Annotated in this window: 93 protein-coding genes and 5 pseudogenes (1 of these 98 cut by a window edge); 43 read left to right on the top strand and 55 right to left on the bottom strand. The window is 61.6% G+C overall.

Translation table 11 applies throughout. The annotated features are described in order from the left end of the window. A protein-coding gene (locus JOF47_RS09105) for an FAD-binding oxidoreductase (RefSeq protein WP_209997268.1) crosses the window boundary here: on the bottom strand, window positions 1-712 show its 5' portion. The gene continues 662 nt to the left of window position 1, outside the view; only the first 712 of its 1,374 coding nucleotides appear in the window; its start codon is at window positions 710-712; the stop codon falls past the left edge of the window. Between the two features lie 109 nt (window positions 713-821). On the opposite strand from JOF47_RS09105, the gene arfB reads away from it, so the two are divergent. Continuing rightward, entirely contained in the window at window positions 822-1,244 is a 423-nt protein-coding gene (arfB, locus tag JOF47_RS09100) for an alternative ribosome rescue aminoacyl-tRNA hydrolase ArfB (protein WP_209997267.1), read from the top strand. 31 nt (window positions 1,245-1,275) lie between these two features. Here the strand turns inward: arfB and JOF47_RS09095 are convergent, their stop codons facing one another. Both JOF47_RS09095 and JOF47_RS09090 read right to left on the bottom strand, forming a co-directional pair. After that, complete coding sequence (locus JOF47_RS09095) at window positions 1,276-3,252, bottom strand: ABC1 kinase family protein (protein WP_209997266.1); 1,977 nt, start codon at window positions 3,250-3,252, stop codon at window positions 1,276-1,278. A 94-nt stretch (window positions 3,253-3,346) separates the two neighbouring features. Continuing rightward, a complete protein-coding gene (locus JOF47_RS09090; protein WP_209997265.1) occupies window positions 3,347-4,120 on the bottom strand; it encodes an alpha/beta fold hydrolase in 774 nt (257 codons plus the stop codon). Between the two features lie 205 nt (window positions 4,121-4,325). On the opposite strand from JOF47_RS09090, the gene JOF47_RS09085 reads away from it, so the two are divergent. The 16 genes from JOF47_RS09085 (at window position 4,326) to JOF47_RS09010 (ending at window position 20,635) form a co-directional block, all read left to right on the top strand. Continuing rightward, entirely contained in the window at window positions 4,326-4,682 is a 357-nt protein-coding gene (locus JOF47_RS09085; protein ID WP_209997264.1) for a metalloregulator ArsR/SmtB family transcription factor, read from the top strand. Further along, the gene (locus tag JOF47_RS09080; protein WP_209997263.1) at window positions 4,679-5,401 is read left to right on the top strand and encodes a DUF2071 domain-containing protein; all 723 of its coding nucleotides are present in this window, start codon (window positions 4,679-4,681) and stop codon (window positions 5,399-5,401) included. Before JOF47_RS09085 ends, JOF47_RS09080 begins: the two co-directional genes overlap by 4 nt. 83 nt (window positions 5,402-5,484) lie before the next feature. Then, window positions 5,485-5,811 (top strand): hypothetical protein, encoded by a 327-nt coding sequence (locus JOF47_RS09075; protein WP_209997262.1) that lies wholly within the window; start codon window positions 5,485-5,487, stop codon window positions 5,809-5,811. An 81-nt stretch (window positions 5,812-5,892) separates the two neighbouring features. Further along, on the top strand, window positions 5,893-6,243 hold the full coding sequence (locus tag JOF47_RS09070) for a zinc ribbon domain-containing protein YjdM (RefSeq protein WP_209997261.1): 351 nt from the start codon (window positions 5,893-5,895) through the stop codon (window positions 6,241-6,243). A 75-nt stretch (window positions 6,244-6,318) separates the two neighbouring features. Beyond that, on the top strand, window positions 6,319-7,080 hold the full coding sequence (locus tag JOF47_RS09065) for a YggS family pyridoxal phosphate-dependent enzyme (RefSeq protein WP_209997260.1): 762 nt from the start codon (window positions 6,319-6,321) through the stop codon (window positions 7,078-7,080). A gap of 87 nt (window positions 7,081-7,167) precedes the next feature. Then, entirely contained in the window at window positions 7,168-7,623 is a 456-nt protein-coding gene (locus JOF47_RS09060; protein WP_209997259.1) for a DIP1984 family protein, read from the top strand. Between the two features lie 758 nt (window positions 7,624-8,381). Continuing rightward, window positions 8,382-8,627, top strand: a complete 246-nt coding sequence (gene nrdH / locus JOF47_RS09055; protein ID WP_209997258.1) for a glutaredoxin-like protein NrdH — start codon at window positions 8,382-8,384, stop codon at window positions 8,625-8,627. Window positions 8,628-8,676: 49 nt separating this feature from the next. Continuing rightward, window positions 8,677-9,156, top strand: a complete 480-nt coding sequence (nrdI, locus tag JOF47_RS09050) for a class Ib ribonucleoside-diphosphate reductase assembly flavoprotein NrdI (RefSeq protein WP_209997257.1) — start codon at window positions 8,677-8,679, stop codon at window positions 9,154-9,156. Then, window positions 9,153-11,294: a class 1b ribonucleoside-diphosphate reductase subunit alpha gene (gene nrdE, locus JOF47_RS09045; protein ID WP_209997256.1), complete on the top strand. Its 2,142-nt coding sequence runs from the start codon at window positions 9,153-9,155 to the stop codon at window positions 11,292-11,294. Before nrdI ends, nrdE begins: the two co-directional genes overlap by 4 nt. A gap of 149 nt (window positions 11,295-11,443) precedes the next feature. Then, window positions 11,444-12,418, top strand: a complete 975-nt coding sequence (gene nrdF, locus JOF47_RS09040; protein WP_209997255.1) for a class 1b ribonucleoside-diphosphate reductase subunit beta — start codon at window positions 11,444-11,446, stop codon at window positions 12,416-12,418. A gap of 389 nt (window positions 12,419-12,807) precedes the next feature. After that, complete coding sequence (locus tag JOF47_RS09035) at window positions 12,808-13,038, top strand: DUF2188 domain-containing protein (RefSeq protein WP_209997254.1); 231 nt, start codon at window positions 12,808-12,810, stop codon at window positions 13,036-13,038. A 112-nt stretch (window positions 13,039-13,150) separates the two neighbouring features. Further along, on the top strand, window positions 13,151-14,110 hold the full coding sequence (locus JOF47_RS09030; RefSeq protein ID WP_209997253.1) for an IS481 family transposase: 960 nt from the start codon (window positions 13,151-13,153) through the stop codon (window positions 14,108-14,110). 522 nt (window positions 14,111-14,632) lie between these two features. Beyond that, on the top strand, window positions 14,633-15,397 hold the full coding sequence (locus tag JOF47_RS09025) for a TnsA-like heteromeric transposase endonuclease subunit (protein ID WP_209997252.1): 765 nt from the start codon (window positions 14,633-14,635) through the stop codon (window positions 15,395-15,397). Beyond that, window positions 15,394-17,553, top strand: coding sequence for a Mu transposase C-terminal domain-containing protein (locus JOF47_RS09020; RefSeq protein WP_245356693.1), 2,160 nt, complete (start codon window positions 15,394-15,396; stop codon window positions 17,551-17,553). The genes JOF47_RS09025 and JOF47_RS09020 overlap by 4 nt, the downstream gene beginning before the upstream one ends. Before the next feature lie 3 nt (window positions 17,554-17,556). Next, window positions 17,557-18,666 (top strand): TniB family NTP-binding protein, encoded by a 1,110-nt coding sequence (locus tag JOF47_RS09015; RefSeq protein ID WP_209997250.1) that lies wholly within the window; start codon window positions 17,557-17,559, stop codon window positions 18,664-18,666. A gap of 583 nt (window positions 18,667-19,249) precedes the next feature. Then, on the top strand, window positions 19,250-20,635 hold the full coding sequence (locus JOF47_RS09010; RefSeq protein ID WP_209997249.1) for a zinc-ribbon domain-containing protein: 1,386 nt from the start codon (window positions 19,250-19,252) through the stop codon (window positions 20,633-20,635). A 276-nt stretch (window positions 20,636-20,911) separates the two neighbouring features. On the opposite strand, the pseudogene JOF47_RS21895 reads toward JOF47_RS09010, so the two are convergent. Further along, window positions 20,912-20,968, bottom strand: a pseudogene (locus tag JOF47_RS21895) (hypothetical protein); the annotation flags it as partial. A gap of 519 nt (window positions 20,969-21,487) precedes the next feature. Between JOF47_RS21895 and JOF47_RS09000 the strand changes: the two are divergent. Next, the gene (locus JOF47_RS09000) at window positions 21,488-21,697 is read left to right on the top strand and encodes a YgjP-like metallopeptidase domain-containing protein (protein WP_209997248.1); all 210 of its coding nucleotides are present in this window, start codon (window positions 21,488-21,490) and stop codon (window positions 21,695-21,697) included. A gap of 366 nt (window positions 21,698-22,063) precedes the next feature. Beyond that, a complete protein-coding gene (locus tag JOF47_RS08995; RefSeq protein ID WP_209997247.1) occupies window positions 22,064-22,495 on the top strand; it encodes a hypothetical protein in 432 nt (143 codons plus the stop codon). A 433-nt stretch (window positions 22,496-22,928) separates the two neighbouring features. On the opposite strand, the gene JOF47_RS08990 is transcribed toward JOF47_RS08995, so the two are convergent. The 9 genes from JOF47_RS08990 to JOF47_RS08950 all read right to left on the bottom strand — a co-directional run bounded on the left by JOF47_RS08990 (window position 22,929) and on the right by JOF47_RS08950 (window position 29,110). Continuing rightward, window positions 22,929-23,246: a helix-turn-helix domain-containing protein gene (locus JOF47_RS08990; RefSeq protein WP_209997246.1), complete on the bottom strand. Its 318-nt coding sequence runs from the start codon at window positions 23,244-23,246 to the stop codon at window positions 22,929-22,931. A gap of 340 nt (window positions 23,247-23,586) precedes the next feature. After that, window positions 23,587-24,213: a hypothetical protein gene (locus JOF47_RS08985; RefSeq protein ID WP_209997245.1), complete on the bottom strand. Its 627-nt coding sequence runs from the start codon at window positions 24,211-24,213 to the stop codon at window positions 23,587-23,589. 24 nt (window positions 24,214-24,237) lie between these two features. Further along, on the bottom strand, window positions 24,238-24,465 hold the full coding sequence (locus tag JOF47_RS08980) for a hypothetical protein (protein WP_209997244.1): 228 nt from the start codon (window positions 24,463-24,465) through the stop codon (window positions 24,238-24,240). A gap of 115 nt (window positions 24,466-24,580) precedes the next feature. Continuing rightward, complete coding sequence (locus JOF47_RS08975; protein WP_342592854.1) at window positions 24,581-24,760, bottom strand: cation:proton antiporter domain-containing protein; 180 nt, start codon at window positions 24,758-24,760, stop codon at window positions 24,581-24,583. Window positions 24,761-24,836: 76 nt separating this feature from the next. Next, the gene (locus tag JOF47_RS08970) at window positions 24,837-25,388 is read right to left on the bottom strand and encodes a hypothetical protein (RefSeq protein WP_209997243.1); all 552 of its coding nucleotides are present in this window, start codon (window positions 25,386-25,388) and stop codon (window positions 24,837-24,839) included. A gap of 193 nt (window positions 25,389-25,581) precedes the next feature. Further along, window positions 25,582-25,911: a PLDc N-terminal domain-containing protein gene (locus JOF47_RS08965; protein WP_209997242.1), complete on the bottom strand. Its 330-nt coding sequence runs from the start codon at window positions 25,909-25,911 to the stop codon at window positions 25,582-25,584. 231 nt (window positions 25,912-26,142) lie between these two features. Next, window positions 26,143-26,616 (bottom strand): hypothetical protein, encoded by a 474-nt coding sequence (locus JOF47_RS08960; RefSeq protein ID WP_209997241.1) that lies wholly within the window; start codon window positions 26,614-26,616, stop codon window positions 26,143-26,145. Between the two features lie 136 nt (window positions 26,617-26,752). Next, entirely contained in the window at window positions 26,753-27,364 is a 612-nt protein-coding gene (locus JOF47_RS08955) for an IS110 family transposase (RefSeq protein ID WP_209997240.1), read from the bottom strand. A 93-nt stretch (window positions 27,365-27,457) separates the two neighbouring features. Next, window positions 27,458-29,110, bottom strand: a complete 1,653-nt coding sequence (locus JOF47_RS08950; protein WP_209997239.1) for an MFS transporter — start codon at window positions 29,108-29,110, stop codon at window positions 27,458-27,460. 599 nt (window positions 29,111-29,709) lie between these two features. Here JOF47_RS08950 and JOF47_RS08945 point away from each other — a divergent pair. Then, on the top strand, window positions 29,710-31,146 hold the full coding sequence (locus tag JOF47_RS08945) for a DUF2252 domain-containing protein (RefSeq protein WP_209997238.1): 1,437 nt from the start codon (window positions 29,710-29,712) through the stop codon (window positions 31,144-31,146). Here JOF47_RS08945 and JOF47_RS08940 read toward each other — a convergent pair. From JOF47_RS08940 to JOF47_RS08930, 3 genes are all read right to left on the bottom strand, one after another. After that, the gene (locus JOF47_RS08940) at window positions 31,143-31,493 is read right to left on the bottom strand and encodes a hypothetical protein (RefSeq protein ID WP_209997237.1); all 351 of its coding nucleotides are present in this window, start codon (window positions 31,491-31,493) and stop codon (window positions 31,143-31,145) included. The genes JOF47_RS08945 and JOF47_RS08940 overlap by 4 nt on opposite strands. A 393-nt stretch (window positions 31,494-31,886) precedes the next feature. Next, window positions 31,887-32,240 (bottom strand): GNAT family N-acetyltransferase, encoded by a 354-nt coding sequence (locus JOF47_RS08935; protein WP_209997236.1) that lies wholly within the window; start codon window positions 32,238-32,240, stop codon window positions 31,887-31,889. Between the two features lie 351 nt (window positions 32,241-32,591). Beyond that, window positions 32,592-33,833, bottom strand: a complete 1,242-nt coding sequence (locus tag JOF47_RS08930) for a ScoMcrA-related endonuclease (protein WP_483428647.1) — start codon at window positions 33,831-33,833, stop codon at window positions 32,592-32,594. A 344-nt stretch (window positions 33,834-34,177) separates the two neighbouring features. Here JOF47_RS08930 and JOF47_RS08925 point away from each other — a divergent pair, with 344 nt between their 5' ends. Continuing rightward, on the top strand, window positions 34,178-35,002 hold the full coding sequence (locus JOF47_RS08925) for a hypothetical protein (protein WP_209997235.1): 825 nt from the start codon (window positions 34,178-34,180) through the stop codon (window positions 35,000-35,002). A gap of 55 nt (window positions 35,003-35,057) precedes the next feature. On the opposite strand, the gene JOF47_RS08920 is transcribed toward JOF47_RS08925, so the two are convergent. Both JOF47_RS08920 and JOF47_RS08915 read right to left on the bottom strand, forming a co-directional pair. Continuing rightward, on the bottom strand, window positions 35,058-35,804 hold the full coding sequence (locus JOF47_RS08920) for a hypothetical protein (protein ID WP_209997234.1): 747 nt from the start codon (window positions 35,802-35,804) through the stop codon (window positions 35,058-35,060). 684 nt (window positions 35,805-36,488) lie between these two features. Next, entirely contained in the window at window positions 36,489-37,082 is a 594-nt protein-coding gene (locus tag JOF47_RS08915) for a recombinase family protein (protein WP_209997233.1), read from the bottom strand. 893 nt (window positions 37,083-37,975) lie between these two features. Here JOF47_RS08915 and JOF47_RS08910 point away from each other — a divergent pair. Then, entirely contained in the window at window positions 37,976-39,160 is a 1,185-nt protein-coding gene (locus JOF47_RS08910; RefSeq protein ID WP_342592747.1) for an FAD-binding domain, read from the top strand. A 589-nt stretch (window positions 39,161-39,749) separates the two neighbouring features. On the opposite strand, the gene JOF47_RS08905 is transcribed toward JOF47_RS08910, so the two are convergent. After that, the gene (locus JOF47_RS08905) at window positions 39,750-41,012 is read right to left on the bottom strand and encodes a glycosyltransferase (RefSeq protein WP_209997232.1); all 1,263 of its coding nucleotides are present in this window, start codon (window positions 41,010-41,012) and stop codon (window positions 39,750-39,752) included. 189 nt (window positions 41,013-41,201) lie between these two features. Further along, window positions 41,202-41,510: a hypothetical protein gene (locus tag JOF47_RS08900; RefSeq protein WP_209997231.1), complete on the bottom strand. Its 309-nt coding sequence runs from the start codon at window positions 41,508-41,510 to the stop codon at window positions 41,202-41,204. A 1,624-nt stretch (window positions 41,511-43,134) separates the two neighbouring features. Here JOF47_RS08900 and JOF47_RS08895 point away from each other — a divergent pair. The 3 genes from JOF47_RS08895 (at window position 43,135) to JOF47_RS08885 (ending at window position 45,355) form a co-directional block, all read left to right on the top strand. Further along, window positions 43,135-43,368 (top strand): SHOCT domain-containing protein, encoded by a 234-nt coding sequence (locus JOF47_RS08895; protein ID WP_209997230.1) that lies wholly within the window; start codon window positions 43,135-43,137, stop codon window positions 43,366-43,368. Then, window positions 43,368-44,831: a multicopper oxidase family protein gene (locus JOF47_RS08890; RefSeq protein WP_209997229.1), complete on the top strand. Its 1,464-nt coding sequence runs from the start codon at window positions 43,368-43,370 to the stop codon at window positions 44,829-44,831. Before JOF47_RS08895 ends, JOF47_RS08890 begins: the two co-directional genes overlap by 1 nt. Window positions 44,832-45,217: 386 nt before the next feature. Then, the gene (locus tag JOF47_RS08885; protein ID WP_209997228.1) at window positions 45,218-45,355 is read left to right on the top strand and encodes a hypothetical protein; all 138 of its coding nucleotides are present in this window, start codon (window positions 45,218-45,220) and stop codon (window positions 45,353-45,355) included. 54 nt (window positions 45,356-45,409) lie between these two features. Here the strand turns inward: JOF47_RS08885 and JOF47_RS08880 are convergent, their stop codons facing one another. The 7 genes from JOF47_RS08880 to JOF47_RS08850 all read right to left on the bottom strand — a co-directional run bounded on the left by JOF47_RS08880 (window position 45,410) and on the right by JOF47_RS08850 (window position 51,126). Then, on the bottom strand, window positions 45,410-45,820 hold the full coding sequence (locus tag JOF47_RS08880) for a DUF302 domain-containing protein (RefSeq protein ID WP_209997227.1): 411 nt from the start codon (window positions 45,818-45,820) through the stop codon (window positions 45,410-45,412). Window positions 45,821-45,901: 81 nt separating this feature from the next. Continuing rightward, window positions 45,902-47,236 (bottom strand): MFS transporter, encoded by a 1,335-nt coding sequence (locus JOF47_RS08875; RefSeq protein WP_209997226.1) that lies wholly within the window; start codon window positions 47,234-47,236, stop codon window positions 45,902-45,904. 54 nt (window positions 47,237-47,290) lie between these two features. Beyond that, window positions 47,291-48,187 (bottom strand): sulfite exporter TauE/SafE family protein, encoded by an 897-nt coding sequence (locus JOF47_RS08870; RefSeq protein WP_209997225.1) that lies wholly within the window; start codon window positions 48,185-48,187, stop codon window positions 47,291-47,293. Between the two features lie 65 nt (window positions 48,188-48,252). Further along, window positions 48,253-48,549 carry a rhodanese-like domain-containing protein gene (locus JOF47_RS08865; RefSeq protein ID WP_209997224.1) on the bottom strand — a complete coding sequence of 99 codons (297 nt, stop codon included), beginning with the start codon at window positions 48,547-48,549 and terminating at the stop codon, window positions 48,253-48,255. A gap of 86 nt (window positions 48,550-48,635) precedes the next feature. Then, window positions 48,636-49,220, bottom strand: a complete 585-nt coding sequence (locus JOF47_RS08860) for a rhodanese-like domain-containing protein (RefSeq protein WP_209997223.1) — start codon at window positions 49,218-49,220, stop codon at window positions 48,636-48,638. A 125-nt stretch (window positions 49,221-49,345) separates the two neighbouring features. Continuing rightward, on the bottom strand, window positions 49,346-50,743 hold the full coding sequence (locus JOF47_RS08855) for an MBL fold metallo-hydrolase (RefSeq protein WP_209997222.1): 1,398 nt from the start codon (window positions 50,741-50,743) through the stop codon (window positions 49,346-49,348). Window positions 50,744-50,949: 206 nt separating this feature from the next. After that, the gene (locus tag JOF47_RS08850; protein ID WP_209997221.1) at window positions 50,950-51,126 is read right to left on the bottom strand and encodes a hypothetical protein; all 177 of its coding nucleotides are present in this window, start codon (window positions 51,124-51,126) and stop codon (window positions 50,950-50,952) included. A 161-nt stretch (window positions 51,127-51,287) separates the two neighbouring features. On the opposite strand from JOF47_RS08850, the gene JOF47_RS08845 reads away from it, so the two are divergent. After that, window positions 51,288-51,545 (top strand): metal-sensitive transcriptional regulator, encoded by a 258-nt coding sequence (locus JOF47_RS08845; RefSeq protein ID WP_209997220.1) that lies wholly within the window; start codon window positions 51,288-51,290, stop codon window positions 51,543-51,545. Between the two features lie 678 nt (window positions 51,546-52,223). On the opposite strand, the gene fdhF is transcribed toward JOF47_RS08845, so the two are convergent. From fdhF to JOF47_RS08825, 4 genes are all read right to left on the bottom strand, one after another. Then, window positions 52,224-54,899 carry a formate dehydrogenase subunit alpha gene (fdhF, locus tag JOF47_RS08840; protein ID WP_209997219.1) on the bottom strand — a complete coding sequence of 892 codons (2,676 nt, stop codon included), beginning with the start codon at window positions 54,897-54,899 and terminating at the stop codon, window positions 52,224-52,226. After that, entirely contained in the window at window positions 54,887-56,593 is a 1,707-nt protein-coding gene (locus JOF47_RS08835) for an NAD(P)H-dependent oxidoreductase subunit E (protein WP_245356321.1), read from the bottom strand. Before JOF47_RS08835 ends, fdhF begins: the two co-directional genes overlap by 13 nt. A gap of 408 nt (window positions 56,594-57,001) precedes the next feature. After that, a complete protein-coding gene (locus JOF47_RS08830) occupies window positions 57,002-57,271 on the bottom strand; it encodes a DUF4193 family protein (RefSeq protein ID WP_342592746.1) in 270 nt (89 codons plus the stop codon). 234 nt (window positions 57,272-57,505) lie between these two features. Further along, entirely contained in the window at window positions 57,506-58,588 is a 1,083-nt protein-coding gene (locus JOF47_RS08825; RefSeq protein WP_209997218.1) for a carboxylate-amine ligase, read from the bottom strand. A gap of 823 nt (window positions 58,589-59,411) precedes the next feature. Here JOF47_RS08825 and JOF47_RS08820 point away from each other — a divergent pair. Then, window positions 59,412-60,011 carry a TetR/AcrR family transcriptional regulator gene (locus tag JOF47_RS08820; protein WP_209997217.1) on the top strand — a complete coding sequence of 200 codons (600 nt, stop codon included), beginning with the start codon at window positions 59,412-59,414 and terminating at the stop codon, window positions 60,009-60,011. A gap of 116 nt (window positions 60,012-60,127) precedes the next feature. On the opposite strand, the gene JOF47_RS08815 is transcribed toward JOF47_RS08820, so the two are convergent. Next, window positions 60,128-61,138: a zinc-dependent alcohol dehydrogenase family protein gene (locus JOF47_RS08815; RefSeq protein ID WP_209997216.1), complete on the bottom strand. Its 1,011-nt coding sequence runs from the start codon at window positions 61,136-61,138 to the stop codon at window positions 60,128-60,130. 267 nt (window positions 61,139-61,405) lie between these two features. Between JOF47_RS08815 and pta the strand changes: the two genes are divergently transcribed. Together pta and JOF47_RS08805 are read left to right on the top strand one after the other, a co-directional pair. Next, window positions 61,406-63,526 carry a phosphate acetyltransferase gene (pta, locus tag JOF47_RS08810; protein WP_210001520.1) on the top strand — a complete coding sequence of 707 codons (2,121 nt, stop codon included), beginning with the start codon at window positions 61,406-61,408 and terminating at the stop codon, window positions 63,524-63,526. Between the two features lie 324 nt (window positions 63,527-63,850). Continuing rightward, window positions 63,851-65,722 carry a heavy metal translocating P-type ATPase gene (locus tag JOF47_RS08805; RefSeq protein ID WP_245356320.1) on the top strand — a complete coding sequence of 624 codons (1,872 nt, stop codon included), beginning with the start codon at window positions 63,851-63,853 and terminating at the stop codon, window positions 65,720-65,722. Between the two features lie 669 nt (window positions 65,723-66,391). Here JOF47_RS08805 and JOF47_RS08800 read toward each other — a convergent pair. The 4 genes and pseudogenes from JOF47_RS08800 to JOF47_RS22340 all read right to left on the bottom strand — a co-directional run bounded on the left by JOF47_RS08800 (window position 66,392) and on the right by JOF47_RS22340 (window position 69,190). After that, window positions 66,392-66,850, bottom strand: coding sequence for a universal stress protein (locus JOF47_RS08800; RefSeq protein WP_209997215.1), 459 nt, complete (start codon window positions 66,848-66,850; stop codon window positions 66,392-66,394). An 866-nt stretch (window positions 66,851-67,716) separates the two neighbouring features. After that, window positions 67,717-68,475 (bottom strand): annotated as a pseudogene (locus JOF47_RS21880) (erythromycin esterase family protein). After that, window positions 68,408-68,554, bottom strand: coding sequence for a hypothetical protein (locus JOF47_RS21875; RefSeq protein ID WP_245357014.1), 147 nt, complete (start codon window positions 68,552-68,554; stop codon window positions 68,408-68,410). The pseudogene JOF47_RS21880 and the gene JOF47_RS21875 overlap by 68 nt, the downstream one beginning before the upstream one ends. Window positions 68,555-68,941: 387 nt before the next feature. Beyond that, window positions 68,942-69,190: a dienelactone hydrolase family protein gene (locus tag JOF47_RS22340; RefSeq protein WP_342592745.1), complete on the bottom strand. Its 249-nt coding sequence runs from the start codon at window positions 69,188-69,190 to the stop codon at window positions 68,942-68,944. Between the two features lie 1,509 nt (window positions 69,191-70,699). Here JOF47_RS22340 and JOF47_RS08785 point away from each other — a divergent pair. Further along, entirely contained in the window at window positions 70,700-71,443 is a 744-nt protein-coding gene (locus JOF47_RS08785; protein ID WP_209997213.1) for a glucose 1-dehydrogenase, read from the top strand. Between the two features lie 189 nt (window positions 71,444-71,632). Next, complete coding sequence (locus JOF47_RS08780; protein WP_342592744.1) at window positions 71,633-74,476, top strand: cation-translocating P-type ATPase; 2,844 nt, start codon at window positions 71,633-71,635, stop codon at window positions 74,474-74,476. A gap of 658 nt (window positions 74,477-75,134) precedes the next feature. Here JOF47_RS08780 and JOF47_RS08775 read toward each other — a convergent pair. Together JOF47_RS08775 and JOF47_RS08770 are read right to left on the bottom strand one after the other, a co-directional pair. Next, window positions 75,135-75,797, bottom strand: coding sequence for a BON domain-containing protein (locus tag JOF47_RS08775; protein ID WP_209997212.1), 663 nt, complete (start codon window positions 75,795-75,797; stop codon window positions 75,135-75,137). A 55-nt stretch (window positions 75,798-75,852) separates the two neighbouring features. Next, entirely contained in the window at window positions 75,853-76,320 is a 468-nt protein-coding gene (locus JOF47_RS08770; protein WP_209997211.1) for an Hsp20/alpha crystallin family protein, read from the bottom strand. A gap of 589 nt (window positions 76,321-76,909) precedes the next feature. Here JOF47_RS08770 and JOF47_RS08765 point away from each other — a divergent pair. Then, window positions 76,910-78,640: a GAF domain-containing sensor histidine kinase gene (locus tag JOF47_RS08765; protein ID WP_209997210.1), complete on the top strand. Its 1,731-nt coding sequence runs from the start codon at window positions 76,910-76,912 to the stop codon at window positions 78,638-78,640. Between the two features lie 332 nt (window positions 78,641-78,972). On the opposite strand, the gene JOF47_RS08760 is transcribed toward JOF47_RS08765, so the two are convergent. The 4 genes and pseudogenes from JOF47_RS08760 to JOF47_RS08730 all read right to left on the bottom strand — a co-directional run bounded on the left by JOF47_RS08760 (window position 78,973) and on the right by JOF47_RS08730 (window position 84,608). Continuing rightward, window positions 78,973-79,290, bottom strand: coding sequence for a DUF3040 domain-containing protein (locus tag JOF47_RS08760; protein WP_209997209.1), 318 nt, complete (start codon window positions 79,288-79,290; stop codon window positions 78,973-78,975). 288 nt (window positions 79,291-79,578) lie between these two features. Next, window positions 79,579-80,676 (bottom strand): annotated as a pseudogene (locus JOF47_RS08755) (IS110 family RNA-guided transposase); the annotation flags it as partial. Between the two features lie 245 nt (window positions 80,677-80,921). Further along, window positions 80,922-82,028 (bottom strand): annotated as a pseudogene (locus tag JOF47_RS21870) (IS701 family transposase); the annotation flags it as partial. Window positions 82,029-82,079: 51 nt separating this feature from the next. Continuing rightward, window positions 82,080-84,608 (bottom strand): phosphoketolase family protein, encoded by a 2,529-nt coding sequence (locus JOF47_RS08730; protein WP_377737883.1) that lies wholly within the window; start codon window positions 84,606-84,608, stop codon window positions 82,080-82,082. 242 nt (window positions 84,609-84,850) lie between these two features. On the opposite strand from JOF47_RS08730, the gene JOF47_RS08725 reads away from it, so the two are divergent. From JOF47_RS08725 to JOF47_RS08715, 3 genes are read left to right on the top strand one after another with little or no spacing between them, the layout of a single operon-like run. Beyond that, complete coding sequence (locus tag JOF47_RS08725) at window positions 84,851-85,351, top strand: universal stress protein (protein ID WP_209997205.1); 501 nt, start codon at window positions 84,851-84,853, stop codon at window positions 85,349-85,351. Further along, window positions 85,317-87,971, top strand: a complete 2,655-nt coding sequence (gene mgtA / locus JOF47_RS08720; protein WP_245356319.1) for a magnesium-translocating P-type ATPase — start codon at window positions 85,317-85,319, stop codon at window positions 87,969-87,971. The genes JOF47_RS08725 and mgtA overlap by 35 nt, the downstream gene beginning before the upstream one ends. A 28-nt stretch (window positions 87,972-87,999) precedes the next feature. Further along, window positions 88,000-91,263, top strand: a complete 3,264-nt coding sequence (locus tag JOF47_RS08715) for an HAD family hydrolase (protein WP_342592743.1) — start codon at window positions 88,000-88,002, stop codon at window positions 91,261-91,263. 65 nt (window positions 91,264-91,328) lie between these two features. Here the strand turns inward: JOF47_RS08715 and JOF47_RS08710 are convergent, their stop codons facing one another. Both JOF47_RS08710 and JOF47_RS08705 read right to left on the bottom strand, forming a co-directional pair. After that, window positions 91,329-92,489, bottom strand: a complete 1,161-nt coding sequence (locus tag JOF47_RS08710; RefSeq protein ID WP_209997203.1) for an acetate/propionate family kinase — start codon at window positions 92,487-92,489, stop codon at window positions 91,329-91,331. Between the two features lie 456 nt (window positions 92,490-92,945). Next, window positions 92,946-93,131 (bottom strand): hypothetical protein, encoded by a 186-nt coding sequence (locus JOF47_RS08705; RefSeq protein WP_209997202.1) that lies wholly within the window; start codon window positions 93,129-93,131, stop codon window positions 92,946-92,948. A 1,291-nt stretch (window positions 93,132-94,422) separates the two neighbouring features. Between JOF47_RS08705 and ppsA the strand changes: the two genes are divergently transcribed. Next, window positions 94,423-96,828: a phosphoenolpyruvate synthase gene (ppsA, locus tag JOF47_RS08700; protein WP_209997201.1), complete on the top strand. Its 2,406-nt coding sequence runs from the start codon at window positions 94,423-94,425 to the stop codon at window positions 96,826-96,828. Window positions 96,829-97,481: 653 nt separating this feature from the next. Here ppsA and JOF47_RS08695 read toward each other — a convergent pair. Next, the gene (locus tag JOF47_RS08695; RefSeq protein WP_209997200.1) at window positions 97,482-97,745 is read right to left on the bottom strand and encodes a hypothetical protein; all 264 of its coding nucleotides are present in this window, start codon (window positions 97,743-97,745) and stop codon (window positions 97,482-97,484) included. Window positions 97,746-98,072: 327 nt separating this feature from the next. On the opposite strand from JOF47_RS08695, the gene JOF47_RS08690 reads away from it, so the two are divergent. Beyond that, window positions 98,073-98,801 carry a TetR/AcrR family transcriptional regulator gene (locus JOF47_RS08690; protein ID WP_245356687.1) on the top strand — a complete coding sequence of 243 codons (729 nt, stop codon included), beginning with the start codon at window positions 98,073-98,075 and terminating at the stop codon, window positions 98,799-98,801. A 471-nt stretch (window positions 98,802-99,272) separates the two neighbouring features. Here the strand turns inward: JOF47_RS08690 and JOF47_RS08685 are convergent, their stop codons facing one another. Further along, window positions 99,273-99,743: a pyridoxamine 5'-phosphate oxidase family protein gene (locus JOF47_RS08685; protein ID WP_209997198.1), complete on the bottom strand. Its 471-nt coding sequence runs from the start codon at window positions 99,741-99,743 to the stop codon at window positions 99,273-99,275. Between the two features lie 1,198 nt (window positions 99,744-100,941). Here JOF47_RS08685 and JOF47_RS08680 point away from each other — a divergent pair. Next, window positions 100,942-102,327: an MBL fold metallo-hydrolase RNA specificity domain-containing protein gene (locus JOF47_RS08680; protein ID WP_209997197.1), complete on the top strand. Its 1,386-nt coding sequence runs from the start codon at window positions 100,942-100,944 to the stop codon at window positions 102,325-102,327. A 147-nt stretch (window positions 102,328-102,474) separates the two neighbouring features. Here the strand turns inward: JOF47_RS08680 and JOF47_RS08675 are convergent, their stop codons facing one another. From JOF47_RS08675 to JOF47_RS08660, 4 genes are all read right to left on the bottom strand, one after another. Next, window positions 102,475-102,930, bottom strand: a complete 456-nt coding sequence (locus tag JOF47_RS08675) for a universal stress protein (protein ID WP_209997196.1) — start codon at window positions 102,928-102,930, stop codon at window positions 102,475-102,477. A 7-nt stretch (window positions 102,931-102,937) separates the two neighbouring features. Next, on the bottom strand, window positions 102,938-103,579 hold the full coding sequence (locus tag JOF47_RS08670; RefSeq protein ID WP_209997195.1) for an NADPH-dependent F420 reductase: 642 nt from the start codon (window positions 103,577-103,579) through the stop codon (window positions 102,938-102,940). Between the two features lie 14 nt (window positions 103,580-103,593). Next, the gene (locus tag JOF47_RS08665; RefSeq protein ID WP_209997194.1) at window positions 103,594-104,664 is read right to left on the bottom strand and encodes a zinc-dependent alcohol dehydrogenase family protein; all 1,071 of its coding nucleotides are present in this window, start codon (window positions 104,662-104,664) and stop codon (window positions 103,594-103,596) included. A gap of 865 nt (window positions 104,665-105,529) precedes the next feature. Next, window positions 105,530-107,176 (bottom strand): ABC1 kinase family protein, encoded by a 1,647-nt coding sequence (locus JOF47_RS08660; protein ID WP_209997193.1) that lies wholly within the window; start codon window positions 107,174-107,176, stop codon window positions 105,530-105,532. Between the two features lie 424 nt (window positions 107,177-107,600). On the opposite strand from JOF47_RS08660, the gene ligD reads away from it, so the two are divergent. Continuing rightward, complete coding sequence (ligD, locus tag JOF47_RS08655) at window positions 107,601-108,125, top strand: non-homologous end-joining DNA ligase LigD (protein WP_209997192.1); 525 nt, start codon at window positions 107,601-107,603, stop codon at window positions 108,123-108,125. Window positions 108,126-108,359: 234 nt separating this feature from the next. Here the strand turns inward: ligD and JOF47_RS08650 are convergent, their stop codons facing one another. The 3 genes from JOF47_RS08650 to JOF47_RS08640 all read right to left on the bottom strand — a co-directional run bounded on the left by JOF47_RS08650 (window position 108,360) and on the right by JOF47_RS08640 (window position 111,221). Beyond that, window positions 108,360-108,692 (bottom strand): hypothetical protein, encoded by a 333-nt coding sequence (locus tag JOF47_RS08650; RefSeq protein ID WP_209997191.1) that lies wholly within the window; start codon window positions 108,690-108,692, stop codon window positions 108,360-108,362. Window positions 108,693-109,469: 777 nt separating this feature from the next. Continuing rightward, window positions 109,470-109,970: a universal stress protein gene (locus JOF47_RS08645; protein ID WP_209997190.1), complete on the bottom strand. Its 501-nt coding sequence runs from the start codon at window positions 109,968-109,970 to the stop codon at window positions 109,470-109,472. 63 nt (window positions 109,971-110,033) lie between these two features. Then, window positions 110,034-111,221, bottom strand: coding sequence for a TerC family protein (locus JOF47_RS08640; protein ID WP_209997189.1), 1,188 nt, complete (start codon window positions 111,219-111,221; stop codon window positions 110,034-110,036). 442 nt (window positions 111,222-111,663) lie between these two features. Here JOF47_RS08640 and JOF47_RS22330 point away from each other — a divergent pair. Together JOF47_RS22330 and JOF47_RS22325 are read left to right on the top strand one after the other, a co-directional pair. Next, window positions 111,664-112,029: pseudogene (locus JOF47_RS22330) on the top strand (universal stress protein); the annotation flags it as partial. A 144-nt stretch (window positions 112,030-112,173) separates the two neighbouring features. Beyond that, window positions 112,174-112,476, top strand: coding sequence for a hypothetical protein (locus JOF47_RS22325; RefSeq protein WP_342592868.1), 303 nt, complete (start codon window positions 112,174-112,176; stop codon window positions 112,474-112,476). 58 nt (window positions 112,477-112,534) lie between these two features. Here JOF47_RS22325 and JOF47_RS08630 read toward each other — a convergent pair whose 3' ends face one another. After that, on the bottom strand, window positions 112,535-112,996 hold the full coding sequence (locus tag JOF47_RS08630; protein ID WP_209997187.1) for a hypothetical protein: 462 nt from the start codon (window positions 112,994-112,996) through the stop codon (window positions 112,535-112,537). Then, window positions 112,936-113,553 (bottom strand): hypothetical protein, encoded by a 618-nt coding sequence (locus tag JOF47_RS08625; RefSeq protein ID WP_209997186.1) that lies wholly within the window; start codon window positions 113,551-113,553, stop codon window positions 112,936-112,938. The genes JOF47_RS08630 and JOF47_RS08625 overlap by 61 nt, the downstream gene beginning before the upstream one ends. A gap of 437 nt (window positions 113,554-113,990) precedes the next feature. Here JOF47_RS08625 and JOF47_RS21865 point away from each other — a divergent pair, with 437 nt between their 5' ends. Both JOF47_RS21865 and JOF47_RS08615 read left to right on the top strand, forming a co-directional pair. Then, window positions 113,991-114,197, top strand: a complete 207-nt coding sequence (locus JOF47_RS21865; protein ID WP_245356317.1) for a CBS domain-containing protein — start codon at window positions 113,991-113,993, stop codon at window positions 114,195-114,197. A 35-nt stretch (window positions 114,198-114,232) separates the two neighbouring features. After that, window positions 114,233-114,655: a PRC-barrel domain-containing protein gene (locus JOF47_RS08615; RefSeq protein ID WP_209997184.1), complete on the top strand. Its 423-nt coding sequence runs from the start codon at window positions 114,233-114,235 to the stop codon at window positions 114,653-114,655. Window positions 114,656-115,343 lie beyond the last annotated feature (688 nt).

Genomic DNA, 115,343 nt, shown 5'->3' with positions numbered 1-115,343 from the left:
CGGGCAGCGCCTGGACCCAGTCACCGTAGGCATGCATGACGGCCGCCGCGTCGGATCCGGCAAAGAAGATTGCACCGCCGTAGACGTGCGGCACTGGAACCAGGTCGAACTCGAGTTCGGTGACAATGCCGACCGAGCATTTGCCTCCCCGCAGGGCCCAAAAGAGTTCGGGTTCGGCCTCGGCGTCCACCTCCAGAAGCGATCCGTCGGCCGTGACGAGCTGGATCCCGCGGACCCGGTCCGCGGCGAAGCCGAAGGTCCGGCCCATGGGCCCCATGCCGCCGCCGAGGGTGTAGCCGACGACCCCGATGTCGGGGGACGAGCCGTTGAGCGGGGCAAGGCCGTGCGGGGCCGCTTCCTCGATCACGCGGTCCCACCGCACTCCGGCACCCACTCGCGCGCTGCGGCGCCGCGGATCCAAGACCAGCGACTGCATGCCCGAGGTGTTGACCAGCATCCCGCCATGGGCCTGGTGGGGGTAGCCGTGCCCGGTCGAATGCACGTGGACCGCCAGTCCGGCCTCCTTGGCGTGGCGCACGGCGGCCGCGACGTCCCGGGCGGAGCCGGCCAGCACCGCGACATCCGGCCGAAAGGCGTGGGCGAGGTTGAAGCCCCGGCATGCGGCCTCGAAACCCGCATCGCCCGGGAGGAGGACGGCCCCGTCGAGCTTTGCGCGCAGGTCTTCCGCATCGAAATCAGTGGGTGCACTCATGGTTGGTTACCTTCCGGTCCATCCCCAAGGTAGCCGAAGAAAAGCCGTACAGCTATGGGTTTCGGTGCCCGTATCCCCGGCCGCCGGTCCGGCGTGGGATGCTTGATGGATGGATCTCGAGGTGTCACCGGCGCTCACAATTCCGGCCGTGGAGCTCGGCTGGCGGTTTTCGCGTGCCTCCGGCCCGGGCGGGCAGCATGTGAACACCTCCGACAGCCGCGTCGAACTCTTCTGGAACGTTGCGCAGTCCTCGGTGCTCTCCGAGGGGCAGCGCGAGAGGTTGCTCGCCCGCCTGGAACCCCGGCTCGTTTCCGGGGTGCTGACAGTGAGTTCCTCCGAGCAGCGTTCCCAGCTGCGCAACCGCCAGACGGCCCTGGTCAAGCTCGCCGGACTCGTGGCCGCGGGGCTTGCGCCCGATGCGGCCAAGCGCCGGGCGACCAAGCCCACCCGCGGATCGGTGCGGCGGCGCCTTTCGACCAAGGGGCGCAGGTCGGAAACCAAGCGGCAGCGGCAGCGCCCGTCATCCGAGTAGCGCCCCGTGTCTGGATGGAGCCTCCGGGACGCTACTCGCCGCGGCGGCGCCGGAAGATGTCGAAGACCACCTTCAGGGAAAGGACCGTGGCCACCCCGATCAGGGTGAAGCCGAAGAGCTGGTAGAGGGTCAGGTTGGTCGTGACCATCGGGCCTCCGTTGCTGACCAGCAGCATGGCGGCCATGATGCCCGTGACGCCGGCGAGGAAGGTCAAGATGGCCTCGTGGACCATCGAGCGGACCATGTGCCGGTCTTGGGGGTGGGCCAGCAGGCGCATGTTCAGACCCAGCCGGCCGGCCTCGAGGTCCCCGGAAATCTTGTCGAGCCGGCGCGGCAGCCGCCTGAGCAAAGGCAACAGCGTCATCACCTCGTCGTTCAGCGCCTCGGTCAGGGAGCTGGGGCGGAATACCGCGCGGACGCGGGCCTCTCCGTATTCCCGCGCCTCGGCGATGAGGTCGAAGTCCGGGTCCAGCAACCGGAGGGTTCCCTCCAGGACCGCAACGGCCCTGAATGCCCCGGCCAGCTCGGGCGGAACCGAGATGCGATGTTTTGCCAACATGGCCACCAGCAGGGTGAAGACCTCGGCCTTGACGGCGGCGCCCGGGCCCATGTACCGGGACATGAAGCGGCTGAGTTCCCGGCGCAGGACGGCCTCGTCGAAATCCTCGGGGAGCGCCGCCATGTCCAGAAGGGCATCTCCGATGGCCCGCGAATCGCCGCGGTAGAAGGCCAGCAGCACCTCGGAGACAAGCTGGCGCAGGTCCGGGTCGAGGCGTCCGACCGAGCCGAAGTCAAGCAGCATGATGCGTCCGTCGGGCTGCAGCACGATGTTCCCGGGGTGCAGGTCGGCGTGGAAAACCCCGTCGTCCATGATCTGGTGCATCAGGGAGCGGAAGAGCGCCACCGCCTGGAGGCGGCGCTCCTCGATCGGGTGGCCTTCAATGGTTCCCGGGGAGCTGAGGGTGTCGCCGTCCACCATCTGCATGACGAGGATCCGGCGGGTGCTCAGCTCGGGGTAGTACAGGGGGATGTCCACCCGCTCGGCGGCGGGGTGCCTCAGCTGCGTGGTGCGCAGCGCCGTGATGTTCATGGCCTCGATTTCGTAGTCGAGTTCCTCGCGCAGGGCGTCGGCGAATCCCTCCGCGACCTCGACGATTCCGAGCGAGCGGCCCCACTCGGTGGACTTCTCAAGGGTGAGCGCCATGCGGAGGGTGATGTCCAGGTCGCGTTCGACCAGGGGAACGATGCCCGGGCGCTGGATCTTGACGGCGACCGCCTCTCCCGAATGCAACCGCGCGCGGTGGACCTGCCCGATGGAGGCCGCGGCAAGCGGCGTCGTGTCGAATTCGGCAAACGCGGACTCCACGTCCTGGCCGAGTTCCTTGTCGACCATCGCCCGGACCTCGCTCCAGGGCTCGGGCGGGACGGACTGCTGTAGCTTGGACAGCTCGGTGATGTACTCGGCAGGCAGGAGTTCGGCCCGGGTGGAAAGCACCTGCCCGAACTTCACGAACGTCACGCCGGAATCCTGCAGTGCCAGGCGAAGCGACTTGCCGCCGGCAGCCCGTTCCGCCGCGGCCGCGGGGGTGTTGCCCTTGTTGGGGCGCTTGGCGGGAAGCAGCCCGTGGGACAGGGCAATGCGCGTGACCTCGGTGTACCTGCGGGTTCGGGCAAACCGCGCCCGAAGGGAGGCGAGCCACTTGTCGGGCCGCACGATGGTGCCGGTGGGGAAGACCAGCTCGGCGAGCACCAGGAACATCGTGGCCACGATCAGCACGATGCCTATCTGCACGGGCAGCAGGGCGATGCCGGCGTTCGGGTCCTTCCACACGAATCGGGACTCGAAGCCGACCTCGGCCGCCAGGCCCAGCAGGCCGGCGATGATGATTCGACCCAGGCCGACGGCCACGCCCAGCAGCCGCCGGACAAACATCGCCAGGATGATGATGTAGATGACCGCAATCACGGACGCAAACAGGATGCGGCCGAGTATGTCTGCAAATTCCATGGATTCCTCACCAATTGGCACCTGTGCCTCGGGTCCCGGCTCCGGGCCGGGTAGCTCAAACTGTAACCATACATGTGTATGGTTTTGGCCAAGTTCAACCCTCCGGCCGCCGGGACAGGGACGTGACGGCGTCTGCGACCTCCGCGGCGTTCTTGCACAGGATGCGCATGTGGTTCGCGTCGACGACCGAATGCAGGCGCACCTTCTCATTGGCGGCGGTGGCAAGTTCCACGGCGGACCTCATGGTCCGCATTTCCTCGGCGGGGGACCCCTTGTGCGGGCCGCTGCCGACGACAAAAAGGGCGGGGCACGTGAGATCCCGGTAGTCGGGCAGCAGCCCGGCATCGATTTCATCGAGCTCGATCACGACGTTTGCCGCCTCGTGGTGGGTCATCCTGGCCAGCAGGCGCATCGAGCCCAGGATGCGCATGGGGACGTGCAGCAGCCGGTACTGCCGCCGGACGCGCTCTTGCGCCTTCTCGTGGAAGACACGGACGGGGAAGGCCCCGTCGACAAGTACCACCCCCGCAACCTCGCCCGGATGCGTGGCTGCATGGCGGAGCGCGAGCGTGGCGCCGTGGGACCATCCGACCAGGACGGGCCGCACCAGCCTGGCCGCCTCGATGACACTGCCGACATCCGCCAGGGCGCCCGAAAACGAGTAGTCGGGTGAATCCGCGGACCTTCCGCGCCCGCGGGCGTCGAAGGTGACGGTGTGCAGGTCGGGGGATAGCGCCCGCAGGACGCGTTTCCAGTCGCGCCGCGTCGAAAAGGCGCCGTTGAGAAAGAGGACCGCCGGCCCGGTCCCGGCACCGATGGTGCAGTGGATTCGAGCGGCGTCGGTGTGAACGGTCAGATGGCTGTTCATGTCCAAACCCCCAGATGCTTCGGTCGCCGGGTGTGGGTTGCACGTCGGCTGTGCCTTTCCCTTCGTGATCCTATGCTTCGGATGCCGCCGGGACAACGAACCGGCCCCGGTGCGGGTGGTCGACTCCGGGGCGTGCGGACGGGCCGGCCGAAACAAATTCGTACTTAGCGGTTTCGCTATTTAGCAAACGTGCTAAATTGAATCCATGAGCGAAACCAATGTCGACGTCTTCACCGCGCTGGCACATCCCACGCGGCGCCAGATCCTCCAGGACCTGCGCGAGGGCGAGCAATCGGCCGGCGAAATAGCGGGCCGGTTCACGAGTTCCGGGCCCACCATTTCCCGCCACCTTTCGGTGCTGCGGGCCGCCGGCCTGGTCACCGAGCGCCGCGAGGCAAACCGCATCCTCTATTCGCTGGCGGGGGAGCAGCTGGCGCATTCGGTCGGCAACTTCCTCTCCGCGGTGTGTCCCGAACAAATGCTGCTCCGCGGCCTGCGCCACCGGGCGCCCTCCGCGGCGAGCCCCGCCGATGTCTCCCCGGAAGCGAGCCTTGGATCATGAAAATGCCGACGCTGGACGCCACCATTTCACGCCGCCTGCTGGTCAACTACAGGCTGGATCCCGAGGTGGCGCGATCCTTGCTTCCCCCGGGACTGCGCCCACGGCTGGCGGGCGACGCTGCGGTGGGCGGAATCTGTCTGCTCAGGCTTTCGGCCGTCCGCCCTCAATGGATCGGCGCCAACGCGGGCTGGAGCTCCGAAGCTGCGGCGCACCGCATCGCGGTGGAGTGGGACGATGATTCCGGAACCCACGCCGGGGTCTTCATTCCTGTCCGGCACTCGTCTTCCCGGCTGCCGGTGGTGCTGGGCGGAACCGTCTTGCCGGGCCGCCATGAGCACGCGGGATTCTCCGTTTCCGAATCGCTTTCCCGCATCACGATCGATGCCCGGGCGAGGGACATGCGGGTGCACGCCGACGTTTCGGATTCAAAAGAATGGCGCAGCCAACTCTTTGGCACCCTGGGGGAGGCGTCGACGTTCCTGCGCGAGGGGTCGACCGGGTGGTCGCCGGCCAAGGGCGGCAAGACGCTCGACGGCATTGAGCTTAGTACGCGGCGGTGGGAAGTCGGGGCGACCGAGGTTCACGACGTCGGGTCCTCCTACTTCGACGCGTTGCCCCCTGGCGCCGCGGAACTTGACCATGTCTTGGTCATGCGCGACATTCCCTCCAGATGGTCGGCATCGGAATTTCCGATAGCGCAAAACCAGTCCATTTGTTGAGCAGCTTGTTGATTGCGACACGCAGGCCCGCATAAAATCCATCTGCTGGGTTAATGATGTTTGCGGCCGTAGGATTCATAGGTATGAGCCAATCTGAGCCGACGTTGCGGGCTGGAGCCTCGGTGCTTCATATGCCCTCAGCAGACGCAGCTGCCCATATGCCGGCAAACCGTCTTAGCAAATTGAGTTTCGCTGCCTTGGTTGCATGCCCGATTTTTGCGGTAGTGGGTTTGGTTATCTATGGACTGCCGGTGTTGCTGTTCATGGTCGCCGGAGGCGGAAGCATGATGGCATTCGGCTCTTGCGCAAACGCGTTTACGGTTCCGGCGGTCTGTGCCCTGGCTTTGGGGTTCGCCTGTCTCTTGTTTGCCGCCGTTGGCTATTTCGTGGTGTTCTTCAAGCGGAAGTAGCCGTCGTCCGGTCTGTCGGCGGGCTCGCCACATGGCATTGCCTAGGACCTGAAGTCGCGGTTGGCGCCTAGACTTGAAGGCATGAGTGATGTCCTGCCTGCGTGCCCCCAGTGTTCAAGTCCCTATGCCTACGAAATGGGCGCCCTCCTGGTTTGCCCCGAATGCGCCCACGAATGGTCGGCGGAGGCAACCGAAATCGAAGAGCCCCAAGAGAAGGCCATCAAGGATTCCGTTGGCAACGTGTTGGCCGACGGGGACTCCGTCACCATCGTGAAAGACCTCAAGGTCAAGGGGCAGGCGCAGTCGATCAAGGTCGGAACCAAGGTGCGCAACATCCGCCTGGTCAATGGCGTCGACGGCCACGACATCGACTGCAAGGTCGACGGGTTTGGTCCCATGCAGCTGAAGTCCTCGGTCGTCAAAAAGGTCTAACGGCCGATCGGCGGGCCGCCGGCCGGCCGAATGGCTTGGTATTCGAAGTTCCTCACCCCGAAAGATTCCCCACCCATGACTCAGTCCGTGCACACCCCCGAACCTGCAGCTGCGCCCGCAAACTCGGTTGAGGATTTCGAGCACAATCTTGCCTCGATCCGGAAACGCATCGAGGTTGCGGCTCGAAAGGCCGGACGCGATCCGGCTTCAATTCGGTTGCTGCCCGTCAGCAAGACGGTGCCGGAGGACCGCCTCCGTCTGGCGATCGCCGCGGGCGCCACGTTCCTGGGTGAAAACAAGGTCCAGGAAGTCGCGCGCAAGGCGGAAAGCCTTGCCGACATCCCGGGGCTGAAGTTTTCCGTCATCGGGCATTTGCAGACCAACAAGGCCAAGTACGTGGCGAAGTTCGCCGACGAGTTCCAAGCCCTGGACAACCTGCGCCAGGCCGAGGCCCTGCAGCGCCGTCTCGAGGACGAGGATCGCCAGCTGGACGTCTTCGTCCAGGTCAATACGTCGAATGAGGAAAGCAAGTTCGGTTTGGACCCTGCCGACGTGCAGGAATTCGTGAACCAGCTTCCGCAATTCGATCGCCTGCATGTCAAGGGTTTGATGACCCTTGCGCTTTTCAGCGAGGACAAGGAAGCGGTCCGTGCATGCTTCGTGCGCCTGCGTGAAATCCGGGACATGCTCCGGGAAACCGCGCCGGAAGGCATGGAAATTGAAGAACTTTCCATGGGCATGAGCGGTGACTTCGAGCTGGCCATCGAGGAAGGCGCCACCGTGGTCCGCGTCGGCCAGGGAATCTTTGGTGCCCGGGCCCTTCCCGCCAGCAGCTAGTGGCCGGGCTTGGCCGGCGATATGGCTACCGATGTTATGTCCGAAGATATAGACCCTGCGGAATGCCCGTGTGATTAGACTGAACCCATGAAACTAGCCGAGGCATTGGCCCAGCGGGCCGACCTAGCAACACGGATGAGCCAGCTGTCGTCGCGCATCGAGCAAAACGTCTTGGTGCAGGAGGGCGAGAAGCCCGCCGAAGATCCGCTGGCATTGCTGGCCGAGCACGACCGGCTGGCGGCGGAACTGCAGGAATTGATCGTTAGGATCAACGCCACCAACCTCTCGGTGACAGTGCCTGGCCACCCAAGCATGACGGCCGCACTGGCCCGTCGCGACGTGCTGCGCCAGCAGGTGCGCTTGCGCCAAGCCGTGGCAACGCGCGCCTCGGCGCGCTTTGACCGGAGCACCCGCAGCGAATTGCGCTATGTCTCGATCGTGGACGTTCCGGCGATCAGGGCCGAAGCGGATTCACTGGCGGCCCAGCTGCGGGAACTGGATACTCGAATCCAGGAAGCCAACTGGATCAACGAGCTTTCCTGAGTCGTTGGTGCAGCCAGATCGCAAGTCGGTAATTCGGATTTCAAGAGCGTGCGCAAGGCCTACAGCCGTCCAGGCCTAATTGGATGGCACTAGCAGGGGCTGAAGGACCAGTCCACCGGTTCGCGCCGGGCACAGGTTATGTCCTTCACGGTGCACACATGCATCTACTCCCCATGGAGAGTCACCTCGCACAAATTATCACCACGCGCAGGCTTGTTGTCCGGATGAGGGTGGGGTTCGGGGACCACGCGATCTTTTTGTCCCGGCCCACGGGGTGAACCTGTGGGCCGGGACTCATTCGTTCCCACGGGTTGTGCCTGCGCTCACTGACGCACGCCACATTTTGTGTTTGGAGCCCGGTGTTTCGACACGCCGAGGGGTGCGACACGCCAAAATAATTAACTGTGGGTAGTTCCTCCACAGGGTGTGGACGCAGCGGGTCTTTTGTTGGATTCCCGCGGTTAAAGTGGGGCAACTTATCCACAGTGCGTGTGGACTGCGGGTGACCGGAATGACAGACGTGTAATACATCATCTTGGGGTATAACCCCTCCGCCCCCACTAGATGTAGTATTGAATTAGCTGGCGAGGCCTAGTGCAAAATCCCCCAAATGTGCGGGGAAATGTATGAATCTCCGCCTCGCGAAGGCTTTGAGGCCACCGAGTCACAACGTCCCGGCGACCGCCCCCATGGGAGGGAGTCGCGGGGAGCCGGCCACACCACATACATAGATTTTTTGCACGAGGGGATTTACGGACATGACCGTCACGGTATACACGAAGCCAGCATGCGTACAGTGCAACGCAACTTACCGCGCTCTAGACAAAAAGGGCATCGTTTACCAGAGCGTTGACATCTCGCAGGATCCTGCTGCGCTGGAGCGCGTGCGCGCCCTTGGCTACATGCAGGCACCGGTTGTCATCACCGACGCCGATCACTGGTCTGGCTTCCGTCCGGACAAGATCGAAGAGCTTGCCCAGGGCCTCAGCGCTTCCGTGGCCTAAACAAGCCCCCCGCAGTCATACCGATTCAAGCAATTTCGAGGCGATCACGATGCCTACTTCATCGCTGGCAACACCGATGCAAGGTCACGCCCCCGCGGCGGAGGTACTCACCAGCAGCCACCTGATCTATTTTTCTTCCGCGTCCGGTTACACACACCGGTTTGCGGGGAAATTGGGGATCGAATCTGCGCGAATCCCGCTGCATGGCCGGGACCCACAACTCGTGGCCACGGAACCCTTCGTGCTCCTGCTTCCCACCTATGGTGGGGAAAAGGGGGAGCGTTCGATTCCGCCGCAGGTTGTGAAATTCCTCAACGATGCGCGCAACCGAAACCTGCTGCGTGGCGTGGTGGGAGCCGGCAACACAAACTTTGGAACCACGTACTGCCTGGCCGCAATCAAAATTGCAGCCAAGTGCAACGTTCCGCTTCTATACAAATTTGAACTCATGGGCACCCAAGAAGATGTGACCCGAGTTCGCGAAGGATTGGAAGTCTTTTGGACACGAACGTCGCAGAGCCTGAAATGAAGCAGAATTCTAAGGAATTGCCTGCAGCTTTTCAGGGCTTGGGTTACCACGAGCTGAATGCAATGCTGAACCTTTACGGTTCAGATGGACGCATCCAGTTCGAGGCTGACCGTGCCGCAGCACGTCAGTACTTCTTGGAACACGTGAACAACAACACCGTGTTCTTCCACGACCTCGACGAAAAGCTCGAGTACCTGGTCAAGCACGAGTACTACGAGCGCGAAACGCTCGATCAGTACACGATGAACTTCATCCGCGACCTCTACCGCGGTGCCTACGCCAAGAAGTTCCGCTTCGAGACCTTCTTGGGCGCCTTCAAGTTCTACACCTCGTACACGCTGAAGACCTTTGACGGCAAGCGCTACCTGGAACGCTACGAAGACCGCGTCTGCATGGTTGCCCTGCACCTGGCCCGCGGCGACGAGGAAATGGCTGTCTCGCTTGTCAACGAGATCATCGAAGGCCGCTTCCAGCCTGCCACCCCGACGTTCCTGAACGCCGGCAAGGCCCAGCGCGGCGAGCTCGTCTCCTGCTTCCTGCTTCGCATCGAAGACAACATGGAATCGATCTCCCGTGGCATCAACTCCTCGCTGCAGCTTTCCAAGCGCGGCGGTGGCGTTGCCCTTTCGCTGACCAACGTCCGCGAACACGGTGCCCCAATCAAGCAGATCGAGAACCAGTCCTCAGGCGTCATCCCCGTGATGAAGCTCCTCGAAGACAGCTTCTCCTACGCCAACCAGCTTGGCGCCCGCCAGGGTGCAGGTGCCGTTTACCTGAACGCACACCACCCGGACATCCTGCGTTTCCTGGACACCAAGCGCGAAAACGCCGACGAAAAGATCCGCATCAAGACCCTGTCCCTGGGTGTTGTTGTTCCGGACATCACCTTCGACCTGGCGCGCAAGAACGAGGACATGTACCTCTTCTCGCCGTATGACATCCAGAAGGTCTACGGAGTGCCGTTCAGTGACATCTTCGTCACCGAGAAGTACTACGAGATGGTCGATGATGCCCGCATCAAGAAGACCAAGATCAACGCCCGCGAGTTCTTCCAGACCCTGGCCGAGATCCAGTTCGAGTCCGGTTACCCGTACATCATGTTCGAGGACACCGTAAACCGCGAGAACCCGATCAAGGGCAAGATCTCGATGAGCAACCTGTGCTCCGAGATCCTGCAGGTCTCGACCCCGTCGGAATACAACGAGGACCTCGGTTACAAGACCGTTGGCAAGGACATCTCCTGCAACCTCGGTTCGATGAACATCGCCAAGGCCATGGACGGCAAGGACCTCGGTACCTCCATCGAGACCGCGATCCGTGCACTGTCGGCAGTCTCGGACATGTCCTACATCAACTCGGTTCCGTCGATTGCCCAGGGCAACGCCAAGACCCACGCCATCGGCCTGGGCCAGATGAACCTGCACGGTTACCTGGCGCGCGAACGCGTCCACTACGGTTCGGAAGAAGGGTTGGACTTCACCAACATCTACTTCTACACCGTCGTGTTCCACGCATTGCGTGCCTCGAACAAGATCGCCATCGAGAAGAACGAGACCTTCGAGGGCTTCGAGGATTCGAAGTACGCTTCGGGCGAGTTCTTCGACAAGTACACCGAGCAGGAATGGGTTCCCGCCACCGAGCGTGTGCGCGAACTCTTTGCCGGTATCGACATCCCGACCCAGGATGACTGGCGTGCGCTGAAGGCCTCCATCATGGAGCACGGCATCTACAACCAGAACCTCCAGGCGGTGCCGCCGACCGGTTCCATTTCTTACATCAACAACTCGACCTCGTCCATCCACCCGGTGGCCGCGAAGATCGAGATCCGTAAGGAAGGCAAGATCGGCCGCGTTTACTACCCGGCTCCGTACCTGGACAACGACAACCTGGACTACTACCAGGATGCGTACGAAATCGGCTACGAGAAGATCATCGACACCTACGCCGCTGCCACGCAGCACGTGGACCAGGGTCTGTCCCTGACGCTGTTCTTCAAGGACACCGCCACCACGCGTGACATCAACAAGGCGCAGATCTACGCATGGCGCAAGGGAATCAAGACCCTGTACTACATCCGCCTGCGCCAGATGGCACTTGAGGGTACCGAGGTCGAAGGTTGCGTTTCCTGCGCACTGTAGCCACGTAGTGCTCTAAGCACGGCCGATTCACCATCGGTTGCCAGGTAGCGATAACCTAACAACCGAATGCGTACGACGGCGGGTGTCCACCCGCCGTCGTACGTGCACCCGTATTAACCAAAAACTTAGCAAGAATAGAGGGGACGGAAATGACTGAGAAGCTAAAGCTTGCCGGCCACGTCGAAGCCATCAACTGGAACCGCATCCAGGACGACAAGGACGTCGAGGTTTGGAACCGCTTGGTCAATAACTTCTGGCTGCCGGAGAAGGTGCCGCTGTCCAACGACATCCAGTCGTGGAACACGCTCACCGAGGACGAGAAGCTGCTCACCATGCGCGTCTTCACAGGACTGACCCTGCTGGACACCCTTCAGGGCACCGTCGGCGCCGTCTCGCTGATCCCCGATGCGCTCACCCCGCACGAAGAAGCCGTGTACACCAACATTGCCTTCATGGAATCGGTGCATGCCAAGAGCTACTCCTCGATCTTCTCGACCCTGTGCTCGACCAAGGAAATTGACGACGCATTCCGCTGGTCCACCGAGAACGAGAATCTGCAGAAGAAGGCGCAGATCATCGAGGGCTACTACTACGGCGAAGATCCGCTGAAGCGCAAGATCGCCTCGACCCTGCTCGAGTCGTTCCTGTTCTACTCCGGCTTCTACCTGCCGATGTACTGGTCTTCCCGCGCCAAGCTCACAAACACCGCTGACTTGATCCGCCTGATCATCCGCGATGAGGCCGTCCACGGCTACTACATCGGCTACAAGTTCCAGAAGGGCCTAGAGGGCCTTTCGGAAGAGCGCAAGCAGGAGCTGAAGGACTACACCTTCGAGCTCATGTTCGAGCTGTACGAAAACGAAGTCCAGTACACCCACGATCTTTACGACGGTGTCGGCCTGGCCGAGGACGTCAAGAAGTTCCTGCACTACAACGCCAACAAGGCGCTGATGAACCTGGGCTACGAAGCCATGTTCCCGGCATCGGTCACCGATGTTAACCCGGCGATCCTTTCGGCACTGAGCCCGAACGCCGACGAGAACCATGACTTCTTCTCCGGCTCCGGCTCTTCATATGTGATCGGCAAGGCCGTGAACACCGAAGACGAGGACTGGGACTTCTAAGTCCTTGTAAATTGTCAACCTACTTGGTCCTTTTGTCATCCTAGATGGTCCTTTGTCATCGAAGTTTGGTCCTTTGGTCCTTACGATGACAAACGGGTGAGTGACAGGTAATTCCTGATGCTCGATCGTATAGACCAGTGGGCAAGTGGTCTTCTCCCTGCCGGGTTTGAGACCTCGATGGAACTGAGCAGTACTACATTTACTGAGCAAAATGATTGGCCTATCTGAGCAATGCTCAGATAGGCCAATAGTAGGACCGATTCCGAATTACACGCCGGTACCACCTAGGGGTACCTCCAGCGAGGAGCAAATTCTCAGGGTAATCCATACGGATGTCTGCACCCGAGTTTGCCTTTCGTTCTAGTTTCGAGAGTCAGGAGTTCAGCAACATGGCAGATTACAGTGTTACCAAGAAAAATGATGGAGATTGGCAGGCCAAGCGCGACGGAGCCTCCAAGGCATCTTCGGTTCATTCAACGCAAGCGGACGCCGCCAGAGCGGCTAAGGGATACTCGGCCAATAATGGCGGTGGCGAGGTTCGCATCAGCGGAACCAGCGGAAAGATCCGCGCCAAAGATACCGTAAAACCCGGAAACGATCCGCGACACATCAAGGGCTAGCTGTATTAACCACGGACGTTAGGGACATGCGGCGTGGCTGAATGACAAAAAGAAGACCTCCAAGTGAAGTGGTGTTTGCGACAACATTCACGACATCCCGGAGGTCTTCTTCATGTCCCATAATAATGCCATCCTCGCGCCCAGGGGCCGCCTGCTGCTGGCACGGTGCATCGTGGAGGACCGCTGGCCGCTGCGCCGGGCCGCCGAGCGCTTCCAGGTCTCCGTGTCCACCGCCGCACGCTGGGCCGCCCGCTACCGCGAATCCGGCGAGGCCGGGATGCGGGACCGCCCCAGCCGGCCCCGCCATAGCCCGCGACGCACCTGCGTGCGCACCGAACGGCGGATCATCGGGCTGCGGGTGAACCGCCGCTGGGGTCCCGCCCGGATCGGCTACCTGCTGGGCCTGCATCCCTCCACCGTGCACCAGGTCCTTACCCGGTACGGGATGCCCCGGCTGTCGTGCCAGGACCGCGCCACCGGGCGGGTGATCCGCCGCTACGAACACCCGGCGCCCGGGGGCATGGTCCACGTGGACATCAAGAAGCTCGGGCGGATCCCCGACGGCGGCGGGCACCGGGTCATGGACCGGGCCGCCGGGAAACGCAACAAGACCAGGACCCCGGCCAACCGCAGGCCCGGCTACGCCTACCTGCACAACGCGGTCGATGACCACTCCCGGCTGGCCTACACCGAGATCCTCGCCGACGAGAGGAAGGAAACCGCGGGAGGGTTCTGGGAACGGGCCAACGCCTACTTCGAGGGCGCCGGGATCGCGGTGCAGCGGGTGCTGACCGACAACGGGTCCTGCTACCGGTCCCACGCCTTCAGGGACGCCCTGGGAGAGGGCATCAAGCACAAGCGCACCCGGCCCTACCGGCCCCAGACCAACGGCAAGGTCGAACGGTTCAACCGCACGATGTTGGAGGAATGGGCCTACGCGAAACCGTACCGCTCGGAGGCCGAACGCGTGGCCGCCTTTCCGGCGTGGCTAGACTATTACAACCACCGTCGAGGGCACACCTCGCTGAGGGGTCTGGCGCCGGCCGACCGCGTTCCCAACCTCCGTGGTTAATACAGCTAGCCGGCTCGGTGCGAGCCCCGTATGAGTTCTCCACCTCTGGGATGAATACTTATGGGGCAAACCGTCACGAATTTTTCGTATCGGATTCGGATTCGGATTCGGATTCGGATTACGAAAGCTGCAGGCTGGGAAGATACCAGCAAGGCGTAGTTAGCTTCGAATCCTAGTTTGGGCACCGTGCCCCAACCTCTGACGAAGACCGGGATACGTGGGCAAGGGCACCCAAGGCGTGTCAACCGTGCGGTCGTGACAAACGCAGACACAGGCTGACGAGGTCTAATCGCCAGGCCAAGCCAAAAACCGGGGCGGTGTTTTCACGCATGGACCATGCGTGAGCTGATTTACTACTAGTACGACCTATGGAACGGGCTCGGGCCATTGACTAGAATGCAGCTAAGTCTCAACAGTCAGTTGAGCGTGACGGCAGGTCGCAGTGGTAGTTGTTCGGTCGCCATCCAAGCGATCTGCGCTCCTAGATAGATAATCAAATGCCGTGCCTCGCGGGAGGCAGAATTGACTAGGAATAGGGCACGAGGATCACACCCGTTCAAGGGCGTGGTAATCAAGCGTGGACTTGAAGAGATTCGGTGGAGTTACCCGGATTCGAAGTTTGGCGGTGAAACCTACGTCGTCGATGGATCTGAATTCATCGGGGATATTACCAAGGCTCTACCGGCACGTAATAGTTACAAGTACCCAAATCGGGTGAACCACGAAGGTCTATACGTGTCATGCCACACGGGACAGCAGGTCTGGTATGAGTCCATGACAGAATATATCGCACTCATGCAGATCGAGCATGAGATGGAGGTCGCTTCTATCGCTTCCCAGCCGTGCTGTTTCCTATTTCGTGGCGGCTATGCCCACTACCCGGACTATGCGCTCAAGACATGTGGGGGAGCCACCACGGTAGTAGATGTCCGGGATCTGGAGTGGACTGACGAATCCGACATCGAGAAGTTCAACAGGACGGCGAGTATCTGCGACAGGCTGGGCTGGGGCTACCGGATTATTGAACCAATGTATGGGTATCGCCTACATAATCTCGTGTGGCTTGCCGGATACCGCCACGGCTATGTTGCCCCCGGCCCCGAGCTGAAGCAAGCCGTCCTGGAAGCAGCCGCGGAACCCCTTGCTCTCATGGAATTGGCATGCATTTTGTCACCTGATCCCGAGTGGCTATATCTTCCGCAGATCTATCATCTTATGTTCCACCGCTATCTCGGTTACGACGATGAGCTACCTTTTCATGATGAAACTAGGGTGTGGAAGATATGACGGCCCGCCAGAATCCTCTGCGGCTGGATTCAACGGAACCAATTACCATTCGCGGATTTCAGTACTTGATTGAAGGTCGACAGGGGAGTGACTTGGCCCTGTTCAATCTCATGACGGGAGAAACGCTTACTATGACGTACGCGGCCGTCATGCGCGAGGCAAACCTCTCGGACATACCGATGGACAACATAGTGAACATCCGCGAAGCTGATGCCGGTCTTTCCCCGTCTCAGAAAGCCAGGAAGGATTTCTTGCGCAGGCATATTGAAGAAGTTGCTTTCGGCAAGTCACGCGAGGCGGAAGCATATCGCCCAGGATATGGGCCCGAAAGCACCTTGGACGAGCGTCTAACCCGAAAAGCGGCCGAACTGGCGCCACTGGGGATACAGGGCACATCCCGATCCAATCTAAAGAAGCTGGTCATCAAGTTGAAGGGGCAAGATTCGACGGGGATGGTAGACGGGCGGTCAAATCGACGCATCGATCCATTCGGCAATATCGACAGCCGCCTTTACTCAATGCTGGCAGCATTGGTCAGCGGCATGAAAGAGGAATCCACTCCAACCCGTGAACAACTGATCGCTACCTTGCGTGTTGACTGGATCAAGAAGTACCCAGGTGAATTGGACAAGTTGCCCTCCAATAGCACGCTTCGCCGTAAGCTCGATCTGATGACTGCAGGCAGGTACACGTTTGGTACAGCGTTCAACCGCCGTTCAAATGAATCAGTCCCGAAACGGTTTCACGACGTGCGTCCGGCGTTTGCTCCCGGTGAGGAAGTCCAGGTGGATTCAACCCCGATGGACGTACTGGTCCACGGAGATAGCGGAAACTTCTTCCGCCCCACGCTGACCACCTTCATCGACAAGGCGACTCATAGCATCCTGGCCGCGATGGTGACCGACGGGGTGAAGGGAATCGACTTGGCTTATCTGCTCGCTAAGGCTTTGTCGATCCCTGAACTCCGACCGGGACCGAAACTTCCCTACAATCTGAATGAACTAAGAGTCATGCCATGGGCGCGGACGCTTGTCGACAGGGATTTGGAGCTGGTTGATGTCAGCCGGCCCATCATTTATCCCCGCAGGATCGTTACTGATCTAGGCAAAGACTATCTATCCAACGCATTTCTCGCCGCGTGCCAGAAATTCAGTATCGACATCACTCATGCCCCACCTGCCACCGGGAAAGACAAAGCAATTGTCGAGAGGTCCCACAGAACAATAAAAGACATGTTTGTACGACATCTTGTCGGTTTCACCGGTGGTAGCCCGGCTGCGCGCGGACGAAATGTTGAAAAGCAGGAACTGATCAGCATCCATACCCTTGCGTACGTTTTGGAACTATGGATTCGCCACATATGGCAGAACATGGAAACTAACGCGATCCGAAATCCCGAACGACCCAGCCGCCGATACAGCCCGAATACTCTGTATGAAGCATTGTCATACCGTGCGGGGTTCTTGTTTGCCCCAATCAGTCCGAATACCTTCATTTCGCTGTTGCCGGTGGTCGATCGAAAAATCGGGCGCATGGGCATCACCTTCAATAATCGCAGGTATGACAGCCCAAGACTCGATCGGTACCGCGGAACGGCATCTGGCCGAAAGCTAGCCGACGATGACTGGCAGGTGCATTATGATCCCAACAATCCAACAGCTGTTTGGGTCAGCGTTCCTCAGCGGGATGAGCTGCCTGATGCCGGGGAATTCATCGAATGTCCGTGGCGGAACGCAGACGCTTTTAACAGTCCCTTCTCCCGTTTCGTGCGGGAAACGAGCGAGATCATTTCGCAGCTCGGTGGCCAGATATCCACTGGTGAACGCAGCTTGCTGTCGCGGAAACTCGTGCAGGGCGCATACAAGGCTGCCGAAAAGGAGCTTCGGGCGGCTGAAAAACGAGAAGAATCTCAACGGATTTCCGAGGAGCAAGGGATGGCTCGTCCCAAACCGATTGACGTTGTGGAACCAGAGGACGTTCAGTCGCTTTGGGACAAGCCTCGTGTGAGTGAAACCTACGAACTCTTTGATCCCGAAAATAGCGCTTCGGAGATTTCCAAGACGAACCAGTCACGTCCCGAACGAATCCCAGGGAAGTCAGCATTGGATCGACCCACGCAGCCCAAATTGGAAGATGACGGCCACGACAAGGAATGAACCATGGATGACGATCTTCTTGCTGCCTACCGCAAGCCGATCGAGGAAGACCTGACCCTCATGAAATGGGAGTCACTTAATCGGATCTTGGGTACCGACCGAACGCGATTCAGGATGCTGCACCGCGACCAATATCTGGCACTGGACGAAGTTGATCGCTTCGAATTTAATGCCGAACGACTACGTTTCATGGCAGGAGGCATGACAATCAAGACGGAAATGGTCACCGATCTCATCAAGAAGTACACAGTCGCTGAGTTGATGAATTCCGGCTCGCTCGTTGGTAACCGCGGCATCATGCTTTCAGCTCCGGCCTCCTCTGGTAAATCCACAGCATGCCTAGCCCTTATCCAGCATTACCTCGCCCTTTATGAGCGGCACAATCCGGGTGCAATCAGCGGTGGGGCAGTTCCGGCCATGTACATTTCGATTCCTGCAACACGGACGATTAAGGGAACCCTGCAGCGAATGTGTAGATACCTCGCTATACCATTCAAGAAATCCGACACAGAGACCGACTTGTCAGCGATGTTGTTGGAAAATTTGGCCAGACTAGGCACCAAGCTCATCGTCCTTGACGAAGTGCAGATGCTAAAAGGAGCGGAATCTGTATATCGTCCGGCGGTCAATAATCTGAAAGATCTTACAAACTACTTCCGAGGCACAATCGTGTATTCCGGACTGAACCTGACGGAGAGCGGACTCCTATATGGGGATGCAGGGCTTCAACTCGGAAGCCGGGTTTTTACGGTAAAAGTCACCAATCTCGCGGGGCGTCTCACGGATACGTCCGTGGATGAATGGATTCACATCGTTTCGTGTTTCGCACGCGAGCTGCCCTTGTTCGCTAACGAGTCAGATTCACTTATTCAGCATGCCAGATGGTTACATTCGTTTACGGGCGGCAATATTGGAACCCTTAAAGCCGTGCTGTTCGACTCCTGCGCAAGCTTGATACTTGCTGACAAGCCAACTCAAGAAACGGTTACCATCGAACTGTTGCAAGAAGGGGTGCGTGACTACGCGGCCGTCGTAGGTGCTTCGGAAATGAAAAAGCCAGCTCCGCTAGCCGGGGCAAGAAACCGGGCAAGGGCAGTGCGCAATGCTAGTTGAACCCAGGCGAGCATTGCCGCCTGCGCTCCGGATCGACGCATGGCCGAACGAAACTGTGTTCAGCTTTGCCTCCCGTATCGAGCGGCACCTCAAATGCAGCCCGGGAACAATTCGCCAAGAGGCGAATCTAAAGATCTCACGGGTCTCCGGGAACAGGGCTTCGTTCTTGGAAACAGTCGACATGATGATGACCATATGTGAACAGCTGTGCAATCTACCGAAAGGAATCCTGACTTCCCCCACCTCCGTGACAGGAATTGCATCCCACGCATGCATTGATTGCACGAATGGGCAGGAGATTGAGTACGTGTGGGTCGGAGGCCGATACACCTGTAGTGTGCATAGCCGATGGATCGGGCCAGAACCCACGCAGAACCGTCGCCGGGGAGTCGAACCTTTTGAGGCTGGCCCATACGCGTCGCTTCCGGTGAGCAATGAGGTAGTTCACACGGATGGCCTTATACAAGAATGGCTCCAGGATGGACGTATTTCCGACAAAATCCTTGGCGAAGCAGTGCGTAGGCTGGAGTCTGTTCAGGGTGGCGACAGACTTGGTTTGCCAACCCCGGAGAATCTTTCGACCTTGGCAGTACTCCTTGATCTTGTAACCACGCGGCAGGTGCACTCCAACATCCTGGACGAAAGACGAACGTTCATGCAGAGACGCAAGTGGTTGGATCAGTGCATCAAGCGACTCCAGCCAGAATTGTCCCCAGAATTATGCGATGAAGTATGGCTTTGGCTGCGACCCACCGTGGTTTGGAATCGCATCGAGACCCTGCGTGAAAAACCCGCTGAAGCTTTTACCCCACCAATAATTGCCGTTTTTCGTCCCCAGACCCAATATTTTCCACTGGAACCGATGAACCGCTACATGCTCGCTCTTTGCACGAATAACCGAGATGATGACGAATGGTGGCGTGATCGGTTCGTCATACCTGGACAGCAGGGAATGTATCTATGCGATTTCGGCCATGCGGTGAGTGGCGCCAAGGCCAAATTCAGATTGAGGACTCAGAACGGTTTCCATTGTCCAGTGTGCTCGGGGCAACGAGTAGTTGCTGGCCTCAATTCACTTGGGGATTTGATGCCCCGGCTCTTACCCGAATGGGACTGGGATGCAAACAAGGACGTGACGCCGTACACGGTCAGCCTCGGTTCGAACAAAAAAGTCGGGTGGAGATGTGGACAAGGGCACCCGTATTCGGCATACATAGCGAATCGAACGGCTCACGATACAGGGTGCCCCTACTGCGCATCAAAGGCCGTATTGGCTGGATACAACGACATCCCTACCACTCACCCTCAACTGGCATCTTTGTGGGACGAACACGCCAACGGCAACCTGAAGATCACAGAGATTTCTGCCGGCAACAGCGCCAAAAAGATAAGGCTACGCTGTCCGAAAGGACACCGGTTCACCCGTACGCCGGCAAAATTGGTCGCTACCGAGGGACGATGCCCTGTATGTTTTGGACGAGTTCTAGTGCCCGGCCTGAATGATGTGGCGACCTTGCGACCGGACGCCGCCGAGTGGTGGCATCCCACTAAGAATGGAAAGCTGACACCGAAACAAGTGAAACCCAAGTCTGAACGCAATGTGTGGTGGCTGTGTCCCGAGAGACATGAATTTCAAAGGACAGTTGTCTACCAATGCAGCCGGAAAAAGCTCACATGCCCGGCCGAAACAGGCCATCTTTTCGTCAAGGGAGTCAGCGATCTGGCATCCAAGGAACTGGATCTTGTCGTGGATTGGGATTGGCGACGTAACGGATTTGGACCTGACGAAATAGTGCCGGGCGTGCGCGCGTATTGGTGGAAATGTAAGAACGGGCATGTTCAGCAGATGAGCGTGGTGAATCGTCGACGAGCAGGCGGCTGCACTCTCTGCGATCCGAAGGATCGAGTTGCATCTGGAACGCGTAAGAACAGTCGAGGTCGACAAGGCTGGGATAAGCGTGCGCGTTGAATCCCCGGATTGCTTGTGCGACCAAAATGGCTTTCGAAATCCTTTGTATTGAATAGCGCTTTCATTCCCAACCTGGTGCTGGGAACGTTCGTGTTTCAGCTCCTGGAAGTGGGACACCTTGGACCTGCAATGCAAAGCCTCAGAAGTCGACTGCCGTAAGAAGTCGTCTGCACCAAACAGCAGGAAATATTGCGCTGATTCCCTCGTAGCGCCCGTTGCCGGGAGCCCCCGGTAGAGCCTCGGCACGGAGACGCCGAGGCTCCTGGCAACTTCCCACCGCGATGTGCCCTGGTTGAGCAGTTTCCGGGCAGAACGGATTTGGGCTTCCGTCATGATGCTTTTGCGGCCGCCGACTCTGCCATGTTCGCGCGGCCTGCAATCCGGCTTGGGTGCGTTCAACCGTGAGAGTTCCCGTTCGTTCCATCGGGGTGGGTTATGCGGGAAGGCGAGGCAGTTGTGCGCCCATCACTGAAGCCGCCCCGCACGCTTCAAGAATTTCCTCGTCCTGTGGCGAGCCAGCGCTTTACATGCTGCACGACGAGCTGGAAGAGCGATTCGACTTAGCGATCGCCAAGAAACCGGGGGGATAATGCAGGGGAAGGAGGCGACAATGATGGCAAAGATCAGAACGGTCCAGCAAGCGTTATCGGAGCGCAATAGGGCCTTGGAACTCCCCAGCCGTGAACGCAATATCCAAGTGACGCTCAGATCTGACGGTGGGCGCATCATTTATGTCTCTGACCCCCGCCGGGCACGGGTTCTAGAGCGTGCAGACAAATTCTTGGCGCGCCAACGTACCTACAAGAGGTAGCCACGGACACCCACGGGCAAGAATGAAAATCGACCCTAGAAGTGGCCGCGCTAAACGTGGAGCTCGCCAAGAAACCCCCGGGCTGCCTGGAGCACATCGTGGTGCACGGGATGATCCGCCTGTTGGAGTCCAACCATAGCGAGCGCTTCACTGCGCTGATGGACGGATACTTGCCGGATTGGCGGGCGCGGCGAAATGACCTCAATGCGGCTCCTCTCCGGGACGAGGATTGGACTGGACATGCGGGCTAGTCGGGAAAGGAATGGGGGGCGGTGAGTTTTGGAGCGGAGGTCCCGGCACCAAGGTCCTGCCTGCTCACGTCCGCATCAGCAACTGCACCCGCACGGTGTGTGCTCCAATGTCCCGCTGCCGTTGCAGGTTCATGGGTGCGCACCGACCGAAGCAGCTCGGAGAGGTCTGCGATGAAAGCCTTTTGGCCCTCGTGCCGGGCAGCAACGGTCTTCGGTGAGGACCAAATGGTCTCTCCTCGATTCCGCTCCCCGGCGGCGTCCCGTCTACGGACCTCGGAGGTGATGGCCCGGCTCGGGCTGGTCCCAATGGTTCCGGGCCTTGCGGATGGCTGGCCGCGCACCGACGATCTGTACCGGCTGTAAGGCATGCAGACGCGTCAGGTCGTATGTAGCCTTGTGCGGCTTGCCGCCGGCGGATTCTGGTGCGAGTTTGGGTTCATGTCTTTGCCACCGCGCCCTATCCAGCTGGCCACCCATGACGGTGTCCCGTGCTGGCTCCTCACGCCCGTCCCGCTCACCGACGGGCACCTGGGGCGCGAGGTTGTTGGTGCGCTCTTGGAAGGCACGCTGGTTGGCTTCGAACGCACCGACGTCCACCGCGGCACCCTTACCCTGAGCGGCACCGGCCGGATCGAGCTTCTCGACTCCAAGCATATGTTGGTGGCCTGCGATCCTCCCGCGCCGGTTGAAACGATCCCCGCCGCGCGTCTTGCCCGTGAGATTCCGGGGTGCTTCATAGCCTGGAATGACGCACGGACAAGGACAGCGTGGGGCGGCGTTCTGGAGAAGGCGCCCTAGCGGGGCGAGGTATTCATGCTGGTAGCGCTTGCTGGATCTTCTAGTCCGGTGGCTGTGCCACTGGCGACACCGATCATGGTGCATCGTGGGGTGTCTGGGGGAGCGGCGGGCACAACGACCCCCGAATCCGCTCTCATTACCTAGCGGCCGACTGCCGTACAGAACTCCGGTCAAGTCCCGAGACGCGCTGTGCTTTCAGTGCGGTGCTCCACCGTGACTCCGGCTCAAGCCTTTCCCAGGGTGGGCGGAAACCTAAGTGTGCACCGGACCCGGAAGGCTGCGACCACTCTTCGTCCTGGTCCTGTCTGTGCGCAGCGGCTGGTTCAGGGGCCCGGCCATTGGCATCAAGTCCCTCAGAGTGAAAGCGACCTGTGAAGCCCGCACTCCAGCTGAGGAACATGACGGAGGCTCCCGTGAGACGGCCGGGTGTGCTCTAGCGCCGTTTGGCTCGTCGGCGCCACAGCATGTGAACCCTGGCCCGGCCCAAATCGGTCTCGAGGGGATTGGAAGCCTCGAGCAAACGCTCCGTGAGCCCTAGAATATTGGCCAGCGCCAAGAAGCTTCCCAGATGAACTCCCGTCTCTCCGCGTTCGATCCTGCGCAAGGTGGGTATGGAGATATTGGCCTGTTCCGCGGCGAGCTCCTGGCTGAGTCCAAGGACGACGCGCCATTGCCTAAAGAGCTCTCCCAGTTGCACGGCGGTCTGTCCGATGTCGATATGTTCGGCAGGGTCGCCGCGCTGGGTTCTCATTCCTGTAATAGTACTTGGGCATTGCTTTACCTCGTGCAACACAACGAGTGAGTGGTGTTAGCATGCGACTGTGCATGCATCGGCGAGACTGTCCCAGCCCTCGCCAGCTCACTGGCTTCCCTGTGCCGAGGAATCATGCCGCCCCGTCGCTGAACGTCAGAACACACATGGAGTCCAGAACCACTTCCGCGAAAATGGTGCCGGAAGGTGACGGCTGCTGTGCATAGCCGGGGGCGAAACCGGCATATGTGCAGTTATCGGTGATTGACCTGAGCTCTCCCTGAAATCCTGCCGCTCGCAAAATGACGGCATGAATACCGGGACGATTCAGTACGCAGCGTTACAGGTTGGTGTGGTCGAGCCCCGCGATGTTCGCTTGGGTTCGGTAGAACTCGTCCAAGGTGCCGCCATTAAGTCGCTCCTTGTCTCCTTTTAGCGCTTGGATACCAGCACTGATAGCGTGCTCCAGCGCTTTCTTCACGTTGGCGATGACGGGGACTGCCTCGGCGTCGTCCCCGTAGGTGTCGAGAAGATCTACGTAAAGCCACGCGAGGATTTTTGAGGCGTTGCACATCTCGATATGATGACGCTCGATGTCCGATGGATCCTCGATGGCCTCAGCGTGCCGTGCCTCCCATCCCCGAGCCAGCCCCAATTCCTCGTAGGCGGCCTTGTCCAGCGCCGGGTTGTTGGGGTCGTACTCGAACGAACTCAAGCACTTGTCGCACATAATCGGCTTCTCCGGGTACGGGGCCCGGGTCACCGGGAACTCTTGCACCCCGGCAGTCTCCCGTCTGATGATGCGGAGGTAGCGGTCGGACTCGGTGATCGCCTCGTTGATGTCGACCCCTGACGTGTCCAACCATTTGTCGAACACAGGGATCTCCAGGAGGAGTTCAACAGCGCAAGCCCCGCAGACGGTCATGTCCTGGTATTTGTAGGCGGTGCTGATGGTGTGTCCTTTCATTAGTGGGCAACGTTGCCCAGTGGATTAGTAAGTACCGAACCCGATGATCTCGGAGTCGCCAACGGTGCGCATTTTCGCCAACTCGATGTGCTCCCAGCGCCGGTGGATCCCCAGCAGGATTCCGACTACGCCAATTCCAACTTCACCGATAGACAAGAATTGCGGGTTCTCACCCTTGCTGGAAACCGTGGACACGTCAGCGTCGCAAGCGATGAATTCCAGGATGATGCCTTCGGAGCCGAGAAAGTACAACGAACGGGATTTTCAATCATCCTAACCGAGGGTGATCTCTGAATCGTCCGCTTGGAATAGGGGCCTGAGGAAGACTGGTACGTCCTTAGCGTGAATTCCCGTACCAGTACCAGTATCAGACCCCACGTAGGGGGCGCCCGCGGATGAGCGCGAAATCGATCTCGTTGCCGGCCACGAAGAACAGAAGAGCCAGCCCAAACTCCGACAGCAGGATGCGCCCATTCGACCTCGCCCATCCCAGCAGGCTGGGTCCCACCGTGATTCCCAGAAGGATCTCGATCACCACGATCGGGATGGGTGCAATTCTGCCGGGTCAGGCGGGAGAGCACAGGGCCGCGACCGAACCGATCACCAGGAGCGAGGCAAGGTCCTCAATCATGTTGGTCTCCCCATGTTGGGCCGGGAACAGTCCCGGGCGGCAGCACGGCCGTCACGGCCGCTCCTCCGGCGGGGTCTTGGCCCCGGGGTTTTGGCGTGCAGCCCCGGGGTTCTGAATTGCCGCTGACCGTGAAATCTTCACAAGTCAGGAAGGCCGCGTGGTTCACGCCGAGCAGATAGGCGGAAACGGCGATAAAGAGCACCGAGGCAATGACAAGGACACGCCGCGCCAACGACAGGCCCACACCGAGTTCGGGCCAAATGATGCGTGCCAATACCCACATCGTTGCCGGAATCCCCACGACGGCAATGGCGCTGCCCAAGACCTCCCTCATCACGTCGAGTGGGCTTCCGTCGGCCTTGCCGGCAAAGGCAAGCACCAACCACAGGCTGGGCAGAAGCAAGGCGATCGCCCGGCGCATGCGATATCGCTCACCGTCGCGACGGAATATGACGATCAGCAATGCAGCCGTCGCGGCGACCCAAACCGTCAGGATTTGCTCGAAGAACAGCTTTCCCCACGCCCCAGCGTGAACGAGGGCCACCAGATGGCAATGCACATGCCAACGATCACGACGCCCAGGGCCCGGGCAGGCGCGCCAGCGGTCGGTCTATCTGCACTTGAAGACATCACGCCACGGCACCCTGTTCTCCGTTGTGGGCCATCCAATGGGCGGGACGGCAGGAATCGCGCGACCGTGGCTCCTCGGTTCCGAGGGGTCACGGTCGTAGTTTCTCCTAGCCGCTCAGGGCCCTTTCCTTGATAAGGGTGTACTCCTCGGCGGTGATGGTGCCGGCGTCGAGCAAGCCGCGGGCCTTGCCGATCTCGTCGCTGAGGCTCACGCCGGCCACCGATCGGATGTATGCCGATTGGGCATCTTGGCGGGCGATGGCCTGCCGCGGGTTCCGTGCCGCCATGCCATCCCCGCGCGCGATGAGGTACACGAGGATGGAAATGATCGGGACGAACACCAAGCAAATAAGCCAAACGGCTTTGAGCCAGCCGTTGAGCGCCCTGTCCCTGAATAGATCCGCGATGACCGAGATGAGCATGGTCAGGAATGCCATGAAGGCGTAGATCCAGAACAGGAATCAAAGAAAGTCCCAGAAGTCCACTGCTACTCCTTTTTGAATGACCCGACGCCGAGGGAGCGTCTAGTTCCTTGTGGATCGCCCGTTGGCTGTTTGCCGGTAGGGCTCACCGATAGAGGAGTGCACACTCTGATCTGCGTTCTCGTTGAGAGTGCTGTGGCAGCCCTGTCGGGAGGCGTCGAATCCCCCTGAGAAGGCCTCCGACCTCTAGCATGTGAGTTCGTCCTCGAGGCTGCCCAACGACGTTTCGACTGCGTCGGCCTCGTCCCGCAGGGAATCGACGGCGTCCGAGACCGTCGCGTCTGTGGACACATCGTCCACCGCCGCCCGCAAACTGTCAACTTGGGTCTCTAGTTCTTTGGCCCGGTCTTGGGCGACGTCTTGCACCTGCGCGGCAAGGGCATCGTAGGAGGCTGTCACCTTGTCCCGCGCCATGCCGAGCTGCTCGATCGTTGTGTCCGGGGTCAAGGAGTCGCGGAACTCGTCGAGTGACTCGGCCAAGGCGTCAGCCGACGCGCAGACCGGCGAGGTCGTTTCCGTGGGGACCGGTGAAACCATTTCCGTGGGGGCCGGTGAGACCGATTCTGTTGGGGCCTGTGGGGTGCATCCGGCCAAGGCCAGCAGGAACGCTGCCGCGCCGAGGACCAGGGCACCTGCCGTGGTTGATGGTCTGTGTTGCACTGGGTGCTCCTTCGAAGAACCTATTCAAGGGAAGCCGCGGCGCGGCTTCCCGGCTACTTGTGTCTTGAAGTATTCGCCGGCACCCCATGGGGCGCGTCACCCGGAGCGGATGAAATTCCCCCTGGGATCGCCCCCCTTACCTTTTTAGTGATCCAAAGGTCACCAGCAGCTGGGACGCCACCACGATTCCCACGCCCTTGACGTCCAGCAACGCCGGGGCGTGGGTGGAAACGATCAGTGACAGTTCGGCATCGGTCTCGACGATTTCCTCGCTCAGGAACCGGTAACGCGAACCCAGCCGCTTGAGCGTCAGGAGGGTCGCAACGACCGGATCAGACGGGTCACCGGAGGGCCGACTGACGGCCATGACCTTGACCCGCGATTCACTGGTCATACCCCGGTATTTTGCTCTGACCTCATCCGCAGCAGAGGTAAGGACTCCACTGATTTGGTTCAGCAGGGCAGTGCGGGCCTTCAATGCGCTGGTGCGGGCGGTGCGCAGCACCCGCAAGGCCTCGACGTATCCGTCACGTGTTTTGGGCGTGGAAGTGCCCCGGTCCGCCGGCACGGATTCAGCGGCCTGGTAGGCGTCAAGCGGATCCGACTTTCCGCGCAGGCGGCGATCGGCCCGATTGGGTCGGTTCACCTCCCTGATGGTGAAACCGTGGTCGGCCAGAACGCGGGCGAGCTCGGCCCCGTAGGAGCCCGTTCCCTCGACGCCAACGGCGGTGACGACGCTCAGGGACATGCTAGATTCGCGGCCACCCAAAGTAAAAGGCATTCATCTGGGCGGTGAGGTCATGGTCGGTGGTGGATACACGTGCGGGGCAGGCGGCGAACGCTAATGGGGCTCGTCGGGTTCGGCGGGCTGCGCAGCGGGGGCAGACTGGTCCGGGGTGCCGACGGCCTCGCGGGGGAGCCGTCCGGTAACGAACAGCGCGGCGATCGCCAGCAGCGCGGTGAGGGCCAGCGCGGCCCGCAGCGCCTCCAGGCGCGAATCGGCGTTGACGGTCATGATGGCATCGGCCGTTTCCTCATCGACGCCCGCGTCGTCCAGTGCGGATTGCAGCTGCGTGTTGGAAATGAAGGGGACGCTGCCGGTCAGCTGGACTGTGGCCTGCTCCTGCACGGAGGCCGGGACAGCGGGATTGTCCTGGATGCCGGAGAGGACCGAAGCGCTCAAGGTGGCGAAGAGCAACGACCCGATCAGGGCAGTGCCCAGGGAGGCGCCGAGGTTGGTCGCCGTGTTCTGCAGCCCGCCGACCTCAGCGCTTTGCGAGTCCGGCACCGCGGAGACCGTGATGGCACCGAGCTGGGAGGACAGCGACCCCAGCCCTAGGCCCATCAGCAGCATCGGGACGGACACAATGGCTGCGTTTGCGCCGGGATCCAACCCTGCCACGAGGATGAGGATGCCGATGATCATCAGGGCCAGCCCCACCCGGATGACGCGGCGGGGGTTGGCCCGCGGCCAGATCTTGGGGATTCCGGCAGCGGCCGCAATCAGCGCCACGGACAACGGGAAGATCCGGATCCCGGTCTCCAGTGCGCTCAGCTCCAGCACCACCGACAGGAACAGCGGAATGGTGAAGAATACGCCCGCCTGCACCAGGAATTGGGCGAAAAAGACGCTGAGCCCGCCGGTGAGGCGCTGGTTCCGGAACAGTGCGGGATCGATCAGTGGCTCGCCGCCCGTTGCGGCCAGGTGCGACATCCGCCGCATGAACCCGTAGAGGACCAGCAATCCGACGATCAGCAGCCACACCACGGGAGATAGTCCCATGACCGTCGGCGCGCCGGGCTTGGCCTGCACCCAGCCCCACTCGGCCGAACGCAGCACGCCGTACACGACCATGCTGAGCCCCAGGACCGACAGCGCGGACCCCACCAGATCGAGCTTGACCTTGGCCGGTGGAACGTCCTCGACCTTGCGCAGGGCCAGCAGGATGGCCAGAACGATGACGACTTCCCCGGCGAAGACATAACGCCAGGAGGCGAAAGTGGTGACGGCGCCGCCGATCAGCGGTCCGGCCGCCACCGCCATCGCACCGGCAGCAGCCACCAGCCCATAGGCCGCTGCCCGGCGCTCGGGCGGGAAATTGGCCGCCACCAGCGAGACGATCGCGGGCATGATCAGTGCCGCGCCGATCCCCTCCAACAGTGACCAGCCAAAGAGCAGCACCGCGAGGTTCGGGGCCACCGCCGTCGTCAGCGAACCGATGCCGTAGATGATCAAGCCGACTCCGAAGGCCCGGCGGCGGCCCATGATGGTGCCCACCTTGCCGCCGGTGATCATCAGCGACGCCATGACGAGCGTATACAGGGTGATGGCCGTTTGGATGCCGGCGATCGTCGTTCCCAGGTCCGCGGCCACAGTGGCCATCGAGACGTTCATGACCGAACTGTCCAGCGTCATCAGGAACTGGCTCGATGCCAGCACCGCCAGCACCAGGCCGGAGCCGGTCCGTGCCGTTGCCGGGGCGTCGGTGCTCATGGTCTCGGACCGGGTCGTGCGTCAACCGTCGTTACGCGCATGGATGACACGCTAAGTGCACCCGAAATACCTGTCAAGATCCAGGGTGACCCGGCCTCGATTTTCGACCTCCACGGCGCGCAGCGGCGCTGGAACGCTGACAGGGAAGGATTCTACGTACGGGCTCCACGGGCTGCTGTCCGAGCCGCCTCGGCAAGCCTCCGGTGAGAAGGCCTTCGCCCGTATGGCGCCGGAAGGCACAACCCAACGGTCCGGCTGAAAGTCACCGTCTATAGCCACCCTGTGACCGGATCATTCCCCGGCGCATTGACGGTTGGCCGCGCCGGGGCCACAATCGCATTGTCAGGGCGGACAAGATGCTGCAGGGCTTGGTGAACACGACAAATATCCTGGCCAAGCGCTTCCCGAACGATTCACGTGCGAGCTTCGATCGGTGATTCTGAGAGGAACACAAGGCCCTCGATGCTCGCTCGATATGTATCTATGCAGCCGTTCTGATTGAGCACTGAAACAAGGCGCGTGGGCGCGCTCAGCACGGACTGACCCCCGGTACCTGATGCCGGTGCCGGTCCCTTGAGATCAAAGGGAGGTCGCTGAGCATGGCCGAGAAGAAAGTCAAGCACCGGAGCGTCGAGGAACGTAAATCGAAAGGCAAGGGATACCGCAAGAAGACGCCCGTCTCCAGCCACACGGGCTGGAAGCCCGCTAACGACCGGCCCGATCCGGTCGCGCTCCTGGAGGAACAGAACCTCACCCGGGAACAGGACCTCGTGCCGGTGCGCCACGGCCGGATGCTGGTCTCCCCGTTCACGTTCTACCGGGGCGCGGCCAAGATCATGGCCGCCGACCTCAAGGACACCCCACGGGCCGGCCTGCGCGTCCAGTTGTGCGGGGACGCCCACTTGTCCAACTTTGGCTTGTTCGCCTCGCCGGAGCGGACACTGCTGTTCGACCTGAACGACTTTGACGAGACGCTTCCCGGGCCGTTCGAGTATGACGTCAAGCGCATGGCCGCGAGCTTCACAATCGCGGCGCGGAACAACGAGTTCAGCAAGCACGAAACGCGCGAGGTAACACTCCGCGCGGTTCGGGCCTACCGCGAAGCGATGGCCGGGTTCGCGAAAATGCGCGCTCTGGACATCTGGTACGCCCGCCTGTCCGAGGAGCAGCTTAGTGCCGCCATGGACCTCGCCGTGGCAACCCAGAAGGTCAAGGCCCTCAAGAAGGAGGCCCGGGGCAGGGTAAACGCGGGGCGCCGGAACGTTGAAAAGGCCCGCACCCGGGACAGCCTGCATGCACTGTCCAAGCTCGCCGAGCTCGTGGACGGGAAGTACCGGATCGTCAGCCAGCCACCGATCGTCATCCCTTTCCGGGAGCTGGGAGATTCGTACGGCATGTCTGCCGATGAAGTTCAGCACGTGATAGCCGAGCAGCTCCGGTCCTACCGGGCCACGCTGCCGGACGACCGGCGTCACCTGCTCGAACAATTCGAAATCATCGACGTCGCCCGCAAAGTCGTGGGCGTCGGCAGCGTCGGCACGCGGGCGATCATCGTCTTGCTCCAAGGACGCGATCAAAAGGATCCGCTGTTCCTGCAGGTCAAGGAAGCCACGGCGTCGGTGCTCGAGGACCACTTGCCGAAGAGCCGGTTCAGCCAGCCGGGCGAGCGCGTGGTGCAGGGGCAGCGGATGATGCAGGCCGCGAGCGACATCTTCCTGGGGTGGACCAAGGCCTCACGGGACGACCGGTATCTGTATTGGCGCCAGCTGCGTGACATGAAGGGCTCAGCCATTGTGGAAGGGATGAATCCGTTCGACATGACCTTCTATGCCCACGCCTGCGGCTGGACGCTGGCACGCGCGCACGCCCGGTCAGGTGACTCGGTTGCGATCGCCGCCTACCTTGGCAAGAGCGACAAGTTCGACCGCTCCATCACCGATTTTTCCGAGCGCTACGCCGAGCAGAACGAAAAGGACTACCAGGCCTTCGCCGACGCGGTCCGGACCGGCCGCTTGGAAGCAATCGAGGGCGTCTAGATCCATAGCGTCAGCCCGGCATCGAGAAGCGCCTCGCCCGCTACCCCCAGCTCTACAGCCGTATCGGATTCGCCCACGAATAGCGGCCACTCAACCCAGAGGAACTCACCGCCGTCCTCGCCCAACGAATACCCGCCGGATCCAATGACACCGAGGGCGACCTCGCCCACGCAACCGCGGTCGCGACCATCGTCCGGATCACCGGCGGAAACTTCCGCCTCGTTGACAGGCCCCTGACCCAGATCAAACGCATCCAAACGCTCAACCACTTCGACACTCTCACTCCCGAGATTGTCGACGCCGCAAGGGAAACCCTCATCATCGGCCACTAAGCGCTGCAAATTCACTGCCAATTAGCCCTGCGATTCACAGCTTCGAGTTCGACCCGGCGACAGGCAGGCCAGGGTCTCAGCAAAGGATGGCGTTTGCTGAGAGCGGTTGTGCTGTTCCAGCAGGGAGCGAAGGCACGGGCTAACGACGACACTGCGGTCTCAACAAGGTGTCTCGTGATATCCGGTGCAGGGAAGGCCGGACCGGACGTTTGTTGGGACATGTCTGTCGACATGGGGATCTAGGAAGGGCACCGACAGCGTAATTGGGACTCACTGACATCGACCCATGATGTGGGGGCCGCCCGTTGCTCATACTTCACCTCCAACCAGTGATGAAGCGGTAGCTGTTTCCTTAGCGAAGGCGAGTGCCGTTGGTCCGGGGCCAAGCAGAGAACCCCAGGGGCGTTGTTAGTTCATCGGCTTGTACGAGCGGTCCTCAAGCATCTCGAAAAGCTTGGGTGCGCCTTCCTCGGCCGCGATGGCCTCCATGAAGAGGCGGTCCAAGTTTCCGGAAAGCTTCACCATGTACGGGCGGTCGCGGCCCAGACGATCGAAGACCGTATGCATCATGTCACTTGCGATGCCATGCTTCCGATACTCGTTCTCGACGAAGAAACCACTGAGATACGTGAGTTCGGGTTTCTGCTCCCATCGCTTGTATGTCGCCTGGCCGATAACGCTCCCGTCGTCGGTAAAGGCCGCAAGCTGGCCCCATGCATCGGTAGGTGTTTCACCTACCCAGCGTATGGTGATGTTGTCCATGCCCGGATTATGGCAGGGCAGCATTGTGCAAAACAAGATCACCGAACAACGCACGTCATTCTGGGGCATACCCCAACCCGACGGCAGGAAACGAGTGAATTACGTCTGGTTAGGATCACGGCTTGATTTTGCTGACGGTATTCTTGCACGCTCTCGGAAGCTAACTGGACATGTTCACGTTGACGGAAACCTCGACAGAGACGTGCCGTTGTCGGCGTTAAACCCGATTCGTCTCCGGGAAGGCAAAATTCTCTAGCCGCGAACCGCTTCCATCCGAACGGTAACGAAGAGCAGAATTGCCCATGGCGCCCTGCTGGTGAACGGGACTGCCGGGGTTAGCCTGTGTTCCCTCTATTGTTGGGTGCCGGGGTTGCTGGAATGATGTTGCCGGTGCCAGGCAAAATACCGCCGCGAATTGTCGTCATGGGCCATGCACTGTCGTCCGACGATTTCTCGTATCCGGCTTTCGATCTGCACGTTACTGTGGCTGCCACGCTCGATGGCTCCGTGCTCGCCGACGACAACGTAGCCGAGCTCAAAGAGGGCATCGCAACCGAACAAGCAGGCGAGCATGGAGACGTTTCGGGTGTCCATGCGTTCGTTCTCCGAACAGGCCCAACGGGGTTTGATGTGTGCCGCGACGAGCAGTTCCTTCGGGAGCGTCTGGCCGCAAAGCAAGCACAAACCGCCCCAGCGCCGCAGCTGTTGGCCTCGCAAGAAACGCTGTTCTGCCCGGACTGCCACGATAGCCAGCCTGTCGCTCGCGCCTCCGAGAAACTGCTCGGGCGTTTCGGCACGGGCGTCGGCGTCGGCCGCCGCTTGGTTGACCGTCTCCAGGCCTGCCTGCCGCAGTAGTTCCAGGGCATGGTCGGCATACACGGGGAAGAAATAGCCATTTCTCAGGGTTCCGCTTGCGGTGACCGGGCCCTGCCCGCTGTCGAGCACGCCGAGGGCTTGACCTCGGGGAACCCGTATCTCATTTACCGGTTCCGTGAGCAACAGACTGCCCTTCGTATCGGCAGGCACATCGTCATAGCCGCGGGGCGGATAGGCCGGCTGCGGCATGGTTGCCACACGACTGAGACCGCGGATCTCCGGGCTGGCATAGTGAAAAACGAGGTCTCCGGGGCGAGCGTCGTCCAGGGTTCGCCAGTGGTCAACCTGTTGGCCGCGACGGTCCCTCAGGGGTGCCCAGAGTGTCCCGTCGTCATAGACGGGATCAAAGTTCGCAGATTGGTTGGCCCACCAGAACTTCGTGGTGGGACCGATCGCGATCCTGAGGGGTTCGGACGTTTCTTGGGACTTTTCAGCGTGGAGGTCCACCAGCTTGAATCCCAACCGATCAAGAATGGTTCGCGTCTGGCCTCCGCCGGATAGCGGTGGAGGCCCTTCTTCGCTGCAGTTGAATTGCAGTTGGAAGGCCATAGCTACCAGGGGCTTGCTGGCGATCTGCTGCCCACGGTCGATCACTACATACCGATGGGACTCTTTGAACCTTGTTCGGGCAATGAATTCCTCGCACCCGAGCTCATGCCAGAGCCCGATCGCCCTGTCGATGCTTCGCGGTTCTAGGTCAGCCCAAGATCTTTTCATACCTACATTCATACCGGATTGGGTCACCAGATCGTGGACGCCTCGGTTCGGCGCGGACCAAGTTACCATCCCGTTGGAATCTAATCAAAGGATTCTTTGCTAAGACCCTGCGTTCCTATCATCGCTGAGAACTCGAAGCACGGAGTTCCCTGGCCTGGATGACTTCAATGCAATACCGTGTCGCTTCATTCCTTCTCCTGGGGTGGTCCCGGGGACATCGTCTGGTGGTTGGGGGCGTTCGGCTTTCATGGACACCCATCGAATTGAAATATAGGCTTCCACTGGGGGTTTTGTGCAGTGATTGCTGGCTGGCCCTGTCCTCACTCGCACACCGTAGGAGTTGCATGTTCAAGAAAGCCATCACCCTCGCAGGATCCGCGATCCTGGCAGGTGCCCTCGTCTTCGGCCCGGTCGCTGCAAACGCGGCCCCGGCCGCCCCGGCTGTCACGGCCGGTGTCTCGGTGGTCGCCAAGAAGCCGGTGAAGAACAGCGTCACGGTCAAGGCCATCGGCGCCAAAACGGTCACAGTGAATACGGTGAGGGTCAAGCCGGCGTATGCAAAAAGCGGCAAGAGCAAGATCGTCTCGGCCACCCTGACCGTCAGGCAGGGGTCGAAGACCCTCGCGAAGAACAGGACCGCGGCGAACCTCAAGCCGGGCACGTACAAGGTCACCCAGACGGTGAAGTACAAGCTGCCTTCGGGCAAGCAGTGGTCCAAGACCAAGACGGTCACCAAGACCCAGTCCCTGAAGGTCGGGGTCGTCGCCTGGGAATCCTATTTCGCGGGCTACCAGGATGGCGAGGTGAAGGCGATCAACGACTATCGAAAGACCAAGGGACTCAAGTCGCTCTACTTCAGTGGGTTCCTTTCCGACAACGCTTTCAACCTGGGCGATGCTTCGGACCTTGACGCCCTGGACGCATTCCCCGCAAGTCTTTCGTGGGCAGGTCCGGCCCTTGACGGCTACAAGGTCAAGGACAACGACTGGTACGCAGCGGGCCGGGTGGCCGGTTACAAGAAGATCAACGGCCACCCGGGTTACGAGTCGGCCTACCAGGACTTCTTGAAGAAGAACCTGTCCAGCCTCGGCGTCGGGGTGCTCGTGTACTGGGACAGCGATAAAAACAAGCGTCCCGTCGAATTCGAAGCATGGATCATCGGGCGCTAAGCCGTTGCGTGCAAACTTGAAGGCCCGTCACCGGTGGGCGGCGGGCCTTCAAGTGTCATTTTCCTCCACGGCGACTTGGCTGGATGTTCGAAGCCGACTGCACGGCGCTGGTACCTCCGCAAAAGGAACCGTGCCGGGAGGGCTCAACCGCCCCCATCCGGCTAAGGCTCGATACTCCATCTCCACCTGGCTCCACCCACCAAGGCGCATCGTCAACTTCTTCGCCTTCTGCGGCCTGAAGCACGGTTGAACGCAACTCCGCCCACGCAGTGTCGCCGTCGGCAAGCCGGAGGACAGTATCGAGCCCAACACTTGCAGACCCTTGGCGTTCCAGAACGCTGCGTTTCACTACATAGAACGACCATTGGGCCAGGTCGAGCGGTCGGTAGTCCTCGTGGTCCATTGCAGTCTGGAGACAGAAGACATACACGTGGGCGTTCAGTCCCTTTCCACCGGGGTCGTAGCCGTGGCGCGGGTGATATCGGGTACCACGTAGGCCGCTGAAGACGATTCGGCTCGGTCTGGGCTGTTCCCACGCCTGAAGATAGGCCGACGACTTCACCTCGACCCGGATCTTGTCCAACTGCAAGTCGTACGCGTCCCACTCCACCCTGCTGACATTGCTCAACCCGAAAGCCTTCGCGACCAGAAACTCAGCGAGATACCCACGGGTGTTGTTCATGCGCAGATCGCTCATGGCGAACCGCCAGAAGTCAACGACCGTGGCATCCGCGCCGACAAACGGCTCAGAGCCGTGGATGGGTGGCGCCGGAGGTGGAACGATCCATGTTTCGTCAGCCATGCTTGAACACTACAACCGGACCCGCTGATCAGTCATTGATTATCTGGTGACCCCTCGACAGTCTGTTCGTAAACCGAACCCGCACCGCGACACCCGAGCACCAAAAGCCCGACCGTTAAATAGTGTCGTTGTTCGATTTCGCCTGCACCGGCATCGTTGGTAACGCGGGGGTTGTGCAGGCGGGTTTGAACACCCGGCTGGTTACAGCGGCCTGCACAACAGGCATTCTGCTCAATAGTCCGCTGCACCAGCCGTCACTTTTCAGAAGTCCTCTGCACCAATTTTCATCGGGCCCGGCGTCACTGCGTCCGCGACCCAACCGAGTGCGGATTTAACCACTGTGCATCACATCAGTAAAAGACGCCCTTTGGTGGAACCCTTCGCTCCCATCCGGTACCGGACCCCGGAAGCTGTCCTACCGTGGGGGCGGCCGTCACCGCCCTCGGCAGTCACCTCGAAACGCTGTCACATATTGCGGATCAAGCATCCTTTGCATGACTTAGAATAAGTAACTGGTTAAGTGACAAATTTCGAACGTGGTATGTTTTTTCGAAAATGGCGTGTCACGTAAACGACCGTTGGTTAACACCGGTTCTTCGCAGTCGGTGGCCGTCCATGCGTCGCCGGTATCCGGCTAGCCCAGCAATGCCGGCCCGCGTCGTTACATCACCAGCCTGCAGGTAGCTACTGCTTCTTGGCGGAGCGGGCTGCTTCGCCGAGGTGCCGGTAAAGCGTCGCGCGGCTCCACCCGACCAGGCGCGCCGCGTCTTCCGCGGTGCGGCCCTTTGCGCGGGCGTCCTTGGCGATGGCGAGCTTGTCGGCGATCACCGTCGGATCAACGAGCGGACGGCCGAAACGGGTGCCGGATTGCCGGGCGGCGGCGATCCCCGCGTTGACCCGCTCCACGATCAGCTCGCGCTCGTACTCGGCCAGGGAGGCCAGCAGGTTCAGCATCATCCGCCCGGTGGAGGTTGCCGGGTCGATCCCGTCCGCAATGGATCGGACGTTCACGCCGCGTTCGCGCAGCAGGTTCACGGTGTTCAGCACATCGATCAGGGAACGGCCGAGCCGGTCGACCCGCCAGACCACCACGGTGTCCCCGGACTCGGCGTATTCCAAGAGCTTCTTCATCCCGGGCCGCTCGATCGCGGTCCGACTTCCGGAGGTGACGTCGGCGAACACGTCGCGTTTCTGCACCCCGGCAGTGACCAGTGCATCGAGCTGCAACTGCGCATCCTGGCTCGAGGTGCTCACCCGTGTGTATCCCAAATGTCTCATGCCGCCATTTTGGCTCAGAAACCCCTAAACGCCAACCGCGCGAGACGTTTTGCGGCGGGATGACTTTATAAGACATTTCGTGCTGCGTGACTTCAACGAAGACGATTGGCGGATGGGGACCCGTTCCCATGTCTCAAAAAACTGTAGGTTTTCAAGACGAGTTCACTCCGGGTAATCAAGAAAACGCGCCACCGGTGGCCAGCATCATCTTGTACTACTCGGTGCCGTCTTGGCATGGGTAAGCCTGCTGTGCTGTTGCCGAGGTGAAAGTCCCAAATCTCGTTTGAGTGGAGTGGCAGCGGTGCCGTGGGCCCATTATTTTGTGGCGCGCATAAAGATGATGATGAGCCAGACCAACAATGTGCCGGTGACGGTGAAGAAGGCAATCGTCCCGATGGTGTCGCCACTCATGCCGTTATGCTCCCCGTGCCACCGATTTCGGAAAGCCACCGGTAATGGCCTTCTGGTATTGGTCCCAGTTTGGTACACGACAGGTGCTTGGGTCGATAGGCAACCCCGAATCTTCTCGATGCTCATGCGTTGGCTCCGCACCGGGCAAGACCGCAGGGAGCCACCGCGTCTCCTCTGTTGCAGCGTCTATGAGGAGCGTGGCGAATCGTTCGGCGGCCGAAGTGGTTCCTGCCACCATGATTTCCTCGGCCTGGCCAGGATCGTTTGGACGGTGGCCTAGCCCCATGCACCGTTCTTGCGTTTTACCGCGGCGATCGTGATGTTGTGCCGTCCTTCACCCGGAGGGTGCCGATTGTCGACACCGTGGTCCCTTCAGGCGTGGTGTTTCCAGTCGCTGAGGCACCCCGACAACCCGGGGCTGGATGGACGTGTGCTGCCGGTTTAGGCTGGTGTCCTGGTTGGCGTGCGGGAAGGATCCCCTCGTGAGGGTGCTCATTGTTGGTGCAGGAATTGCCGGTCCAACCCTGGCCTACTGGCTTCACCGGTCCGGGCATGAAGTCACGATCGTGGAGCACGCCCCGGAGCTGCGCCGTGGCGGGTACCTCGTAGATTTCTGGGGTGCCGGTTTCGACGTTGCGGAAAAGATGGGCCTTGTGCCTGAACTGCGCCGGCGCGGATACGTGATGACCGAAGCACGGGCCGTCAACCGGGCCGGCCGGACGGTGGCCTCGTTCAGGCCCGAGGCCATCATGGAATCGCGGCAACGGTACCTGAGCCTTGCCCGGTCCGATCTTGCGGCCGTGATCTATGAATCCATCGGCGGTGCGGTCGAGCTGGTCCTCGGTGACACCGTCGGGGCACTCGAAGACGACGGGGACCGGGTTCGGGTCGTCTTCGACAGCGGCAGGACCGGTGACTTCGACCTCGTCATCGGTGCCGACGGCCTGCATTCGAGGGTGCGCAGGCTTGCGTTCGGCCCGGATGGAGGATTCGAGAAATACCTGGGCATGGTGGTGGCCGCGTTCGCAGTCGAACGGTATCCGGAACGCAACGACCTGGTCGCGGTGATGTACGCCGGCGTCGGCTTCCAGGCAGTCAGGCTTTCGCTGCGCGACGATGCCACCTTGTTCCTCGTCAGCCTCCGGCATGAGGGGGACATTCCGGCCGGCCGGGGTGCGCAGGAGAAACTGCTGCGGGAGAAGCTCGAAGGACAAGGCTGGGAGGTGCCCGCGATGCTGGAGGCGATGGCCCGGGCCAAGGACTTCTACTTCGACTCCGTGAGCCAGATCCGGATGCCGTCCTGGACGAGGGGGCGGGTTGCGCTGGTGGGAGATGCGGCGGCGTGTCCGTCATTTCTTGCAGGCCAGGGCTCCGCCCTGGCCATGGTCGAGGCCTACACCCTGGCGGCGGAAATCGCCCGCGGTGGTGACCATCGCGTGGCGTTTGCCCGCTACGAGGAGCGGCTCATGCCGTTGCTGGCGTCCAAGCAGGCTGCCGCCGAGGGGTTGGGGTTGGCCTTCGCACCGAAGAACCGAGTCCAGCTCCTCGCCCGGACCACGGTGATGAAAGCAATGGGCCTGCCCCACGTGGCCGACATCGTGATGGGCAGGAGCTTCCACGACGCCGTTGAACTCCCGCCGTTCCCCGAGACCGGGCCGGTCCGCTGAACGACGGGGCGACCACGGGGTGGAAGGGTGGCTCGCGAAAATGTGAATTATCCGTCGATAACGCGACTATCCGCCGGAAATGGGTAGCCCTCGACCTGCCATCTGTCCGGTTCCCGGCCGGCGGCAGGCCCATGCAGGCGGTGTGAACCGCCAAGGCCGGAAAGCCATGGCGTGGTGTGCATGCGGAAAGCATTGCAAAGGCGGCCGCATGGTTCGGCCCCTTCTTTAAAGACGCCTTTGCTGCGCCATGCGAACGATCGCTACCTGATACCCCCATCCTCGCCGAAGAAACCCAAGACTTGGCCCGGGGGCAAGTAGGCGACGCGCCACGCGAACAACTGCCTGGAGCCGCAGGACTCCTCTCAGCAGGCAGCCGAGTAGCTGAAGGGTGGATGGGGTTGTGGGCCATCGATTGACGGCGTCGGGTCGGGGTGCAGCCTGCACCCTTCCTTGTCGTGGTGTTGTTCTGCTTCTTGCAGGAGTTCCAGAGGATGCGGCAGATGTGTGTACGGTGTCGAACGCCCGGGGCCCGGCTTTGCGGTGGTCGCCGTCGTGGTCGCGACCGGGCGGGCGACTGCCATTGGCTGTTCTATTCGTCGAGGGCAGCCACCCCCGTGATTTGCTCCAGGACCCGGACACCGGCGGCGAGGCCGTTTTCGGTGCGGATTGCGGCGCCCACCCCTGCGGCACGGGAGGCGTAGGAGCCGGTGTGGACGAGATCGCCGAGGCGGCCGGCCAGGCCCGTGCCCAGACGCCTGGCCGGAAGCGGGGCCGGGCCCACACCGAGCGCATGGACCCGCGCGCCCCAGAACGGCTGGTCCCCCAGGAACGGCACGACCAGCGTCGGCCGGCCCGCCCGGAGGCCTGCCGCGGTCGAGCCCGCACCTCCGTGGTGTATGACGGCCGCAACCCGCGGGAAGAGCCACTGGTGGGGCGCGCCCTCCAGCACCAGGACGTCGCCGGTCCCGGCCTGTCCGGGCGTGATGCCGCCCCACCCGGTCGCGACGATCCCGCGCAGGCCGTGGACCCGCAGCGCGGCCAGGATGGCGTCCCGGCGCTCGTTCGCCCCCTTGCCGAAGCCCATGGACCCGAACCCGACATAGACCGGGGGCTCGCCCGCCGCGAGGAAGTCCACCAGGTGCGCGGGCGGCTCCCAGACATCGTCGCCGTCGTCCAGGAACCAGTAGCCGGTGACGTGGGCCGAGGTCGGGTAGTCCTCGGGGACCGGCAGGACGTGCCTGCTGTAGGGGTACAGGACGTGGACCGGGCTGCCATCCGGATTCCTCAGCGGGTCCGCGAGCCGGCCGATGCGGCCCAGACCGACCTCGCACCGGAAGTCGTTGATCATGCCGCCGTACATGGCCCCGGCCATCCGCCGGAGCCCGTAGGACGCGCGGTTGCCCCACGCCCCGAAGGAGGCGCCGCCGAAGAACGGCATGGGGTGCGCACACGTCGGGGTGAAGTACGGCAGCGGGAGGGACAGCACCCCGGGCACGCCCAGGGCCTCGGCGATGTGCGGCCCGGCAAGGCACTTGGGATGGCACACGACGACGTCCGGTCGCGCCGCCTGCGCGGCAGCCCAGCACTCCGCATTCAACTCGCGCATCGCGGAGGTCATGATCCCCAGTGTCCGCAAGGCATCCAGGGGACCGCCCAGCTCGGGCATGAGATCCCGGAGAAGGCGCAGCAGCGTGGAGCCGGCGGGCCGGTGCGTGATGGTCCCGGGACCGGTGTGCGGCACCAGATCCGCGAACCCCTCGGGGACGGCAAGGGTGACCTCGTGCCCCGCGCGGGCCAGCGCACCGGCGAGGGCGGCGTAGGGCTGGATGTCGCCGCGGGTACCAAACGACATGATCAGGACCCGCATGGCGGGTTCCCCTCGAGTGGCTCCGTGGTTGCCCGGCGGCGGGGTGGCATCGCCGCCGAGCGGACATCCCGGTTCCTTTCAGCGGCATCTTGAGTACGCGTCATCATTTTCTAGGCGGTCTCCCTGAAGGTTCCATGCGGCGTGTAAAGGACCGGAGCCAGCGCGACCGTAGAACTAGGGCTTCTTGCGGTGCCCGCCGAAGACCATCGAGGCCAGCGCCATGACCCCGGTGACCGTGAACACTGCCGGCCAGCCACCGATCTTCTTGGCCAACGGGTGGGCCGCACCGAAGGCCGCGATATACGCACCGGTGAGGGCGGCAGCGCGGGCCGTGCCGGCGTCTTTTTTCCAGATGATGAAGGCGGCCAGGCCGCAGGCCGCCAAAACGGCGCCGCCCGCCTGCCGGTTCCCGGTATCGCGGGCTACCTTGTAGCCGAGCAAGAGGCCCGTCTTGGCCAGGCCGGTCGACATGATGCGGGACATCCGAGTTCTCCTTCGACGGAACGGACAAGCATCAACTCAAGCATAGGTCCGGTGCTCGGTGAACGTGCATGAAAAATCACGGGCGGTCCGTGGGAGATTCCGGCAAGTACCTGGATTGTGTAGATGCCCAACGTGCGCAGGACGCCGCCGGAAACGTCGTCCGCCACCTCTTCAACGACCCCTGTGCCCGGTTCGGGTACGCCAGGGATCCCGACCGCGTCGTCATCAACATGCACAATTCCCACCTGTGGGACTCCTCCACGATCGCTGCCCTGGATGCCATCACCGAAAATACAAGCATCACGGCAAACACATCGACATCATCGGGCCTAACAGCGCCAGCCTCAAGATGCCCGAACGCATGGGCGGGAAACTCGGGGCAGGGCACCAACCAAACCCAGCTGCAGCTAAACCGCCGTTCGAAGCGAACCGGCACCCTTGGCATTCGGCGATGCGACATTTACCGCTGCGAAAAACACGCCAATTACCCGGTTCTGGCACGATTTTCGTGAATCGTGAATCGTGAATCGTGAATCGTGAATCGTGAATCGTGAATCAGTGTCCGTTGGCCGGCTCCGGTAGCCGTTGTGCGCCCGCCGCGACCGCACCCGGCAGCCCGGACAAGGGAATGCCCTGTTCGTACGGTCCGGACAGACACGCGCGTCGTCCCGTCAATATGGCGCACCTACTTCAACATCGATTTGTCCAGATGCGGGAACACCATACAGCACCGATCCTTCACGTTCACGAAATTCGTGCCAGAACCATTTACCCCTGCAATTCACACTCGCCGGCGAATCCTTGAACACGCGATTCCCGCTGTGCGGAGGGGCAGCGAGAATGACATACAAGGGTGGTTACAAAACACTGCTGGGGGTATACGGTGAATTTCAGAAGTTCCCAAGGCTCAGGGTGCCTGGGCCGCGTGATTAATGTGAGCTGAAGCGGTCGTCCAGCGGGTCTACTGCCAGCGCGCGGACGCCCGAATGCCGGAGGAAATGCGCGAGCAGGGCAGCGCCGTCGCCCAGAAAGCGGTGAGGATGAATACGAGGGACCTGGATAGATTATTTCAGTCATTTGCCTACGGGCAACCGGTGAGAATCCAAGCCTAAGGAGAACCGCGAAGTCCTACACCCGTACCGTCACCGTCCCAGTGGGATGGGATGAAGCCGTCCGGCGGACACGCGGGGCCCTTGCTTCCCGGGGGTTCTGGATTCTGTCCGAAATTGACCTCCGGGCTACGTTTACAGTCAAGCTCGGTACCGGAGCCGCCAATGCCATTGGGGACTATGTGATCTTAGGTGCGTGACAACCCTGCGCTGCAGGACATCCCCAACGAGGCAGACGCGCGGCTCTGGCCTCCACCGCCGAGGGTGTGCCGCAATAGCCGGCCGGCATCAGTGGCGCCGAGATCGGGGCAACATACAGCCCTCGTCGTCACCGGGCAACCAGCTGCGGGCGGCAAATCGCTGAATCTACCGTTTCGATTTTCCGCACGGCGGCACATTGAAAGCGAATCCGTTTGAAGCGGCTCGTGGCCGGGTGCAGCCGGGAACCGTTGCGCAAATGGTGCGGTGGGCTGTAGCCGGGGGGGCGACAGGTATAGCAAGAAAGGAGAAGGAAAATGATGGATGGATATGGATATGGATATGGTTCAATGATGGGCTGGGTGTGGCTCTTCTGGGTGCTTCTGGTCATCGGCCTCGTCTTGCTGGGCATCCTTACGGTGCGGTCTTTTTCAGGCGGGGCTCGCGACGGCAGGAGCGCCCGGCGAATCTTGGATGAACGCTATGCCCGGGGCGAAATGACTACCGAAGAATACCGCGAACGCCTCAAAACCCTTAGGGGCGAAACCTGATGCAACCTCTTAGTCGTCGCAGCGCACTGATTCTGGTAAGTGTCGGGGCAGCGGCCACCGCGACGGGTGCGGCAGGATTGCTGTGGGCCAGTGGCGAGGGGTTTCAGGCCGCCCGCGGGCAGGAGCTGGAAGAACCGCAGACCCTACGAAGTGCCGATGGCCGGCTTCAACTTACGCTTTCAGCAGCCTTGGGGAAGGTAAAGATCGCCGGCAAGGATGCCACTGCACTGTCCTATAACGGTTCCCTGCCCGGTCCCACCCTGTTCCTCCGGGCCGGAGACCGGCTGAACGTGACGCTGGAGAACCGGCTGCGGGACCCGACGAACCTGCACGTGCACGGGCTGCATGTTTCCCCGCAGGGCAACGGCGACAATCCGTTGCTTTCCGTTGGCCCCGGCACGTCCCTTGACTACGAGTACCAGCTGCCGGCGGATCACCCGCCGGGAGTGTACTGGTACCACCCGCATCACCATGGCTTTGTCGCCGACCAGATTTTCGGCGGGCTGTATGGGGCCATTGTCGTCCAGGATGACCAGCCCATCCCGACGAGTAGGGAACGGGTTCTGGTGATCTCCGACATTTCCCTGACTCCGGGCGGAAGAATCGCCGCAGTGTCGGTGATGGAGAAAATGATGGGCCGGGAAGGCAACCTGGTCCTCGTCAACGGGCAGCTGAACCCGCGCCTGGCGGCCCGGCCGGGCGAGCGAGAACGGTGGAGGGTCATCAATGCCTGCACCGGCCGGCACCTGAAGCTTCGCCTGGATGGTCAGTCGCTGCAACTGTTGGGTCTGGACTCCGGCCGATTCAGGGTCCCCGCCAAAGTCGACGAGGTGCTGCTGGCACCGGGAAACAGGGCCGATCTGTTGGTCACCGCCCAGACAGGCACTGCTGTGCTGCGGGCACTGCCCGTCGACAGGGGAAGCATAGGGCCGATGATGGGCGGCAATGGGCCTCTGCGCTCTTCGGCTGGCCGATCCGGGGCGGTCCTGGCGACCTTCACCGTTGCAGGTGCACCCGTTGCCACCCTCGTTCCTGTACCCGAGCAGCAGGTGCCGCGGGACCTCCGGTCCGAGCCGGTCGCGGCCCGGCGCGAACTGGTCTTCGCCATGGGCATGGGCATGGGGCCGGGCACCGGGATGATGGATTTCACCATCAACGGCAAGTCCTTCGACCCGGCAAGGGTCGATACCACTGTTTCGGCTGGCGGTGTCGAGGAATGGACGCTGCGGAACACCAGTCTTATGGACCACCCGGTGCATCTGCATGTGTGGCCCATGCAGGTCATCGAACAGGCGGGCCTTCCCGTGGACACCCTCCGGTGGCAGGACGTGGTTAATGTCCCGGCCCGCAGCAGCGTCCGGGTTCGGATCGCCTTCGATGACTTCACCGGAAAAACCGTCTACCACTGTCACATCCTGGATCACGAGGACGCCGGGATGATGGGAGTGATCGAAGCGCGATGACCAGAAGCTTCCAGATTCCGCAACTGATGCGCCGCGCCTTCCCCGTGGGTAGCCGGTACGGCCGGGGAAGGCTCCATTAGAACTGAACCAAAGTGTGTTGGGTCGCATGCCCATATGGGGAAGCAGCGTTGGAGGCCTCACGGTGGAACAAACAGATAGGCCAAACCTGTGGGCAGGTCCAACGAGGATGGACCGCGCGGTGGACAGCTGGCAGTGCGTGTCCATGACTTCTGACTGGCGCTTTGTCCGTGATCCAGTGTGGACTCAGTAAAGCGAGCAAGAGTAGTGCGGAAGAATTTGAATGAGTTTGTTCCGTTCTGGTGTCCGGAAACACGTGGGTTTTCGAGACGGTCCGTATTGGGCTTATCCGCTCAACCGGACGGCACGTGGGCACCAACGCTCCGCACCGTTCATTCGCCTTGCGATCAATGGTCGACGCCGGTGATGTCCTCACCACCGTCTGGCGCTTCGGCACCGTCGGCCTTGAGGACACCGAGCTCCGCGCAGAAATCGGCGTCAGATAGCGATGCGAGAACCATGCCAGCAACGTCTGCCATTCAGTTCGGTCTCTAGAGTCCCTATTTCCCGGAAATTTCCTTCAACGCCGACTGAAGGCGAGTATCGGCGTCGTTGGCGACCTCGCGCGTGGCATCGCTCTGGCTGAGTTGGACCATGGTTTGCGGGTCGATCGCCTCGATGGTTGTTTCCGCTGCACCGGGAGCGCGACGCACGACGACGTTGCACGGGAGCAGTGCGCCCAGCTGCGGTTCCGCAGTGATGCCGCGCTGGGCCAGTTGCGGGTTGCAGGCCCCCAGGATGATGTAGTCCCCCACGGTGTCCCCGGCTTCCTGGCCCAGCTTCCGGGTGAAGGTCTCCTTCACATCGATCTCCGTCAGGACACCGAATCCCTGTTCCGCCAAGGCGCTGCGGGTCCTGTCAACGGCGTCTTGCCATGACATCGGGACGGTGATGGCGTGGGTGTACGTCATGCGTTTCTCCTGGGGTTGTGGTGTGGCCCCGTGCCGTGGGAAATACTCGGTCTGCGATGGCCGGGACACTCAGCTCTTCGATCATGCTACGTGCTGGTGTGACGGGTCGGAAGCGTTGCGGACGCATCCCCCGCATGGGCCGGCGGTTCTGGGAGGCAGGTGCGTTTCATACATCCGAACTGCGACGGCCAGGGCTGCGGCTGCGCTGAGAGCGGCGGCCATCCAGACGGCCGCGTGCAGCCCCATCAGGTCGGCGATGATCCCGCCCATGATGGCACCGACGGCGTACCCGAGATCGCGCCAGACCCGGTAGACGCCCACCGCTCGTCCCCGCCAGATGGGGTGTGCGACGTCGCCGACGGCGGCCAGCAACGTGGGGTAGACCATGGCGGTTCCAGCGCCGAGCAACACCGTTCCGGCCGCCCAGGCACCGTAGCCGTGGCCGAGCGCGATGACCGCCAGGGCCCCGGCCTGCGTCAGCATGCCGGCGGTGATGAGGTGTTTGCGCCCGATCCGGTCCGAGAGGGCGCCGGTGAACATCTGGCCAATGCCCCACACCCCGGGATAGAGGGCGAAAAGCAGGCCGATCTGGCTGGTGCTGAGATCCGCGGTGGCGAACAGAAGCGGAAACAGGCCCCAGGAAAGTCCGAAGTTCAGGTTGTTCACCAGCCCGGCCAGGCTCGCCGAGGACAAGGCCGGTTCCCGGAAGCTGGTCAGTGCAAAGACTTGGCGGTTGGCCAGGTTGGCGTCCCGGCCATGCCTCACGGAGGCGGCCCGGGTAGTCATGTTTTCGGCATCTAGAAGTGCGTGGGGGCGGGTCTCCCTGACGAATAGGCCTGAAAGCAGCAGGGCCAGGGCGGTGTAGGCGATGCCCAGGAGGAAGGGTGCGGGGCGCAGCCCGTAGTGCTCGGCGAGGTATCCGGCCAGCATCGAGGTGGCTGCCACGGCCCCGTAACCTGCGGCCTCGTTCAGCCCCATGGCCAGGCCGCGCTGTGCCGGGCCCACCAGGTCGATCTTCATGATGACGGTGGTGGACCAGGTCAGGCCCTGGTTGATGCCCAGCAGCACGTTCGCGGCGACGACCCAGCCCCAGTCCGGGGCGAAGATGAGCATCAGCGGCACCGGAATGGCGAAGAGCCACCCGGCCAGCAGCACGGGTTTGCGTCCGTAGCGGTCCGAGAGGGTTCCCGCGAACCAGTTGGAGGTTGCCTTGGCGATCCCGAAGGCGGCAACGTAGGCAAAGAGGAACGTGTATCCGCTCAGGCCGAATTCGGCGTGGGCCAGCAGAGGCAGGACGGTTTGCTGTTGCCCGACCATGCCCCCGACGAGTGCGTTGACCGCGACGAGCAGGACGAATTGCGCCGCGTTGGCGCGCAAACCCAGGGCGGGGAGGGACCCGGCGGTGGACTGCTTCATGCTCGAACTCCTGGTGTGCTGGGACTGGAGGGCAGGACGGCGAGGAGCCGGCGGCTAGTGGGCTTCGGTTGCCGTGGTGGTAGCGGGGGATGTAGGCGATTTACGCCGCAGGGGGCATGCGGGGATGGCAAACCAGCACAGGGCCGCAACCGCCGCGGTTGCGCCGGCGGTGATGCCCAGGAAGAGGTTGGCGGGGGAGGGGAGTTCCTGGACGAGGACGAAGACGCCCATGGCCAGGACGAAGAAGCCAAAGCCCTTGCGCAGGGCCGCTTCGGGGATGCGGCCGGCCAGACGGGCGCCGAGGAAGGAACCGAGGATCGCTGCGGCGGTGACCCCGCCGACCAATGCCCAGTCCAGGATGACGGTGGTGAGGTAGCCGCCGAGGCCGGCGAAGGACTTCATTGCGATGACCACCAGCGAGGTGCCGACGGCGACGGGCATCGACAGGCCGCCGAGCAGGGCCAGTGCCGGGACGACGAGGAAACCGCCGCCGGCGCCGACGAGTCCGGTGACTAGGCCCACGACCAGGCCCTCGAGGACGACCTTGGGAACGGGGAGTTCGGCGTCGCGGGCACCGGTGGTGTGGTTCTTGCGGCCGCGGATCATGGCCAGGGAGGTGGCGACCATCATGAGGGCGAAGGCGATCATGAGGACGGCTCCGGGGATGTGGCCCCCCAGGAGGCCGCCGCCGAAGGCCCCGGCCATGCCGGCGGCGCCGAAGACCAGACCGGTGCGCCATTGCACGCGCTTCTTGCGGGCATGGGTCACGGCGCTGACGGCGGAGGTCGCGCCGACGACGAAGAGGGATGCGGCGATGGCTTCCTTGGGGTTCATGCCTGCGACGTAGGTGAGGATCGGGACCGTGAGGATGGACCCGCCCCCGCCGAGCAGGCCGAGCGAGATCCCGATCAGCACCGAGAGCAGGAGGGTGAGCGCGAGGGTGAGGGTCATGGAGGGGGGCCTTGTCTGGGGAGGAAGGGCAGGGGGTCGCGCGGGGTCGGCGCCGGTGGGTGGCTTTAGGTGACGGGCAGGCCGGCGCGCTGCCAGGCGATCATGCCGCCGGCCATGGTGTCGACGGTGAATCCGGCCCCGGTGAGGGCATCGGCGACGCGGGCGCTGCGGTTGCCGCTGCGGCAGATGACGATGCCGGGGCGGGCCCGGTCGATTTCACCTAGGCGGGTGTTCAGCTCGCCCATGGGGATGTGGAGGGCACCGGGGATCATGCCCTCAGTGACTTCGAAGTCTTCGCGTACATCGAGGATTTGGTCCTCGGCACGTCGCTGGTCGGTATCGGTGATGGTGATTTCTGGCATGGTCTACTCCTTCGGGGGGGGCAAGTGGTGTGGGTGGTTTCCGGGCCCGGATCAACGCGACCCGAGCCCGGAAAACCGGGTGTGTGCTAGGACTTCTTGGACGGAAGCTGGGCGATGACCGATTCACGGGTCGGATCGTTGCCGGTTTTGTTCCACGGCATTTTGGCCAGGGCCTTGCCCATGGCGCAGGTGTTGGTGGCCGCGGAGAAGGTCAGACCCGCCCCGATGACACCGGCAACCGTGCGGATCTGCGGGGAAAGGAACTTCCCTCCGGCCAGCCCGGCGATCACGAGGGAGCCGGCGGCCATGCGCACCTGGCGTTCCAGGTCCCAGCGCTTGGACCCTTCAACGGTCCGGCCGCCGGCCTGCTTGTAGGCGGGAACGCCGCCGGTCAACACATGGGCGTTGTCGAATCCGACCGACGCGAGGTTTGTCTTGGCTTCGGTGGCGCGCACGCCGGATTGGCAGACCAGCACCACCTTGGTGTCAAGCTTCGAAGCAAGTTCCTCGGTGTGTTCGGCCAGCAGCGGCAGCGGCACGTTGTAGGAGCCCAAGATGTGCAGGGTTTCGAATTCGGCGGCGGAACGCACGTCAAGCACCACGACGTCGGAGCCGGAAGCGATCCAGTCCTTGAGCTCTTCGGGGGTGGCGGTCTGTGGTGTGGGGTTCATGGCTTGTGGGCCCTTTCTGCCGGGCATGGCGCCCGGCCGGCCCCGCATCCGGAAAGGAAGATGCGGGACCGAGAATCGGAGGAATCGGAGGAATTAGTGGTCTGGTGGAGGACGGGCGGAGGAGCCTAGGCGTTCTGCATTTGCTTCCAGTCGGCCCAGCCGGCGTAGCTGCCCTCGAGTTCAACGACGTCGAACCCGGCCTGTCGCAGGGCGGAGGCGGCCACGGAGTTGCGCACCCCGGACTGGCAATAGCTCACGATCACGCCATCCTTCGGCAGCTTGTCGGTGTGCCAGAGCACCCGTCCGGCGTTGAGCTGGATGGAGCCGGGGATGTGCCCGGCGGTGTGTTCGGTCTTGTTGCGCACGTCCAGCAGCAGGGTGGCATCGAACCCCACCAGGTCGGCCGGGTCCAGGGTTTCGGGGGTGTAGCTTGGCAAGCCATCGAGCGTCTTGACATAGCCGGCGACCTTGTCGATGCCCACGCGGATGAGGTGGTCCCACATCTCGGTGGCGGTTTCGCTGTCCGGAGCCAAGAGCACCAGCGGGCGCTGGTCCGTTTCCGGATCCACGGCCCACGCGCCGTAGCTGGCGGCCTTGGTGCCGGCGGGGATGTTCAGGGCCCCGGCGACGGTGCCCTGATGGACCAGGGTGTGGTGGCGGGTGTCGACCACGCCGATCTCGTCGGCGGCCAGGGCGGTCGCGACGTCCCCGGTGGCCAGCTGGGCCAGCGGTGCGCGGTCGCCGATGACGGCCGGTCCCTGGCGGTTCTGGCGCTTCATGCGGCCGAAGTAGGCGTGGGCGTCGGGCTGCCCGTCGAGCAGTGCCTCAACGAAGCCGGCCTCGTCGTTTGCCGCCAGGTAGGGGCCCCACCAGGCGAAGTTGCGCTCGTAGCCGACCGTGGAGGACGGGATCGCGCCCAGTGCCTTGCCGCAGGCACTGCCTGCGCCGTGGCCCGGGTAGACCTGTACGTAGTCCGGCAGGGTCAGGAACTTTTCCTTCAGCGAGGTGAACAAATCGTGCGCCCCGGCAAAGCGGGTGTCGATGCCGCCGGCGGCCTCGTCGAGCAGGTCCGGGCGTCCCAGGTCACCCGAGAACACGAAGTCGCCCGAGAGCAGGAAGCCGGGCTCGTGGCTGAAGGCGCCGTCGGTAACCAGGAAGGAAAGGTGCTCGGGGGTGTGTCCGGGGGTGTGCAGGGCCTTGACGGTGATGTTGCCCAGGGTGATGGTCGATTGGTCGAGGAGGCGCTCGGCCTCGAACTCGTACTGCCAGTCCTTCCCGCCCTCGCCCGAGACGTGGATCTCCGCGCCGGTGGCCGCGGCCAGTTCCCGGGTGCCGGAGAGGTAGTCGGCATGGATGTGGGTTTCGGTGACGGCGACGATCTCCATGCCGTGTTTCGCGGCAAGGTCCTGGTAGACCCGGATGTCGCGGCGGGCGTCCACCACGACGGCCTGGCCCTTGGCCTGGCAGCCGATGAGGTAGCTGGCCTGTGCGAGGTCTTCGTCATAGATGCGTTCGAGAAGCATTGGTTCTCCTTGTTGTTGGTCGCGGTTGGTTCGCCCGCCCTTGATACCCCTGGGGGTATGGACTTCACTTCAAACGATAATACCCCTAGGGGTATGCGTCAAGTCATCCGTTATCCGGACCCCGGGATCGCTTGCCCCGCAAAAAAGCGGCGGTCGGCGACATTCGCGCTGGCGCCGACCGCCGCGCGGCATGGGATGGCCGGGGTTTAGCGGCCAAAGAGGCGCGCGAAGAACCCGCCTTCCTTGCCGGGCTTCTTCGGGGCATTTGGATCGCAGGAGCAGCGCTCATTGCGCGGCACGTGGGCCATCACCTGCTTGACGTGCTGGCTGCATCCGGCCCAGGTGGTTTTCTGGCATTTGCGGCATTTGGTCGCTCGACACATGTGGTGATTCCTTCGGTTTGGGGTTGCTGATGGAGGCGCGTCCACCCTCTAGTGTTTGATTGTGGCACATACCCCTAGGGGTATTTGGGGTCCACTGTCGACGATACCTCAGGAAACCCCCTGGGGTATACAATTGAAAAAACAACACCCTGGAGGAACCCATGGAACTTGAAGCGGACACCATGAAACCCGTCATCAACAGGCTCAAGCGCGCCCAGGGACAGCTCAACGCGGTGATTCGCATGCTTGAGGAAGGCAGTGACTGCCGCGCGGTCGTCACCCAGCTGTCCGCAGCATCCAAGGCCATCGACCGCGCCGGGTTCTCCATCATCGCCACCGGGCTCGAACAGTGCCTGAAAAGCGAGGACCCCACGGCAGACCGTGCCGACATGGAAAAGCTCTTCCTCTCACTGGCCTAGCCCCGGCCATCCAGCGGTCACTTTCCCTGGATTTTGACCACGGATATCCGGCATTCTGGCAGCGCCCATGCGAGAACTTCGGCGGTGCAGCGGTTCCGCAACCGCCAAGGAATTGTTCCCCTGCCGTAAAGCGGGCCGTAGCGATCAGAACCGCTGTTCGCCGCCCGGGTACCGCGCGCTGGGCGGGAACATCCAATGAGGCTGGTTTATCCATTGGCCCAAGGCGCGACGGTGGAAGATTAGACGGCACAGCCATGAGGCGCTGTGAAAACAGGCCATTTACCGTTGTGATTCACATATCTAGCTGTCGAAATTCTGTTATCAGGGTGACGCGGTGGGGGATCGGCAAACGCGGCGCTGCATCCACCGCTAGCTGACAGCCCCAATGGATCGGGTACATATGGAGTAGGTGGAAGGATTTCTGGAATCAGGATCTTGAACGCCCGTATTGATTGCATAAGTCGTTTTGCGTCGTAGCTCAACAAGACTCCGCTTCCATGCATCCGGGCCACAGACGGGGGTCGTTCGTCGCGGCACATTCGATCTTGAGTGAGCGGTGCAGGAGACTTTTGCGCATCCGTGAAATCACCCTCTACGAAAGATACCTCTTGTCCGAGGTCCATCTTGGTACTAGGCCGGAACCACAGGTGAAGCTCTCCATTGACAGGGTTAAACATTTCAGGAGCATGAGCTAATGCTCACAGCGGTCAATTTGTATTCCGGGCAGCCTGTGAACTCATCCTCCACGGAGGAAGTGAGGCTGTTGACCGTAGCGTCGGGAAAATGGAAACCCGCGAACAGCTGACCCGGTTCGACGTCGTCGGTGACCCTGATGCGCAGCACCGCCGTCCCATGACGGCTGGACAGCTCGACGCGATCGCCCTCGGCAAGGCCCAATCCCGCCGCATCGCCCGGGCAGATGTCGACCGTCTCCTCGGCGAGTAGACGCAGGTTCCCGGTGCGTCGGGTCATGCTGCCGGAGTTGTAGTGCTCTTCCCTGCGGCCGGTGATGAGCAGGTACGGGAATGCCGCATCGCATTGCTCACCCGGCGGGAGGTACGGTCGGACCGCGAGATGCGCCAAGCCGTCCGGAGTCGCGAAGCGGTCCTGGTACAGCCTGGGCGTTCCCGGGGACTCGGCAGACTCGCACGGCCAATGCAGAGGCCCTTCGCGGTCCAGCCGGTGGTGCGAAATTCCCGCGAAGAGCGGCGCCAGGCTCGCGCATTCGGCCAGGGCCTCCGCCGGTGTGGCGCACCCGAGGTCTGCTCCCATCAGGGCAGCGACGGCATGCAGCACCGCGAAGTCCGAGCGGGCGCCGTCGGGAGGCGCCACCGCAGACCGCACTCGTTGGAAGCGCCGGTCGAAGTTGACGAAGGTGCCTTCCTTCTCGAGCCACGCGGCCACTGGAAAGACGACGTCCGCTGCGGTGGCCGTCGGGGAGAGGAACAAATCATTGCAAATCACAAGAGGGCATGCATCCAGGGCAGCCCTTACCGAGGTGCTGTCCGGGTCGGTGGCGAGCACGTCCTCCCCGATCACCCACAGTGCCTTCAACTCCCCGCTCCGGGCGGATGCAAACATCTGCGGGATCCGAAGTCCCGGCCGTGTCGGAAGCCCGGTTTGCCAGGTCTGGACGAAGCGGGTCCGTGCCGCCGGGTCCTTCACCTGTTGGTAGCCGGGCAGCAGATCGGGCAGTGCGCCCATGTCCGAGGCTCCCTGGACGTTGTTTTGCCCGCGAAGCGGGTTTACCCCTCCGCCGGTTCCGGGTCCCACGGCACCGCGGAGGAGGGCCAGGTTGGACAGGGTCCTGACGCCGTCCGTGCCGTGCAGGTGTTCGGTCACCCCGAGACCGTAGAAGATCGCCGGCGACCGTGCCTGGCCGTAGATCAAGGCTGCGCGGATGAGGTCGTCCGCGGGCACGCCGGAGATTTCGGCGACTCGTTCCGGGGTGTAGTCGCCAAGCAAACCAAGCAGCTCCCCGTAACCGCTGGTGTGTGCCTCGAGGAAGTCGGTGTCGGCCAGCCCTTGGCGGACCAGGATGTGCGACAGGCCGTTGAAGACGGCCACGTTGGTTCCCGGCCGCGGCCGAAGGTGGACATCGGCATGCCGGGCCAGGAACGTGCGGCGGGGATCCACGACCACCAGGCGCGCGCCATCCATGACTCGTTGGAAGATGCGGGAACCGACAACGGGGTGGGCCGCCGTCGGGTTGGCCCCGACCAGGAGCACGGCGTCGCACCGGTCGAGGTCATCGAACGGGTTGGTTCCGCCTCCAAGGCCAAATGTGGCGGCCAGGCCAACTGCCGAGGGGGAATGGCAGAGCCGGGCGCAGTTGTCCACGTTGTTCGTCCCCATGACGGCGCGGGCGAATTTCTGGGCCAGGTAGTTTTCCTCGTTCGTCGCCCGAGCGGAGGACACGACGGCGAATCCATCCGGGGCGGAGTTCCGGATTTCCGTCAGCCTGGCGGCCACATAGCCCGTTGCCTCGTCCCATGTCGCGGGTGTCAGGGTTCCGTTCTTGCGGATGAGCGGGGTCGTCAGTCGATCTGCAGCACCGAGGAACCCATGCGCGAACCGTCCCTTGACGCAAGCGTGGCCGCGATTGACCGATCCGCCAGTCGCGGGGCGGACGGTCATGATCTCGTTGTCGCGGGTGGAGACTTCCAGGCTGCAGCCGACCCCGCAGTATCCGCAAGTGGTCAGGGTCCGGCGTTCGATCGGCAACAGGTTGAGCAACCCGTGCTCGGACAGGGCGCCGGTGGGACAGGTGTCCACACACGCGCCGCACGAGACGCAGTCGGATTCCGCCCACGGGCCGCCGGTTCCCGGCGCGACCACGGTGTTGGCCCCGCGGCCGACGAGGGTCAGGGCGAATGTTCCCTGGACCTCTGCGCAGACGCGGACGCACCGTCCGCAGGCTATGCACAAGTCACGGTCCAGCTTGACGTAGGGGTGCGAGTGATCCAGCCCGCGTTCGGGTGGAGCGGGGGAACCGGGGATGGCGGCAACTCCGTAGTCGGCGCATTGCCGGGCCAGTTCGCTACGGTCGGCAGGGACTTCCAACGCCCTGGGCGGCAGGCCGGCGACGATGGACTGCAAGGCATCACGCCGCATCTGCCGGGATGCGTTGACCGAGACATTCAATCCTTCCTCGGCCGGGGTGCTGCAGGCCGCCGCTGGCCCCCGTCCCGTGATATCCACTAGGCACGTGCGGCACGAGGCAACGGTGGTGAGCCGATCATCATGGCATAGCGTCGGGAGGACCAGCCCTGCCGCTCCAACGGCATCGAGCAGTGTCGCACCGGAAGGCACCTCAACCTGGCGTCCGTCTATGACCAGCCTCACGGCAACCATCCATCCAGCCGGTATACGCGGGCGAGGCTTCGCACCGCGGCCGGGACCCGGCGGCCGAAGGCGCACAGGCTTCCCACCGCCATGCTGCGCAGCACCTGGTCGCGTTCGCCCCGGTCGCCGGGTCCGCCGGGGCGGTCCACGAGGGCCCGGCCGCGCCATGCGCCGACCCGACACGGCGAGCATTGGCCGCAGCTTTCCGCCACTGCGAAGTCCCAAAGGTTCCTCAGGACGTCCTCGCCGGCAAGTGTGTCGTCGAAGGCAACAACGCCGGCATGGCCGAGGGCTGCGCCATAGCGGGACAGGGTAGCGTCGCTGAACGGAACGTCGAGGTCTTCGGGGCCGATGAAACCGCCCAAGGGTCCTCCGATTTGAAGGGCACGCAGGGTGGCTCCGTCCCGCAGGCCGCCGCCGAGATCCTCAACAAGCCGTCTGAAGGGGGTGCCGATCTCAACTTCGTATGCCCCGGGCCGGAGGAACCTTTCGGATAGGCAAGCAACCACGGTCCCGACCTCATCCGGGGTTCCCATTGCCGAGTAGGCCGCTCCGCCATGCTGCATGATCCAGGGGATCGCCCCGAGCGTCTCCACATTGTTCACCACCGTGGGTCGGCCGTGGAGCCCGTGCTCGGTGGGGTAGGGCGGGCGGGGACGCGGCACCGCGCGCAGCCCTTCGAGGCCGCTCAACAGTGCAGTTTCCTCACCGGAGATATACGACCCTGCGCCTTCAACCACATCGATCTCCAGGCTGAAACAGCTGCCTTGTATGTCTGTGCCGAGATGGCCGGACGCCTGTGCTTCCAGCACCGCCTCCTGCATCCGGGCGAAGGCCTGTGGGTACTCCGAGCGGACAAACACGACGGCGTTCTCCGCACGGACGGCAAAGCAGGCCAGCGCGAGACCCTCGAGCACGCGGTGCGGGTCCCGCTCCATCAGCAAACGGTCAACAAATGAACCGGGGTCGCCCTCATCGCCGTTGGCCACAACCACACGTGCCGCCGGATGGGCAAGTGCGGCCCGCCATTTGGTACCGACCCGGAATCCGGCACCGCCGCGGCCCGACAGCCGGGCAGCATCGACCTGCCTGAGGACATCCTCGGACGTGCCCGAGGCAACGATATTCGGCCACGTCGACCACGGCTCTGATGCTCCCAGCAGCCCGGCAGTGACCACGGGGACCGGGCTGTCGTTGTGGACGGGAACAGGCGGGGTACGCCGCGGGGCCAATCCTTGCAATTGAGCGGCCAGATCTGCCCCGGCACAGGCCGTTTCGCCGTCGAGCGCCGCAGGGCCGGAAAAGCAGTAGCCGAGGCAGCGCACCTCCTGAACCGAGACGGCCCCGTCCATGCTCCGGTTTCCGGCTCCCACTCCGAGTGCTTCCTCAACCTCCGCCACATGCCGGCCCCCGGTCGCTGCGAAGCAGGCGGCGGCGCCACACACACGGATGTGTCGGCGTCCGCGGGGTGCGGAGAAATCGGCGAAGAACGATGCCGGGCCTGCGACGGCCGCTGCGGGAAGACCGAACGATCGGGCGATCTCGGCGGGGACTGTGTCGGAGGACCGGAGCATGTTGATCGCGGCCGCGAGCGACCGCTGAAAACGGTCGCCATACCGGAGAAAGGGATCACCGTTGTCCCTGCTCGATTGTTTGTCGGCATCGGCTTCGGCGTCGGAGGGCATAACACGAGGCTCATGCATGCCTCTCATGATTGCGTTGGGCCCTATGGCGGGGAAGTGCCGAAAGTCCCATGCCTGTTCTTGCAGGACAGCGAGATGGCGGGGCCTTGAAGCCGCATCGGGGGCCCTTGAGAAGGAGCCGGGCCTTTCCGTCCGCGGCGTTGCTGTGAAGGACAGTACTGCAGGGAGTTTGCGGCAGGGCCGTTGGAGTGAACTGAGTCTCCCGATTCTTTGAGGAGGAGTTTTTCGGCTTGTTGATCTAAGAACCGGCAGTGTTTGTTGGTTCGCTGCCCGATGAGGTTGTCCCAAGCCGGGCGTGGGTTGTGGCTGGCGGTGATCAAAGTGGCCCGGCTTCGCGGGGAATCCGAGAGGGGCATTGTCCGCGCATCCGGCCCAACCGGGCCAGCTTGCTGACAGGTTCGTGAATTCCTAGAGCTCGTCGCAGTCGCGGCAGATCTTCACACCGTTCACTTCTTTGGCAGCCTGGCTTCGGTGCCGGACAGTGAAGCACTGGCCGCACATGAATTCGTCAGCAGCCTGGGGAACGACTTCGACGACTAGCTCATCGAGGACGATGGTGCCCGGGAGCTCCTGGCCTTCCGAGAGATCGTCTTCTTTCCAGATCCACTTGGACGCTTTTGGCGTTCGGTGCGTCCATTTTCTGGACGGCTTTGAGGGTGCGTTCCGATGCTTCGGCAATATCCGGGCGGGCTTCGTCGTAATCCTGGTCCATGGTGTTCTTTCTGGGGTTGCTGGATCGTGCCGTTGGTATAGTTCCGGAGGAATTTCTGGTCAAGTTGCTGTTCTCTGCCGATCCCGGGTGAAAGGTTCGGCTGTGACGGTGCAGGAAGCGCCGTTCTCAACCGTGAACTGGACGACAAACGACGTAGGTCTGGATCGTTGCCTGGGCAGCGACACGCTTGATCCTTGATTTCAGGTGGCGATGGCGGCAGCCGCATTCTCCAGAACTTCGCTGAATCCACCCTTGCGGAAATGCCTGCGCTGGGTCTCTGCTCCGGTTCCCCGCTCCAGGATCCGAGCGAGCCCCGCGGCGACGTATTCGTAGTCGCCGTTGCGTTCCAACGCGTCACTGATGTGCTCCATCAAGCTGTGCAGCATGCGGGACGCGGAGGTCTTCGTCCCGTCGAAGGGATCGAAATTATTGCCCCGCAACCCGAACTTTGCCGCCTGCCATTGCGCAAGGTCGAGGGCCTCGGGCATGGGCTGGAAGCGAGGGGGCGCGCCGTTGAGGCTCGTGTCCACCAACGACCTGACGACCAGCGCCAACAAGATCGAGTTCGAGGCGCCCAGCTGGGCATCGGCCACCCGGACCTCAAGGGTGGGGTACATGGTGGAAAGCCTTGCGCCCCACCGTACGTGGCCCGAATCCAGCACCACATCGGCGCCGAGGACGAGTTTCATCCGTTCTTCGTAGTCCTGCATATCTGCGAAGTACGGCGGGATGCCATGGAGAGCCCAACGCCGGTAGTGGATGTTGCGCCAGGATGCGAAGCCGCTGTCTGTTCCTCGCCAGTAGGGCGAATTGGAGCCGCACGCCGTCAGTGCCGGGAGCCAGCGGCGCAATCCGTTCAACGCAATGACGCCTGCTTCGGTGTCATCCACGTTCACATGCACATGCAGGCCCGAGATGTAGTGCTCCGATCCGAGCCCGCCGTACAAGGAACTGATGGCACGGTACCTGTCGCCGGAGCTCACCACCGCCGGAGCATCGGAGATGCGCGGGGGAGTGCCGAGCGCCACCGCCTGGTAGCCAAGGTCCTTGGCGGCACGCGCCAAGGCATGGCGGTACGTTTGCGCGGCCGCAAGGGCTTCTACGCGTTCGGTGCAGATCGGGCTGTTGCTTTCCAGCTGGCAGACAAGGAATTCGTCGCGGGTTCCGGTGCCGCCGGCGGTGAGCGCCAGCAGTTCGGCCCGGGCCGAGGCCGGTGGTGCACAGGGCAAGCCGCTGAGCGGTTCCACGATGAAGAATTCTTCCTTGATACCAAATGTACGCATTCTGCGTATCTTCTTTCACCTGCGAGTTTTGGTTGTCCGTGCGAGGCAGACCGGGTGGCCTGTTGCCGGGGGGGGAGATAGGTCCGGATGGCCCCTCGTAGCGTGCTGCCGAAACACTATCCTCATGCGTCGCCTGTCCGGGGCCTAAGGATGCGGGAAGTGGCTGTGTGGCTCCGTGTCAGTGAACGGGTTTGTGTTCCGGCGGGCTTGAACCGCACGGGGATCCTTGGGCGGGTGGGTCGCCCTGAAACCGTAGAATGTTTCGCATTTGCCGCACCAACACTCGACGTCCCATATGGGCGCCTTGACGCCCTTGACCTTCATCGCCTTGCGGACGTCTTCATAGACGAGATATTCGTCCGTTAGGCACTGTTCGCAGAGGGGATACGGTTTCGTCAGCTGGCCAGAGGACATGAGACCACTCCTTTCGGACTGACGGTCCGGGGACCTGGGTGATGTTCGTCGGGATGAACTGCCGAGCCCCTTCATGGGAGGGGCTCTTGGTGTTTTCCTTCGGCAGGCGGTTCGTTGTTCCAGGGCATGAGTGAAACCAAGTCCACAACAAATCGTGATCCGTCGGTGTTCAACACCTACAGCATGGCCCAGGGGGAGCGTGGAAACAAGAACCGGGTTCCCCGGAACCCTCTGGCGCTTGTAGGGTTCAAAACCGCATCGGCAGGGGACCTTCGACACTGGCGGGCGGCGGCGCAACGGGAGAGGATTGCGAGGTCCGGCCAGTTCCGCTCTCGACGGGAATGGCATTGTGCGCCCGAACCACAAGCTGCCGCACACCGGGATCATTTCGAGTCTGGAAGGGACCTTGATGAGCGATCATGACACGGTCATCCGCGCCGCGATTGTCGAAGCCGCCCAGAGCCTGTTGGCAGATGCCGGTGCGGACACCGTCGACGCCTTGCAAGTCGCCCGAAAGGCGGGCGTCGACGAGGCCACGATCCGTGAACAATTCGGGTGCATGGATGACTTGTTGGCCGCGTGTCTGGACCTGCCGTTCGTGCCGGACCAGATCTTGGCCGATGCCCTGGGCCAGGCGCCGTCCGAGCGTGGCGAAATCGTCGTGCGGACCATGCTCAGGGTCTGGGATTCGCACGCGCAAGCAGCCATGCTCGCGTTGGTTGGCAAAGTGTTCAAGTCGGAGATGTATGCAACCCTCCTGCGCCGGACGATCCGCCATCTCATCCTCGACCGCGTCATGGCCGATCTTGGGTACGGCGAGGAGGAATCACGCCTTCGCGGTTCACTCGCCGCGAGCCAGATGGGTGGTTTGATGCTTGCCCGCTACGTGATCAAACTCGAGCCCTTGGCGTCGGCCGGGCACGACGAGATCGCACGACTGCTGGGACCCGTGGTTCAGCACTACCTGACCGGAACCCTCGAAGCCCCGCCGGACGCCCCGAAACCATAAGCGGCCCTGCCCTTCCCGGGGCCGAACCGGGCTGCGATTGCCGACCATCGTGAGGCTCCATCGCCATGATTGTGAGCGGTTCCGGCGGGTCCGCATCGGCCCATGTCCGCCGCGCGCTACCCGCCGCCCTGCACCCGCAGAACAGCGGTGCCGGTGACACGGTCCCCGGCCAGATCCACAAGGGCCTGGTCGGCGGCCGCAAAGGCATACACCGTTGTTGTGGGGCGCAACTCCATTTCGGCGGCCAGCGCCAGGAACTCTTCGCCGTCGGCCCTCGTGTTGGCGGTGACGCTGCGCAGCTGGCGTTCCTGAAAAAGGTCGGTTTCATAGTGCAGGGGCGGAATGTCGGTGAGATGGATTCCGGCCACGGCGAGCGTTCCGCCGCGGTCCAGTGCACGCATGGCGATGGGAACCAGGTCCCCGACAGGGGCAAACAGGATTGCAGAATCAAGCGGTTCGGGCGGGACGTCCGTCGGGCCCCCGACGAACACCGCGCCGAGGTCTCGGGCGAGGGCACGTGCCTCGGCCGACCTGGTCATGACATAGACGGACGCGCCTTGGTGGCGGGCCATCTGGGCGGTGAGGTGGGCGGATCCTCCGAAACCATAAATGCCCAGGCGGCCGCCGGGAGGCAGCGCCGCCCGTTTGAGCGCACGGTAGCCGATGATGCCCGAGCACAGCAACGGCGCGGCATGCTCGTCGGCCAAGGTCGGCGGAATCCGATAGACGAAGTCCTCGGACGCCGTGACGAGTTCGGCGTATCCGCCGTCCCGGTCCCACCCTGTGAAGGTCGGTGCGAGGCACAGGTTCTCGTCGCCGCGAAGGCAGAACCGGCAGGTGCCGCACACGGAACCCAGCCAGGGCACCCCGACCCTGTCGCCGGGCTTGAACCTGACGCAATCCGGTCCTGTTTCGCGGACGATGCCGACAACCTCGTGGCCGGGGACCACCCTGCCGTGCCGTGGCGCAAGGTCGCCCTCGGCCAGATGCAGATCGGTCCGGCACACACCGCACACCTGCACGTCGAGCAGCAGCTCCCCGCGGGCCGGCTGCGGATCGGGTCGATGGCCCAGGACCAGGGGATGCGAGGCTATCGGACCGGGTTGGCCAACCCACCAAGCGCGCATGACGGACTCCCTTTCTTGACCCGAGGATGACTTGCATCGGCGCTTGGGAGTAGGGCACAAGGTCCCTGCACCTGGTCTTCCACCCGCCCGTCGCCGATCGGTGACTTAGGCCACTGGTCGGGACTCGAGTTTGCCGTCATCCTGAATGGTAGCCGGTTCCGTCCATGACGTGGTTGTTCCGATTGGACAGGATGGCGGGCGGCCCCATCGTCGACGCGATCCCGCCCTGCCGCCCAAATCGCAATCGTGAAGGTGAGGTCGTTCCGCGTGGCCCGTGGGATCTACGTTTGTGCATCCGTTCCGGGATCCGGCAAGAACCTGGTGTCCTTGGGACTGGTCGATGCCCTGCACCGCCACGCCGACAGGGTCGGCTTTTTCAGGCCGATCGTCGGCGGCACGGATCCGGAACTCGACCCGATGGTCTGCATGCTGCGGCGCCTCTACGACCTTGATCCGTCGGTGTGCCGGGGCGGCCTGACGCTCGCCGCGGCCAGGGTCTTGCTGGCGGCCGGCCATGGCGGGGAAATCGAGGCCGAGGCCGTCGCGCTGTACAGCGGAATGGCCAAGCAGTGCGACGTCCTGGTGGTCGAGGGATCGGACCTCAGTGGTCGTGACGCTGCCGCGGAGTTCAGCCTCAATGCACGCCTGGCCAACAGTCTGGGCCTGCCGGTGCTGGCCGTTGTCGGCGCCGGGGGCCTGGGTTCGGAGGAAACCGCGGACTCCGTCGACGTGGCGCGCAAGGAGCTAGCGGCATCGCATTGCTCGCTCCTGGCGGTAATGGTCAACCGGGCCGATGCCGCCTCGGTGGCCTGGGTCAAGGCCGCAATCCGACCCGGAAAGAGCGGCCGGCCCGTTTACGTCATCCCGGAGATCGCGGAGATTTCCATGCCGACGGTGGGCGACGTCGCTGCCGCCCTGGGCTTGAGGCACTTGGCCGGCAGCAACGAGCTGGATCGCGACGTCCGTGCGGTGAAGGTTGCCGCCATGACGGTGGGGAACTTCCTGCAGGTCCTGGGCGTCGGCGACCTGGTGATCGTGCCGGGGGACCGGGTCGACGTGATGGTGGCCAGCCTTGCCTCCGCATTCTCACCCGAGTTCCCCATCCCCAGCGCGATGATCCTGACCGACGGACTGACCCCGGGGCCCGAGGTGCTGAGGTTCCTGGCCCGTGCACCGTTTCCGGTCTTCGCCGGCGGGCAGGACACCTATTCCGTGGCCCACATGGTGGCGGGGGTTCGAAGCGAAATCCACGTCGGCCAACGGCGCAAGGTCGCGGCGGCCCTTGGCGCTTGGGCCCGATGCGTCGACGAGTCCGAGATGCTGGCGCGGCTGGCCCTTCCGCGTCCCGCCACCACGACGCCCCTTCGCTTTCTGCACGAGCTCATCGAACGGGCCAGAAGCCAACGACAGCGCATCGTACTGCCGGAGGGGGACGACGTCAGGGTGCTTCGCGCCGCGGAGATCCTGCACCGCCGGGACGTCTGCGACCTGACCATCCTGGGAAACGAGGCGGCCATCCGCGAGCTGGCCGCCAGCCACGGCATCGGCCTGGACGGGTTGACCCTGATCGATCCGGCAACCTCGGAACTGAGGGACCGGTTTGCCCTCGAATACCAGCGCATGCGGGCCCACAAGGGGATGGTGCCGGTGCGTGCCCGGGAAATCATGTTGGAGGGGGCGTACTTCGGCACCATGATGGTCCAGCTGAACATCTCGGATGGCATGGTCTCCGGAGCCGCCCACACCACCGCCGACACCATCCGCCCGGCCCTGGAATTCGTGAAGGCGCGGGAGGGCTCGGGGACCGTGTCATCGGTGTTCTTCATGCTCTTTCCCGACCGCGTCCTGGTCTACGGGGATTGTGCCGTGAATCCCGAGCCGAGTGCGGAACAGCTTGCCGACATCGCCGTGGCCTCGGCCGACACGGCGGCCCGGTTTGGCGTGGAGCCCCGGGTGGCCATGCTCTCCTATGCCACCGGAGTCTCCAGCACGGGAACCGCCGTGGACAAAGTCCGGCGGGCCACCGAACTGGCCCGGGCCGCCCGCCCTGACCTGGCCATCGAGGGGCCGATCCAGTACGACGCCGCGGTTGATGCGTCCATAGCGACGCTCAAGTTGCCGTCTTCGGCCGTGGCGGGCCAGGCCACGGTGTTCATTTTTCCCGACCTCAACACCGGCAACAACACCTACAAGGCCGTGGAGCAGTCCTCCGGCGCCATCGCGGTGGGACCGATCCTGCAAGGCTTGCGCCGGCCCATCAACGACCTGTCCCGGGGTTCGACGGTCGAGGACATCGTCAATACCGTCGCCATCACGGCGGTGCAGGCCCAAGGCAACATCGCCGATGGCATGCCGGGCACCGGTGAAGCGGGTGCGCACCGCCTCTAGAAGCCCGCGGTTTCGGTTTCGGAGTCTTCGGCCTGTTGCCCGAATACTCAGTGGGCAAGGCCCCCGTCGCCGGGAGGTTTAGCGCCTACTCCTGCCGTCTTGAGATCACTGTCTTGCAAACTGGGATGCGGTTCTCCAGCACGTGAGACCGGTGAGTTGAGGCTTGTCGAAGTAGGCCCCCAGCCCGCTGCAGAGATCGCCGACATGGCGATGGCCTCGATAACCAGACATGGACGCGTCATGCTTACGACAGTGCTTACGGCGCTGGTCGTCTATGGATGCTCCGTCGACCATAGAGATTTCACTATGAAAAAGGGGTAGGGAATGGTGAGCTTGATCAAGCGATACCCTGTAGTAGCTGCCACCTTGCTGGTTCTCCTCGGCACCATGATCGTGCTGGGTATGGGGTTGGGATTGCCTGCGCGGGGCATTGCCAGCGCCTATGCGCTCGGCATAGCCGTGAAGCTTGGCTGGAACATGGTCACGGACATTACACGGGGGCATTGGGGAATCGATGTCTTGGCCTTTAGCGCGATTTTGGCGACGGTTCTCGTTGGCGAGTACATTGCGGCCCTTATCATCTGCCTGATGGTTTCAGGTGGGGCGGCTTTGGAAGACTATGCACAGGTGCGCGCCACGAAGTCCCTTTCGTCGTTGCTTGAACGCGTTCCGGTGTGGGCCCACCGGGTAGACGAAACTGGAACGCTTCACGATGTGCAGGTAGCTGAGCTGGCTGTGGGAGACACCGTTATGGTACGCCCCGGAGAAATCCTTCCGGTCGACGGGGTGCTCCTCGATGCCGAAGGGTCATTTGACGAATCTTCACTGACCGGCGAATCAATGCCCGTGAACAAGGTGGTCGGTCAAACTTTGCTCTCTGGTGCGGTGAATGGAGCGCGGGCGATCAACCTCCGTGCCAGCGCCACGGCCGCCAACTCGCAGTACTCGCGCATCGTCGAACTAGTTAGGGATGCAGCTGCCTCCCGCGCCCCGGTAGTGCGCTTGGCTGATCGGTACGCGATCCCATTCACAGCGTTGTCCTATGCGATCGCCGGTTGCGCATGGTGGGCAAGCGGTGATCCAGTGCGCTTCGCCGAAGTGCTCGTAGTAGCGACCCCTTGCCCACTGCTCATTGCGGCACCGGTCGCCTTTCTTGCCGGTATGAGCAGAGGCGCACGAACCGGACTTATCGTTAAGGATGGTGGAACCCTGGAAAGGTTGGCCTCCGTGCAATCCGTTGCCTTCGACAAGACCGGCACATTGACGCAGGGCGTTCCCCGGCTTCGCTCGATTCAACCGGTCGAGGGGTTTGAAGAAGACCGCTTGCTTTCATTGGTTGCGGCTGCCGAGCAGTATTCCTCCCATGTCTTGGCGGCCTCGATCGTTGCAGCCGCCAACGCTCGTGCCCTGCCCATCGCCCCGGTCCGGGATGCCAGTGAGGTGGCCACCCATGGGGTGAGCGCCCTAGTGGGCGAATTCAGGGTAGCCGTGGGGAAACCGGCCTGGATCAGGACCCAGGTGGATGACGTGGAAACTTACGAACTTTCCTCGGGTGAATCCTCGGTCTACGTTGCAGTCGATGGACATTTTGCTGGCGTGCTGGTGCTAGCGGATGAATTGCGCAGCGATGCTGCGGCGACGTTGGGCCAACTCCGTGCCATGGGGATCAACGAGGTGTTCATGCTGACCGGGGACCAACAGGCGACTGCCGACCACATTGCCACCGAGTTGGGGCTCAGTCAGGTGCGCGCCGAATGCCTGCCCGAGGACAAAGTGAACTTTGTGCGCGGACTGAAACGCCGCCCGGTGATGATGGTTGGCGACGGGGTCAATGACGCGCCGGTCCTAGCTGCAGCAGAGGTGGGCGTGGCCATGGGCGCCCGCGGGTCTACCGCCGCCACACAAAGCGCAGACGTAGTGATCATGACCGAGCGCCTTTCTCAGGCGGCCAATGCCGTCCGCATCGGCAAGGACACCTTGCGCATTGCGAGGCAGTCAATTTGGGTTGGGATTGTGCTCTCCGTGTTGCTCATGCTTGTGGCCGCGGGAGGGGTTTTGCCGGCGATCATTGGGGCTCTGACCCAAGAGCTCGTGGACCTGATCACCATTTTCAATGCATTGCGTGCGCTAAAGGGCACCCGGAGGTTCGATGTCCTGCCACGGCCTCGGACCAATGAGCAAAATGTGACTGCCTAGACGTTGTGCGAAGCCGGAGGCGGACGCCGTCTGGGCGAAAGCAACGCAACAGCTAGCGGAGGCAAGTACTTGGCAGCGGCGGTTACCACCGAACACTGCGCCGTATGGTTTGGGAAGACCATGGAAAACACCGCGAAAGCCGCTTCCCTTAATTACTCTGAGCTTTCGACGCTTGAATGAAGGATCTGCCCCCGGCAGGACGTGTGGGTCAAGGGGTGGTGTATGCGCTGGCTTTGGAAAGACATGATGGCCGGACCCCAGTTCTCAGGTTTTCTTCTCTTAACACGCCAACCCGCCCGGACGAACAGCAGTGCCGGCATTAGGTCCGCAGTCAAAGCTCGGAGGTCTTGGTCGGCGGCCGGCATCGGATGAAGTGCGTGATCGGATATTTGGCCGTCCGTGCAGTCCAGGCCAGACGCTCTCATAATCGGCCCGCCAGTCAGTGGCGGATGCCGGGGTGAATGTACGGGTATGGACTTTCGCTTTCTTCCCCGGGATGCTTTGCGATTTATCCAGGATGGAGCGGAACCACTGCAACTGGCAGCACTTAAGGTAGGCGGTGGAATCGGAACGGTGCTGGCGTTTCGTCAACCAGAAAATGGTCTAAGAATCGTGGCTTTGCTCAGTAGTCTTTCTAGCTTAACTCGACAGAAACGGTGTCGCTGGGTTTTATGAGCCGTGCTCACCATCTTCTGGGGCGTGCACAACCATAACTGGGCATTTGGCATGTGCGACGCAGGCAGAACTGACCGACCCTATAAGTAGTCCGTGGAATCCGCCGTGGCCTCGTCTGCCGACCATGAGCAAGTCGGCATTCTGGCTGGCTTTAATGAGGGCAGATTTTGGGTCACCCTGTATGAGGTTGATCTTGACGTTGGTTGGTGTCGCAGCGCCGAAGACAGTTGTCACGGCCTGGTTGAGGACCTTTGCGGCGTTCTCCCTAATTCCACCTCCGATGTCCGTCATCAGGTACCCGTCATACATCCTTGGGAACTCCCAGCAACCGACTGCTTCGATTTGGGCGTTCAAAGGCTCGGCGAGGTAGCGGGCCTTTCGCAGGGCTTCGAGGGAAGCCTCCGAGCCGTCTACGCCAACGATGATCTTTGCTTTTCCGGATCCAAGCCCCATGGGCGTCTCCAATGTCAGGTGGTTGGGCTTACCAATGTACTCGCCACGTCGTTGGAACGATAGCCTCGATTATCTCAAATGGCTGTTAGCAGACCGCCAATTCCCTGATTTCGGTCGGATCGGCGGCCCTCCGTGGTTCCAGTTCCCGGAAATAATGGATGGTAATGTCGCTAGCTAGGAGCGGTTGAATTTGTGCTGAGAATTGCGGCGTTCGATGTAGGCAATAGTTGTCGCGCCTTGTTGTCTGCCGAATCCACCGAAGTTATCAAGGTGTCCCCCTTGGGGCAAACCATGGAACCAGAAAATCATCAGTCACAGATCGATGACAGCAATGCCTAAATTCCGGTCGAGCGACGCTCAAGCTGCCGTCTTCGGCCGTTGCGGTGCGACCGAACCGACAGTGCCGGTGCCGGTTCATCAACGACCTTTCTTGGGGTTCGACAGTCGATGACATAGTCAGTATCGTCGCCTTCATGGCAGCGCGGGTCCAAGGCAACATTTCCGATGGGGTGCCGGGGCGCACCTTGCGTCCAGAAGTATGTGGGTTCGGTTTCGAGCTCCGGTTCTTCGGGGCGTTGCTTGTTGTGCAGCGGGTGCAGCGCTGTCGCCTGCAGGATCCAGAGCAATGCGTCATAGCGCTCTCCCATGTGGTGGGGACGTAGTTGCCAGCCTTGCGGTGCGGGTTGTAGACCACGCCGATGGACCGATGGACCGATGGACCGATGGCCGTGCAGGGATTCATGCCAAGACCCCGAGCGGTCGGGCCCGAACAACAGCACGACGGCTTCGCCGATGGCCGCGGGGAGGAGGTCTTCGTGGCTGCCCTGGGCGGCCGCGGGAACCGCGATGACTTCCTCGGGCGGTCCCTAGGCATCGGCGGCGATGACCGACCCGGAGTACGAGGCGAACCCGGCCAACAGCACCTCCCTGGAGTGGCGATGGCGCATCAACTGCCCGATGTTGACCATGCCGCCACGGACCATGTCGGTCGCGCGGGCGTCGCCGACATGGGTGTTGTGCGCCTACACCGCTCCCTTGGATTCGATGCCGTGGTGGAGCACGAAGCGGTCGATGGTGTCGCTCATGTGGTGATCAAGGATGTTCCACGACTGCCGGTTGCCGCGGACCATGGTGCGGTAGTAGAGTTCGGCATTGGCCTCGACGTCGGCGTTCTGCACCGCGTCGAAGGCCTCCGGGTCGGTGGGCAGCCTGCCCAAGGTTCGCCGGTGCATCTCGGCCAGCAGCGCGACGATGTCCGCCTCGCAGGATTGCGGCACCAGCCGGGTGCTCCAGGCGTACCGCTGGGAATCCTCCCCGAACGGCACAAAGCATTTCCAGGCCCGCAGGGCGGCGGGCAGGGCATCGGGCACGGTTTTCTCGAGCCAGCTGAACATCTGCCGCAGCGAGTCCCACAGCGAATACACGTCAAGGCCGTAGAAACCGGTGCGCTCGGATTCTGCCCGATCAAGGTTCCGCTCGCGCAGCCAGTAATTGGTATGAGTCGAGGTCTTGGTCTCCCTGCCCCCTGAGCCAGCGGTTGATGTGCCAGCAGTCGGGCTAGGCGCCTTCCACCCCGATCCAGCTGAAGCCGTGCTCGTTGATGCCCCGGCGGCTGGCCAACGCACGCCAGCTGTAGTACTCGTGGGCGCCGCGGGACGCCTCACCCAGGCACACGAAACGTTTGTCGACTGCGAGACGGACCAAGCCCTCCAGGTCCCCGGTGCGTCAGGAACAGAATCTAGGCAAGCTCCTTCGACCGGTTGGCTGTCGCGTACGGGTTCTCGTTCATTCCTGCACCTCTGGTGCGCGTTTCTGGTTTCGTTCGGGCACGAGGTAGCAGCCAAACCAGTCGGCGGCCAGCGTGGCGACTTGCGCGAGAGCGCTGGGATCCGCAAAAGGTGGGTCGCTCCCTGTACGACTGCAAGCCGGTGCGTTGCCCGCATTTTGGCCATGGTCTCGCGGTTGAGGTCCAAGACCAAGGCCTCGGCGCTGCCAACGATCACAGGGTTGGGCACGCACCGCTGCCAGCCGGGGGCCGGCGAGATCCGGGCGTCCGCCGCGTGAAACGAGGACGGCTATCTGCGCGTTGGGTTAGGAAGCGGGCCACAACGCAGCGCCGGCGCCCGTGCTCGCCCCGAAGTAGCCGATCTTACGTGAGGAGGTCCCGTCCCTGGCGCCGAGCCACCGGGTTGCCGCCGTTAGCCGCCCTGCCAGCAGGGCGATGTCGAACACGTTTACCCGGTTGGCCTCTTCGGCGGGGGCCAGCAGATCCAACAGAAGGGTGCCCGACCCGGCACCCTGGAGCACCGAGACCACGACCTCGTCGTCCTCCGTGGGCAAAAAAGTCTCTGTAGTGGTAGCCGACGGCCTCGAAATTCCTGACGGAAACCAGACTGACGACGTCGTCCGGCTCCGTCAGCGAGGCCAAGAGCCGGACCGGGGCCACCGGCACGGCCAAAAACACTCTTGCCGCTCCCAACTGACGGGCAACTTGGCAGGCGACGCGGGCAATGGCTCCGGTGGCGAGGCCGTCGTCGACGATGACGGCCGTGCAGGTCCAAGCGTTCCCGACCTTTGCGGTATCTTGCGAACCGTGAATCCAATAGGTCACGTTCGCGCCGCTCAATGGATTGCGGTTCACTTTCGGTGACGCCGGCAAGTGCGATGAGAGGCGTGTATCAAGTATCCGGGTTTTGCCTTCACCTATGGCTCCCATCGCCACTTCGGGCTGGAACGTTACACCCAACTTGCGTACGACAATCACATCTAAGGGCGCGTCGAGCACATTGGCCACCTCGAATGCGACAGCTACGCCGCCTCGGGGAACCCCAAGAGCACCAGGTCTGTCCACGCAACCCTGTATGTTTTTGACCCAGTCTTCGGCCAGCGTCACTGTGGTCCCTGAATTCATACATGGCTCTCGCCTTCCTGTGAGCTTGTCCGGGCCCCGATGAGTCCCGTAAATTCACGGATCCCTGACTTGCTGCATGAGCTGGATTTTCACTTTCCAGCTGACCCGGGATTGCACTTCGCATGATCGTACACACCGCAGACGATTCCGTTCGGGTGAACAAGCACATGACCGGATCTGTCTGTGGTGTCTTGTGCCGCAGTCATTCCAGATGCCTTTCCCTCGTGCGTCATGGCGCCGACCGGGCAACCGGCCTGAATCCGCCCGAGCCCGACGGAGAATGCAAATTGTCGCCAAAGGTTCTGACCGTGACGTGTGCCAGGCCTTGCCATCGGTTCGGTTCTTCACAGGCATCAATTTGCGTGGTTCATTCATCCTGCCGAGACAAGGAAGATGCAAGGTGCCCGGCGAGGCTTGTCGTATTTCCAGTACATATCTTGGCTCCAAGGCATTCCAGAGGAATAGGGCCCATGGAGTCGTTCGAATGCTTGTGGCGGATGGGAGGCCCATATGGGAGTCAAAATTCGGAAGATGCATTCGCAGTCGTTCGGCTTGTGTCGTAGGTTTCAAAGATCAATCTGGCGAATGCGAACGCGCTTTACCACGGTTGGATACGCTTTCCTCGTAGGGACCTGGCCTTTGTCCCCCTGTAGCGGGCTTGAGATAATGCCACCGCCGAGCAGGCCCGGCATCAAGACCACCGAGCACCCCGCTGGCAGCTTAGCCGACCACATGCTTTGGACGGCCCTGCGGCGCAAGGCCCAAAGCCCCTACCAACCGTCTTGAACGGCAGGGAGGCTGTAATCGAGGAACGGCCTATTTCGAGCAAGGATTTCCCGCGATGTCCGGTGATCCTGTTGCGCTCTTGCCAGACATTTGTCGCGCGGCATGGGTTGGTGGTTGTGGCGGTATCTTCATTCCCAGGAAAGGAATGAGCCATGGACAGGCTGGCCGGAAAAATTGCCCTGATCAGCGGTGGATCCCGCGGGATCGGTGCGGCCATTGCTGAAAGATTTCTCAGCGAAGGGGCAAAAGTCGTCATCGGCGACGTCCTGGACGAGGATGGCAGGCAACTGGCGGCACGGCTTGGCGACGGCGTCCGCTATGTGCATCTGGATGTGACCAAACCCGCGGATTGGGAGCGAGCGGTGAAAGAAACGGTGGATGTCTTTGGTGGTCTGGGCATCTTGGTCAACAATGCCGGCATCGTGAATTTTGGCAGGATCGACGATTACAGCCATGAGCAGTGGGCCCGGATCATCAACGTGAACTTAACGGGTGTTTTCAACGGTATCAAGGCTGCCGCCACGTCGCTGGCGGATGCCGGGGCCGCATCCATCATCAACATCTCCTCCATTGCCGGATTGCGTGGCTACGAACAACTCTCCGGGTATACGGCCTCGAAATTTGGTGTCCGCGGCCTGACCAAGAGCGCAGCCTTGGATCTGGGCGGTTCCGGAATCCGGGTCAACTCGGTGCATCCAGGGGTCATCGAGACGCCCATGACCGCCGGTATGGTCTTCGAGACCGACCGCGTTCCGCTGCGCCGGATAGGCCAGCCGATGGAGATCGCCGACTTGGTGCTTTACCTGGCAGGGGACGAATCCGCCTTTGTCACGGGTGCCGAGTTCGTTATCGACGGTGGTGAAACAGCGGGCACGGTGGCGCCGCGGGCTCCCTGAAATGCAGCGTCAAACCACGGGCGGGAACGATTCCCAACCATAACGGAGCCATAATGATGTCCTGTTCCATGCGTACTCGCGAGAAGTCGACACATCTTCCTATGCGGCGACAACGCCGGCGACTGCCCACCAGCATCGAGCGTACTCAGTGTTCACCCCGACCCGTTCGGACAATGTGGGAGGACTGAGATGGACAAGCATGAACCCATCCCCGACCGTGCGCCGTCTCCGGGAATGGCGGGCCAAGATGATGCAGTGCCACAGCCACCAGATCCGCAGGAACCCCTTGAACGGTTGATGCGGGATCTTCGTGGTCGTCGTGAGGGTTTGTCCGAACGGGAATCAGCCCGGAGACTTGTGGTGTTTGGTCTGAACGAGCTCAGCCGGAGAGGGAAACGGAACTGGCCGCGCGAACTGGGCAGGCAGGTTGTCCATCCGTTGGCGTTGCTACTGTGGGTGGCGGCGATGCTGGCGTTCGCAACGGGAACTGCGGTGCTGGCCGTGGCGATCGTGGCGGTGGTTGTCATGAACGCGTTGTTTGCGTTCTTCCAGGAACGACACGCCGAGCACGCGGTGGAGGCCATGTCGACGTATCTCCCGGTGCAGGCCAGGGTTCTTCGTGAAGGTGCGGAAGTCTTGGTCGATGCCACGCGTCTGGTACCCGGCGATGTGATGGTGGTCCGGGAGGGTGACAGGGTTTCGGCGGATGCACGACTTGTCTCGGGATCCGTGGAGATGGACAATTCCATGCTCACCGGAGAGTCGCTGCCCGTGTTTCGGAGCGCGGAAGACAACCCCTATGCAAAGGTGCCGCTGCTGCAGGCACGGGACGTGGTGTTCAGTGGCACCGGCTGCATCGGCGGCGGAGCGACCGCGTTGGTTTACGCGACCGGCATGCGCACGGAGCTTGGCAGGATCGCAGCGCTTTCCCAGCGGGTCGGGAAGGATATAAGCCCCTTGGAGCGGCAGGTCACCAGGGTGGCGCGGCTGATCGCCGTCGTTGCCGTGGCCATGGGCGCAACCTTCATTCCGGTGGGCATGTTGCTGGGCGGGCTGGCCTTCGGCGACACCCTAAATTTCGCGATCGGGTTGCTGGTAGCGAACGTACCCGAGGGCCTGCTTCCGACCATCACCTTGGCACTTGCGGTGGGCGTGCGTGTGTTGGCCCGACGCGGAGCGCTCGTGAAAAGGATTTCTGCGGTTGAAACCCTCGGCTCCACGAGCGTGATCTGCACCGACAAGACAGGCACCTTGACCATGAACCGCATGCAAGTCAGCAACTTCTGGACCGCTGACGGAGGCCAGCACGTGCGTCCCGGGATGCCCTCGGCCGTCCTGGGGTCTGCGGCAGGACGGTTTGCGGTGGCGTCGGTGGCCTGCAGCAACTCCCGCCTCGAGGGCCCTTCCGGGGCCAAAGAGACTGGGGATCCGACCGAACTGGCGTTGCTGCATCTGGCGGATTTCCTGGGGACCACCGTCGACGACCTGGATAGCGAACGGCTGTCCCAGTTCCATTTCGATCCCGTCCTGCGGCGGATGTCCACGGTGGATCGGACCGGATCCGGAACGGTCCTGCATTCCAAGGGAGCTCCGGAGGAAATCCTTGCGCTTTGCACGCGCATCGCGGTCGCTCGGACCGACCGGCCCCTGACGGAGGAAGACCGGAGGACGATTGCCGCTGTGGTCGACCATTGGGCAGTGCAGGGACTCCGGGTGCTCGCCGTGGCTGACAGGCCACAGGTGGCCTGTACAACCCCGGGCCCCTCCCGTGAGGAGGCAGAAAAGAACCTCACCTTCCTCGGCGTCGCCGCAATGATGGATCCGCCCCGACCACAGGTAGTCGAAGCCGTGGCGCAGTGCCACACAGCCGGTATCCAACTGATCGTTGTCACCGGCGACAACGGGCTCACGGCCGCCGGAATCGCCCGCCTCGTCGGTATCGGTACCAACGGTCTTCAAGTCATCAACGGCAACGACCTGGATCGGATGAGCGAGGCAGAACTGGATCGCTTGCTGGGAGCCGGTGAGGAGATCGTCTTTGCCCGGAGCTCGCCCGAGGCCAAGCTCCGGATCGCCGATGCGCTCCAGGACCTGGGACATGTGGTGGCGATGACCGGTGACGGCGTGAACGACGCGCCCGCTCTTCGCCGGGCAGACATCGGCGTTGCAATGGGCAAATCGGGAACCGAGGTGGCACGCGAGGCGGCGACAATGGTCCTCACCGATGACGATTTCTCGTCGATAGTCAGCGCCGTCGAGGCCGGCCGCCGCGTCTATGACAACGTCCGGAAATTCATCGTCTACATTTTTGCCCATGCCACTCCGGAAGTCATCCCGTTCCTGATCTATGCTGCATCAGGCGGGCAGATACCGCTGCCACTCACGGTGATGCAGATCCTCGCAATCGACCTTTTCACCGAAACGCTGCCGGCGTTGGCTCTTGGTCGGGAGGCACCTGAACCGGGCCTGATGAAGAGACCGCCACGGCCGCCGAGGGAAAACGTCATCAGTACCCTGATGCTTGTCCGTGCCTGGGTTGTCTTGGGCGGAGTATCTGCGTTGCTCGTGACCGGAGTCTTCCTGATGACGCTGATTGCCGGAGGATGGACATTTGGAGCAGATGTCGGAACGGGGCACCTGTACTTGGTCTGGCAACAAGCTACCACCATGACATTCCTAGGGATTGTCGCCTGTCAGCTGGGAACCGCTATGGCTGCCCGAACCCACACGGTCTCGCTCTTCCGAATCGGCCTGACCACCAACAGGCTACTGCTGTGGGGGATAGCGTTTGAACTCGTCTTCGCGGCAGGCATCGTCTTCATCGCACCGTTGCAGGCGATTTTTGGAACGACGGTTCCCGAGCCTTGGCAGCTAGCGTTGCTGTTGCCCTTTCCTTTCCTGGTGTGGGGTAGTGACGAGCTCCTGAAATACACCCTGCGCCGGCGGAACGACAAGAAGGAAAACGCCGCAAAAGCGGTGATGTCAGTCGACGACCGATCGAGGGCATCGGGCTGTGGCATCACAGACAGATAATGTACGTGTAGTGCGTCTCCGCTTTTTCTTGACGACTTCCGGTTGTCCACGGGCGGGCAGGCCGGGGGTGCCTCATATCGGTGGAGGGGAGGACCGTCAGGACGAATCTCCCAAGAAAGCATGGCTTCCGATTGATTGCCCTGCCAATTGGCGTATGGCTTTCGTTGAAGACCGTGTGAAGTGAACATTGATCACCTACCCGGAATAGGTTGATGTTCCGGGAATACGGACTGGATGAGGATCACGTGGCCTGCGGGCGGTACTGAATCCGCAATAAGTCTCGCAATTTCCGCATCTGCGCCTCGACGCCATGCTCTTTTGTGCCTTGCGGGTTTTTTCATAGACAAGGTATTTGTCCGTTTCGCACACATTTCAACAGGGATACGCTTTCGAAAGCTGGATAGGGGCCATATTGACACGCCTTCGGGGTTGGCCGTCCGGGGACCTGAACGAAGCTGGCCGGGGAACGGCCCCGGCCTCTTGGATGCGCAGCGGGGGGTTGGACAGGAAATCGGCGCGCAAACTGAAGAAGTCCTCCCGGGTAAATCGACGAAACGCTGGACGAGTTCCTCCCCACCCGGAAGACCTTGAAAAGGTTCTGTGGCGGGGATAAGGCCCCGCCACAGAACGTGGCTATCCCAGACCAATCTTGATCTTGTTATGCACCGATCTTGATCTTGTTATGCACTGATCCGACGCCAGGGGACGACCATGCCGCCAGTCCCGCCTGCTTCTTCTCGATCCAGGACGGCAAATACCCGGTCAGGGTGACGCGGTCGCCCTCGACGGTCACGTTGACCTTCTGTGAATCCAGGGCCGCGTTGCGGGCCAGCGCGTCCTTGATCTTGTCTGCCAGTACGGCTGCTGAGGGCTCGACAGAGAGGTTGACTTGGTTTTCCACATGCTTTACGCCGGCGATTGCGCCGACTGCCTTGGCGGCTGCCTCGCGCTGGTAGTTCCACGGCACCGTGCCGGTCAGGGTCACCACGTGGTTGCGGATATCGGCCTTGATCGTTCCCTGGGGGATGACCGCGCTGTGGTTCAGTACGTGGGCCACGGACTCGGCGATATCACTGTCGGTCCTGGGGGAGCCGTTGTAGCGGACGGTGAGTTCGTCGGCGACGGCGGTCACCCCCTTGACTCGAAATGCGGCCCGCCGTGCGGCGAGCCGTTCGGGGTAGTTGCCCACTTCACCGGTGAGGGTGACGGCGTGGTCGTCCACGCTCACCCCGATGTGTGCAGCTTCGACGTCCGGGGTCCACCGGAGTTCGGATTCGACCGCGTCTTGAATTGTTCGGTCGGTGGCTGTTTCGCTGTGCATGGTTACCTGGCTTTCTGGGAGCTCTCCCATCGATCCGACTGTGCCGGGAACTTTCCTAGTCGCGGGTGATGGCCACCTTGGTGGCTGCGGGGGCCGTTTTCTTGGCCGGCATCGGTGTACGGACCTCCAGGATGCCGTCCTTGTAGGATGCCTTCACATCGGATTCGCTGACCCCCTCCGGAAGCGCGATCCTCCGTAGCATGGATCCGTAGCGGAACTCGGAGCGGTACATGCCCTCCTGGCGGGTCTCCGACTTGTCCTCGCGGCGGGCGCTGATGGTCAAGACACCGTCCTCAACCGAGACCTCGACGTCCTTGTCGGGATCGATGCCGGGCAGTTCGGCCCGGACCACCAGGGTGTTGTCCTCCACGATTTCCTCGACCCGCATGGTGGACTTTTCGATGTCGCTGTCAAAGAGGCGCTGGAGGGAGTCCAGCATGCCGAACGGGGACTTCGAGGGCATATCAAAAGGTGCGTGCGACCGCGATGCCTCAAACGGCGACCGGCGTAGCATTTCACTCATGGCGATTCCTCCTGCTTGGTAGGGGTGGGTGTGCCCTACCCAAAACGGCAGAAGCACTGGTATCAGTAAGCGCCCCCAATCAGTTCGCCGATAGGGCCGAACGTCCCGCCGCGCCGAAAGCAAGCGGTCCCTGCGCCACGATGTTCCGTTCATCGGAGAGTGCCGGACACACCGTTTCGTGGTCCATGCACTATTTTGTACAGCCTGGGAGTTGCGACGCACCGACCTGGCTACGGTTCGCCAACTGCCATCCTCACTTTGACGGCGGCCACCTGGATGCGGAAACACAGCGTCGGACCAACACCACCTCCCGCCGTTTCGCGTGAGTGCTCCTTTCGCCGGACAGATTCCCAGCAGGTCCCTGAAACCCCTAAAAATGACATGCTGGATTCTGCCACGACTTCGAGCTTCAAGAAGCGTCATTCTGGCCAGGAACCCCGAGTAAGCATGAGAACGTTCCTTGATGCTTCGGTCGCCGGGTCCACAGTTGATGGAGTTTTGGCGCTGCCGAGCGTAGCCTGTGTTTGTCTCTGGCAGACCGTCTTAGTCGGTCGATGGAATTTTTGTTTCCCTTGGACGGAGAAACGCCGTGGAATTTCCTTCGATGGAAGATCGCTCTTCAGGGACGGGTTCCTCTACATCGGCCGCAGAGATCGAGAATCTTCGCAACGGACTTGTGGCCAGCATTGAGGAACTGGTGCAATCGCAGACGCGTTTGCAGGGGCTATTGTCGGCGGTCATTACCATTTCCCAGGAACTGAGCTTGACTGCAGTTCTTCAGCATATGATTCAGTCTGCGTGCAAGCTTATGGATGCCAAGTACGGTGCACTGGGGGTCATTCGCGAGGGCAAGGAAGTGAGCCATTTCATCACTGAGGGGATAGAGCCCGAATTGGCCGAACGAATAGGACCGTTGCCCACCGGTCACGGTGTCCTTGGCGTCTTGATTGACGAACCCCAGCCGATCAGGCTGGATGATCTCCACGACCATCCGGCATCCGTTGGATTCCCGACTTTCCATCCGCCCATGCAATCCTTCTTGGGAGTGCCCATCCTCGTCCACAATGTCGTATTTGGAAACTTGTATCTCACGGAAAAGCGGCACGGCAAAACTTTCACCGCCGACGACGAGGACTTGGCCGTGGTGTTGGCCGCTGCGGCTGGGCTCGCCATAGAAAATGCCAAGCTCTTTGACGAAGCCCGCTTGCGGACACGGTGGATGGAAGCGAGCATGCAGGTAGCAGTGCGGATGATGGACAAAGGAATCGAGGACTTGGAGTCGGGCAAGACGATTGTCGCGCGCCAGGCGTTGGAGGCTTCGTCCTCCGTTTTGGCCCTGGTCGGAATCTGTGCCGACGATGATGGAAGCATTCATGTTTCTGCAGGAGCTGGCGCCCTTGCTCCGGAGTTCATGCATCGGTCGTTCTGCATAGGCGAGGGGCTTGTCAAGAGTGTCTTCGACGAAATGCACCCCGTGACATTCAATCTGGCGGAGTATCTACCAGACACCGTGGAAGCGTCTGAGATCGGCCCCGCCCTCTTGGTTGCTTTGGGTTCGAGCGAAGCCGGCCGTGATCTCCTGATTCTGGCACGTCAACCGGGGGCACCGGTATACGGTCACGCGGAGATCACCCTTTCCGGGAAATGCGGTTCCCAGTCGGCCTTGGCCCTGGAACTGATGCGCGTGTACAGGCTCCGGGAGCAGTTTGCGGTTTTCATGGACCGGGACCGCATCGCCAAGGACCTGCACGATGTCGTTATCCAGCGACTGTTTGCCGCCGGGCTCAGCACCAAAAGCCTTGCACGCTTCATGGTCGACCCTGTGGCGCTCGAACGCATCGAGGCCATCACGAACGAACTTGACTCAACCATCACTGAACTGCGGGAGACGATCTACTCGCTTCAAGCGCCTTCAAAAACGGCCCAATTTCTCAGCACGAGAATCAGTCAGACGGTCCGAGAACTATCCAGGGCTTTGTCATTTGCGCCCAGCCTCCATGTGGGAGCGGCCGTCGACGAACTTGTCCCGTTCGTGATGGACGGACACATTCTCGCGGTCGTATCCGAGGGTGTGAGCAACGCTGTTCGCCATTCGAAGGCGGAGAACATCAGCATTCGCGTGGACGCCGTCGAGGGCAATGTCGTTGTCGTAGTTGTCGATGACGGGTGTGGTTTTAGCAAGCTCAAGGGCCGGAACGGCTTCGACAACATGAAGGCGCGCGCCCAGGATCTGAACGGAACTTTTTTGCGAAGAGTTCCAAGGAAAACAGGACTCATTTTGAATGGACAGCACCGCTTTCAGCTGGATTGGAGAGGATAACCGAGGAATAGGGCTGACTTAGTTGGAACTAGGCGTGGTGGAAAGCAACAGGTTCGTCTGGCTCGGATCGGGTGAACACCAAACGCCGCGGATCAACAAGATTTCTACTGTTCCACGGTGGCGTGCTGGCCGTAGATATTTACAAATTCTGGACGGTACTTTCATCCGATGCAGCTCGCAACAGAAACACAAAAGGTACGGAAGCGATCGACGCCGTCACCGTTTTTCTGGGGCTCGCGTGAAAGAATGTTCCGTGCAAGCTCCTGCCAAGATTCTGCGTTGGTACGTTCCAGATAACCCCGTGATGGCCCATGTTTGCCGAACCATTGGGGCTATGCAGGAGGCGGCTGAGCGTGCTGGAGATGCCGGCGAAGGCGGGCAAGAGCGACGGACCTTGACGCGAAATAGGATCCAGCGCCCATCACTACGAAGGCAATGACGCTCAGCAGTACGGAGCCGATGCCCAAACCAATGATCACGAACGCCAGCCCGACTACTGTGCAGAGTATTCCGGTACCCACGATGAAACTTGGTCTGAACCGTGTATCAGAGCGCTTCATCTTCTTTTCAAGCAGGGGAAACTGTATTGACAAGTCCTTTTCCAATGACTGCAATATTTTCTGCTCGTGGTCAGATAGCGGCATGGTCATTTCCTCAAACGTTTAGGTAGGAATTCAGCCTCTGAGAGAGATGCCGAACAACTGAACAACTCAAGACTCTGCGCAAGGGTTGAACAAGGTAAGAGTCGAAAGCCCTGATTCTCGATCACTGGTACATGACAACATTGGGCGCAAGGGAGCATTCGGGGTTCATTTAGGCAAGTCCGGCCCCCTGTCCACCTACAGATAATCAGGAGAATTTGCATCGAACGGGTTGGCGGGCCCGGTCCGGATCGGTTGTCGTGAACCGGATAGCGGGTGCCGCGAATGGGGCCGGCGTTAGGCGGCGATGGCCTCCGGCGCCTCATAGACGGTGCCGTCACGCAGCATCGCGAACAGGACGTTGCACCGGCGTCGGGCCAGGGCCACGACGGCTTGGTTGTGTTTCTTGCCCTCGGCCCGTTCCCTGTCGTGGTAGGACCTGGACGTATGGTCCTTGCATTTGAGCGAGGCAAACGCGGAGAGGAAGAATGCGCGTTTGAGGGTCTTGTTGCCCTTGCGGGAGGAATGGTCGCAAGCGGATGGAGGTCCCGGATCTCCACGTCACCCGCGCTAGCCCGGCGGAGGAAGCCAGGTGCCCTGCGGTGGCGAACTCCTTGCCGACAACCTCGGTGAGGATCCTTGCCTGGGTGCGGATCCCGACCCCGGGCATCGAATCCAGCAACACGTGCAGCGGGTGGTCCTTGACCAGGTATCCGACCCGTGCCAGCACCGCGGACCGGGCCGCTCACGTTTTGGTGAGCATGCCCGCCAGCTCGGGCAGGACAATGCCGGCGGCGGTGGTCCCGGATACCACCACGGTCTGTTGCTTCAAGGCAGCGAAGATTTCCTGGGTCCACCCTCGTCCGGCCCGGGGTGCGTGCTTGCGCAACAGGGTTTCCACGAGGGCATGCCCGGCCCGGCGCAGGACATCGGGGGGGTATTTGGCGAGGAGCTCGGCCATGGCCTGGTGGTCAAGGTGCTTGCCGATGACCCGTTCCAGGGCCGGGTGGATCGCAGGAGAATCCCGCGGATCCGGTTCGAGGTTGCGGTGGCTTGCTTGGCCAAGTCGTCGTCGAATCCGCAGAGCATGCTCAGCTCCGCGACGTGTTCCTCGGGGACCTGCACGGTGTGCAACGACTGCGGCATGGTGCGTGCCGCGTTGGAGATGATGTACGCGTCGCGGGCATCGGTCTTGGCTTCCCCGGGGTGCAGGTCGGCGATGCTGCGCATCGCCAGCCCGGGCAGGTAAGCCACCAGAATCCCTTGGGCCTGGGCGACGGCGACCGGCAGTGCGCCGATGGTGGCCGCCTGGTCCACCACGAAGAGCAATTGTCCGTGCTTGGACAGGGACTTGATGAGGGTCTTGAGCTTGCCTTCGTCCTGCGGCAGGGCCTTGTGGCTCCGCGGCTGGGCATCCACGTTACGAGCGACAATTGGACGGGTGCTGTCTTGTTCGGATCCGGCCCCTATTTGCGATTTCCCCGGTGCCTTTCGGTCCTGGTGACGGCCCCCCGGATCATGGAATGACAGGGGGAGTGGATCATGCCGGGACCGACAGGCCGGCAACCCCGCACCTTGCCCATGGGGCTCGGGTTAGGAACTAAAAAAGACGGGGGCTTTGGATTGGCGGCCAGGCAGATGGTCGTGACGACGAGGCGGGCGGCGGTGATGAGGGTGGCGTGGTGGTGCCAGCCGGCCCAGGTTAGGCCCTCAAAGTGGTCCAAGTCCAGGCCGTGCTTGAGTTCGCGGTAGTCGTGCTCGATCCGCCACCGGATCTTCGCCAGCCGCACGAGTTCGGCCAGCGAGTGCCCGTGGGCAGGGTGGAGAGCGAGTAGTCCGTGGGCTCCGCCGAGTCCTCCGGCCATTGAGCAACCAGCCATTCGACCGGCAGGGCCCCGCAGTCCTGCGGAATGTTGCGGTTGGACGGGCGGACCCGCAGGGCGGCGAACCGTCCAGTCATGGGCGCGTCCGGGTTTCCGGGCCGGTTCTCGTGCCGTGCGGCCAGGTTCTTCACCGAGGCCACATGCGGGATGCCCCTTTCGGTGAGCGCGGACCGGAACGGGCCGCACTCACCGCAGCCGGCGTCCATGACCAGCAGCTGCGGCGAACATCCCCAGCGGGCCAGATCATCGATCATTTCCAGGGCCAGTTTCCACTTGGGCCGGTGCCGCACCGTGTCGGGGATCTGCGCCTTGGCCCGCCGGTCCGCGGCCCGGTCCACGTCTTCGTTGGTGTCATGGCAGGTGTCGTCCCAGGCCTATGGCAGAAACAGGCACCGGTCCAGCGGGCACGAGGCGGAATCGGTGACCGCGTTGACGGATACGCCGATCCGGCGGTTGCCGATCTTGCCCAGGGTGCCCGAGTACTGGCGTGCCACCACGAGTACTGGCGTGCCACCACGAGTACTGGCGTGCCACTCCGGGTCCAGCGGAACCGTCCTCCTTGAAGCCCGTGTCATCGAGCGCCCACGCCTCGGGCCGGATCGGCTCTACGGCCTTGCCGGCCAGGCTCCGGCGGACCGGCTCGGCCGGCCAGTGCGAGGAGGAAACGAACCGCTACAGCTGCTGGTAGTCGATGCCAAGGTGTTCGCCCATGGGCCGCATCGACTTGCGCTTCCCGTCGAGCATCAGTCCCTGCAGATACAAGGCGCCCTTGCCTCGCTGGTCCTTGCGCGGCAGGGAGGCAACGACCGCCCGAACGAACCCGTCAAGTAGGCCGTGGACCGCGGCCATTTCATCGTTGAGCAAACTGTCAAGGCAATGCCGACCGCTCCGACCCATAGACGTAACCAAGCACTTCTAGGACGGGTTTTCCCCTCTGGAGCTGTTCCTTCCCGCCCTGGGCGAGGACCAGACCCAGTCGCGGATTTCCGGCATGTCCTCCAGGTACAGTCGGATATGGGCCGCGTGTTTTGCAAGCATTGCCCGGCAATGCTCCGCCAATTCCGGGGCACCTTCGAAACCGCCGCCGACCCGGTTCAGTGCTTCCAATACAAGGTGGTAGCGACTCATGCGGTTGAGGACAACCATGTCGAACGGCGTGGTGGTGGTTCCCTGCTCGTTGTAGCCGCGGACGTGGAACCGGCCCGGGTGCCTTCGCCCGTGCAGCAGCTGGTGGAAGGCTCGGGCGTATCCGTGCCAAGCCACGACCACTTCGCGGTCGGAGGTGAAAAGCCTTTCGAAGTTGACGTCGGTGAGCCCGTGGGGGTGGGCGTCGCGGGGAGGGATCACGAACGCGTCCATCACGTTGACAACGCGGACTCGCAGGTCCGGCACGTGGCGCTGAAGCAGCCAGGCCGCGGCCAACGTTTCCTCCGTGGGAACGTCGCCGGCGCAGGCCATGACGATGTCCGGCTCGGTGGCAGGCACCGGTTCGTCCGCTGTCGTGATGGAGGAAACGGTGTCGGAAAATGCGCCCCCGGAAGCGCTCCTTCCACCGGGTACGTCGTCGTTTCCGGCCCAGTGCCAGATCGAGGCGCCAGCCGCGGCATGCCGGCGGGCGTCCTGAATGTTCAGATACTGCGGGTGCGCCTGCTTGTCCACCACCACCAGGTTGAGGTGGTTCATGCCGAGCAGAACATGTTCGGCGACTGCCAACAGCGTGTTGGAGTCCGGTGGAAGGTAGACACGCACAACCAAACCGGACAGTGACAGCACGGTGTCGATCAGGCCCGGTCCCTGGTGGCTGAAGCCATTGTGGTCGTTGCGCCAACACGTCGAGGTCAGCAGGATGTTCAGGCTCGGCACGGGCTGCCGCCAGCGAAGGTCGCGGGAGTGCTGGAGCCATTTCGCGTGCTGGACGGTCATTGAGGCGCCTACCATGGCAAACGCCTCATAGGTGGCAAAGAACCCGTGCCGTCCGGTGAGGACATAGCCCTCGAGCCAGCCTTGGCAGAGGTGCTCGGAGAGGACCTCCATGACCCGTCCGTCCGGGGACAGATGGTCGTCGCCGTCCCGTGCCGGTGTCATCAGGCACCTGTCTGTCACTTCGAAGACAGCGCCCAACCTGTTGCTGTTGGTTTCATCGGGGCTGAACAGCCGGAAACGGGGGTCCCGGGCGGTGTCGGTGTAGATGTCCCGGAACATTTGACCCAGCGGCATGGTGGTCTCGTGCTTGGTGGATCCCGGTGTGCCGACGTCAAGGGCATAGTTTTCCAGGGGACGCAGGGGCAGCGGATCCATCGTGGTGCCGCCGTGGGCCCAGTGGTTGGCACCCATACGCAAATTTCCCTTCGGGGCAAGAGCCGCAAGCTCCGGCACCAGCCGTCCGTCCGCATCAAAAAGCGTTTCCGGCTTGTAGGAACGCAGCCAGGTCTCAAGTTGGGACAGATGGGCGGGTTTTTCGCGGACGCCGCCCAACGGGACCTGATGGGATCGGAACGTGCCTTCGACCGGAACACCGTCAACAAAGTCCGGTCCTGTCCAGCCCTTAGGTGTACGCAGGATGATGGCGGGCCAACGGGAAGGCCCGTCAGTCCCGTTCTGGCGCGCCTGCTCCTGGATGCGGATGATCCTTGCGTGCGCGTTCCCGAGCTCCCGGTCAAGGTCCGCATGCACCAGCGCCGGGTCATCGCCGGCGACAACCACCGGATCCCAGCCATGGGCCCGCAGCAGTGACACGACCTGCTCGTCGGACTGCCTGCCCAGAACCGTGGGGCCGGAGATCTTGTATCCGTTCAGGTGAAGGATCGGCAGGACAGCTCCGTCCCTGCCAGGATTCAGGAAGGCCGGGGCCTTCCACGCACCCGCCAGCGGTCCGGTTTCGGCCTCACCGTCGCCGATCACGCAGGCCACGATGAGCTCAGGGTTGTCCATTGCGGCACCCGTGGCGTGGGCCAGCGAATAGCCCAGCTCCCCGCCCTCGTGGATGGAACCCGGGGTGGCCGGCCCCACGTGGCTGGGGATGCCGCCCGGGGTGGAGAACTGCCGAACCAAGTTCCGAAGCCCTGCCAGGTCGCGGCTGACGTCGGGATAGATTTCGGAATAGGTCCCCTCCAAGTAGAGATTTGCTATCACGGCAGGGCCGCCATGACCTGGACCCGCAACGAAAAGGACCTGGGCGCCGGACCTGCGGATGAGCCGATTGAGATGGACGTAGATCAAGGAGAGCCCTGGGCTGGTTCCCCAGTGTCCAAGCAGCCGCGGTTTGATGTGCTCCGCAGCCAGCGGGACGCGGAGCAGGACATTTTCCTGGAGGTAGATCTGCGCCACCGTCAGGTAGTTGGCCGCATCCCAGTATCTGTTCAGGAGTTCGAGCCCCTCGGCGTCGCCGGTTAGGGCGTTGACCTCGTGCACCTGGGGAGTCGCTCGATCGAACCGGTTCATCATGGGTGCTCCATTTGGATGTGTTGGATCCCTGCCCGGTTGACGGGCTCTTCGAGTCGATGGATGGGCGTTCCGCCGCTTCCACCTTTGCATGAATCAAGCAGGACGGTTAGGGACCTTGTGCCCTGTTCAACCACTCCACGGGGCATAAAAGATTGATGTTTAGGGACGGGCTGTTCTGTGCGTTTTTCTTCGGCGGGAAAACTCCGTTGAATCATGCGGATAAGCGAAAGACGGTAGATGCCATGGAGGACCCGAAGGTCCGCGAGCGTCCGCAAATCGTGGTGGGGGTCGACGATTCGGCCTGTTCCGCGAAGGCCCTCAAATGGGATGCCAAATTGGCGCCGCAACTTGACGCGGTCATTGTGGCCGTCACGACCTGGCACTTCGAGACCTCGTGGGGTGCCTATGCCCTTCCGTGTTGGAACCCCGAAGCCGATGCCCAGCAGATCCTGGCGGATGTGCTCGCCGAGGCCTTCGGCGAGCACACGCCCGAAGGCCTGGTTGGCAAGTGCTTCCAGGGACAGCCCGCACAGGTCCTGATCGAGCAAAACAAGTCGGCCGTCATGCTTGTTGTCGGTTCGCGATGTCATGGGGGATTTGCCGGCTTGCTGCTGGGATCCGGCAGCTCTGCTTGCACGGAGCATTCAGCGTGCCCGATTCTTGTTGTCCATCCCGCGACGACGGCGCCGGAAGCCGGGGGAACGGGGCATGAAACCAACCATGGTCCAGTCGGCAGGCCCTGAAACAGCGGATGCCTTGGCGCTTTCAATGGATGGTGCTGCCCGGCAAGCCGTGGAACGGGTCCTGCTGGACTTGAAGTCCAGCGAAAAAGGCCTGAGCGACGGGGAAGCGGCGCGCCGCTTGGCCGTGGTGGGCCCCAATGCGCTGAGAACCCACAAAACCAACCCGTGGTCTGTCCTGTGGCGGCAGCTGCGTAGCCCGATCCTGGTCCTTTTGATTGTCACCGCAGGGTTGTCCTTGTTTCTGGGGGACAAGACGAACTCGTTGGTTATCGCCGTGATCTTGGCGGTCAGTGTTGGCCTGGGCTTCAGCAACGAGTTCCGGGCCGAACGCGCAGCGCAGGCTCTTCACTCACGCGTCACTCACACCGCTGTGGTTCTTCGGGACGGCGTCGCGCGCCAGATCGATGTTGTGGACCTCGTTCCCGGCGATGTGGTGCGGCTGGCCTTGGGTGCCATCATCCCCGCCGACATCAGGCTGCTTGCCTGTGATGACCTCTTGTGCGACGAAAGCATCCTCACCGGGGAATCGCTTCCGATGGACAAGAATCCCGCGCCCGTCAGCGGTGAGGTGTCAGTGGGGGACCTAAGCTGTTGCGTTTTCATGGGGACCGTGATTCAATCCGGCAGCTGCGTCGGTATCGTCGTGGCCACGGGCGGCCGGACCGAATTCGGTCGGATCGCCTTGGGGCTGGGCGAGCACCATCCCCAGACCGAGTTTCAGCTGGGCCTGAAACGATTTTCGTATCTTCTCTTGCAGGTGGCAGTCGTCTTGACGAGCCTCATCTTCATTGCGAACCTGCTCCTGGGGCGACCGTTGATCGACTCGTTGCTGTTCTCCCTTGCCATAGCCGTGGGCATCACGCCCCAGCTGTTGCCCGCGGTGGTGAGCACCTGCCTGGCCGCCGGCACCAGGGCGCTGGCCAAGCGGAACGTCTTGGTCAAGCGGCTGGTCTGCATCGAGGACCTGGGCGACATGGATGTGCTGGTGACGGATAAAACCGGCACCTTGACCGAGGGGCGCATCGGATTCACCATTGCGCTGCCGGTGCTTTCGACGATCCCGGCGGAGGAACTCTTTGTCATGGGGTTGCTGTCCACGGAGGTCGACTACGCACAGGACATTGTCTCGACCGTGGGGCAAAACACCTTGGACGCCGCACTGTGGGATTCGGGGCAGGCCAGGGACTTTGAGCCGGGTTGCTGGAAACGGCTGGACATCGTTCCCTTTGACCACCAGCGTCGAATGACCAGCGTCCTGGTTACTGACTCGGCCGGGAACCGACGCATTGTCAGCAAGGGGTCCCCGGAGGATGTCATGCGTTTGTGCATCGAGGTTCCACCTACTGCGCAGAACCTGCTGGATGAACAATACGACCAGGGTGCACGGGTTGTTGCGGTGGCCACCCGTCCGGCCACCGGCCTGACGGAGATCGGGCCCGCCGACGAACACGGTTTTCACTTGGCAGGATTCCTCGTCTTCCAAGACAAGCCAAAGGACAACGCGAAGAAGTCGCTTGTCGATCTGGCAGCTTTGGGCATTACCGTAAAGATTGCCACGGGGGACAATGCCCGGGTCGCGGAAAAAGTGTGCAGGGATCTGGGGCTGGTGCTGGGCGGGACACTGATCGGTGTGCAGATGGATGCCCTGAGCGACCAGGAACTCGGCGAGGCTGCCAGAGATGCAAGCATCTTCGCCCGGGTGTCCCCGGAACAGAAGGCACGGCTCATCAGGCTTCTGCGCCAACAGGGCCGTGCCGTCGCGTTCCTGGGAGACGGAGTCAACGACGCCTTGGCGCTCCACCAAGCCGACGTCGGCATTTCCGTTGAAAGTGCCACGGACGTCGCCAAGGACGCAGCCGACATCGTCTTGATGGACAAGGACCTGGGCGTCCTGGCCGAAGGCGTTCGGGAGGGCCGGAGGATCTTTGCAAACACCATCAAGTACGTGCTGATGGGAACCTCGAGCAACTTCGGCAACATGTTCAGCGCGGCGACGGCCTCCGTTGTCTTGAGCTTCCTGCCCATGTTGCCGGGACAGATCCTGCTCAACAACCTGCTCTACGACACCAGCCAGCTTGCCATCCCCGGGGACCGGGTGGACAAGGAACAACTGCTCGCGCCCTCGCATTGGGACATTTCGTTCATCCGGCGCTTCATGCTGCTCTTTGGACCCATCAGCTCGCTCTTTGACTTCGCGACCTTCGGGCTTATGATCTTCGCATTCCACGCGGCACCGGGGGAGTTCCGGGCGGGCTGGTTCATTGAATCCATCGCTACGCAAACCCTGATAATATTTGCGATCAGAACCCGCCGGGTGCCGTTCCTGCGCAGCAAGCCCTCGGCCGGGCTGCTTTGGGCGGCCATCGGAGTGGTGGCGTTGGGCATCTACCTTCCGTTCTCCCCGCTGGCCGGGGTGCTGGGTTTTGATCCGTTGCCCGTGCCGTTTTTCCTGTCCCTGCTGGCGCTGGTAGTGGTCTACCTGGTCATAGTGGAGTGTGCCAAGGTTTGGTTCTTCTCCAGACCTGTCCAACTGGCTCCGGCGATCCGCAAACGCGGCCGCCCCCACCACGTTCATCGCCGGGCTGCCCGGTTCAGTGTCGCCGGATCGATCAGGTCCTGATGAACGGGCCCCGGGGGTGTCATGTCCCATGAAGCTTCGTAATCTGCCTGCGCGTCATGGTGGAAGATCTCCGATGGGAGCCTGTGCCGCAGTCATTCTTGACTGGGATGGAGTCATTGCAGACACATCGCACCTGCATTCCTTGGCGTGGAAGATGCTCGTCGATAAGATCCTGAAGGAAATTCCAGGAATTGCTGACCGTGGTTTCGATATAGATCAGGACTACGGGAGATTTTTCGACGGTCGAAGCAGTGAGCGCGGACTCAGGGACTTTCTCACCTCGCGAGCCGTCGATCTGTCCGAAGGTATTCCCGGGGACGCGGCGGATACTCTCAGCATTCATGGTCTGGCGAGTCTCAAGCGACAGATCTTCGAAACGTTGCAAGCCCACGAGGAAATACGCGTCTTCCCGGACGCGTTGGCCCTGTTGCGCCGCCTTGCAGAGGCCAAGATACCGACGGCACTGGTTGCAACCAGAAGCGTCAGCCGGGAAGCAATGGTTTCGGCAGGCGTCCTTGACCAGTTCACGGTGGTGGTCCCTTGTCTCGGCGGGGCCAACTTGTCGCTCCCGGACAGTGCTTTCCCGGACATGTTCCTGGATGCGGCACGACGGCTCGGGGTCGGGCCTGCACGAACTGGCGTCGTGGTCCACGGGGAGGACAGGGTCGAGGCAGGCGTTGCAGGTGGCTTCGCGTTGGTGGCCGAGGTCGACAGGTCGACCTGGTCAAACACACGCCGTGTCTCGGGTGCGGACGTCATCGTGGCTGACCTGCGCGCTCTTGACCTGGGGGTTGGAAAGATGCAGGACATCGTTTCGGAATCTACGCTTCGGGCTTTGGAAGAAGTCGAGCACCCCGTCGGCGCTTTGGACCCGTGGCTGCTGACCTACGAAGGCTTCGACCCGGTGTTGGAAGGGCGGCGTGAGGCACTGTGCACGCTGGGGAACGGCTATTGGGCCACCCGCGCTTCGTTCCCCGGCAGCGTGGCGGATGAAACCCACTACCCCGGAAGCTATTTGGCCGGCGTCTTCAACAGGGTGACCACTGACTTGGCCGGTCGCCGCGACGAATCCGAACACATGGTCAACACCCCGGACTGGACCTTCCTGAGCGTCCGGGCGGTGGGCGGTCCCGTTTTGCGCCCCGGGCAGGCGGAAATGCTGTGCCATCGGCAGGAACTGGACCTGCGCCGTGGGATCTTGACCCGCATGAATCGCTATCGAGACTCGGATGGCCGCACCACCAGTGTGATTTCCCGCCAATTTCAGTCGTTGGCACATCGGCATTTGGCCTGCCTGGAAACCACTGTTGAGGCCGAAAACTGGTCAGGTGAAATCATGGTTGTTTCTGCCGTCAACGGAGGCGTGGAGAACCGAAATGCCGCCGTTGACAGGCAGCTCACCGCCCATCATCTTGCTGTCGTGGCGGGGACGACGCTCGATGATGAGGTTGTGCTGTTGGAATCGCGAACGAGCCAGTCCGAGATCGGAATTGCCACGGCATTGCGGACTCGTCTGACTGATGAAGACGGCAACAAAGCGGCCCATACAAGCCGGTTCTTCGCCGACGGGAACCTGGTGGGGCGCGAACTTGTATTTTCTGTCGAAGCCGGCCGGCCGGTTGTCATTGAAAAACTCGCCGCGGTTGCCACGTCCCGCGACAGGGCGATATCCACCGCGGCGTTAAGCGCAATCCACAAGATCAGAAGTGCACCGGATGCGGGCTCTCTTGCGGCGTCCCAAAGCAGGATCTGGGAAGGTTTGTGGGACAGATTCGGCATCATTATGCGTGGCGGGATCCAGCAATCGCAGGACCTCAACCTGAACATCTTCCATGTGCTGCAAACCGTTTTCGCGGCCGAACCGGATCTGGACGCCGGGGTTCCGGCACGTGGCCTGCACGGAGAAGGCTACCGCGGACACATTTTTTGGGACGAACTCTTCATCTACCCCATGCTCACCCTGCGAAGGCCGGATCTCACGCGCTCGCTACTGCTCTACAGATTTCGTCGTCTCGATGAAGCACGGGCCGCGGCCCGCCGAGTGGGCCTGACGGGAGCAATGTTTCCCTGGCAAAGCGGTAGCGACGGACGCGAAGAAACTCCTGCCGCGCTTTTCAATGTTCGCGACCAGCAATGGATGCCGGACCATTCCCATCGGCAGCGCCACGTCGGTCTTGCAGTGGCCTATAGCGTCTGGCAGTACTACCAAGCAAGTGGCGATCTTGATTTCATTGAGAAATACGGGGCGGAGATCCTCATCGAAATCTCCAGGTTCTTCGCCGCTCTGGCCGCATACGACGCCGTGGACGACAGGTTCGATATCACAGGGGTCATGGGTCCCGACGAATTCCATGACGGCTATCCGGGCCGGCCAGGTGAAGGCCTGCGCAACAACGCCTATACCAACGTGATGGTGTCCTGGGTGCTAACAAAGACGGCGGAAGCCATCGGCCAGTTGAACGTCGAGCGCCGGGAAGAAATATGCACCCGGTTGTCCCTGGACGCAGGGGAGCTCGAACGCTGGGGCAAGATCAGCCGCCGACTGCGGGTTCCGTTTCATGCGGACGGCATCATCAGCCAGTTCGAGGGCTATGAAGAGTTGAAGGAATTCGATTGGGCCGTCTATCGCACCCGCTACGGTGACATTGGACGGCTTGACCTGATCCTGCAGGCGGAGGCCGACAGCACCAACTGCTACAAGCTTTCCAAGCAGGCCGATGTGTTGATGCTGTTCTACCTGCTGTCCGCCGAGGAACTGAAGGATGTATTTGACCGGCTCGGCTACCCGCTGCCGCAGGATCTTTTGCCGCGGACCATTCAGTACTACCTTTCTAGGACAAGCCATGGATCGACCTTGAGCCGCCTGGCGCACAGTTGGGTGCTGGCACGCAGCGACAGGGAGCAATCTTGGTCGCTCTTCGCGCAGGCGCTTGAATGCGATATCGCAGACACTCAGGGCGGGACAACGCACGAGGGTATTCACCTCGGGGCCATGGCCGGCACCTCCGACATGGTCCTGCGCTGCTACGGCGGGGTGGAAACCCGCAACGGCACGCTTTGGCTGCATCCGTTGTTGCCGCTCGAATTGCCGCACATTTCCTTCCGGCTCTACTTCCGTGATCAGGGGATGGATGTCGAGGTCACCACGGACGGCATTGGATTGCAGCTGTTCGCCGGAAACGCCAATCCCATTGAGGTGTGTATCGAGGGTGCCAAACGCACGCTGGGGCCGGGGGACAAGCTCCAGATGTCACTGGCGACCGGAGAATGCGTTGTCACGCGGGCCGTTTGAGGGGGGAGGACGGTTAAACTTCCTGGCCTTGGGCGCAAAAGGTTACTGACGCAATATTGCGCACCCTAAAGCGTCTGTATGAGGGCGGCCGTGGCTTCGGCGATCGCGCGTGCTTCATCGGTGGGGATCACGAGCACCGGGAACGCCGAATCCATGGAGCTGATGCGACGACGTTCCATTGATGCGCCTAGGTTGGCGGCATCTTCAAGCGCGACTCCCAGCGGCCCAAGCTTTCCGACAACCAGGGAACGGAACCGAGACGAGTTTTCCCCGATGCCGGCGGTGAAGACCAAGGCCTTGGCGCCGCCGACGGCCACGTGGTAGCCGCCGATGTATTTCGCGAGCCGGTAGGCGGCAATCTCCAGGGCCAGCCTGGCCTTGCCGTGGCCCGCCATAGCGGCTTCCTCGATGGAGCGCATGTCGCTGAAGCCGCACAGGGCCTGGAACCCGGACTGCAGGTTCAGGAGCTCCTCGATGGCGTCGGCGTCCAGGCCCCGACGCTGTAGTAACAACACGATCGAGGGATCGATGTCCCCGCAGCGCGTACCCATGACGAGCCCGTCCACCGGCGTGAAGCCCATCGACGTATCGATGCTTCGGCCCCCTTGGATGGCGGTCACCGATGCGCCGCTGCCCAGATGCGCAATGATGCCGTCGAACTGCCCGAGGGGCAGGCCCAGGAAGCCTGCTGCGGCCTTGGTGACGTACTCGACGGAGGTTCCGTGAAAGCCGTAGCGGCGGATCCCGTAGCGGCTGTAGAGGTCTTCCGGAATGGCGTAGCGCCAAGCAGATTCCGGCAACGTCATGTGGAAAGCCGTGTCAAAGACTGCCACTTGGGGGACGCCGGGCCAGGTGTTGCCGGCAGCGCGGATCCCGCTGATGTCGTCTGGATTGTGAAGCGGGGCAAGGTAGCTCAACTGCTCCAACTCCCCAATTGCTTCTTCGATGAGCACGGCAGGTTCGATGAATCGCTCGCCGCCATGGACCACCCGATGTCCGATGGCATCGATCTTCTGACCCGCCAACACCGTCAGTATCCGTTGATTGACCTGGTCCAGGGCCGGAAGATGATCGCTGGAGGTACCCTTTCCGGATTTGCCTCCGGCGGCCTTCTCAACCTGGCCGACGGCCAGCACCTCGGATTCCCCGTGGGCGTTGGGATCCCGGAACTGGTGCAACTGGAACTTGATCGAAGACGAGCCGGAATTCAGCACCAATATGAGCATACTTCTAATCCTCCGCTGATTATTGTTCGCGTGCACGGGTTTGTGAGTAACGGGTGTTTTCGAAGTGTGCCAAATCTCAATGATGCATAGGACAAGACCCTGAGAGTAATCGGCATCCAGAATTGGACTACACGCCAACCCAGAACGCCCAAGAGCACGACCCGGGCGGAGTACCCAATCCGATGAACGCGGGCAGCATGACGCCTTCAACAATGCCCAATCCTCCCGGCGTCAGGGGGAAGCATGGTCAAAATGCTTCTCACGCTATACACCGTGAGCAGGGTCCGAAACCGAGATTGTGGCCAAAGACCGCCAACAGGGACCGTAACGCCGCAGCGTCAAACGTCATATTGACGACGGCAGGCAGGAGGTCCAGTGCCATCCAAGGAGGGGACTGCGTCGCGAGAAGGATTTGGCCGGTCATCGTGCGCCGGAACCATTCGGCGGAATCCTCGCTCACCAACGGCAGGTGCTTGGCAAGGCTACGGGCATGGATATTGCCCGTTCCGTTTGCCGCGTCAGAAACCATACTCCAAGGCCAGCCGCCAGCATTGCAGCCAGCGCCGCGATGGTTGAACCGCGATAGTAGATGGTGGTTGAAAAATAGGTTAGTGAAAGCACCAATCCGAGGACGAACAACATGAAGGCCAGCACCTAATTTGAACCGGCTGTTTCGATTGCCGGCGAAGTCAGGGCTTCCTCGGGGTGGACTCCGACTCTCTGACGCAGCCTGAACCGCACGGCCGCCGAACTCGCCGCCTGGCACCACGTGGTTGACGCTAGGTCCGGCCACATCGATGCGATGCAGGGTGAAATGGCCCTAATGAACAGGACCCAGTATCGAGTCCGTAAGGACGCAATAAACAGCCAAAGAAGCCAGCTCAAGGACAACTGCGATGAGGACACGCAGCGGTGAGAGCAACTCCAGCGAGTTCAAAGCCGACACTGCGCCGGAGTACTGGGGCAAGACTATCCACCGATCATGACAATCAGTACGGGGTCGAAACAAGGAGCATGTCCCACCGGGGATCCGTCGGTGAACGGCATGGGGCAACCGGAGCGGAGCCAGCTTCGGGGTGTCAAAGGTCGGTTCAATCGGCGCTGCTTCGCGGTTGGCTTCGCCGGTCTTGTGCTGAGGAACGGCATTGAGATCGCGCCTATGCTTGGCGCCCATTCTCCTCCGACGCCGATTGGTAGCACATACCCGACTGAGGCCGTCTAAGTCTGAACACCAGCGACGATCCCAGGCTTAGGCCTCGGAGCGGCGACTACTTAGAGATGAAATCTCCCATAGTTTAAGGTTTACGGTCAGGAATAAACTTCGCTGTAGGGCCGCAGATATCCTGCAGCTATGAATAGAGACTTGAGGGACGAAGCTCAGCTTTCGTCCCCGCCAACAGCCAAGCCTGAAGCCAGAGGCGGCGGCACTCTGGTATCTCCGAAAACTCGGTGCGTGACGCCGCGAGATGCTAACCGAAGTTGATGCTCGCCTTCCGGCTGCGGCGATTAATCGGTTGTCGGCGGTTCCGGTTCAGCGAACTTCAAAACCCGAAAGTCGGCCCCTTGAGCAGAACGCCATGGAATCCGCCCGTCGTGTCTGATTGTCCCAGCCCTCGGCGGGCTCATGCATTGTTCGTTCGTGAATCGCAAATTACCATGGGCGCTTTCCCTGTTAGTCGCAAGCTGTACTTTCCGCAGGGGGCAAAGCCTATAGATGGTTTGGCGATTAGTTGCAGCGGAATAGGGGTGTCTGCAGCGTAGGTTCCTGAGATGTGCCTAAATCCCCTAGCTGAGGTGCGACCCGTGGTGTTGACTCAAATCGTGGGTGACGCCTTCAAGGGCGGTGGATGGCCGGAATTTGCAATGCCGGATCCCGAAGGGCACGACTCACAGCTATCGAGGTCGGAACGCCGGCAAGGGAGAGCAAAATACCATGGAACAAGACAAAGTCGTGTGGCTTGAGGACGTTGGCAACAAGGATGTTTCCCAGGTCGGGGGAAAAAACGCCTCACTGGGCGAATTGATCCGTTCGCTGAGCGCCAGCGGAGTAAAGGTACCTGCCGGATTCGCCATCACGGCTTCTGCCTACAGGAACTTCCTTGAGACGAATGATCTGGAATCAAAATTGGAAGGGATCTTGGCGTCCAAGGGCGCGGGGAAAATCAGCTGGAAACAGGCCGGACAAGAATTGCGCGAATTGATATTGACAGGAGAGTTTTCCCCTAGTGCTATCGTCCAAATTTGTGCGTTCTATCGGGAGCTGGCGATGCGGGCTGGTTGCGTTGAACCCGCTGTTGCTGTTCGCAGCAGCGCGACAGCTGAGGATTTGCCTGAGGCGAGTTTTGCGGGACAACAAGAAACGTACCTCAATGTCAGGGGCGAACAACAGCTCTTGGACGCCTGTCGACGATGCTATGCTTCCCTGTTTACGGACAGGGCAATCAGCTATCGACAAATCATGAATTTTGGGCAGTTGGACGTATCGTTGTCCATCGGGGTTCAGCTCATGGTCAGATCGGATTTGGGAGCATCCGGTGTCATGTTTTCCCTTGATCCCGAAACCGGATTCCCACGCTCCGCAGTCATTAGCGCCAACTGGGGGCTCGGCGAAACCGTTGTGCAGGGAATGGTTAATCCGGACAGATACGGCGTCTTCAAGCCACTGCTGGAGAATTCATCGTTTTCACCGATCATCGACAAGTCCAAGGGTTCGAAGATGCGCAAACTTGTCTACGCATCTGTTGGAGGAACCGGAACGCTGCTGGTCGACACCACCGAAGCCGAACAAGAATCATTCGTCCTTGATGAAGGCGACATCGTTCAGCTTGGAAAGTGGGCCGTGCAGATTGAAAACCACTATGGAAGGCCCATGGACATGGAATGGGCCAAGGATGGGACAACCGGCGAACTGTTCATCGTCCAGGCCAGGCCGGAAACCGTGCAGGCGCGTAAGAGCAGCACAATTCTGCGTTCGCAACACCTGACTGAACAGGGTCCGCTGCTGGTCACGGGGGCGGCGGTTGGCGATTTAATTGCTTCGGGCCCTGCGTGTGTGATCAGGGATGCTGTCGACATCGAGCGCTTTGTGGACGGCTCAGTATTGGTCACCGAACAAACTGACCCGGATTGGGTGCCTGTGATGAAACGGGCTCGGGCCATCGTCACTGACAAGGGCGGGGCAACCAGCCATGCGGCAATCGTCAGCCGGGAGCTGGGTATTGCCGCCGTGGTGGGAACATCCAACGCCACTGCCGTGATTGCCGAGGGGCAGTCCGTGACGGTTTCCTGTGCCGACGGGGAAAGCGGCCATGTCTATGATGGGTTGCTTGCAAGTCGCCAGGACGAGGTAGACCTCGGAAGCTTGCCGGCAACCGATACCGCGGTCATGCTGAACGTGGCTAGCCCGGCAACGGTCTTCAAGTGGTGGAGGTTGCCAGCCCAAGGCATCGGGCTGGCGCGCATGGAGTTCGTCATCAACGACATGGTTCAGGTTCATCCGATGGCCTTGGCCTTCCCCGAACGCGTGTCCAACGCGGCAGAGCGAACCAAGATTGCCGAACTGGCAAAAGATTATGCCGACCCTGCGGACTACTTCGTGCAAACCTTGGCGCGAGGGCTCGCCAAACTTGCGACGCCGTTCCATCCGGCGCCGACGATTGTTCGCTTCAGCGATTTCAAGACCAACGAATATGCCCATTTGATCGGTGGAACTGACTTTGAGACCGAAGAATCGAACCCCATGATCGGATTTCGCGGGGCGTCCCGGTACTACGATGAAAGCTACCGGGCCGGGTTTGACTTGGAATGCCGGGCCATCATCCGGCTGAGGGAACACTGCGGATTTGCGAACGTCGTTGTTATGGTCCCGTTTTGCCGGACGCTGGGCGAAGCTGATCGCGTGCTTGCAGTGCTTTCGGAAAACGGTCTTGTTCGGGGTCAGAACGGGCTGCGGATTTACATGATGTGTGAGGTCCCTTCAAATGTTGTTCTGGCAGAGCGGTTTGCCGCCAAGTTCGACGGTTTCTCCATTGGTTCGAATGACCTCACGCAACTGGTTCTGGGGGTAGACAGGGATTCACAGAAACTATCGGCACTGTTTGACGAACGTGACGACGCAGTCAAGGAAATGATCCGTGAAGCCATTGACGGGGCACACGCAGCTGGCATACGGATAGGGATTTGCGGGCAGGCGCCCAGCAATTTTCCGGATTTTGCCGCATTTCTGGTGGAACGGGGTATCGACTCAATTTCCCTGAATCCCGATAGTTTTCTACGCACCGTTCCGGCCATTTCAGCGGCCGAGGCCGCGAATGACACTGAAACTTTGCCCGACCGCTGACAGGGGGCCGGGTGCTCCTGTATGGTTTCAACACTCTTGATCGGAACCATCCACGGGACAAGCCTTGTTTTTGCCTGGTCATCGGGATCAATCTACCTAAGCGGAGGTCTGGAGCGGACAAGGCACCATCTTTTTGACCCGGTTGTCGACGGCGATGGCCCGTCCTTGCCACGACCACTGGAAGGATGCGGCATGGCAGTGCCTTGTTTTTCGGGCTTGGGTGGGGTCTTGCCCACGAGGGCGCACGTTGGGGGCGGGGATTCCCGTGCCATCGAGTGTTGTTGTGGAGGCATCTGTTGGCCCGCGGGTCCTTACCACAGGTCGGTCAGGACCGAGTCCGGGGCCGGTTTCGGAGGAGCTTGCTGGGCGATCGCAATGCCCGGGTCGGCGGTTCTGGGTATTGAGATCGCGGGATCGAGGAGTGCCACGAGGGAGGGCGGGGAACCTGCGTGGTGTGCTCACCTGATGCGGATGTTCGTCGTAGGCTGTAGAACTCCATAGATAGTAGATCTGTGGAAGGGTGCCTGCCTTGGCTCATGTGGTGAAGTCCTTGGGCAGGGACTTGTGAGTGCCCCCAAGAGACTTCTCCGGCCGGGGCGTCGGTGAAGATAGCGAGTGGCTCCCAGACCGGATGGGCCGACGAATGGGGACTCTTAATCGTCGGTATTTGGCCGCTGAGGGCGAACATTTTTTCGGGGGTGGAGTTTGATCCGGTGCCAAAGTGCCGGATAGGTCGCCCACGGCGTAGCGGACCCAGCGTTGCGGTCATGGAGCTGGTAGAGATCGGGTAATGTCTCCGGCAAGGTGCCGCGGTTGGCGACGACGGCGCCCCAAGCTGCCACTGCGGGGAGATTGAAGTCCGTGGTCTTGTTTTCATGGATGAATACGATTAACCGGTGTCCTGGGATGGCGCCCATGTCATTGCTCCTTGCCTCGGCACTTGGCTCCGGGAGCCTTCCGTTCCGTCGAAACATATCTGTTCCCCACTGGCCAAGATCCGGAACCCTGCCTCTTAAGCGCGCCCGGCCATCATCAAGAATCGTGTTTCAAGTATCGGGCTCACGTGTGGGGCCAGTCGGCCGGCCAAGCAGGCTGTAGCTCATGTGGTATCGCAATCACGAACGCCAAGTCCACGGAACAGGACCTTGTTCTCTGTTGGTGCCACGCGCCGGATGATTCACTAAACGTCAAAGGAATGATTAAAGTTCAATTGCATTGTAAGGAGCGTGGTCTCGGTGAGCGGAATGATTCGGTTGCTTACCCAAATGGCATTGATGGTAGGAAACGGACCAGACAGTGCTCCCTCCATGGACGAGAAGCCGCAGGAGGACATAAAGGCGAGCATCCTCAAATCCGGGATCGCCCATTTCGCCACTGAAGGGTTCAGTAAGCCCAGTCTCGACGAGATTGCACACGCTGCCGGCGTGAACGCCAGTGACGTTGTTGAGCTGTTCGAAAATAGAGACGGGCTTCGTCAGGCATGCGACGAAAGCGTGCTTCAGACGTTAGTCAGATGGGCACATGAAAAGGCCACACTGGAGGGCATGAACGAGGTCATGCATTCCTACATGGTCGACCCGGGCAGCTACCAGATGCAGATGAGCTACCTTGGACGCGTCGTTAGGGAGAATGGCTCCGTAGCCGCGCGGTTCGTCGACGTCTTGGTCGATGAGAGCGAAGCGATCATCAAGGCCAGCATCATTGACGGTATCATGCGCCCTTCCGACGACCCGCGTGCACTGGCCGTCTTGGTCGCCACGACCGCATTGGGCATGATAATCATGGCCCCGCACATCGAACGCATCCTCGGATTGCCTGCTTCGCAGCAACAGATGTTGCGTCGCCTGGCAATGCCGGCCTTGGAACTGTATACGTACGGCCTATATACGAATGATTCCTACCTGAAACTCGTGCGCGAAGCAATATCCACACTCAACGTCCCACCGCAGGATTCGCAAATACCTGATGCTTGATCCGGGGGCCTCCTTCAGTGGCTATGAGATTTCCTCTGTGTCACTGGTCAGGCACCCCAATCCGGCAGAGTACCGCTTTTGCAGTTAGGCGTAGACGAGTCCAACAATCGAGGGACTGGTTAACCTAACACCCATTCGTTTGGCATGGATTGATGCCAACCAAGCGAATCGCGCGGATGGCCGAAACTCCCTGCGGCACTCCAACGCGGGGGGCAAACTTTGGCAAAGGCCACCTCGCGGGGCCCCAAACAAGTGGTTCCACGCCTGAATCTTGAATTGGGCGCCGCAGTCGAATTGCTTCCTCCGGCGCGTGAACTTGAATGCCGTCAACAATGATCCCAGACGTCGCCCACATCTAGGATCATAGTTTCGAACTTGCGGCCCGGGACGAATGGCCCACGCACGAACCGGGTGCTTCCCAAGCTTTGCTTCGTGAGGAGCAGGGCATATCGCCGCGACTGCGAAGTCCCTCTACTCCAGCCCTGCCCTGATGGAGCCATCGAGCGAGATTTGCCAAGTCATCGAGGTATCCAGCGTAAAGCGCCTTCCCGTCACTGTTTCGGGGATGATCCGGACGAAATGGTCTTGGCCTACGCCCTGCCAGGGAAACAGGATACGTTCAGTTTCGTTGAGGGCGGGGCTCGTCGAAGGCGTGGCTTCGATTGAGCCTTTGATGACAACGCTCCAAGCAACTCCCGACTCCGGAGTCACGGCGTCGGTTTCGAATGCAACCCTTGCGTCGTTTTTGATTGCTCTAAGTTTTGTTCCGTCGCCTGTTCGGAAAATTAGCGTATCCTCGTCAATTTTGTAGTTGACGGGAAAGAGATCGGGGTGGCCGTCAACCGTAACGGCGAGTCGCCCAACCGACGTCGTGGAAAGGAGTTTCCAGCACTGTCCTGTGTCGAGGATTTCTACTTTGGGTACCATGGGATTGCCGCTCATACGTCTGATCCTACGGATCCCTCAACTCGGGCAGTAGGGCACAAAGGCCTCGGCTCTGAAGACTGGCCATTGATGTCTCGCCTTGAAAATATCTTGCGGTTTCCCTTGCTGTGGAACCTCTCCTGTTCCCGTTCGCCACGAACCGAACCTGAGTCAGGCCTCTTTGCACGGTGAAAGGACAGGTCATGGTCCGGCTTAATGGCTAGGATCAAGGCCTCAGGGCAACCAAAGGCAAGACCACCCGTGCAGGCAGCCTGCCGCCGGGTTCCTGCACCGGTGGCTCCATGTGTTTCGGGCTCCGTTCTGCGGCCAGGGCAAACGCGTGCTCTCTTCAAGTTCCTGCGCATCATGCTTCCGCCGGATATCCAGCAGTTCTTGTTCGGGCCTAGGAATCCCAACGTTTTCGGCGGTCGGCTGCCGTGTCTGGGTCTTTTCGTTCGAGGCAGCCAGCAGAACCACCGTCCGCTGGAGAACCGCTAAGAGCATGCCGGCGTCAGGGGCACTGCGGTGGACGAACGTCGTGGCGGACGGAACCGGACAGGACTTCCGTAAGCCGCGGCTGTCACCGGGATCCGGCACTGCGGATATCCCTGATACAGAACGCGCATTGAGTTGCCCAACGGCAGCATGACTTCCGCCGTTTCCAACGGTGCTGCCGCATCAACGCGTTCGCTTCAGTGCAGGCTGCGAAACGGCGCACACCTGGGGCCCGAAACGGTCAAGAATGCCCAACCGTGCCGGGGGCCTTCCAAGGGAAATGGCCTTCAAGGCAGCAGTCGAATTTTGCGGCACGCCAAATACCATGGGCTTGGGAATCCTGACCGGTCGCTGCAAAGGGTTTCGCCACGACCGGGGCGCGGATCGCCAAGTCCCAGTGTGGGCCTCAGCGCCAAAGGGATCGAGTCGGGGCACAGTGACTCGCTGGTTTCGGACCGGTCGGGGAAGCCTGTCCGCGACCAATGTCAATTCGAGGGGGTCTTTGGGCCCTATCAGTTTCCGGTAGAGGGACCGTTTACTGGAGGCAGCAATATGCCCCTAAAACGACAGCTGCTTGTCACACGTTGCAGGGGTAAAGAATTTCCATTGGTGAGGGCAGGGCGAGCACCCCTGGCGCCGAGATGACATGCCGGCCTCGGCCGGAGCGGTTCGGTTTCGCCGGCGATGCTTTCAAACGACTGCGACGACAAGAAGGCCAGGCATGACAAGGCATCAGCACCCGAGCCTCAGGTTTTTGGGCGGGACCGGCACCGTGACCGGTTCGAAGTACCTTTTGGATACCGGCGGACAACGGATCTTGGTGGATTGCGGACTGTTTCAGGGTTTCAAGCAATTGCGCGACCGGAACCGCACTCCGCTGCCCGTGCCGGCGGCTTCCATTGACGCCGTCGTCATCACCCACGCCCACCTTGACCACACCGGCTATCTGCCTGCCCTTGTCCGGGACGGTTTTACCGGTCCCATCCATTCGAGCAAGGGCACCGCACAGTTGTGCAGCCTGCTTTTACTTGACAGCGGCCATCTTCTGGAAGAAGAAGCGCGGTTCGCCGCGCACAAGGGGTCGTCCATTCACCATCCACCCCTGCCGCTTTACACGGCGGCGGACGCGGCGCGATCACTCAAGAGCTTTCGAACCCACGAGTTCGATGAACGCTTCGAGGTTGCCGATGGCGTCGATGTCACCCTGATCCCGGCAGGCCATATTCTGGGGGCCTCCCAAGTCCACCTTGGCATTGGCGGCACCGGAATTCATTTCACGGGCGATCTCGGGCGGCCGGACGACCCGCTGATGTATCCGCCGCGTGGCTTGGACTCGGTCGACGTATTGGTGACCGAGTCGACCTACGGGAACCGAAACCACTCTCCGGAGGATCCCGGCGAGGAGTTGGGAAACCTGGTCACCCGGGTCGCCAAACGCGGCGGAGTCGTCCTCATTGCTGCATTCGCCGTGGGTCGCGCCGAGTCGATCCTTTTGTCCCTGTCGCGGTTGCTGGCCAAAGGAAAGATCCCTGCAGTGCCGGTCTTCCTGAACAGCCCCATGGCCATCGACGCCTCCCTGATCTATCAACAACACAGGGAGGAACACCGGCTCAGCGACAAGGATTTTTCGGCGATGTACGGGCTGGCGACGCTGACACGGACGGCGGACGAGTCCAAGTTGCTGAACCTGCGCGGCGGGCCCATGATCATCATTTCCGCCAGCGGGATGCTCTCCGGCGGAAGGATCCTTCATCACCTCTCCGCCTACGGGGAGGACCCGAAGAACGCGATCGTCCTGGCCGGCTACCAGGCGGGCGGAACGCGCGGGGCGGCCCTGGAGGGCGGGCAGCGGACGCTGAAGATCTATGGCGAGTATGTGCAGATCCGGGCCGAGGTCGTCTCAATGGATGGGTTCTCCGCCCACGCGGATTCCAACACGTTAATCGGCTGGATGAAGGAAGCACCCACGGCCCCGCGGATGACCTACATCACCCACGGCGAACCCGAGGCCGCGGACGCGTTGCGACTGCGCATCAAGCACGAACTGGGCTGGCGTGCCCGGGTACCCGAGCACCTGGAAACCGTGAATCTTCGAAACCCGAGTTGAGCTCGTGTGAAGCACCGGAACGGACCCGTCTGAACCAGGCATTCGTGGTTCAGACGGGTCCGCAGGTGTTGGACGTCGGCCGTGGTGGGCACGAAACCCGTTGACGAGCAGGCGGGGATGCCTCGCGAAGCCCCGGCCAGGCACCGTCTATGCGTCATCGTTGACAACGAGAACCGGACAGTGGGCATGCGCTGCACAGGCAGCGGCAACCGACCCGATCCGTAGACCAAGGAAACCGCCCCCGCCGCGTCGGCCCAAGACCAGCATTCGCGCGTTGAGACTTTCCTCGACGAGGATCTTTGCGGGGTTGCCGCGCCTCAGCTCGACACTCATCCTGGTGGGCCGTTCCGGGCCGAACGCCCTGCTGAGCGTGCGCTCGACCAGGCGTCGGGCTTCACTCTCCAGGATGTCTGCCTCCTGGAACCCGCCGCCTGGAATTTCCGCGGCAAGGTAAATGCCCGGCTCCTTCCAACAGCAGATGACGTCGAGGCGAAGCTTCAGCGCTCCCGCGATCCGTGCGGCGGTTTTCAGGATGCGTGCTGAGTGCTCGGATCCGTCTATGCCGGCAATGACGCGACCGGAGGATTCTGTTGTCGGTTCCATCGTTTTCCTAGGGAAGGATCTTGAGTGACGTGTCCCAGTTGAAGTTCTTGTGTTCGGGGTTGACCTGAAGGCCCATGACCAAGAGCATCATGGATTCAAGCTGGCGTGCCCGCTTGAGCGGCCCGACATCGATCGGGCGCAGGCCGGAGTTCGCGGCCACCGCGCTGACCGTGGCCTTGGCCTGTTCGGAGTCGCCGGCAATGAAGACGTCCAAGGGGAACCCGGCCACGGACCCTGCTTCCAGCGGCTTGGCCAGGCAGGTGTTGAAGGCCTTGACAACGTCGGTGGTCGGGCCCGCAAGCAATGCGATCGATTCCGCGGCTGACGTGTCCTCGCGAACCAAAAGCCGGTCGAAGGTGGCCAGGTCCACGGGATTGCTGATGTCAACGACGACCTTGCCAGCGAGGGCACTGCCATAGGCAGATACCGCCTTCCTGCCCTCTTCAAAGGGGACCGCCAGGAACACGAGGTCGCCCTCGATGGAGGTGCCCTCTCTGCCGCCGTGTGCTCCGGCACCGAGGAACTCAACGAGGTCCCGGGTCTTGCCTTCATTGCGGCCCAGGATCAATACGGAATGCCGGCCCTTGATCATGCGGACGGCGAGAGAACGGGCCATATGCCCGTTGCCAATGATGGTGATCTGTTCCATGGTGTTGATGCCTTTCAGGGCTGGGTTGGCTGGTGCGTGATAATGACTTTCAGCGCCTTCGTCTCCGTTGCTCGGGCAAAGGTGTCGTACGCTTCAAGCATCTGGTCGAACGTGAAGGTGTGCGTTGCAAACTTGGCAGCCGGGATCTTGTGCTGTGCCACAAGCTTGAGCAGCATGGGTGTGGTGTTGGTATTGACCAGGCCCATGCTGATACTGATGTTTCGGATCCATAGGTCCTGCAGCGCCAGGTCGACGCTCTTGCCCTGGACGCCGATGTTTGCGATGCGGCCGCCGGGGCGGGCGAGGTCGATGGCCATGGTGAAGGTTTCGGGCAGGCCGACGGCCTCGATGGCCACCTCGACGCCTGCCCCGTCGGTGAGGGCCATGACCTTTTCGCGCCAGTCGACTGCAGAGGAATCGACAATGTCCGTTGCGCCGAATTCCCTGGCTTGCCGGAGCCTGTTTTCATCGCGGTCGATGGCTACGATTGTTCCCGCGCCGCAGAGTCCGGCGGTGGCGATCGCCGCCAGTCCCACCGGGCCGGCTCCGATGACTGCCACGACGTCGCCGGGCTTGACCCCGCCTGACAGAACGCCGATCTCAAAGCCTGTCGGCAGAATGTCGGAGAGCATGACGGCCTCGGTGTCGCTGACTCCGTCGGGTAGTTTGTACAGCGAGTTGTCCGCGTACGGCACCCGAACGAATTCGGCTTGGGTACCGTCTATCAGGTGGCCAAACACCCAGCCGATGCCCGATTGGCCTTCGTCGCCAAGGCAGTGGGAATACAGGCCCGAGCGGCAGTTGGGACAGTGGCCGCATGATTTGATGCAGGAGATCAAGACGCGATCGCCCACCACCAGGTCATGGACGCTCGTGCCCACTTCCACGACGGTTCCGACCCCTTCGTGGCCCAGAATCCGTCCCGGCTGCACGGCTGGGACATCCCCCTTAAGAATGTGAAGGTCGGTGCCACAGATGGTGGTGGTTTCCACCCGCACTATCGCATCACCGGGATTGATGAGTTGTGGATTTGGAACGTCCGACCATGACTTCTCGCCAGGCCCTTTGTAGATCAGGGCTTTCATGCGGGTCCTTCCAACGGTTCGATGACCGAGACGATCAAGGGTCGGGCCTGGAATGCAGCGTCAGTGGCGGCAGTATTCTTTAGGCGGGAAAGCGGCATTGGCCCGGCCAGCACCCATACAACATTCCATAGCCTTCTCCTGGTCGATGATGAAGATGACGAGGATGGCAATGGATGATGATCGGAGCGCCGACCTCGGCGGCACAATGCGTGAGGGTTCTGGGTTGGTCATATTATCGAGCTGCGGAATTCCGTCGAAGATGGATCTTGGTTTGCCTCCGGTCGGACACGTGTGCAGGATTTCCCGCCAGTCAACGCCTGGCCAGATGGAACAACCAGAAAGCCGCATCGAAGGTAGTCCAAGGGTCTCCTGCCTGTTGCCTGCTCTGGTTGTAATCCTTGGATGTCAGTGGTTGATTGCGCTGCGATGATGTCGCAGGTGTTCACGAGGCTACGTTTGAACACTTGAACTCGTTAGAGTCTTAGGTCCTATTGAGTTACCCCTTCCATCGCCCTGTAGGAGCCAAATCCGTCGCGTCATGGAGTGCTCTCACATGGGTAGATGGGGCGAGCCGCGCAATGATGACAGAGTTCTCAAGCGCTGGGCCTTAGCCCAGTCGATCCGTTGATATGCGTACGTATGCGCGCCAACGAATGCAGCGCCGCTTGGACGGGGTCCGGCTTTCAGAGCCAGCCCGCTCATATATCAGGTGGATAGTGTTGCGAACCGTTGGCGCGGTTCTTTTTGGGTTGGTTCTGGTGTTCCACGATGGTGCTGTTCGTGTTCAGTTGAACTTTCTGGATGGTTTCGCCAGCTTGCAAATCGAGGGCTGCCGCAGGGCGGTGCCGGAGACGGAACCGCATTACTACGGCCGAGGACGGCGTGCATTTGGCCGGGAGGACCACGCAAGATAACCGCCAATAGCAGCCAGCGCGCCGATTCCACCCGCAAGCAGATTGCCTTGCCACGAACGTAAACGTTCACTGTCGGCGGTTGTTAGATCTCCAATTCCGCGAATGAATGCTGCGAGAATGATGCTGGCCACGAGGCGATTCCCGATGCGTTCCGCCCGGTCTGCCAGCGGTAGGAGGTCATCGGAACGGAGACGGACTTCGGGTCCGTCCTCGAGGTTGCGGAGCGCACGCCCCAACAGCTCGGGTAGATCGGATCCAAGGTCTGCAGCATCCAGTCCCACCTGTTTGAGCAATCCAGGGAGCCTGCGGGGGTCGAGCCGTTCAATGGCCAGCCTGCTGGCGTACGGCTTGAGCACCGCAGCAACGTTGAATTCGGGATTGAGGCGACCACCCATGCCTTCGGTCATTAGGATCATCTTTGCCAGCATGGCCATTTCACTTGGCAGTTGAAGATGGTGGGTGCGCAGGATGGCCAGTAGTTCGCTGATAAGGGACGTTAGCTGGGTTTCACCAAGGATCCGGCCTTGGTATTGCTCAATGAAGTGTGCGATGTCCCGCTGAAGTAGTTCCCGGTTTGTGGTGGTCCTGTGGACAGAAATTTTCATGAGGGCTCGGGCAATTCGGTCTGGGTCGTTCCTGCTGAAGGCGAATAGGAGCTTGGCGAGTTGGTCTCGGAGATGTTCGTTCACCTCGCCGACCATTCCAAAATCGATCAAGCCGATGCACCCTGAGGATTCAACAAATAGGTTTCCGGGGTGGGGGTCCGCATGGAAGAACCCATCATCAAAGATCATTTTGGCAAACGCTCGCGTGACTCGGTGAGCCAGCTCGTCCCTGGCCGCCAGAGGCATGGCGCGGACCTCGGCATCATCGATCTTGAGCCCGTAGATTCGTTCGATGGTCAAAACGCGGGAAGTCGTCGTTTCCCAGTAGATTTTCGGAATATGGATGCTTGTGTCGTCGGCAAAATTGCTCGCAAACCTTTCCGCATTTCTGCCTTCGTTGAGGTAGTTCAATTCGGCCCGCAGCGTTGTTGCAAAGGCAGCCGCTATTGCCTCGATGTTGTAGTCGGCAACCGCCGGCCAATTGCGGCTCGCCTGATGGGCCAGGTTCTGCAGGATCTCCAGATCCTCTTGAACCTGTGCGACAACACCGGGCCTGCGAACCTTGATGATGACAGCAGTGCCGTCGTGCAGCGTCGCCGCGTGGGCTTGGCCGATGGACGCGCTGGCCATGGGGACATCACTGAAATCGGCAAAAATTTCCTCGGGTGTTGCACCCAACTCCTGTTCGATCAAGGAACGGATGATCTCTGTAGATATGGGCGGCGCACCGTCTTGTAGCCTGGAAAGCGCGGTCAGGTAGTCCTGTGGAAGAACGTCCGGCCGCGTCGAAAGCACCTGCCCAAGCTTGATAAAGGTGGGACCCAGCTCCTCCAGCGCCAGAGCCAGTCGATCCGGATTTCCGAGCTGGCCGGACGAACGGGGCATGGAGCCCATCTGCAGCCGTTCGAGACCCAGAATGGCCGTCAACGAACCGAAACCATGCCGGGCAAGAATTTCCGCGACCTCGGCGTAACGTTCAAAGTGCGTAGTCAAGCGTCTCTCCAAAGCTTACGTGGCATGGCCCGGCCAGGGGGACCCGAGGCGGGAACACCAGTCCAGACCACTAACATGATCGACAGCGTAGCCCCGGAACGGCTCTGGGCATAGGGAAGTCAATGAAACTACTGAACCACTTGATGCGTACATTCGGCGGCTAAATCCGACCCCCCGGGCTTGTACGGCTCTAGACATCTCTTGGTGCCTGCACCAGCATGGAAAGTCGATGGGTGACGGTGAAAGGGAAGTCGAATGAATGACGGCGTAGCTCCGGGTCCACGACCGATCCCGGTCCCTGTTGCGGACGGTTCCGGGGACACATCAAGCAAACATGCGTTGCACATGCCTACTGGCTGGAGAGCGTCGCTACCCGTGTCTGCGATGGCGAGAGCATGATCCGCTGCCAAGGCCCGGGCTCAGCATGAGCGCGCAGGAACTGGAGGTTGATGGTGCAACGGTCCGGCTTACCAATCCCGGGAAAGTTCTGTATCCGGAATCCGGCACCACCAAGCTGGACGTGGCCATGTACTACCTGCAGGTTGCCCCAGTTTTGCTTCCGTGGGCTAAGAACCGGCCCGCAACCCGCAAGCGATGGGTGGACGGCGTGGGGACGGAAGCATGCCCCGGCAAGAGCTTCTTCCAGAAGAATCTTGATGCAGCCACCCCGGAGTGGGTGCAGCGCCAGAGAGTGCATCACATGGACCACGACAATATCTATCCTCTTGTCAACGACGCACGGACGTTGGTGTGGTTGGCGCAGACAGCGACCCTCGAGATCCACGTTCCACAATGGAAGCTTGCCTCCGACGGCGTTCCCCAAAACCCGGACCGGCTGGTTGGCCGAGCCCGAACAAAACAAGGTGAGAAACAAAGTTTGGTTTCCTGGTTCTTGCCCCACACGATTAAACTGAAGTTGCTATGTCATCGTGCTTCCGTTCACCCCTGACACATAGGGGATCCCCAAATGATCTTGGCTGGCTGATAGCTTGGGCTCATGGATCGCGACTCGTGCACTTTTCGTACTTCGACTGGCAGCTTTTACGAGCTGACCATTACTGACGCTGGTATGACCCTTCGTAGGCACCCTACTGTGGCTATTCGCGCTGAAGACTTCAGGCCAGAGGAAGTGCCTTTCTTGCGCCGTGATCATGAGGCGATCACCGTGCTGCAGATCGTGCGCCTAGCAGTCGGGCACCCAGCAGTCTTCGCGCTTGATTTGAGGCGCGATGGAGTTTCGACCATCAGGAACACGAGCCCGGTTCTCGCGATCTCCCACGCTTAGACGTAGTTGATTAGCATCGCCCACCGCATTTTTCAGCAGATCATAAGCTCTGAGTGGCCCGAGGTCACTAGCATTTTTCAAGTACCGCACGAAGTCACTCTCGGCGGAATCCCACTCAGTTTGGGTGACGCGGCTGATGAAGGCCTCGCTGACGCCTAGATGACCCTCGATCGTCATGGAAATCTTGGACAAGGTGCGATGATCGATGCTTTTCTCCTCGGTGACCAGCACAAGTGTCAGTGATTCGCCTGGATCTGGTTCCTCTGCCTCTCCTTCAAGCCATTGAGACTACCGGCCGGTGACATAGGCGCCCGGAGGTCAGGGCCGGCAATGACTTGCTGAATGGCATCGAGTACTCGGATGGTGTTCATGGCGCCAGCTTGCGTCAGGGAGCCACCTCATTGGAGTGGCAGTCGCCCTTTATATGCTTTTGAATTCTTTGAATTTTAGTCCGACTAGGCTTTTTTGGCGCTCTCTGCGCCCGCATTGGTTTCCGCTTCGAAACGCGAAGCAGCTTCATTGGTGTCGACTCAGAATAGTGCTCCTCCAAGTGCTCAAGCACATCGTCGACCCGGCCTGGGCCCCGGAGCACACTCCGGAAGGTCTCGATGCTGGAGCCCCTGCCGCGCTCGTGGTCGGCCATGATGCTGCTGGAAATATCTGGTAGCCGGGCAAGGTCCTTCTGGCTGAGGCATCCCAACAATCGGATTTCACGAATGAGCCGGCCGGCGCGTTCCTCTAGATCCCATATGGCGTTCATAACCCTTAGATTATTGCCTGTTAAGTCTGTTTATGGACCTAACCACTGAACGTTTGAGGGTTACTACCAAAGCTGGCCATCTGGATTGCATTTCGATTCTACCGGCATGGTCGACTATTCATGAGTAGCCAATTCGGCTCCCGTCTATTTGGGTTCTTGCCTTCTACTGCTTGCCGCGGGGATGAATGCCGTTTGATCGGCGGTCGGCCACCCGGCCCAGGATAGCCAGGAGTTTCTGAGGCTCTCCCTCACCAGCTCGTAGCAGGTGTGGGCCTCACGACCAGGACGGGGCAGGCGGCGTGGCGCACGCATTGCTCGCTCACGGAGCCCAGCAGCATTCCCGTGAATCCTCCGTGCCCGCGGGTTCCAACCACCAGCATGCGGGCATCGTGTGAGATGGCAATGAGGCTCTTGGCGGGAGGTGCGTGGACGGGCTCGTAGGCCACCTGGACCTTGTCGAACTTTTCGACGGTGCCCTTGAGGGTGAGAATCATTTCCTCGCGCACCGCGGTGGTGTACTCGTCAAACGAGGACACGTAGCCGTATTCCCATTCGGCCGGCTTTGGTGCAGTCAGGATCGACCAGGACCGGACCACGACGACGGGTGCGGAGAGTTCCGCTGCGAGCTCCATGGCCATGGTGAATGCATGGCTTGCGCCCTTGGATCCGTCATGGCCGACAACGATGCTGTTGCTCGATGCCGGTTCCGGCAGCGGATTTGTACTATTAAACGTGTTTTCGTTGTTCATTGCGTTTCTCCTTGGTGGTTGTGCCGGGTCGTTGTTCGGGAGCTCCGGGCAAACGGGACGGAGCTATCGCCCCAGGTACTCCTTGTGTTGCCGGTGGGCTTCGGCGATCTGCTCCCGGATTTTGTCCACGTCCTTGGCCTTGTTGCGGTATTTCGGGTCCATTTCCAGGATCTGCGCCTCTTCCCGGGTCAGCAGCGTGTAGATCCGCTCGCGTTCGGCCGCATCGGCCGTGTAGTCCAGGTCCAGGTAGTCAATCGCATGCCGGCGGGCGTTGTTGATGGCATTCTGGGCCTTGCCCGCCTTGCTCAGTAGCGAGGCCACCACCGTCACCAGCAGGATCCCGATGATGACGCTGAGCGAGAGCGCCGTGGAGATTTCCACGACCGGGACGGGCTCGCCGCCGTTGATGAACGGCAGGTTGTTTTCGTGGAGGGCGTGGAGCACCAGCTTGACGCCGATGAAGGCCAGGATCGCCGCCAGTCCGTAGGAAAGGTAGATGAGCCGGTCCAGCAGCCCGTCGATGAGGAAATAGAGCTGGCGCAGTCCCATCAGGGAGAAGGCCGTGGCGGTGAAGACGATGTAGACGTTCTGGGTCAGCCCGAAGATCGCGGGGATGGAGTCCAGCGCGAACAGGATGTCGGTGCCGCCGATCGCCAGCATCACCAGCAGCATGGGCGTGAGCGCCTTCTTGCCCTCGTGCATGGTGAACAGCTTGTCGCCGTCGTAATGGTCGGTGGTGTGGAAGTACTTCTTGGCCAGGCGGACCATGACGTTGTCCGTTTGTTCCTGGTTGTGGGCCCCGGGCTTGAGCAGGTTGCCCGCGGTGATGAGCAGGATCAGCCCGAAGATGTAGAACACCCAGGCGAAGGAGTTGATCAGTGCCGCGCCCAGGAAGATGAATCCGGTCCGGGCGATCAGCGAAAAGACGATGCCGAAGAGCAGCACCTTTTGCTGGTCCTCGCGGGGGACCCGGAAGCTGGCGATGATGATCAGGAAGACAAAGAGGTTGTCCACGGAGAGCGCTTTTTCCGTGATGTATCCGGCGAAGTACTCCGAGCCCATCGTTGGTCCTCCGAAGACCCAGACCAAGATGCCGAAGAGGATAGCGAGGCCCACGTAGATGGAAGACCAGATGGCGGCCTCCCGCAGGGTGGGGACGTGTGCCTTGCGGATGTGGAAGAAGTAGTCGAAGGCCAGCAAAGCGACGATGGCGACGATGGTGATGCCCCAGATGAGCGGCGATACGGTCATGTGTCCCTGCTTTCATCGGGCGATGGGAACGAATCCCGCCGGATATGTGGAGTTGCCGTTGAGCGGAGGAAGCGGTTTATCTGCCGGATGCGTTCTTCCCGGCCGGGGGATTTGTCCGGCACCTTGCTCGGGTTGGCATCACCCCAAATGGCCGGTAAATGGATCTGCTGTCATCAACCCAACCTCATGGTGTTGGTACATACTAGACCCTTCGTCCGTGCGAGGTCTTCGTCTTATTCAGTCGGGCACTCCCCGGAACGGCTCGGTGGGTCGTTGCCCGTCCATGGTTGCCGCCACGGATCCGTTGCCCGCCGGCACCGGTCAATGAGGCGAGACGATCGGGCGATCCGCGCGAGCCAAGGGCCGCCTGCGTGACGACAGCCGGATAAGGAGTCTGCGGAGGAGTCCCCCGTCACACCGGTTGTCCATTACCACGAGGGCTATGGAGAACGTGGTTCTTGTTGGGGTAGATGGTTCGCCCGAAAGCCGGGGCGCAGCCAGCTGGGCCTTGCATGAAGCCACTGCCCGGCAGTGGCTGATTTTGTTTGCCCATGCCTTTCCGAAACCCACGATTGCGGACCCCGCGGTTGACGCGGCCTATGTGCGGGCCTCGCATCGCACGGCTCAACTGATCTTTGAAGAACTGGAAGCCGAAGCGAAAGCGCGAGACATACAAGTCCGAAGCATTGCGATTCCGGGACGCGCCGACGAAGTCTTGGCGAAACTTTCCAACGACGCGGGTCTGAACGTCGTGGGACGAAGGTCCCATTCGGGTTTCAGCGCCCGGTTGAGCAGTGTTTCCTCGGCACTGGCGGCACATGACCATAGCGAGACGGACGATGGATCCGGCGGCCACGATCACGCGAACCGGTCCGGCTGCCACTTCCATCTAAGTCGTCCGTCCGGAGTCCTCTGTGCAACGGCTACCCGTCCGCTTGGGGAACTGCTCAACGTGCATTGGGAACTGGACAGGACCTTCGCCACCTTCCTGCCGCCCGAGCAGGACCTGTTGAAGAAAACCCGCAGCGGGGCCAAGATCGCCAAGATCCACGACAAACCGGCCACCCCGCACCGGCGGGCCATCACCGATCCCGCGGCGGGCAAGATGCCGGCCAGCCGCATGAGTGCGCCCTTCAAGAAGAACAGGGCCATGACAATCTCTCGCCAGATCCTGGCCCTGACCGGTCAACTCAGAACCCTGGCCAAGGCCAAGGGCGGCACCGCCCATGACCGCCATTCGGAGGTACTGTCATGAAACAGGTACTTCCCGGAGGTTTTCTTCTGGGCCAACGCGGCACTGATGGTGCGACTGGCTATTCGGCAAACCTATACAGGCGGAACATCTTGCGCCCTGCCTTGTCACGGGCGGGCGGGTTCAGGCTGATTTGGACCCGTTCCTTTCCGCCACTGGTCGGATCGGCTTCCACCTTGACGCCCTCGGCCTCGGGGGTGCCGACGTGCGCGCCCTTGACGACGTAGGTGCGATCTTGGGTGAGCTTGCCGCCGTTCGTGTATCCAAAGCGGTAGATCGTGGGCGCCTGGCCCGGCTGGCCGCCAAAGACGTAGAGGAATTTTTTGTTGGTTCCGACGCCCTTGATGTCAAATCCCTGGAAGGAGTTGTGCGGGCGTGCGGGTTCCTTGAACCGGGACACCATTAGTCCCTTGGCGTTCGACATCGACAGTTTTTGTCCGGGTGCCTTCTTCATGAGCGCCGTCAGCGCCGCCGTCCTGTAGATTCCGTAGTAGCTGATCGATCCCGTTGCGCCAACCTGCACGCGGAGCGCCAACCTATCGCTCTTTCGGCACTGGCGACGTTGCTGCGGACACCGGCGCCCGTCTTCCCTGGGGCGACCGCTGCCAAGTTCGTGAGTGTGCCGACCCTGCGGTAGCTTGCCGCCTTCGAGCCGGCGGGCGCCTTGATGTATTCGACAAGGGAGACCTCACTGGCGAAGTTGTACCTCGTCGCGGTCGATGCCTTGCTCCCCACCCAAGCATAGGTGCGGCCACTGGCCGTATACACCTCGAGCGATTCTCCGTGGCCGTAGCCGGGCAGGATGACGCTGTCCTTCTGCGTGCACGTTCCGGTGGCGGTGCGTGAACACCTGGACAGGCGGGTGCCCGTGCCGACATGCTGCGTGAAATAGACGTCCGTGCCCGCACCGTTGTCGAATGCCTGGATCTCCTGGTCCTGCACGGGCGGATCGAACTGGAAAACTCGGGCGGGGACCAGAGCCCGCTTTGCAACGGCTGTCTTGGCGCTGGCAGGCTCGCTCGCCACCACGAGCAGAAGCGCCAGGACCGCGGCAGTGAACCTAGAGTTCCTTCTCTTCATCAGATTTTCTCCCCAAGAAGAAACACTGAACCGGTGACGGGCCCCGCGCTGCTGGAACCCAAGTTGAACCAGCCTACCCGCCCAAGCAGCACATGAAATCGGTTGTTCAAAACAGGATTCGTCATGGTTGCCCAATGATCGGGGGTTGGCCCAGGATCTTCCGGCAGATGCCGGACGTCGGAGGCAGGGATTGCTGCGTCGAGAGAGGTGGCCGCGTCCTTCGGCTCGCCCCGGGGCAGGGCGCGGCATCGGGGCGAGCCGGGCCGTCGGATCCCAGAGCCGGCGGCCCGCTTTGCCGTCCGCCTGGATGCGAGGCCCGGAGCGGGTCAGGACCCGTAGATGACGAGCAGGTTGGAGAAGTCGACGGCGTCGATCGGGACATCGTGGTCGCCTGTATCGCGGAGGGCGGTGACCCCACGACGATGACGGCGGGTGAGATGGCCCAAGGCAAGCCCGTGACCGTCGGTGTCGATGACGATGTCAGCGAAGCCCTGGCAACCATGAAGGAGCACAAGGTCCGCAGGCTGCCGGTGATCGACGGCCACGACCTCGTCGGCATGCTCACCCAGGCCGACGCGGCACGCAGCCTTTCCGAGAGCAGCGTCGGCGACCTGGTCGAGCACATCTCGGAGCCGGGCACCTAGTCATCCACATCCGCCCAGGCAGAAGGAGAACAATCATGGAAACGCCTGACACCGGAATGCTGATCCGGCTCAGCGACACCGACGAAACGGTTGCCAACGCAGCGGAGGACATCCGCGACCGGGACGTCAAGGATAAGGACGGCGCCGACCTCGGCAAGGTCAGCGACCTGCTCGTCGATGAAACCGAGCACAAGGTCCGGTTCATCGAGGTCGCGTCGGGGGGATTCTTGGGCATCGGCCGGGAGAAGACGTTCATCCCGGTCGACGCCATCACCGCCATCACCAGCGGCGAAGTGCTGATTGTCCAGACCTGCAGCCACATCACCGGCGCACCGCTTTACGACCCCAGCTTGGTCCGGGAACGCGACACGTACGGCAGCATCCTGGAGTACTACGGATATGTGCCTTACTGGGCGCCCGGCTACCGGTACCCGGATTTCCCGAACTACCGCCACTAGGGTTGTAATCGGCCAAAGCGCGCTCGGCATTAGCGTCGTGAGAGGTGAAAACCGCGATCACGGGGGATTGGGGAACATGCCATTTCTCGGACTCGTTTGCGCGGACCGTTGGGGGCGAAGAGTCTTTCCGAATTGGTGGCAACTTCCGCACAACAGTAGGTGCCGATCTTGTTGTGCATGGTGGACCTCATTGAATCGCTCGCAAAGGTGGGGCCAAAGCGCCGCCATAGGACGCTGAGAAATGACCGCTATAGACGGTAACCTTTTCGTCAAAAACCCTAAGGTTGAGCTCCACGATTCAACCTACGGGAAGCGCTCTGAAGAATTAAGTCAATATGGACCAACATACGATGACAATGTCGGACGTGAGGGGAGATCAAGATCGTTGGAATCATGCGCCAAGAGCTTTGGTTCAGTGGACCAAGTAGGTTGACAATCTACAGTCCTTGTGACTTGAACGTCTAGTTGCGACTTTTGCAGAGCAAAATTTCAAGATAGTTGTCAGATTTCAGGATAGTTGGCAACAGCTCCCCTCGGACCTGGCGTCATCGCCTTGGCGAATACTCCCGGAAGATAACCCTTCCGGGAGTTTTGCTTTGTCCGAGAATTGTGTTAATGGTTTTGATCGGCGTTGAACGGTCCACGTGGTGGATGCCGGGCTGAGAGGGCTTCGTACCGGCATAACGTT

Source organism: Paeniglutamicibacter kerguelensis (assembly GCF_017876535.1).
GTDB classification, from domain to species: domain Bacteria; phylum Actinomycetota; class Actinomycetes; order Actinomycetales; family Micrococcaceae; genus Paeniglutamicibacter; species Paeniglutamicibacter kerguelensis.
This window is presented reverse-complemented; position numbering and strand designations above follow the sequence as displayed.

Coding starts and splice junctions, on each gene's coding strand:
- JOF47_RS08725 (WP_209997205.1), top strand. CDS start 84,851: ATGGAGGACCCGAAGGTCCGCGAGCGTCCGCAAATCGTGGTGGGGGTC.
- JOF47_RS08850 (WP_209997221.1), bottom strand. CDS start 51,126: ATGTGTCGAGCGACCAAATGCCGCAAATGCCAGAAAACCACCTGGGCC.
- JOF47_RS09035 (WP_209997254.1), top strand. CDS start 12,808: ATGGCAGATTACAGTGTTACCAAGAAAAATGATGGAGATTGGCAGGCC.
- JOF47_RS08855 (WP_209997222.1), bottom strand. CDS start 50,743: ATGCTTCTCGAACGCATCTATGACGAAGACCTCGCACAGGCCAGCTAC.
- JOF47_RS08685 (WP_209997198.1), bottom strand. CDS start 99,743: ATGAGCGGCAATCCCATGGTACCCAAAGTAGAAATCCTCGACACAGGA.
- JOF47_RS09075 (WP_209997262.1), top strand. CDS start 5,485: ATGAGCCAATCTGAGCCGACGTTGCGGGCTGGAGCCTCGGTGCTTCAT.
- JOF47_RS08915 (WP_209997233.1), bottom strand. CDS start 37,082: ATGAGACATTTGGGATACACACGGGTGAGCACCTCGAGCCAGGATGCG.
- JOF47_RS08730 (WP_377737883.1), bottom strand. CDS start 84,608: ATGATGAACCGGTTCGATCGAGCGACTCCCCAGGTGCACGAGGTCAAC.
- JOF47_RS08705 (WP_209997202.1), bottom strand. CDS start 93,131: ATGTTGTTCGTCCTCGGATTGGTGCTTTCACTAACCTATTTTTCAACC.
- JOF47_RS08785 (WP_209997213.1), top strand. CDS start 70,700: ATGGACAGGCTGGCCGGAAAAATTGCCCTGATCAGCGGTGGATCCCGC.
- JOF47_RS08760 (WP_209997209.1), bottom strand. CDS start 79,290: ATGACCATGCCGCTATCTGACCACGAGCAGAAAATATTGCAGTCATTG.
- ligD (WP_209997192.1), top strand. CDS start 107,601: ATGAGCGCGCAGGAACTGGAGGTTGATGGTGCAACGGTCCGGCTTACC.
- nrdI (WP_209997257.1), top strand. CDS start 8,677: ATGCCTACTTCATCGCTGGCAACACCGATGCAAGGTCACGCCCCCGCG.
- JOF47_RS08775 (WP_209997212.1), bottom strand. CDS start 75,797: ATGCACAGCGAAACAGCCACCGACCGAACAATTCAAGACGCGGTCGAA.
- mgtA (WP_245356319.1), top strand. CDS start 85,317: ATGAAACCAACCATGGTCCAGTCGGCAGGCCCTGAAACAGCGGATGCC.
- JOF47_RS08640 (WP_209997189.1), bottom strand. CDS start 111,221: ATGACCGTATCGCCGCTCATCTGGGGCATCACCATCGTCGCCATCGTC.
- JOF47_RS09020 (WP_245356693.1), top strand. CDS start 15,394: ATGACGGCCCGCCAGAATCCTCTGCGGCTGGATTCAACGGAACCAATT.
- JOF47_RS08900 (WP_209997231.1), bottom strand. CDS start 41,510: ATGTCCCGCATCATGTCGACCGGCCTGGCCAAGACGGGCCTCTTGCTC.
- nrdE (WP_209997256.1), top strand. CDS start 9,153: ATGAAGCAGAATTCTAAGGAATTGCCTGCAGCTTTTCAGGGCTTGGGT.
- JOF47_RS08920 (WP_209997234.1), bottom strand. CDS start 35,804: ATGGCTGACGAAACATGGATCGTTCCACCTCCGGCGCCACCCATCCAC.
- JOF47_RS08865 (WP_209997224.1), bottom strand. CDS start 48,549: ATGCCAGAAATCACCATCACCGATACCGACCAGCGACGTGCCGAGGAC.
- JOF47_RS08780 (WP_342592744.1), top strand. CDS start 71,633: ATGGACAAGCATGAACCCATCCCCGACCGTGCGCCGTCTCCGGGAATG.
- JOF47_RS08695 (WP_209997200.1), bottom strand. CDS start 97,745: ATGGGCGCCATCCCAGGACACCGGTTAATCGTATTCATCCATGAAAAC.
- JOF47_RS08670 (WP_209997195.1), bottom strand. CDS start 103,579: ATGGAACAGATCACCATCATTGGCAACGGGCATATGGCCCGTTCTCTC.
- JOF47_RS08615 (WP_209997184.1), top strand. CDS start 114,233: ATGGAAACGCCTGACACCGGAATGCTGATCCGGCTCAGCGACACCGAC.
- JOF47_RS08950 (WP_209997239.1), bottom strand. CDS start 29,110: ATGAGCACCGACGCCCCGGCAACGGCACGGACCGGCTCCGGCCTGGTG.
- JOF47_RS09070 (WP_209997261.1), top strand. CDS start 5,893: ATGAGTGATGTCCTGCCTGCGTGCCCCCAGTGTTCAAGTCCCTATGCC.
- JOF47_RS08680 (WP_209997197.1), top strand. CDS start 100,942: ATGACAAGGCATCAGCACCCGAGCCTCAGGTTTTTGGGCGGGACCGGC.
- fdhF (WP_209997219.1), bottom strand. CDS start 54,899: ATGGTTGCCGTGAGGCTGGTCATAGACGGACGCCAGGTTGAGGTGCCT.
- JOF47_RS08955 (WP_209997240.1), bottom strand. CDS start 27,364: ATGTCCCTGAGCGTCGTCACCGCCGTTGGCGTCGAGGGAACGGGCTCC.
- JOF47_RS09030 (WP_209997253.1), top strand. CDS start 13,151: ATGTCCCATAATAATGCCATCCTCGCGCCCAGGGGCCGCCTGCTGCTG.
- JOF47_RS09065 (WP_209997260.1), top strand. CDS start 6,319: ATGACTCAGTCCGTGCACACCCCCGAACCTGCAGCTGCGCCCGCAAAC.
- JOF47_RS08890 (WP_209997229.1), top strand. CDS start 43,368: ATGCAACCTCTTAGTCGTCGCAGCGCACTGATTCTGGTAAGTGTCGGG.
- JOF47_RS09090 (WP_209997265.1), bottom strand. CDS start 4,120: ATGAACAGCCATCTGACCGTTCACACCGACGCCGCTCGAATCCACTGC.
- JOF47_RS08675 (WP_209997196.1), bottom strand. CDS start 102,930: ATGGAACCGACAACAGAATCCTCCGGTCGCGTCATTGCCGGCATAGAC.
- JOF47_RS08845 (WP_209997220.1), top strand. CDS start 51,288: ATGGAACTTGAAGCGGACACCATGAAACCCGTCATCAACAGGCTCAAG.
- JOF47_RS08710 (WP_209997203.1), bottom strand. CDS start 92,489: ATGCTCATATTGGTGCTGAATTCCGGCTCGTCTTCGATCAAGTTCCAG.
- ppsA (WP_209997201.1), top strand. CDS start 94,423: ATGGAACAAGACAAAGTCGTGTGGCTTGAGGACGTTGGCAACAAGGAT.
- JOF47_RS09085 (WP_209997264.1), top strand. CDS start 4,326: ATGAGCGAAACCAATGTCGACGTCTTCACCGCGCTGGCACATCCCACG.
- JOF47_RS08990 (WP_209997246.1), bottom strand. CDS start 23,246: ATGAGAACCCAGCGCGGCGACCCTGCCGAACATATCGACATCGGACAG.
- arfB (WP_209997267.1), top strand. CDS start 822: ATGGATCTCGAGGTGTCACCGGCGCTCACAATTCCGGCCGTGGAGCTC.
- JOF47_RS08965 (WP_209997242.1), bottom strand. CDS start 25,911: ATGGCATTCCTGACCATGCTCATCTCGGTCATCGCGGATCTATTCAGG.
- JOF47_RS08930 (WP_483428647.1), bottom strand. CDS start 33,833: ATGAAAAGATCTTGGGCTGACCTAGAACCGCGAAGCATCGACAGGGCG.
- JOF47_RS08645 (WP_209997190.1), bottom strand. CDS start 109,970: ATGAACAACGAAAACACGTTTAATAGTACAAATCCGCTGCCGGAACCG.
- JOF47_RS08880 (WP_209997227.1), bottom strand. CDS start 45,820: ATGACGTACACCCACGCCATCACCGTCCCGATGTCATGGCAAGACGCC.
- JOF47_RS08925 (WP_209997235.1), top strand. CDS start 34,178: ATGTTCAAGAAAGCCATCACCCTCGCAGGATCCGCGATCCTGGCAGGT.
- JOF47_RS08820 (WP_209997217.1), top strand. CDS start 59,412: ATGAGCGATCATGACACGGTCATCCGCGCCGCGATTGTCGAAGCCGCC.
- JOF47_RS08985 (WP_209997245.1), bottom strand. CDS start 24,213: ATGAAAGGACACACCATCAGCACCGCCTACAAATACCAGGACATGACC.
- JOF47_RS08800 (WP_209997215.1), bottom strand. CDS start 66,850: ATGGGGCTTGGATCCGGAAAAGCAAAGATCATCGTTGGCGTAGACGGC.
- JOF47_RS08875 (WP_209997226.1), bottom strand. CDS start 47,236: ATGAAGCAGTCCACCGCCGGGTCCCTCCCCGCCCTGGGTTTGCGCGCC.
- JOF47_RS08870 (WP_209997225.1), bottom strand. CDS start 48,187: ATGACCCTCACCCTCGCGCTCACCCTCCTGCTCTCGGTGCTGATCGGG.
- JOF47_RS09080 (WP_209997263.1), top strand. CDS start 4,679: ATGAAAATGCCGACGCTGGACGCCACCATTTCACGCCGCCTGCTGGTC.
- JOF47_RS08625 (WP_209997186.1), bottom strand. CDS start 113,553: ATGAAGAGAAGGAACTCTAGGTTCACTGCCGCGGTCCTGGCGCTTCTG.
- JOF47_RS08715 (WP_342592743.1), top strand. CDS start 88,000: ATGAAGCTTCGTAATCTGCCTGCGCGTCATGGTGGAAGATCTCCGATG.
- JOF47_RS08935 (WP_209997236.1), bottom strand. CDS start 32,240: ATGGACAACATCACCATACGCTGGGTAGGTGAAACACCTACCGATGCA.
- JOF47_RS08895 (WP_209997230.1), top strand. CDS start 43,135: ATGATGGATGGATATGGATATGGATATGGTTCAATGATGGGCTGGGTG.
- JOF47_RS08995 (WP_209997247.1), top strand. CDS start 22,064: ATGCAGACGCGTCAGGTCGTATGTAGCCTTGTGCGGCTTGCCGCCGGC.
- JOF47_RS08690 (WP_245356687.1), top strand. CDS start 98,073: ATGATTCGGTTGCTTACCCAAATGGCATTGATGGTAGGAAACGGACCA.
- JOF47_RS08860 (WP_209997223.1), bottom strand. CDS start 49,220: ATGAACCCCACACCACAGACCGCCACCCCCGAAGAGCTCAAGGACTGG.
- JOF47_RS08835 (WP_245356321.1), bottom strand. CDS start 56,593: ATGCATGAGCCTCGTGTTATGCCCTCCGACGCCGAAGCCGATGCCGAC.
- JOF47_RS09015 (WP_209997250.1), top strand. CDS start 17,557: ATGGATGACGATCTTCTTGCTGCCTACCGCAAGCCGATCGAGGAAGAC.
- JOF47_RS08805 (WP_245356320.1), top strand. CDS start 63,851: ATGGTGAGCTTGATCAAGCGATACCCTGTAGTAGCTGCCACCTTGCTG.
- nrdF (WP_209997255.1), top strand. CDS start 11,444: ATGACTGAGAAGCTAAAGCTTGCCGGCCACGTCGAAGCCATCAACTGG.
- JOF47_RS09060 (WP_209997259.1), top strand. CDS start 7,168: ATGAAACTAGCCGAGGCATTGGCCCAGCGGGCCGACCTAGCAACACGG.
- JOF47_RS08825 (WP_209997218.1), bottom strand. CDS start 58,588: ATGCGTACATTTGGTATCAAGGAAGAATTCTTCATCGTGGAACCGCTC.
- JOF47_RS08905 (WP_209997232.1), bottom strand. CDS start 41,012: ATGTCGTTTGGTACCCGCGGCGACATCCAGCCCTACGCCGCCCTCGCC.
- JOF47_RS09095 (WP_209997266.1), bottom strand. CDS start 3,252: ATGGAATTTGCAGACATACTCGGCCGCATCCTGTTTGCGTCCGTGATT.
- JOF47_RS08815 (WP_209997216.1), bottom strand. CDS start 61,138: ATGCGCGCTTGGTGGGTTGGCCAACCCGGTCCGATAGCCTCGCATCCC.
- JOF47_RS08945 (WP_209997238.1), top strand. CDS start 29,710: ATGGCCGAGAAGAAAGTCAAGCACCGGAGCGTCGAGGAACGTAAATCG.
- JOF47_RS08770 (WP_209997211.1), bottom strand. CDS start 76,320: ATGAGTGAAATGCTACGCCGGTCGCCGTTTGAGGCATCGCGGTCGCAC.
- nrdH (WP_209997258.1), top strand. CDS start 8,382: ATGACCGTCACGGTATACACGAAGCCAGCATGCGTACAGTGCAACGCA.
- JOF47_RS21865 (WP_245356317.1), top strand. CDS start 113,991: ATGGCCCAAGGCAAGCCCGTGACCGTCGGTGTCGATGACGATGTCAGC.
- JOF47_RS08665 (WP_209997194.1), bottom strand. CDS start 104,664: ATGAAAGCCCTGATCTACAAAGGGCCTGGCGAGAAGTCATGGTCGGAC.